At 68.3% G+C, this 112336-nt stretch carries 114 protein-coding genes and 1 riboswitch (2 of these 115 cut by a window edge); of the genes, 73 read left to right on the top strand and 41 right to left on the bottom strand.

What is annotated here, in order from left to right:
* Positions 1 to 1606, top strand: the 3' portion of a protein-coding gene (locus tag W7U_RS20810; protein ID WP_008262171.1) for an acyltransferase family protein. The gene continues 389 nt to the left of window position 1, outside the view; 1606 of the gene's 1995 nt are visible here — the last part of the coding sequence; its start codon lies off the left edge, out of view; its stop codon occupies positions 1604 to 1606.
* 3 nt (positions 1607 to 1609) lie between these two features.
* Here W7U_RS20810 and W7U_RS20805 read toward each other — a convergent pair whose 3' ends face one another.
* Complete coding sequence (locus tag W7U_RS20805) at positions 1610 to 2269, bottom strand: class I SAM-dependent methyltransferase (protein ID WP_008262169.1); 660 nt, start codon at positions 2267 to 2269, stop codon at positions 1610 to 1612.
* A gap of 112 nt (positions 2270 to 2381) precedes the next feature.
* Positions 2382 to 2554, top strand: a riboswitch (M-box (ykoK) riboswitch).
* A 249-nt stretch (positions 2555 to 2803) separates the two neighbouring features.
* Here W7U_RS20805 and W7U_RS26300 point away from each other — a divergent pair.
* Together W7U_RS26300 and W7U_RS20800 are read left to right on the top strand one after the other, a co-directional pair.
* Positions 2804 to 3019 (top strand): hypothetical protein, encoded by a 216-nt coding sequence (locus W7U_RS26300; protein ID WP_131810750.1) that lies wholly within the window; start codon positions 2804 to 2806, stop codon positions 3017 to 3019.
* 71 nt (positions 3020 to 3090) lie between these two features.
* A complete protein-coding gene (locus W7U_RS20800) occupies positions 3091 to 4884 on the top strand; it encodes an NRAMP family divalent metal transporter (protein ID WP_008262165.1) in 1794 nt (597 codons plus the stop codon).
* Here W7U_RS20800 and W7U_RS20795 read toward each other — a convergent pair.
* Complete coding sequence (locus W7U_RS20795; RefSeq protein WP_008262161.1) at positions 4876 to 5820, bottom strand: NADP-dependent oxidoreductase; 945 nt, start codon at positions 5818 to 5820, stop codon at positions 4876 to 4878. The genes W7U_RS20800 and W7U_RS20795 overlap by 9 nt on opposite strands.
* A 129-nt stretch (positions 5821 to 5949) precedes the next feature.
* Here W7U_RS20795 and W7U_RS20790 point away from each other — a divergent pair, with 129 nt between their 5' ends.
* Entirely contained in the window at positions 5950 to 6582 is a 633-nt protein-coding gene (locus W7U_RS20790) for a hypothetical protein (RefSeq protein ID WP_008262159.1), read from the top strand.
* Between the two features lie 12 nt (positions 6583 to 6594).
* On the opposite strand, the gene car is transcribed toward W7U_RS20790, so the two are convergent.
* Both car and W7U_RS20780 read right to left on the bottom strand, forming a co-directional pair.
* The gene (gene car / locus W7U_RS20785) at positions 6595 to 10161 is read right to left on the bottom strand and encodes a carboxylic acid reductase (RefSeq protein ID WP_008262158.1); all 3567 of its coding nucleotides are present in this window, start codon (positions 10159 to 10161) and stop codon (positions 6595 to 6597) included.
* A gap of 110 nt (positions 10162 to 10271) precedes the next feature.
* Positions 10272 to 11027 (bottom strand): L,D-transpeptidase, encoded by a 756-nt coding sequence (locus W7U_RS20780; RefSeq protein WP_008262156.1) that lies wholly within the window; start codon positions 11025 to 11027, stop codon positions 10272 to 10274.
* A 328-nt stretch (positions 11028 to 11355) separates the two neighbouring features.
* Between W7U_RS20780 and W7U_RS20775 the strand changes: the two genes are divergently transcribed.
* Positions 11356 to 12285: a LysR family transcriptional regulator gene (locus tag W7U_RS20775; protein ID WP_008262154.1), complete on the top strand. Its 930-nt coding sequence runs from the start codon at positions 11356 to 11358 to the stop codon at positions 12283 to 12285.
* Here the strand turns inward: W7U_RS20775 and oxc are convergent.
* Complete coding sequence (gene oxc / locus W7U_RS20770; RefSeq protein WP_008262153.1) at positions 12269 to 14005, bottom strand: oxalyl-CoA decarboxylase; 1737 nt, start codon at positions 14003 to 14005, stop codon at positions 12269 to 12271. The genes W7U_RS20775 and oxc overlap by 17 nt on opposite strands.
* 251 nt (positions 14006 to 14256) lie before the next feature.
* Here oxc and W7U_RS20765 point away from each other — a divergent pair, with 251 nt between their 5' ends.
* Positions 14257 to 15849, top strand: coding sequence for a FadD7 family fatty acid--CoA ligase (locus tag W7U_RS20765; RefSeq protein WP_008262151.1), 1593 nt, complete (start codon positions 14257 to 14259; stop codon positions 15847 to 15849).
* A 4-nt stretch (positions 15850 to 15853) separates the two neighbouring features.
* Here W7U_RS20765 and W7U_RS20760 read toward each other — a convergent pair whose 3' ends face one another.
* Complete coding sequence (locus tag W7U_RS20760) at positions 15854 to 18013, bottom strand: elongation factor G-like protein EF-G2 (protein ID WP_008262150.1); 2160 nt, start codon at positions 18011 to 18013, stop codon at positions 15854 to 15856.
* A 118-nt stretch (positions 18014 to 18131) separates the two neighbouring features.
* On the bottom strand, positions 18132 to 18554 hold the full coding sequence (locus W7U_RS20755; RefSeq protein WP_008262148.1) for a TIGR03668 family PPOX class F420-dependent oxidoreductase: 423 nt from the start codon (positions 18552 to 18554) through the stop codon (positions 18132 to 18134).
* 163 nt (positions 18555 to 18717) lie between these two features.
* Between W7U_RS20755 and W7U_RS20750 the strand changes: the two genes are divergently transcribed.
* The 4 genes from W7U_RS20750 to W7U_RS20735 all read left to right on the top strand — a co-directional run bounded on the left by W7U_RS20750 (position 18718) and on the right by W7U_RS20735 (position 23846).
* The gene (locus W7U_RS20750) at positions 18718 to 19764 is read left to right on the top strand and encodes a S1C family serine protease (RefSeq protein WP_008262147.1); all 1047 of its coding nucleotides are present in this window, start codon (positions 18718 to 18720) and stop codon (positions 19762 to 19764) included.
* Between the two features lie 121 nt (positions 19765 to 19885).
* Complete coding sequence (gene treS, locus W7U_RS20745) at positions 19886 to 21658, top strand: maltose alpha-D-glucosyltransferase (RefSeq protein ID WP_008262145.1); 1773 nt, start codon at positions 19886 to 19888, stop codon at positions 21656 to 21658.
* Between the two features lie 49 nt (positions 21659 to 21707).
* The gene (locus W7U_RS20740) at positions 21708 to 23048 is read left to right on the top strand and encodes a maltokinase (RefSeq protein WP_008262144.1); all 1341 of its coding nucleotides are present in this window, start codon (positions 21708 to 21710) and stop codon (positions 23046 to 23048) included.
* Between the two features lie 93 nt (positions 23049 to 23141).
* Positions 23142 to 23846 carry a YoaK family protein gene (locus W7U_RS20735; protein ID WP_008262142.1) on the top strand — a complete coding sequence of 235 codons (705 nt, stop codon included), beginning with the start codon at positions 23142 to 23144 and terminating at the stop codon, positions 23844 to 23846.
* A gap of 41 nt (positions 23847 to 23887) precedes the next feature.
* Here W7U_RS20735 and ag85C read toward each other — a convergent pair whose 3' ends face one another.
* The 5 genes from ag85C to W7U_RS20710 all read right to left on the bottom strand — a co-directional run bounded on the left by ag85C (position 23888) and on the right by W7U_RS20710 (position 27832).
* A complete protein-coding gene (gene ag85C / locus W7U_RS20730) occupies positions 23888 to 24937 on the bottom strand; it encodes a diacylglycerol acyltransferase/mycolyltransferase Ag85C (RefSeq protein WP_008262140.1) in 1050 nt (349 codons plus the stop codon).
* Between the two features lie 234 nt (positions 24938 to 25171).
* Positions 25172 to 25990, bottom strand: a complete 819-nt coding sequence (locus W7U_RS20725) for an ABC transporter permease (RefSeq protein WP_008262137.1) — start codon at positions 25988 to 25990, stop codon at positions 25172 to 25174.
* Positions 25980 to 26819, bottom strand: coding sequence for an ATP-binding cassette domain-containing protein (locus W7U_RS20720; RefSeq protein WP_008262136.1), 840 nt, complete (start codon positions 26817 to 26819; stop codon positions 25980 to 25982). The genes W7U_RS20725 and W7U_RS20720 overlap by 11 nt, the downstream gene beginning before the upstream one ends.
* Positions 26816 to 27277 (bottom strand): MarR family transcriptional regulator, encoded by a 462-nt coding sequence (locus W7U_RS20715; RefSeq protein ID WP_008262134.1) that lies wholly within the window; start codon positions 27275 to 27277, stop codon positions 26816 to 26818. Before W7U_RS20715 ends, W7U_RS20720 begins: the two co-directional genes overlap by 4 nt.
* A gap of 57 nt (positions 27278 to 27334) precedes the next feature.
* The gene (locus W7U_RS20710) at positions 27335 to 27832 is read right to left on the bottom strand and encodes a metallophosphoesterase (RefSeq protein WP_008262133.1); all 498 of its coding nucleotides are present in this window, start codon (positions 27830 to 27832) and stop codon (positions 27335 to 27337) included.
* Positions 27833 to 27887: 55 nt separating this feature from the next.
* On the opposite strand from W7U_RS20710, the gene W7U_RS20705 reads away from it, so the two are divergent.
* Complete coding sequence (locus W7U_RS20705) at positions 27888 to 28283, top strand: DUF302 domain-containing protein (protein WP_008262125.1); 396 nt, start codon at positions 27888 to 27890, stop codon at positions 28281 to 28283.
* 3 nt (positions 28284 to 28286) lie between these two features.
* On the opposite strand, the gene W7U_RS26550 is transcribed toward W7U_RS20705, so the two are convergent.
* Positions 28287 to 28460 carry a hypothetical protein gene (locus W7U_RS26550; RefSeq protein WP_008262122.1) on the bottom strand — a complete coding sequence of 58 codons (174 nt, stop codon included), beginning with the start codon at positions 28458 to 28460 and terminating at the stop codon, positions 28287 to 28289.
* Positions 28461 to 28706: 246 nt separating this feature from the next.
* Between W7U_RS26550 and W7U_RS20700 the strand changes: the two genes are divergently transcribed.
* Positions 28707 to 29162 carry a MaoC family dehydratase gene (locus W7U_RS20700; protein WP_008262120.1) on the top strand — a complete coding sequence of 152 codons (456 nt, stop codon included), beginning with the start codon at positions 28707 to 28709 and terminating at the stop codon, positions 29160 to 29162.
* Positions 29163 to 29270: 108 nt separating this feature from the next.
* On the opposite strand, the gene W7U_RS20695 is transcribed toward W7U_RS20700, so the two are convergent.
* Complete coding sequence (locus tag W7U_RS20695) at positions 29271 to 29969, bottom strand: GAF and ANTAR domain-containing protein (protein WP_008262118.1); 699 nt, start codon at positions 29967 to 29969, stop codon at positions 29271 to 29273.
* Positions 29970 to 30133: 164 nt separating this feature from the next.
* Here W7U_RS20695 and W7U_RS20690 point away from each other — a divergent pair, with 164 nt between their 5' ends.
* On the top strand, positions 30134 to 31033 hold the full coding sequence (locus W7U_RS20690) for a manganese catalase family protein (protein ID WP_008262116.1): 900 nt from the start codon (positions 30134 to 30136) through the stop codon (positions 31031 to 31033).
* 57 nt (positions 31034 to 31090) lie between these two features.
* Here W7U_RS20690 and W7U_RS20685 read toward each other — a convergent pair whose 3' ends face one another.
* Positions 31091 to 31669, bottom strand: a complete 579-nt coding sequence (locus W7U_RS20685) for a hemerythrin domain-containing protein (RefSeq protein WP_008262113.1) — start codon at positions 31667 to 31669, stop codon at positions 31091 to 31093.
* A 98-nt stretch (positions 31670 to 31767) separates the two neighbouring features.
* A complete protein-coding gene (locus tag W7U_RS20680) occupies positions 31768 to 32865 on the bottom strand; it encodes a F420-dependent hydroxymycolic acid dehydrogenase (protein ID WP_085976525.1) in 1098 nt (365 codons plus the stop codon).
* A gap of 53 nt (positions 32866 to 32918) precedes the next feature.
* Here W7U_RS20680 and W7U_RS20675 point away from each other — a divergent pair, with 53 nt between their 5' ends.
* Positions 32919 to 33530, top strand: a complete 612-nt coding sequence (locus W7U_RS20675; RefSeq protein ID WP_008262103.1) for a GNAT family N-acetyltransferase — start codon at positions 32919 to 32921, stop codon at positions 33528 to 33530.
* Between the two features lie 30 nt (positions 33531 to 33560).
* Positions 33561 to 33914, top strand: coding sequence for a hypothetical protein (locus W7U_RS20670; protein WP_008262101.1), 354 nt, complete (start codon positions 33561 to 33563; stop codon positions 33912 to 33914).
* A 34-nt stretch (positions 33915 to 33948) separates the two neighbouring features.
* On the opposite strand, the gene W7U_RS20665 is transcribed toward W7U_RS20670, so the two are convergent.
* Positions 33949 to 34623 carry a TetR family transcriptional regulator gene (locus W7U_RS20665; protein WP_008262100.1) on the bottom strand — a complete coding sequence of 225 codons (675 nt, stop codon included), beginning with the start codon at positions 34621 to 34623 and terminating at the stop codon, positions 33949 to 33951.
* A 70-nt stretch (positions 34624 to 34693) separates the two neighbouring features.
* On the opposite strand from W7U_RS20665, the gene W7U_RS20660 reads away from it, so the two are divergent.
* The 4 genes from W7U_RS20660 (at position 34694) to W7U_RS20645 (ending at position 38616) form a co-directional block, all read left to right on the top strand.
* Positions 34694 to 35788 (top strand): ferredoxin reductase, encoded by a 1095-nt coding sequence (locus W7U_RS20660; protein ID WP_036429571.1) that lies wholly within the window; start codon positions 34694 to 34696, stop codon positions 35786 to 35788.
* Between the two features lie 94 nt (positions 35789 to 35882).
* Positions 35883 to 36989: an acyl-CoA desaturase gene (locus W7U_RS20655; RefSeq protein WP_008262096.1), complete on the top strand. Its 1107-nt coding sequence runs from the start codon at positions 35883 to 35885 to the stop codon at positions 36987 to 36989.
* 44 nt (positions 36990 to 37033) lie between these two features.
* The gene (locus W7U_RS20650; protein WP_197095504.1) at positions 37034 to 37558 is read left to right on the top strand and encodes an SRPBCC family protein; all 525 of its coding nucleotides are present in this window, start codon (positions 37034 to 37036) and stop codon (positions 37556 to 37558) included.
* Positions 37558 to 38616: an LLM class flavin-dependent oxidoreductase gene (locus W7U_RS20645; protein ID WP_008262092.1), complete on the top strand. Its 1059-nt coding sequence runs from the start codon at positions 37558 to 37560 to the stop codon at positions 38614 to 38616. The genes W7U_RS20650 and W7U_RS20645 overlap by 1 nt, the downstream gene beginning before the upstream one ends.
* 68 nt (positions 38617 to 38684) lie before the next feature.
* On the opposite strand, the gene W7U_RS20640 is transcribed toward W7U_RS20645, so the two are convergent.
* Together W7U_RS20640 and W7U_RS20635 are read right to left on the bottom strand one after the other, a co-directional pair.
* Positions 38685 to 39797, bottom strand: coding sequence for a DUF1214 domain-containing protein (locus tag W7U_RS20640; protein WP_008262089.1), 1113 nt, complete (start codon positions 39795 to 39797; stop codon positions 38685 to 38687).
* Positions 39794 to 40369, bottom strand: a complete 576-nt coding sequence (locus tag W7U_RS20635; RefSeq protein ID WP_008262087.1) for a TetR/AcrR family transcriptional regulator — start codon at positions 40367 to 40369, stop codon at positions 39794 to 39796. Before W7U_RS20635 ends, W7U_RS20640 begins: the two co-directional genes overlap by 4 nt.
* Positions 40370 to 40397: 28 nt before the next feature.
* On the opposite strand from W7U_RS20635, the gene W7U_RS20630 reads away from it, so the two are divergent.
* The gene (locus tag W7U_RS20630) at positions 40398 to 41642 is read left to right on the top strand and encodes a sulfotransferase (RefSeq protein WP_008262086.1); all 1245 of its coding nucleotides are present in this window, start codon (positions 40398 to 40400) and stop codon (positions 41640 to 41642) included.
* A 29-nt stretch (positions 41643 to 41671) separates the two neighbouring features.
* The gene (locus W7U_RS20625; RefSeq protein WP_008262085.1) at positions 41672 to 42559 is read left to right on the top strand and encodes an alpha/beta hydrolase; all 888 of its coding nucleotides are present in this window, start codon (positions 41672 to 41674) and stop codon (positions 42557 to 42559) included.
* Between the two features lie 25 nt (positions 42560 to 42584).
* On the opposite strand, the gene W7U_RS20620 is transcribed toward W7U_RS20625, so the two are convergent.
* Together W7U_RS20620 and W7U_RS20615 are read right to left on the bottom strand one after the other, a co-directional pair.
* Entirely contained in the window at positions 42585 to 42797 is a 213-nt protein-coding gene (locus W7U_RS20620) for a TOBE domain-containing protein (RefSeq protein WP_008262084.1), read from the bottom strand.
* Between the two features lie 106 nt (positions 42798 to 42903).
* Positions 42904 to 43509 (bottom strand): TetR/AcrR family transcriptional regulator, encoded by a 606-nt coding sequence (locus W7U_RS20615; protein WP_008262083.1) that lies wholly within the window; start codon positions 43507 to 43509, stop codon positions 42904 to 42906.
* 141 nt (positions 43510 to 43650) lie between these two features.
* Here W7U_RS20615 and W7U_RS20610 point away from each other — a divergent pair, with 141 nt between their 5' ends.
* The gene (locus tag W7U_RS20610) at positions 43651 to 44976 is read left to right on the top strand and encodes a cytochrome P450 (RefSeq protein ID WP_008262081.1); all 1326 of its coding nucleotides are present in this window, start codon (positions 43651 to 43653) and stop codon (positions 44974 to 44976) included.
* Between the two features lie 15 nt (positions 44977 to 44991).
* Here the strand turns inward: W7U_RS20610 and msrA are convergent, their stop codons facing one another.
* Complete coding sequence (gene msrA, locus W7U_RS20605) at positions 44992 to 45504, bottom strand: peptide-methionine (S)-S-oxide reductase MsrA (protein WP_008262080.1); 513 nt, start codon at positions 45502 to 45504, stop codon at positions 44992 to 44994.
* Between the two features lie 75 nt (positions 45505 to 45579).
* Between msrA and W7U_RS20600 the strand changes: the two genes are divergently transcribed.
* From W7U_RS20600 to W7U_RS20585, 4 genes are all read left to right on the top strand, one after another.
* The gene (locus W7U_RS20600) at positions 45580 to 46086 is read left to right on the top strand and encodes a nuclear transport factor 2 family protein (RefSeq protein WP_008262078.1); all 507 of its coding nucleotides are present in this window, start codon (positions 45580 to 45582) and stop codon (positions 46084 to 46086) included.
* The gene (locus W7U_RS20595; RefSeq protein WP_008262076.1) at positions 46083 to 47102 is read left to right on the top strand and encodes an NAD-dependent epimerase/dehydratase family protein; all 1020 of its coding nucleotides are present in this window, start codon (positions 46083 to 46085) and stop codon (positions 47100 to 47102) included. Before W7U_RS20600 ends, W7U_RS20595 begins: the two co-directional genes overlap by 4 nt.
* 78 nt (positions 47103 to 47180) lie before the next feature.
* Positions 47181 to 48008: a class I SAM-dependent methyltransferase gene (locus tag W7U_RS20590; protein ID WP_008262073.1), complete on the top strand. Its 828-nt coding sequence runs from the start codon at positions 47181 to 47183 to the stop codon at positions 48006 to 48008.
* A gap of 50 nt (positions 48009 to 48058) precedes the next feature.
* The gene (locus W7U_RS20585; protein ID WP_008262071.1) at positions 48059 to 48439 is read left to right on the top strand and encodes a DUF427 domain-containing protein; all 381 of its coding nucleotides are present in this window, start codon (positions 48059 to 48061) and stop codon (positions 48437 to 48439) included.
* Here the strand turns inward: W7U_RS20585 and W7U_RS20580 are convergent.
* On the bottom strand, positions 48433 to 48831 hold the full coding sequence (locus tag W7U_RS20580) for a nuclear transport factor 2 family protein (protein WP_008262069.1): 399 nt from the start codon (positions 48829 to 48831) through the stop codon (positions 48433 to 48435). The genes W7U_RS20585 and W7U_RS20580 overlap by 7 nt on opposite strands.
* Before the next feature lie 62 nt (positions 48832 to 48893).
* Between W7U_RS20580 and W7U_RS20575 the strand changes: the two genes are divergently transcribed.
* From W7U_RS20575 to W7U_RS20535, 9 genes are all read left to right on the top strand, one after another.
* Positions 48894 to 49805 carry a DNA-3-methyladenine glycosylase gene (locus W7U_RS20575; protein WP_008262067.1) on the top strand — a complete coding sequence of 304 codons (912 nt, stop codon included), beginning with the start codon at positions 48894 to 48896 and terminating at the stop codon, positions 49803 to 49805.
* Between the two features lie 89 nt (positions 49806 to 49894).
* Positions 49895 to 50443, top strand: a complete 549-nt coding sequence (locus W7U_RS20570) for a DNA starvation/stationary phase protection protein (protein WP_008262065.1) — start codon at positions 49895 to 49897, stop codon at positions 50441 to 50443.
* A gap of 151 nt (positions 50444 to 50594) precedes the next feature.
* A complete protein-coding gene (locus W7U_RS20565) occupies positions 50595 to 51578 on the top strand; it encodes a pirin family protein (protein ID WP_008262063.1) in 984 nt (327 codons plus the stop codon).
* Between the two features lie 2 nt (positions 51579 to 51580).
* On the top strand, positions 51581 to 52216 hold the full coding sequence (locus tag W7U_RS20560) for a TetR/AcrR family transcriptional regulator (RefSeq protein ID WP_036429570.1): 636 nt from the start codon (positions 51581 to 51583) through the stop codon (positions 52214 to 52216).
* Positions 52217 to 52291: 75 nt separating this feature from the next.
* On the top strand, positions 52292 to 53233 hold the full coding sequence (locus W7U_RS20555) for a class I SAM-dependent methyltransferase (RefSeq protein WP_008262053.1): 942 nt from the start codon (positions 52292 to 52294) through the stop codon (positions 53231 to 53233).
* Between the two features lie 33 nt (positions 53234 to 53266).
* On the top strand, positions 53267 to 54208 hold the full coding sequence (locus W7U_RS20550; protein WP_008262051.1) for a class I SAM-dependent methyltransferase: 942 nt from the start codon (positions 53267 to 53269) through the stop codon (positions 54206 to 54208).
* Between the two features lie 52 nt (positions 54209 to 54260).
* Entirely contained in the window at positions 54261 to 55838 is a 1578-nt protein-coding gene (locus W7U_RS20545) for an LCP family protein (RefSeq protein ID WP_008262049.1), read from the top strand.
* Between the two features lie 105 nt (positions 55839 to 55943).
* A complete protein-coding gene (locus W7U_RS20540; protein WP_009956640.1) occupies positions 55944 to 57377 on the top strand; it encodes an aldehyde dehydrogenase family protein in 1434 nt (477 codons plus the stop codon).
* Between the two features lie 56 nt (positions 57378 to 57433).
* Positions 57434 to 58297, top strand: a complete 864-nt coding sequence (locus W7U_RS20535) for an SDR family oxidoreductase (protein WP_008262046.1) — start codon at positions 57434 to 57436, stop codon at positions 58295 to 58297.
* A gap of 27 nt (positions 58298 to 58324) precedes the next feature.
* Here the strand turns inward: W7U_RS20535 and W7U_RS20530 are convergent, their stop codons facing one another.
* On the bottom strand, positions 58325 to 59158 hold the full coding sequence (locus W7U_RS20530) for a tyrosine-protein phosphatase (RefSeq protein WP_008262043.1): 834 nt from the start codon (positions 59156 to 59158) through the stop codon (positions 58325 to 58327).
* Positions 59151 to 60371 carry an acyl-CoA dehydrogenase family protein gene (locus tag W7U_RS20525; protein ID WP_008262041.1) on the bottom strand — a complete coding sequence of 407 codons (1221 nt, stop codon included), beginning with the start codon at positions 60369 to 60371 and terminating at the stop codon, positions 59151 to 59153. Before W7U_RS20525 ends, W7U_RS20530 begins: the two co-directional genes overlap by 8 nt.
* A gap of 120 nt (positions 60372 to 60491) precedes the next feature.
* On the opposite strand from W7U_RS20525, the gene W7U_RS20520 reads away from it, so the two are divergent.
* The 4 genes from W7U_RS20520 (at position 60492) to W7U_RS20505 (ending at position 64052) form a co-directional block, all read left to right on the top strand.
* On the top strand, positions 60492 to 60953 hold the full coding sequence (locus W7U_RS20520; protein WP_008262039.1) for a nuclear transport factor 2 family protein: 462 nt from the start codon (positions 60492 to 60494) through the stop codon (positions 60951 to 60953).
* Positions 60954 to 61197: 244 nt separating this feature from the next.
* Complete coding sequence (locus W7U_RS20515) at positions 61198 to 62292, top strand: Re/Si-specific NAD(P)(+) transhydrogenase subunit alpha (protein WP_036429568.1); 1095 nt, start codon at positions 61198 to 61200, stop codon at positions 62290 to 62292.
* 9 nt (positions 62293 to 62301) lie between these two features.
* Positions 62302 to 62631, top strand: coding sequence for an NAD(P) transhydrogenase subunit alpha (locus W7U_RS20510; protein WP_008262035.1), 330 nt, complete (start codon positions 62302 to 62304; stop codon positions 62629 to 62631).
* Positions 62628 to 64052 (top strand): NAD(P)(+) transhydrogenase (Re/Si-specific) subunit beta, encoded by a 1425-nt coding sequence (locus W7U_RS20505; protein ID WP_008262033.1) that lies wholly within the window; start codon positions 62628 to 62630, stop codon positions 64050 to 64052. The genes W7U_RS20510 and W7U_RS20505 overlap by 4 nt, the downstream gene beginning before the upstream one ends.
* Positions 64053 to 64070: 18 nt before the next feature.
* On the opposite strand, the gene W7U_RS25990 is transcribed toward W7U_RS20505, so the two are convergent.
* Complete coding sequence (locus W7U_RS25990) at positions 64071 to 64196, bottom strand: hypothetical protein (RefSeq protein WP_003874194.1); 126 nt, start codon at positions 64194 to 64196, stop codon at positions 64071 to 64073.
* A 157-nt stretch (positions 64197 to 64353) separates the two neighbouring features.
* Here W7U_RS25990 and W7U_RS20500 point away from each other — a divergent pair, with 157 nt between their 5' ends.
* Positions 64354 to 64989 carry a TetR/AcrR family transcriptional regulator gene (locus W7U_RS20500; RefSeq protein ID WP_008262031.1) on the top strand — a complete coding sequence of 212 codons (636 nt, stop codon included), beginning with the start codon at positions 64354 to 64356 and terminating at the stop codon, positions 64987 to 64989.
* Here W7U_RS20500 and W7U_RS20495 read toward each other — a convergent pair.
* Entirely contained in the window at positions 64986 to 65876 is an 891-nt protein-coding gene (locus tag W7U_RS20495) for an alpha/beta fold hydrolase (protein ID WP_020823842.1), read from the bottom strand. The two genes, W7U_RS20500 and W7U_RS20495, sit on opposite strands and share 4 nt — an antisense overlap.
* A gap of 110 nt (positions 65877 to 65986) precedes the next feature.
* Here W7U_RS20495 and W7U_RS20490 point away from each other — a divergent pair, with 110 nt between their 5' ends.
* Genes W7U_RS20490 through W7U_RS20480 form a run of 3 tightly spaced genes read left to right on the top strand, consistent with a single transcriptional unit; the run spans position 65987 to position 69227 of the window.
* Positions 65987 to 67087, top strand: coding sequence for a hypothetical protein (locus tag W7U_RS20490; RefSeq protein WP_008262029.1), 1101 nt, complete (start codon positions 65987 to 65989; stop codon positions 67085 to 67087).
* A gap of 16 nt (positions 67088 to 67103) precedes the next feature.
* Positions 67104 to 67856 (top strand): glucose 1-dehydrogenase, encoded by a 753-nt coding sequence (locus W7U_RS20485; RefSeq protein ID WP_008262027.1) that lies wholly within the window; start codon positions 67104 to 67106, stop codon positions 67854 to 67856.
* A gap of 21 nt (positions 67857 to 67877) precedes the next feature.
* Entirely contained in the window at positions 67878 to 69227 is a 1350-nt protein-coding gene (locus W7U_RS20480) for an FAD-binding oxidoreductase (protein WP_008262024.1), read from the top strand.
* 85 nt (positions 69228 to 69312) lie between these two features.
* On the opposite strand, the gene W7U_RS25785 is transcribed toward W7U_RS20480, so the two are convergent.
* The 6 genes from W7U_RS25785 to W7U_RS20455 all read right to left on the bottom strand — a co-directional run bounded on the left by W7U_RS25785 (position 69313) and on the right by W7U_RS20455 (position 74568).
* Positions 69313 to 69696, bottom strand: a complete 384-nt coding sequence (locus W7U_RS25785) for a hypothetical protein (RefSeq protein WP_008262021.1) — start codon at positions 69694 to 69696, stop codon at positions 69313 to 69315.
* A 35-nt stretch (positions 69697 to 69731) separates the two neighbouring features.
* On the bottom strand, positions 69732 to 71267 hold the full coding sequence (locus tag W7U_RS20475) for a GNAT family N-acetyltransferase (protein ID WP_232525863.1): 1536 nt from the start codon (positions 71265 to 71267) through the stop codon (positions 69732 to 69734).
* Between the two features lie 533 nt (positions 71268 to 71800).
* Positions 71801 to 72346 (bottom strand): TetR/AcrR family transcriptional regulator, encoded by a 546-nt coding sequence (locus W7U_RS20470; RefSeq protein ID WP_008262018.1) that lies wholly within the window; start codon positions 72344 to 72346, stop codon positions 71801 to 71803.
* 15 nt (positions 72347 to 72361) lie between these two features.
* Positions 72362 to 73183, bottom strand: coding sequence for a thioesterase family protein (locus W7U_RS20465; RefSeq protein ID WP_008262015.1), 822 nt, complete (start codon positions 73181 to 73183; stop codon positions 72362 to 72364).
* Between the two features lie 18 nt (positions 73184 to 73201).
* The gene (locus W7U_RS20460) at positions 73202 to 74020 is read right to left on the bottom strand and encodes an SMP-30/gluconolactonase/LRE family protein (RefSeq protein ID WP_008262013.1); all 819 of its coding nucleotides are present in this window, start codon (positions 74018 to 74020) and stop codon (positions 73202 to 73204) included.
* 71 nt (positions 74021 to 74091) lie between these two features.
* The gene (locus tag W7U_RS20455; protein ID WP_008262011.1) at positions 74092 to 74568 is read right to left on the bottom strand and encodes a polyketide cyclase; all 477 of its coding nucleotides are present in this window, start codon (positions 74566 to 74568) and stop codon (positions 74092 to 74094) included.
* A 132-nt stretch (positions 74569 to 74700) separates the two neighbouring features.
* Between W7U_RS20455 and W7U_RS20450 the strand changes: the two genes are divergently transcribed.
* From W7U_RS20450 to W7U_RS20440, 3 genes are read left to right on the top strand one after another with little or no spacing between them, the layout of a single operon-like run.
* On the top strand, positions 74701 to 75591 hold the full coding sequence (locus W7U_RS20450) for an acyl-CoA thioesterase domain-containing protein (RefSeq protein ID WP_020188396.1): 891 nt from the start codon (positions 74701 to 74703) through the stop codon (positions 75589 to 75591).
* 16 nt (positions 75592 to 75607) lie between these two features.
* Positions 75608 to 76528: an LLM class F420-dependent oxidoreductase gene (locus tag W7U_RS20445; RefSeq protein ID WP_008262006.1), complete on the top strand. Its 921-nt coding sequence runs from the start codon at positions 75608 to 75610 to the stop codon at positions 76526 to 76528.
* A complete protein-coding gene (locus W7U_RS20440) occupies positions 76529 to 77704 on the top strand; it encodes an acyl-CoA dehydrogenase family protein (RefSeq protein WP_008262005.1) in 1176 nt (391 codons plus the stop codon).
* Positions 77705 to 77759: 55 nt separating this feature from the next.
* Here the strand turns inward: W7U_RS20440 and W7U_RS20435 are convergent, their stop codons facing one another.
* Together W7U_RS20435 and W7U_RS20430 are read right to left on the bottom strand one after the other, a co-directional pair.
* On the bottom strand, positions 77760 to 78467 hold the full coding sequence (locus W7U_RS20435; protein WP_008262003.1) for a DUF427 domain-containing protein: 708 nt from the start codon (positions 78465 to 78467) through the stop codon (positions 77760 to 77762).
* Between the two features lie 149 nt (positions 78468 to 78616).
* Positions 78617 to 79369 carry an SDR family NAD(P)-dependent oxidoreductase gene (locus W7U_RS20430; protein WP_008262000.1) on the bottom strand — a complete coding sequence of 251 codons (753 nt, stop codon included), beginning with the start codon at positions 79367 to 79369 and terminating at the stop codon, positions 78617 to 78619.
* Between the two features lie 182 nt (positions 79370 to 79551).
* Between W7U_RS20430 and W7U_RS20425 the strand changes: the two genes are divergently transcribed.
* From W7U_RS20425 to W7U_RS20380, 10 genes are all read left to right on the top strand, one after another.
* Entirely contained in the window at positions 79552 to 80721 is a 1170-nt protein-coding gene (locus W7U_RS20425; RefSeq protein ID WP_008261998.1) for a CoA transferase, read from the top strand.
* Between the two features lie 158 nt (positions 80722 to 80879).
* A complete protein-coding gene (locus W7U_RS20420; protein ID WP_008261996.1) occupies positions 80880 to 81443 on the top strand; it encodes a hypothetical protein in 564 nt (187 codons plus the stop codon).
* Positions 81444 to 81446: 3 nt separating this feature from the next.
* Positions 81447 to 82151, top strand: coding sequence for an NIPSNAP family protein (locus W7U_RS20415; RefSeq protein ID WP_008261995.1), 705 nt, complete (start codon positions 81447 to 81449; stop codon positions 82149 to 82151).
* A 17-nt stretch (positions 82152 to 82168) separates the two neighbouring features.
* Positions 82169 to 83389: a cytochrome P450 gene (locus W7U_RS20410; protein ID WP_008261994.1), complete on the top strand. Its 1221-nt coding sequence runs from the start codon at positions 82169 to 82171 to the stop codon at positions 83387 to 83389.
* A gap of 1 nt (position 83390) precedes the next feature.
* Positions 83391 to 84359: a zinc-binding dehydrogenase gene (locus W7U_RS20405; protein WP_008261993.1), complete on the top strand. Its 969-nt coding sequence runs from the start codon at positions 83391 to 83393 to the stop codon at positions 84357 to 84359.
* 10 nt (positions 84360 to 84369) lie between these two features.
* Positions 84370 to 85128 carry an aldolase/citrate lyase family protein gene (locus tag W7U_RS20400; protein WP_008261991.1) on the top strand — a complete coding sequence of 253 codons (759 nt, stop codon included), beginning with the start codon at positions 84370 to 84372 and terminating at the stop codon, positions 85126 to 85128.
* Positions 85125 to 85535: a nuclear transport factor 2 family protein gene (locus W7U_RS20395; RefSeq protein WP_008261990.1), complete on the top strand. Its 411-nt coding sequence runs from the start codon at positions 85125 to 85127 to the stop codon at positions 85533 to 85535. Before W7U_RS20400 ends, W7U_RS20395 begins: the two co-directional genes overlap by 4 nt.
* A complete protein-coding gene (locus W7U_RS20390; RefSeq protein WP_036429565.1) occupies positions 85532 to 86260 on the top strand; it encodes an SDR family oxidoreductase in 729 nt (242 codons plus the stop codon). The genes W7U_RS20395 and W7U_RS20390 overlap by 4 nt, the downstream gene beginning before the upstream one ends.
* The gene (locus W7U_RS20385) at positions 86257 to 87762 is read left to right on the top strand and encodes an NAD(P)/FAD-dependent oxidoreductase (protein WP_008261986.1); all 1506 of its coding nucleotides are present in this window, start codon (positions 86257 to 86259) and stop codon (positions 87760 to 87762) included. Before W7U_RS20390 ends, W7U_RS20385 begins: the two co-directional genes overlap by 4 nt.
* Positions 87759 to 88682, top strand: a complete 924-nt coding sequence (locus tag W7U_RS20380; RefSeq protein WP_008261984.1) for an alpha/beta hydrolase — start codon at positions 87759 to 87761, stop codon at positions 88680 to 88682. The genes W7U_RS20385 and W7U_RS20380 overlap by 4 nt, the downstream gene beginning before the upstream one ends.
* Here W7U_RS20380 and W7U_RS20375 read toward each other — a convergent pair.
* Entirely contained in the window at positions 88679 to 89791 is a 1113-nt protein-coding gene (locus W7U_RS20375) for an alcohol dehydrogenase catalytic domain-containing protein (RefSeq protein WP_008261981.1), read from the bottom strand. The two genes, W7U_RS20380 and W7U_RS20375, sit on opposite strands and share 4 nt — an antisense overlap.
* Before the next feature lie 14 nt (positions 89792 to 89805).
* Between W7U_RS20375 and W7U_RS20370 the strand changes: the two genes are divergently transcribed.
* On the top strand, positions 89806 to 90282 hold the full coding sequence (locus tag W7U_RS20370; protein ID WP_050989401.1) for a thioesterase family protein: 477 nt from the start codon (positions 89806 to 89808) through the stop codon (positions 90280 to 90282).
* A gap of 58 nt (positions 90283 to 90340) precedes the next feature.
* Positions 90341 to 90781, top strand: coding sequence for an SRPBCC family protein (locus tag W7U_RS20365; RefSeq protein WP_008261971.1), 441 nt, complete (start codon positions 90341 to 90343; stop codon positions 90779 to 90781).
* Positions 90782 to 90868: 87 nt separating this feature from the next.
* Here the strand turns inward: W7U_RS20365 and W7U_RS20360 are convergent, their stop codons facing one another.
* Complete coding sequence (locus tag W7U_RS20360) at positions 90869 to 91552, bottom strand: GntR family transcriptional regulator (protein WP_014712523.1); 684 nt, start codon at positions 91550 to 91552, stop codon at positions 90869 to 90871.
* Between the two features lie 194 nt (positions 91553 to 91746).
* On the opposite strand from W7U_RS20360, the gene fadD5 reads away from it, so the two are divergent.
* The 14 genes from fadD5 (at position 91747) to W7U_RS20290 (ending at position 107107) form a co-directional block, all read left to right on the top strand.
* Positions 91747 to 93333 carry a fatty-acid--CoA ligase FadD5 gene (gene fadD5 / locus W7U_RS20355; RefSeq protein WP_008261967.1) on the top strand — a complete coding sequence of 529 codons (1587 nt, stop codon included), beginning with the start codon at positions 91747 to 91749 and terminating at the stop codon, positions 93331 to 93333.
* A 260-nt stretch (positions 93334 to 93593) separates the two neighbouring features.
* Positions 93594 to 94409: an ABC transporter permease gene (locus tag W7U_RS20350; protein ID WP_014381458.1), complete on the top strand. Its 816-nt coding sequence runs from the start codon at positions 93594 to 93596 to the stop codon at positions 94407 to 94409.
* Between the two features lies 1 nt (position 94410).
* The gene (locus W7U_RS20345; protein ID WP_008261964.1) at positions 94411 to 95280 is read left to right on the top strand and encodes an ABC transporter permease; all 870 of its coding nucleotides are present in this window, start codon (positions 94411 to 94413) and stop codon (positions 95278 to 95280) included.
* A gap of 2 nt (positions 95281 to 95282) precedes the next feature.
* Positions 95283 to 96590, top strand: a complete 1308-nt coding sequence (locus tag W7U_RS20340) for an MCE family protein (protein WP_008261963.1) — start codon at positions 95283 to 95285, stop codon at positions 96588 to 96590.
* Complete coding sequence (locus W7U_RS20335; protein WP_008261962.1) at positions 96587 to 97627, top strand: virulence factor Mce family protein; 1041 nt, start codon at positions 96587 to 96589, stop codon at positions 97625 to 97627. Before W7U_RS20340 ends, W7U_RS20335 begins: the two co-directional genes overlap by 4 nt.
* Positions 97624 to 99186: a virulence factor Mce family protein gene (locus W7U_RS20330; RefSeq protein ID WP_008261961.1), complete on the top strand. Its 1563-nt coding sequence runs from the start codon at positions 97624 to 97626 to the stop codon at positions 99184 to 99186. The genes W7U_RS20335 and W7U_RS20330 overlap by 4 nt, the downstream gene beginning before the upstream one ends.
* Complete coding sequence (locus W7U_RS20325; protein WP_008261960.1) at positions 99183 to 100796, top strand: virulence factor Mce family protein; 1614 nt, start codon at positions 99183 to 99185, stop codon at positions 100794 to 100796. Before W7U_RS20330 ends, W7U_RS20325 begins: the two co-directional genes overlap by 4 nt.
* 8 nt (positions 100797 to 100804) lie before the next feature.
* Positions 100805 to 101956 carry a virulence factor Mce family protein gene (locus W7U_RS20320; protein WP_008261959.1) on the top strand — a complete coding sequence of 384 codons (1152 nt, stop codon included), beginning with the start codon at positions 100805 to 100807 and terminating at the stop codon, positions 101954 to 101956.
* Complete coding sequence (locus tag W7U_RS20315; RefSeq protein ID WP_008261958.1) at positions 101950 to 103500, top strand: MlaD family protein; 1551 nt, start codon at positions 101950 to 101952, stop codon at positions 103498 to 103500. Before W7U_RS20320 ends, W7U_RS20315 begins: the two co-directional genes overlap by 7 nt.
* Positions 103470 to 104150: a hypothetical protein gene (locus tag W7U_RS20310; protein ID WP_008261956.1), complete on the top strand. Its 681-nt coding sequence runs from the start codon at positions 103470 to 103472 to the stop codon at positions 104148 to 104150. Before W7U_RS20315 ends, W7U_RS20310 begins: the two co-directional genes overlap by 31 nt.
* Positions 104147 to 105118 carry an RDD family protein gene (locus W7U_RS20305; protein ID WP_008261955.1) on the top strand — a complete coding sequence of 324 codons (972 nt, stop codon included), beginning with the start codon at positions 104147 to 104149 and terminating at the stop codon, positions 105116 to 105118. The genes W7U_RS20310 and W7U_RS20305 overlap by 4 nt, the downstream gene beginning before the upstream one ends.
* The gene (locus W7U_RS20300; RefSeq protein WP_008261953.1) at positions 105115 to 105669 is read left to right on the top strand and encodes a hypothetical protein; all 555 of its coding nucleotides are present in this window, start codon (positions 105115 to 105117) and stop codon (positions 105667 to 105669) included. Before W7U_RS20305 ends, W7U_RS20300 begins: the two co-directional genes overlap by 4 nt.
* Positions 105636 to 106367, top strand: coding sequence for a hypothetical protein (locus W7U_RS20295; RefSeq protein WP_008261950.1), 732 nt, complete (start codon positions 105636 to 105638; stop codon positions 106365 to 106367). The genes W7U_RS20300 and W7U_RS20295 overlap by 34 nt, the downstream gene beginning before the upstream one ends.
* Before the next feature lie 74 nt (positions 106368 to 106441).
* The gene (locus W7U_RS20290) at positions 106442 to 107107 is read left to right on the top strand and encodes a YoaK family protein (protein WP_008261948.1); all 666 of its coding nucleotides are present in this window, start codon (positions 106442 to 106444) and stop codon (positions 107105 to 107107) included.
* Here the strand turns inward: W7U_RS20290 and W7U_RS20285 are convergent.
* The 4 genes from W7U_RS20285 to W7U_RS20270 form a co-directional block, all read right to left on the bottom strand.
* Positions 107100 to 108209, bottom strand: coding sequence for a phosphodiester glycosidase family protein (locus W7U_RS20285; protein ID WP_085976465.1), 1110 nt, complete (start codon positions 108207 to 108209; stop codon positions 107100 to 107102). The genes W7U_RS20290 and W7U_RS20285 overlap by 8 nt on opposite strands.
* Positions 108210 to 108288: 79 nt before the next feature.
* Positions 108289 to 109713: a YhgE/Pip domain-containing protein gene (locus W7U_RS20280; protein WP_008261945.1), complete on the bottom strand. Its 1425-nt coding sequence runs from the start codon at positions 109711 to 109713 to the stop codon at positions 108289 to 108291.
* A gap of 56 nt (positions 109714 to 109769) precedes the next feature.
* Positions 109770 to 110495, bottom strand: coding sequence for a pirin-like bicupin family protein (locus W7U_RS20275; protein WP_008261943.1), 726 nt, complete (start codon positions 110493 to 110495; stop codon positions 109770 to 109772).
* 25 nt (positions 110496 to 110520) lie between these two features.
* Positions 110521 to 111399, bottom strand: coding sequence for a MarR family transcriptional regulator (locus W7U_RS20270; protein WP_008261941.1), 879 nt, complete (start codon positions 111397 to 111399; stop codon positions 110521 to 110523).
* A 74-nt stretch (positions 111400 to 111473) separates the two neighbouring features.
* Here W7U_RS20270 and W7U_RS20265 point away from each other — a divergent pair, with 74 nt between their 5' ends.
* Positions 111474 to 112336, top strand: the 5' portion of a protein-coding gene (locus W7U_RS20265; protein ID WP_008261939.1) for a dihydrodipicolinate reductase N-terminus domain-containing protein. The gene runs 271 nt beyond the window's last position; only the first 863 of its 1134 coding nucleotides appear in the window; its start codon is at positions 111474 to 111476; the stop codon falls past the right edge of the window.

Genomic DNA, 112336 nt, shown 5'->3' with positions numbered 1-112336 from the left:
CGTCGCCCAGAAGGCCGATTACTTCACCCAGGGCGCACCGCCGTCGCCGCTGCAGCACACCTGGTCGCTCGGCGTGGAGGAGCAGTACTACTTCGTCTGGCCGCTGCTGCTGGTCGCGGTCACGCTGGCGCTGGCGGCGCGCGCGAGGCGCCGTTTCACCCGGGCCACCGTCGGCGGCGTGCGCTTCGCGACGTTCGTCATCGCCACCGTGGGGGCCCTGGCGTCCGCGGCGCTCGCCATCGTCATGGTGTCCGACGGCACCCGCGACCGGATCTATTTCGGCACTGACACCCGCGCGCAGGCCCTCCTGGTCGGCGCGTCGGCGGCGGCCCTGCTGGTGCGGGATTGGCCGTCGATGAACCGCGGCTGGTGCATGATCCGCACGCGGTGGGGGCGTCGCGCCGCCCGGATTCTGCCGCTGCTGGGTTTGGCGGGTCTGGCGGCCGCGACCCATTACGCGACCGGCGCCAGCGGCGAATTCCGCCACGGCTTGCTGATCGGCGTCGCGATCGCGGCCGTGTTCGTCATCGCCCCGGTCGCCCTGGAGCAGCGCGGCGTCGTCGCGCGCGCGCTCGCGTTGCCGCCGCTGGTGTGGCTCGGCACCATCTCCTACGGCGTGTACCTGTGGCACTGGCCGATCTTCTTGGCGCTCAACGGGGAACGCACCGGGTGGTCCGGGCTGCCGCTGTTCGCCGCGCGGTGCGCCGCCACGGTGGTGTTGGCCGCGGCGTCGTACTGGGTGCTCGAGCAGCCCATCCGGCGCTGGCGGCCGGCGCGGGTGCCGCTGCTGCCGCTGGCGGCGGCGACCGTCGCCAGCGCCGCGGCGGTGACGCTGTTGGTGGTTCCGGTGGGAGCCGGGCCGGGGCTGCGCGAGCCGGGCTTGCCGCCCGGAGTCTCCGCGGTCGCGGCCGTCTCGCCGTCACCGCCCGGCGAAAGCCGGCCGCGGGATCCCAACCGCCCGTTCACCGTATCGGTGTTCGGGGACTCGATCGGGTGGACGTGGATGCACTACCTCCCGCCGACGCCGGGATTCGCGTTCCTCGACCACACCGTCATCGGATGCAGCCTGGTGCGCGGCACCCCGTACCGGTATGTGGGCCAAACCCTCGAGCAGCGATCCGAGTGCGACGGCTGGCCGATCCGATGGGCCAGGCAGGTCGCCCAGGACCAACCCGACGTCGCGCTGCTGATCATCGGCCGCTGGGAAACCGTGGACCGCGTCAACGAGGGCCAGTGGACCCACATCGGCGACCCGACCTTCGACGCCTACCTCAACGGCGAGCTGGAGCGGGCGCTGACCATCGCCGGCTCCACCGGTGTGCGGGTGGTGGTCGCGACCGTGCCCTACAGCCGCGGCGGTGAAAAGCCGGACGGCCGGCTGTATCCGGAGGACCAGCCGGACCGGGTCAACCTGTGGAACACCATGCTGCGCAAGACCGTCAGCCACCACCCGAACGTCGCGATCCTCGACCTGAACAAGAAGCTGTGCCCCGACGGCGTCTATACCGCCAAGGTCGACGGCATCAAGGTGCGCAGCGACGGCGTGCACCTGACCCCGGAGGGGGTGAAGTGGCTGACGCCGTGGCTCGAGGAGTCGCTGCGCTAGCCGCTAAGTGCCTGTGCGGCAGCTGATCTCCATGCTGTCGCTGTCGCGGACTCCGAAGTTGAAGCTGACGTAGCCGTTGGCCTGGTCGCGCACGCGGTCGAGATACGGGGCCATATCGGCCGAGCTGGCGTTGTCGGCGATGACCAACGCACCCGTGGACAGCCGGGGCTCCAGCAGCTCGATCACGGGCAGGTACAAATCTTTCCAACCGTCGAGCAGCAGAAAATCGACCGCCCCGTCCACGCTTTTCAACGTGCTCAGCGCATCGCCCTCCAGGATCGTGATCACATCGTCCAAGCCCGTCTCGGCGAACGTCTTCTTCGCGGCCGCGATCTTGGCGGCGCTGAGCTCGGTGGTCACGACGCGGCCGCTCCCGTTGTCACGCACCGCGGCGGCCAGGTGAACGGCGGAAATGCCGAACGACATCCCGAATTCGACGACCGTCGCCGGGCGGGTGGCGCGAACCAACGAATACAGCAGCCGGCCGGCTTCGGGCGTCACGGGGATGTAGAACTCGCTCATCGCGTCGGCCCGCTCCTGGGCGGACATCGGCTGATCGAAGGTGCCACGCCGCTCGCGCAACAGCGACATCTGGTTCTTCGACTCGGCGTACATGCGGTCGAGCGTCGATGCGACCCGGGGATCCTGCAGCGTTGTGGTCATCTCGCCGAGCCTAGGCGTGCGGCCTGGGTGGGCGCTTAGAGCCCGCCGACGGCGCCACGCTCAGCGCAAATGAGTTTGACGAGCCCGGGCCGCGGTGCCACTATGGACTCCGCAAGCACCTCGGTAGGTGAGGCGTCTGCATGGATACAGGCCACTGACCCCGAACGTCGAGAGACGCCCCGGGTCAGGACAGCTCTTCCCGGACCCAAGGGTTGAGCCCAAGTGGCTTCTGGAACGTTCCGGATACGCCGTGCAGTGCCGAAGCTCCGACGAGAGGGGTGCGACCGGCGGCTTTGGTGCCGTCGGTCATTCCTGCCTCTCTCGTTCAGGTGAATGTGACGACACCCGCGTGTGTCCCGGCCGTGAGGAGGTGAGGGCGAGATGAGTCCCGGCGATAGTCCGCATCCGAAATTCGTTTTGTCCCGATCCGGCTCCGGCATTCCTTCCGCCGCCTGACCTTGCGTTTGGTCCTGCGCGGCTGACACGTCCCACGGACAGTGTCGATGCCGATCGGACCCCTGGCAGGAGAAGATCATGGCTTTTGTTGTTACGCACCGTTTTTCCGCCGTTCCGCGGGGACGCCGGCGGTCGATGCTGCGCGCGGGCCGGTTGCTGGCCGACAAGCTGCACCTGCGGACCAACCTGACCCCGCAGGAGCGCGCCAACCTGTACGTCTCGCGGATGCCGATCGCGGTGGTCACCGCCTCGCTGGGCGGGCACGCGTCGGGACGCCCCGACAACCACTGGTGATTCGTCCCGCGCATCGAGTGCATCCGCATGCCCTCACCCGTGGTGAGAGCGATTCGTACAGCGAGGACCAGATGACGTCGATCCACACCGGCGGCGGCCGTGGCCTGGGTTCGGGCCGCACGGCCGCCGCCGCGGAGAACCCGAGCGCCGAGGCGCCGGCGTCGACGGTGCTCGACACCGCGCACGTCGGCGACATCGTCGGCGCGTTCGGTCGCATCGGGCGCACCGACGGGACCGTGACCGGCCGCTGGCGGCGGCTGAAGACACTGGCGGTCATCACCGGTCCCGGCCTGATCGTGATGGTCGGCGACAACGACGCCGGTGGCGTCGCGACCTACGCCCAGGCCGGCCAGGACTACGGGATGGGCCTGCTGTGGACGCTGGTGCTGATGATCCCGGTGCTCTACGTGAACCAGGAAATGGTGCTGCGGCTGGGTGCGGTCGCCCGGGTGGGTCACGCGCGCTTGATCTTCGAACGGTTCGGCAAGTTCTGGGGCGCCTTCAGCGTCGGCGACCTGCTGATCTTGAACGCTTTGACGATCGTCACCGAATTCATCGGTGTGTCAATGGCTCTCGGGTTCTTGGGTTGTCCGAAGATCGTCGCCGTCCCGGCGGCCGCGGTGCTGTTGTTCGCCGTCGTGGCCGGGGGTTCGTTTCGCCGCTGGGAGCGGTTGATGTTCCTGTTGATCGCGGTGAACGTGCTGATCATCCCGATGGTGCTGCTGGCGCATCCGGCCCCGAAAGCGACTGCGGCCGGGCTGATCCCGCAGTTCCCCGGCGGGCTGAACTCGACCGTGCTGCTGCTGGTGGTCGCGATCGTGGGGACGACGGTCGCGCCGTGGCAGCTGTTCTTCCAGCAGTCCAACGTGGTGGACAAGCGCATCACCGCGCGCTGGATCCCTTATGGCCGGGCCGATTTGGTGATCGGGATCGTCGTGGTCATGGTCGGGGCGACGGCGCTGATGGCGGTGACGGCCTTCGGGATGGCGGGCACCGCCGACGCCGGGCACTTCACCGACGCCGGAGCGGTCGCCGCCGGGTTGTCGCGGCATCTGGGCGGCACGGTGGGGGCGCTGTTCGCGATCATCCTGCTGGACGCGTCGCTGATCGGCGCCAACGCCGTCGGCCTGGCGACCACCTATGCCGTCGGCGACGCCCTGGGCAAGCGGCACTCGTTGCACTGGAAGATCGGCGAGGCGCCGGTGTTCTACGGCGGCTACGCGGTGCTGCTTGCGGTGTCGGCCGCGGTGTCCTTCAGCCCCGACCACGTCCTCGGCCTGGTGACCCAGGGCGTGCAGGCGCTCGCCGGCGTGCTGCTTCCCTCGGCCACCGTGTTTCTGGTGTTGCTGTGCAACGACCGCGCGGTGTTGGGACCGTGGGTGAACACGGTGCGGCAGAACATCGTTGCGTGGAGCATCGTGTGGTGTCTGGTGCTGTTGTCCCTGGCGTTGACGGCGACGACCTTCTTCCCGGACCTGTCCACCGCCACCATCGAGACCGGGCTCGCCGCCGGCGCCGCGGTCGGCATCGCCGGCGGCGCGGTGATGGTCGTCGTCGGCCGCAGGCATCGCAGCCTGGCCGAGGCGGAAGCCATCGTGCGCACCCTCGGAGGCGGGCTGGACCCGGAGCAGGTCGACGAACTCGACGACGCCGCATCGCTCACCCGTGCCGAACGGCGGGCCGTGCGCCGCCAGGACCGGGCCGGCTGGGTCACCCCGAACCTGGCCCTGCTCGACCGGCCCGCGATGTCGCCGATGCGCCGGGCGGGGTTGTTCACCCTGCGCGGCTACCTCGTGGTCGCCGTCGCGTTCGTCATCATCAAAATCGTGCAGGCAGGGGTCGTCGGGCCGGTCTCGTCATTGTGAGTCGGTAGGCAGCAGAACGATTTTCCCGTGGGTGTGCCGTCGCTCGAGTTCGGCGAAGGCGTCGGCGACCCGGTCCAGCGGATAGGTCGCGGCGATGTCGAAGTCGACGGCGCCGGAGGCGATCAGGCCGGCCATCTCGGCGAGCACCTCGGGTGTCGAGGCGTCCATGCTGCCCTCGGTCTTGGCGCCCACCTCGCCGGCCTTCTGGAAGGCGATGATGGTGTTGATCCGCTCCGGCGCGACGCCGAGGTCCACCGCGAGCTGGACGTAGTCCGGGCCGAACAAGTCGATGAACGCGTCGATGCCGTCGGGCGCCGCGTCGCGCAATCGCCCGGCGAGCCCGTCACCGTAGGCGATCGGGACGACGCCATGCGCGCGCAGCCAGTCGGCGTTGCCGGGGCCCGCGATGCCCAGCACGCGCGCCCCGCGCAGCGCCAGAAGTTGCACCACCAGGCTGCCCACCCCGCCCGCGGCTGCCGACACGGCGACCGTCTCACCGGCCTGCGGCGCCACCGCGCGCACGGCCGCGTACGCGGTCACGCCGGCCACGTAGAGCGAACCCGCCGTCTCCCAACCGAGTTGGGCGGGCTTACGAATCAGTTGACCCACCGGCACGGCGGCGTGGGTCGCGTGGCTGGACCGGCGCAGGCTGAATCCCAAAACCTCGTCGCCGACCGCAAATTCGGTGACCCCGGGCGCCACCGCGGTCACGACACCGGCGAGGTCGCTGCCCTCCCCGGAGGGAAAGGTGGCCGGGAACCTCTCGTGCATCGCCCCGACCCGGATGCCGGCCTCGCCGGGATTGATTCCGGCCGCGCGGACCTCGACGACAACCTCGCCCGGTCCGGGCGTGGGCATGTCGATGTCCGCCACGTACAACACCTCACGCCCCCCGTACCGGTCGAACCGTACGGCGCGCGCCGCTGCAGCGGTCATGCCGATCTCCTCACCGCGACGATGCCCCCACCCACGCCAGCATAGGCACGCAAAGAGCTACCCACCGGCGGCCCGTTGGGCATATGTTCGTAGCAACTCGGGCACGGATGACGCGTGGAAGGAACATGCGTGGGGGCTCCTCGGATCGGTATCGCCGGCCGGGTCGTGTGGCACGCGGCCGCGATCGTCGCGGTCGGCGCCGCGAGCACGGGCTGCGGCGGCTCCGACAAGCCCCCGCCGCCGTCGGCGGCGGAGTCGGGCCCGTCCGCATCCCCGACCGACTCGGGCGCGGTCACCGGGCCGCCGCCGGGGCAACCCACCGATTACGGCTATCTGCTGATCAAGCCGGGCGACGTGGGCGGGGGTCTCACCGCACCCCAGTCGCCGATGCTCAACCCCAACAACGCGCCGGGGGTCGCGCAGCTGTTCGCCAACGCCGACAGCGGCCGCCGGCTGTGGGACACCATCGTGGTGACCGCCGACCCGTCGGCGGCCGCGGCCGAACTCGCCGGCAGCAGAGCCGAATACGCGGGCAAGGTGGTCGGCGACTGGCGGCCGCTCGCCGTGGGCGCCAACGGGTCGGCGATTTCGGGTGCCTCGCCCGATAACTCCCAAGCCATGACGGTCCTGCTGTTCACCGAAGGCAAGGCGCTCGTCACCCTGGAATTCGACAGCGCACCCGACGACCCGTTCGACCCGGCAGTGACCGTCGACATCGCGCGCAAGCAAGACGATGCGATCAAGCGGGGACTGCCCGGCTAGCACCGCACGGGGCTACACCAAGCCCAGCAGGCGTAGGTCGGCGACGTACTTGTCGATCAATGCCGCCGACAGGTGCGGAATGTCCTCGTCCGCACCGATTTTGGCCGTCCGCACCGCGTGGCGGAAGACGTCGGTGGGGGCCGGCGCTCCCCGCAGTGGCGTCGCGGGTTCCCGGTAGGCGTCCAGCAACGGCAACACCGAATGCTGGCGCTGCTTGTCCGGTAACGCGCGAAGCGCCGTGGTGAAGCGGCCCAGCCATTCGTCATAGTCCTCGATGCGCCGGATGTCGTGTCCGGCGGCGATCAGCCAGTCGACGAACACGTCCAGGGAGACGCCGTCGTCGTGTGGGTTCATCACGTCATAGGAGCGGTACTCGCCGGATTCCTCGGCCGCCATCTGTTCGCCGAGCGTGGTGACCGCTTCGGCCACGAAGTCGGCGGGCAGCCCGTCGTAGTGGGCCACGGCTCGGTTTCCGTGTTCGTCGGTCCGGTAGAACGTGGTCGGCGCGATGCCGGTGGTCAGCAGGCTGAACATCAAGCGGGTGAAGGCATCTGGCACGTTCAGCTGCCCGGCATACCGGCTGTGCGCGAGGATCATGTCGGAGCGGAAGACGGCGACCGGCAACCCGCACAGGTCGTGCGCCTCACGCAGCAACACCTCACCGGCCCACTTGCTGTTCGCGTACCCGTTCGCATAGCTGTCGTCGATCGGGCGTACCGCGCTGACCGCGCGGATGTCGCCGTCTTCGGCGAACTCGCCGGGATCGACCGTCATCGCCACGGCGACGGTCGACAGATAGGTGACGGGCTTGATGCGCGTCGTGATCGCCAGGCGGATCAACTCGGCGGCGCCGACGACGTTCGGGCCGAACAGTTGGTCGTACGGCAGCACGTGGTTGACCAGCGCGGCCGGGTGGACGATCAGATCCACGCTCTGGGCCAGGCGCTGCCAAGTCGATTGGTCCAGGCCGAGATTGGGCTCACCGATGTCGCCGACGATGACTTCCAGGTGCTCGGCGGCCAGCGTCCGGAACCGCTCCAGCAACTGCGGATCCCCGCTGTCGAAAACGGCCTCCAGCCGTTTGCCGGCCGTCGCGGTGTCCGTCGCGCGGACGATGGAGACGAGCTTCCCGCCGGTCTCGGCGAGGCGCTCGAGCCATTCGAGGGCCAGGAAGCGGCCGAGGTAGCCGTTGGCGCCGGTCAGCAGGACCGTGTGGGGTGTGCCGGTCGCGCGCGGCAGGTTCGGTGCGGCGGCCAAGGTCGTCGCGTCGATGAACTTGTCGAGGGTGAGCTCCGCGGCGCGGACCTCGGCGGCGTCGCGTCCGTGCACAGTCGCGAATGTGGGCCGCCGCGATCCCGATTTGCGTTCGGATTCAACGTATTCCGCGAGCTGGCCCAGGTCGGTGGCGGGCCCGGTGATCATTCCCACCGGCACGTCGACGTCGAAGATGTCGCGCAGCAGGTTGGAGAAGGTCAGCGCCGACAGGGAATCGCCGCCGAGTTCGATGAAGAGTGCGTCGGGGGCGGGCGGGCCGCCGGCCACACCCAGTAGCGCCTCGGCGGCCCGGGTGAGGGTGAAGACGACGGGGTGTTTGTCCGCCCCCTCGCGCAGCGCACGCAACTCGGTCACGCGGTTTTCGGCCAGCTCGGCGTAGAGCTGTTCGAGCCGGTCGGCGTAGCGCTCCTTGAGCTTCGGCCGCAGCAGCTTGCCCACGCCCGAGAGCAGGCCGTTGTCCTCGCGGAACGGCTCGGTTTCGACGATGAAGTCGACGGGCACCTCGTAGGACTGCAGTTCGGCGAGTTGCGCCGACTGGCGCAGGGATTCGGCGACGGCGGCCTTGAGGCCCTCGGGATCTTCGGTGAATCGCTCCGCGGCGTCGGCCGTCGGCACGACGACGGCCAGCAGATAGGGGCGTTCGCTGTTGCCGTATACGAAGATCTGGCGGATCAGCGGCGCGCTGGCGAAGACGGCCTCCAGGCGGGCGACGGCGACGAACTCGCCCTGCGCCAACTTCAACACGTTGTTGCGGCGGTCGACGTAGGCCAGCCGGTCCGGCTCGAGCTCGGCCATCACGTCGCCGGTCCGGTAGTAGCCGTCGGGATCGAACGCGTTGGCGGTGACGTCCGGTCGTTTGAAGTAGCCCGGCGTCGCGGTCAGCGACTTCACCAGCAATTCGCCACGCGGATAAGGCTTGTCGGTGTGGAAATAGCCGAGTTCGGGAACGTCGATGAGCTTGTAGTCGAGCACCGGGGGACGGGTCATGCGCCCGTCCTTGGTCACCATGCCGACCTCGGTCAGCCCGTAGCCGTCGAGAACGTGGACGTCCAAACAGGTTTCGACGAAGGCCCGCATCTCCGCGGCCAGCGGCGCCGTCCCGCAGAAGGCGGTCACGATGCGCCCGCCGAGGACCTGCTCACGCAGCTCGGCCCGCGCCCGGGCCTCGGCGGAGCCGGCGTCGGCGCCCGAAGCCACGAGTCGGTCGACGGCGCTCTGGTAGCGCTGGTAGAGCATTTCCGCCACCCGGGGTACCAGGCCCATCTCGGTGGGGCGCACCAGGTTCCAGTCGTCGAACAACGTGGACAGGTCGCTTTCCGGCACGAAGTAGCTGGTGCCGCCGGCCTGGAACGCGGTTGACAGCGGTATCCGGCCACCGAGGTGATTCAGCGGCATGAAGTTGACGTTGAACACGGGTGTGTCCGCGAAGTCGGGCATCAGCTCGTTGGTCCACACCTTGGCCAGCATCTGCTCGGTGTACATGGCGCCCTTGGGTAATCCGGTGCTGCCCGAGGTGTACATGATCATCGCCAGCCGCCGATCGGTGTCACCGGTGTACATGGGCTCGGGTGGCAGGGCGCGTCCGCGTTCGATGATGTCGTCGAGGGTCTCGATCCTCACCGCCGCGCCGGCGGCCGCCAGCGTCGCCTGGGCGCGCTGCAGCGCCTCGCGTTGCTCGTCGACCTCGGGCCGGTAATCGAAGACCACGAGCCGCCGCAACGACGAGCTGCCCGACGCCGCCTCGACCGCGAGGTCGAGATAACCGACGCCGGCCGCCAGTATCGACGGCTCGACCTCGTCGATGATCGGTCGCAGCCGTGAGGGGGTCGTATTGTGTTGCAGCGGAACGGCAACCAGCCCGAGGTAGCCGCAGACCAGGTCGAGTGTCAGATATTCGGCGCTGGCGAAACCGACCGTCGCGACGAAGTCCCCGGGCGACACGGGGTTCGCGGCGTCGTGCCGCCACGCGGCGGCGATCGCGCGCACATCGGCCCACAGCTCGCGGTAGGTCATGGTGTCGAAGCGGGGGAGCAGTCGCGTGGTGGTACGCCCGGTCGCGGGGTCGGTGCTCAGTGTCTTGGCCCGCCAGCCCACCGCGGGCCGATCGGCGTAGCCCTCGACGAACAGCTCCAGAATCTGGGGCAGGCGCAGGCCCGGTTGGCGCGCCGCCTGCTGCAGCGACAGATCGGGTTGGGCGTTGCGGAACTGTTCGTCGGTCGCGGCCAACTCGCGGATGCGGGCGGCGACCCGCTCGCGCGCCGGGCCTCTAGAGCTAACTTTCGTGCGCTTCACATCGCCGGTCATGGCCCGCCTCTCGTTCAACTGCCTCGCTCCAACGAGAACTCATCGCCGCGGGCGGGTCTTCCTGTCGGCGCGTGTGACGACGGTCACACGCCGGGGACTGCGGGTGACGCTCAGGCCACGACCTGGATGGGGTCGCCGACGTTGACCTGGTTGAAGTACCAGGCGGCGTTGTCGGGGCTGAGGTTGATGCACCCGTGGCTGACGTTGGCGTAGCCCTGGGAATCGACCGACCACGGGGCCGAGTGGACGTACACGCCGCTCCAGGTGACCCGTACGGCGTACTGCGCGGTGATCTTGTAGCCCTCGGGGGAGCTGAGCGGGATGCCGATCGTGCGCGAGTCCATCACCACGGTGCGCTGCTTCTCCAGCGCGGTGAAGCTGCCCATCGGCGTGGGCCTGCTGGGCTTGCCCATCGACGCGGGCATGGTGCGCAGCACCTCTCCGTCCCTGCTGACGGTGAAGGTGTGCTTGGAGATGCTGGCGACACCGAGCAGCGCTTCGCCGGTGTCGAAGCCGGTCGTCAGCGCCTGCACACCGACCGAAACGTGCGTGTGGGGGGCCCAGTACTGGTCGGGGACCCACTGCACCACCGTGTCGTGAACCCACTCGAAGTGCCCCGGCGTGCCGCCCGGCGACGTCACACGAATCGACCGCTCGACGGCGGCCCGATCGGCCACCGGTGCGGTGAACGTCACCACGACGGGGTGCGCCACGCCGACCACGGCGCCGTCGGCGGGCAAAATCGAGGCGACCTCGGGTGCGGCGTGCGGCGTGGGCACGGCGGCGCTGCCACGGGCCGCCGATCCCACCAGGCCCATGACCGTGATCGCGACCATAACAAATAGATAACGAACACCTCGACGCATAGCGTCCACCCTTCGAGATGGTGCGATCAACACACGGTCATTCTACGGGTTACCCACGAATCACCGGTTTCAGCAAACAATGACAGCCCACTGGACCCGCTGCGGTCACGATTCGACCGCCGATTGGGTTCGATTGGGTCGGCGGCGCGCAGCCCGGGTGGCACGCGCTTCGAAAACGGCACCGATACACCGATTTTCGCGGCCGCAGCCCCCAAATCGTGCCCGGGTGTGGTCGAAGGTGCCGCCGCGGGCTTGGCGCACCCGTCGGGCGCGCGTTAGCCTCAGCGAGATCGGCGCCCAAGCCCGAGCCCGGAACCCGAGGAGTGCGGTGCTCTTCCGCCAGCTGGAGTACTTCGTTGCGGTCGCCTCCGAGCGCCACTTCGCCCGGGCCGCCGAGAAGTGTTTCGTATCCCAGCCGGCGCTGTCTGCCGCGATCGCCAAGCTGGAGCGGGAGCTGAACGTCACGCTGATCAACCGTGGCCACAGCTTCGAGGGCCTCACCCCCGAAGGCGAGCGGTTGGTGGTGTGGGCCAGGCGGATTCTCGCCGAGCACGACGCCTTCAAGGCCGAGGTCGACGCCGTCCGTTCCGGCATCACGGGGACGCTGCGGCTGGGCACCGTGCCGACCGCATCGACGACCGCGTCGTTGGTGCTCTCGGCGTTCTGCTCGGCGCACCCACTGGTGAAGGTGCAGATCCTGTCCCGGCTGGCGGCGACCGAACTGTACCGACGCCTGCGCGAGTTCGAGCTCGACGCCGCGATCGTGCACGCGGCACCCGACGAGGCGGACGTGAACCTGGTCCCGCTATACCAGGAGCGCTACGTGCTGCTGTCGCCCGCGGAGATGTTGGGATCCGGGGCGGCGACGATGACCTGGGCCCAGGCCGCGCAATTGCCGCTGGCGTTGCTCACCCCGGACATGCGCGACCGTCAGATCATCGACAAGGCGTTCGACGATCATGGCATCACCGTCAGTCCGCAGGTCGAAACCGACTCCGTCGCTTCGCTAATCGCTGCGGCGTCCGCCGGAAAGTGGGCTTCCATCGTGCCGCACACGTGGCTGTGGACCTCCCCGCTGGGCCCGGAGGTCCGGGCGGTGGAGATGGTCGATCCGGTGCTCAAGGCCGACGTCGTGTTGGCGACCAACGCGAGCGGACCCGGTTCGCCGATCGCGCGTGCGCTGGCGGCGTCGGCCGCGGGCCTGGCGCTGAACGAGTTTTTCGACGCCCAACTCCTGGGCGTCACCCGCCGCCGCTGACCGCCGCCGCGCGAGCCGGGTTCAGGCCGGCCAGATGACCGCTTTCCACCCCGGCGGCCGGATCGAGCTCGCAGTCGATGACCGAGGGCGCCCCGGAGCCGATCGCCTCGGTCAGCGCCGCGCGCAGCTCATCGGGTGTGGCGACGTGATAACCCTTGCCGCCGAACGCCTCTGCGATCAGCTCGTGGCGCGCCCGGGCGTTCAGCACGGTGGGGGCCGGGTCCGACGGGTGTGCCGCGGTCTCGTCCCCCCGATAGACGCCGCCGTTGTTGAGGATGACGACGGTCACCGGCAGCCGGTAGCGGCAGATGGTCTCGATCTCCATCCCGCTGAAGCCGAACGCGCTGTCACCCTCGATCGCGACGACCGGCCCGCCGGTCTCGACGGCGGCCGCGATCGCGTAGCCCATGCCGATCCCCATGACGCCCCAGGTTCCGGTGTCGAGCCGGTGCCGCGGCAACTCCATGTCGATGACGTTGCGCGCCAGGTCGAGCGCGTTGGCGCCCTCGTTGACGATGTACACGTCCCGGTTGTCCTGCAGCACAGCGCGAATCGCGCCGAGGGCGTTGTAGAACCGCATGGGGTGCGGGTCGTCGGCGAGGCGCTCGCGCATCTTGGCGTCATTGCGCGCCTTGCGGTCGGCCAGCTCGGTCGCCCATTCCGTTGGCGCGGCGAACGGGCGGGCGGTCACGGCGTCACACAGCGCGGACATCGCCGAGCCGATGTCGCCGGCCAACGGCGCGGCGATCGGCTGGTTGCTGTCGAATTCGCTCGCCGCGATGTCGACCTGCACGAATTGGGTGTCGGCGGACCATTGCGGTGACTCCCCATGGCCCAGAAGCCAATTCAGCCGCGCGCCGATCAGCAGGACGGCGTCGGCCCGTGAGATCGCCAGCGACCGTGCGGTGGCCGCGGACTGCGGGTGCGAATCGGGGAGCAGCCCCTTGGCCATCGACATCGGCAGGAATGGGATGCCGGTGGCTTCGACGAATCGTCGAATCTCGTTGTCCGCCTGGGCGTACGCCGCGCCCTTGCCGAGCACGATCAGCGGCCGCCGCGCCCGGGCCAGGACTTCCAGCGCGCGGTCGACCGCGTCGGGAGCGGGCAGTTGACGGGGAGCGGGGTCGACGACCCGCCATATCGTGCCGGCGGCGGCCGAGGCCTCCAGGGCCTGGCCCAGGACGTCGCCGGGGATGTCGAGGTAGACGCCGCCGGGACGCCCGGAGACCGCGGTGCGAATCGCGCGTGCGACGCCGCGACCGATGTCCTCGATCCGGTTGACCCGAAAGGCCGCCTTCGCGAACGGCCGTGCGGCGTTGAGCTGGTCGAGGTCCTGGTAGTCACCGCGTTGCAGGTCGACCAGCGCCCGATTGCTCGAGCCGGAGATCTGGATCATCGGGAAGCAGTTCGTCGTGGCGTTCGCCAGCGCGGGCAGAGCGTTGAGGAAACCGGGCCCGGACGTCGTGAGACACACGCCGGGGCGGCGGGTGAGGAATCCGGCGGCCGCCGCGGCGTTGCCGGCCGAGGCTTCCTGCCGAAAGCCGATGTAGCGGATGCCCGCCGCCTGCGCGGTCCGGGCGAGGTCGGTTATCGGGATGCCGACGAGGCCGTAGATGGTTTCGACGTCGTTGGCCATGAGCGCGTCCACCACGAGGTGGAAGCCGTCGATCACGCGGGTCGACCCCCGCGCGTCGCTTCCCGACGCCGAAACGGTGGACATGGGCGACTCCTCGGTGCGCGGGCGGTAATGACTAGCCATCACTGTGACCCCGGCCCCCGGCGCGTGTCCAAGTCGAAGCCGCTATCCGATGATCGACGGCGTCTATCGCCACAGCTCAGAGGGGCGGCGTTGCGCTTCGATAGCCGACGGTTATCGGTCGTAAGCGGATCGGTATTGGACGCGCCGCGAGCCCGCCCGGCAGGGTGGCATCGACGGCACAAGGACGGCAACAGAGGGGAAGGAGCGCGGTGATGGGATCCGATTCGACAACCGGCGGCGAGGTCACGGCGTCCACCGGCCCGCGCATCGCCGACCTGGTCGAGGCGGCGGCGCGGCGGGCGCCGCAGGCGTGCGCGCTGGTCGTCACCGCCGAACGCGTCCCGGTCAGCTACCACGACTTGACCCGACTGGTCGACGATCTGGCCGCACAACTGGCGGCCGGCGGCCTGGTCCCGGGCGACCGGGTCGCGCTGCGCGCCGGCAGCAACGCCGAATTCGTCGTCGGGCTGCTCGCCGCGTCCCGGGCGGATCTCGTTGCGGTTCCGCTCGATCCGGCGCTGCCGGGCACCGAGCAGCGCGCCCGCAGCGAGGCGGTGGGCGCGCGGGCGGTGCTCGTCGACCGGCTCGGCGATGACGAGACCGCCGGGGCGACACCGCCGGCCTGGCCCATCGCGGTGAGCGCCGGACCCGACGGCGCCGCCCCGGCCGTCACCCTGACGGTCAGCGCCGCACCGCAGCGCGACGTGTCGACGCCGCAGGGCCTGCGCGACGACGACGCCATGATCATGTTCACCGGCGGCACCACCGGCATGCCCAAAATGGTGCCCTGGACGCGCCACAACATCGCCGGCTCGGTCGCGGCCATCGTCGCCGGATACGCCCTGGGGGAACGGGATTCGACCGTCGCGGTGATGCCGCTCTACCACGGGCACGGCCTGCTCGCCGCCCTGCTGGCGACCCTGGCGTCCGGGGGAACGGTGTTACTGCCCGCGGGTGGGCGATTCTCGGCGCACACCTTCTGGGACGACATCGAGGCGGTCCGGGCCACCTGGTACACGGCCGTCCCGACGATCCATCAAATCCTGTTGGAACGCGCCCGCACCGAGCGGCCCGCCGGCGCCGGCGGCCTGCGGTTCATCCGCAGCTGCAGCGCGCCGCTGACCGCCGAGACGGCGCAGGCCCTGCAGGACACGTTCTCGGCCCCGGTGGTGTGCGCATTCGGGATGACCGAGGCGACCCACCAGGTGGCCACCACCGCAGTCGAAGGCGCCGGGCACAGCGAAAACCCGGGCGCCACACCGGGTCTCGTCGGGCGCTCGACCGGACCGCAGATCCGGATCGTCGGACCCGACGGTCAGTCGCTGCCCGCCGAGACCGTCGGCGAGGTCTGGCTGCACGGCCCCACCGTGGTGCGGGGCTACCTCGGCGACCCGTCGATCACCGACGCCAACTTCACCCAGGGGTGGCTGCACACCGGCGATCTGGGCACCCTGTCGCCGGCCGGCGACCTCGTGATCCGCGGCCGCATCAAGGAACTCATCAACCGCGGCGGGGAGAAGATCTCGCCGGAGCGGGTCGAGGCGGTGCTGGCCAGCCACCCCGGCGTGCTGGAGGTGGCCGTGTTCGGCAAGCCGGACACGCTGTACGGCGAGACCGTGGCCGCGGTGATCGTCGCGCGCGGATCCGCCGCGCCGACGGCCGACGAGCTGGCGTCGTTCTGCCGTGACCGGTTGGCCCCCTTCGAGGTGCCGACCGACTTCCAGCAGGCGGCGGAGTTGCCGCACACCGCCAAAGGCTCGCTGGACCGGCGCGCCGTCGCCGAACGGTTCGCTCGCGGGGCCTGAACGCTCAGACGCCGGCGTTGACCCGCGCCGCGGCCGATTCCGGCATCGGCTCGTAGCGGGCGAACGACCGGGTGAACGAGGCGGCGCCGTGCGCCAGTGACCGCAGGTCGATGGCGTAGCGGGTCAGCTCCACCTGGGGCACCTCGGCCTTGACCACGGTGCGTTCGTTGCCCGCGGTGTCGGACCCGAGGACTCGGCCGCGCCGGCTGGACAGATCGCCCATCACCGCGCCGACGAAATCGTCGGGCACCAGCACCGAGATCTCGTCGATCGGCTCGAGCAGCGCCACCTTCGTCGCGGCCGCGGCCTCCCGCAGCGCCAGCGAGCCGGCCATCTGGAACGCGAAGTCCGACGAGTCGACGCTGTGCGCCTTGCCGTCGAGCAGGGTGACGCGGATGTCGACCACCGGGTAGCCCGCGTGCACGCCCTTCTCCATCTGGGCGCGCACACCCTTCTCGACGCTCGGAATGAACTGACGCGGCACCGCCCCGCCGACCACCTTGTCCACGAACTCGAAGCCCGAGCCCTCCGGCAGCGGCTCCACCTCGATGTCGCACACCGCGTACTGGCCGTGACCGCCGGACTGCTTGACGTGACGGCCATGGCCTTTCGCCTTGCCGCTGAAGGTTTCTCGCAGCGGGACGCGCAGCTCCACGGTGTCCACGGTGACGCCGTACCGGTTGGCCAGCGCGTCGAGCACCACCCCGGCGTGGGACTCACCCATGCACCACAGCACGACCTGGTGGGTTTCCTGGTTCTGCTCGATCCGCAGCGTCGGGTCCTCGGCGGCCAACCGGCCCAGCCCCACCGACAGCTTGTCCTCGTCGGTCTTGGCGTGGGCGGCGATCGCGACCGGCAGCAGGGGTTCGGGCATGGTCCAGGGCTTCAGCACCAGCGGCTCCGACTTGTCCGAGAGGGTGTCGCCGGTCTCGGCGCGGCTCAGCTTGCCGATCGCGCAGATGTCACCGGCCACCACGGCCGCGGCCGGGCGCTGCTGCTTGCCCAGCGGGAAGGACAGGACGCCGACGCGCTCGTCCTCGTCGTGATCGGGGTGCGCATGCCCGTTTCCATTAGACGTGCCGAAGAACGACGCAAAATGGCCCGACACGTGAATCGTGGTGTCGGGCCTGATGGTCCCGGAGAACACCCGGACCAGGCTGACCCTGCCGACGTAGGGGTCCGACGTCGTCTTCACCACCTCCGCGAGCAACGGCGCGTCGGTGTCGCACGTCAGGCCGGCGCGGGGCGCCCCGACTTGCGTGAAGACCTCCGGCAGCGGGTGTTCCATCGGCGACGGGAACCCGCGGGTGGCGACCTCCAGCAACTCGTAGGTGCCCACGCCCGTGGTGCTGCACACCGGGATCACCGGGAAGAACGACCCCCGGGCGACGGCCCGCTCCAGGTCGGCGATGAGGACGGCTTCGTCGATGGACTCACCGCCCAGGTACCGCTCCATCAGCGACTCGTCCTCGGACTCCTCGATGATCCCTTCGATCAGGGCCCCGCGCGCTTCCTCGATCTGCGCGGCGTCCGACGGGTCCGGCGCCTGCACGCTGCGCTTGCCGTCGGCGTACTCGTAGCGCGCCTGCGACAGCAGACCGATCAGCCCGCGGCAGGAGGGCAGCCCGGTCGGCAGGTACAACGGTAAAACCTTGTCGCCGAACGCATCCTGCGCCGCGGCCAGCGCCTCGGAATAATTCGCGCGGGTGTGGTCGAGCTTGGTGATCACCACGGCGCGGGGCATGCCGACCTGGTTGCACTCCTGCCACAGCGATTTGGTGGGCTCGTCGACGCCTTCGTTGGCCGCGATCACGAACAGCGCGCAATCGGCGGCCCGCAGCCCGGCCCGCAGCTCCCCGACGAAGTCGGCGTAGCCGGGCGTGTCGATCAGGTTGACCTTGACGCCGTCATGCGACAGGGAGGCCACCGCGAGGCCCACCGATCGTTGTTGACGGATCTCGGCCTCGTCGTAGTCGCAGACCGTGCTGCCGTCCGCCACCGAGCCGCTTCGCGTCAGCACGCCGGCGGCGACCAACAGCGCTTCGACGAGCGTGGTCTTGCCGCCGCCGGACGGTCCCACCAGAACCACGTTGCGAATCTCGCCCGGACCGTTGGCGGTAGGAGCGTTTGCCGCGCCTTGGGAAGTAGTTGTCCTGTCTGCCATGACTTCCTCCAGGTTGCCGGGGCGCGTGGTCGCTGACCTAGCTAGCACCTATCTAGCTACCATTCACCCAACTCCCGTCGACCACAAGACCGTCGGGCCAGATCGAACGGCCGGCCGATCAGGGATGCCAGCTCGACCAGCGGTGCACGGCGACGGCGATGACCGGGCCGTCCAGCGAAACCGATTGATACTGAGGGTATTTCGCGCGCAGCAGCCGGCGGCCCGATTCCAGTGCCCGGCCGTCGTCGTGGATGGTGGCGACACCGTCGGCCCGCACCCACCACAGCCGCGCCCAGTCATCGGAGTAGTGGTCCACCAGCAGGCTCACCCGCGGGTCGGCCTCGATGTTGGCCAGCCGGCGCAGCCGCCGCGTCGTCTTCGGTTTCGCGTCGACGGCCGTGTACACCACGTCCCGGCCGCCCGGGTCGGCGGCGACCGCGAACACCACCGGCACCAGGTGCGGCGCCCCGCCCGGGGTGACGGTGGCCAACCGCGCGACCGGCGACTCGATGAATCGGGCCCGGGGGTCGAATTCGCCCACCGCGTCAGCTTAGGGGCGCGCCGGGCGTGACAGCAGGGCCGGCGCGAGCCTGGGACATGCCGTGCACAGCTACCTGCATTACGGTTATGTACACGAATTGTGCCGCCCAGAGCCTGAGGCCGGGACAGTTTGTTGGTTACGGCGAAGCAGGAGGGTGACACCGATGAGCAAATCGCACCACCGCTCGGTCTGGTCCAGGATGGTCAGCGTGGTGGCCGTGGTCGCACTCGGCCTCGGTCTGGACGCCGGTATCGGCCTCGGAATGGCCACCGCGTCACCGCCCGCCCTGCCGCTGGACCCGTCGGCGATGGTCGGTCAGGTGGGGCCGCAGGTGGTCAACATCGACACCAAGTTCGGCTACAACAACGCCGTCGGTGCCGGCACCGGCATCGTGATCGACCCGAACGGTGTCGTGCTGACCAACAACCACGTGATCTCGGGGGCCACCGACATCAGCGCCTTCGCCGTCGGCAACGGGCAGACCTACGCCGTGGACGTGGTCGGCTACGACCGCACGCAAGACATCGCGGTGCTGCAGCTGCGCGGTGCCGCCGGGCTTCCCACCGCCGCGATCGGTGGTGAGGCCAGGGTGGGCGAGCCGATCGTCGCGCTGGGGAACGCCGGCGGTCAGGGCGGAACCCCCAGCGCGGTCACGGGCAAGGTCCTCGCGCTCAACCAGAGCGTCTCGGCGACCGACACCCTGACCGGCGCGCAGGAGAATCTGGGCGGCCTCATCCAGGCCGACGCGCCGATCAGGCCGGGCGACTCCGGTGGGCCCATGGTGAACAGCGCCGGGCAGGTGATCGGTGTGGACACCGCCGCCACCGACAGCTACAAGATGTCCGGCGGTCAGGGCTTCGCGATTCCGATCGGCCGCGCGATGGGTGTCGCCAACCAGATCAGGTCCGGCGCCGGCTCCAACACCGTGCACATCGGCCCCACCGCGTTCCTCGGCCTGGGCGTGATGGACAACAACGGCAACGGCGCGCGGGTGCAGCGGGTGGTCAACGGCGGGCCCGCCGGGGCGGCCGGGATCGCCGCGGGCGACGTCATCACCGGGGTCGACAACGTCGCGATCACCGGGGCGACGTCCATGACCGAGGTGCTCGTCCCGCACCACCCCGGGGACACGATCGCCGTGCATTACCGCTCCACCGACGGCGGCGACCGCACCGCGAACATCACGCTGGCGGAGGGGCCGCCGGCCTGACACACCCGGCGACGACATCCGGCCGGAGGCCAATTCGTTTGCCCCCGGCCGTGATTCGTCGCCCAGGAGTGGGCGTGATTCCGAATGTCGCGCCTCGGGTACCCGTGGCATCGTGGATTTGATGAACGACGCAAAAGAAGCTGTCGAGCACCATCCCGAAGGGGGCAGTCACGTCCAGGACGGCGTCGTCGAGCACCCCGACGCCGAGGACTTCAACAACGCCGCCGCGCTACCCACCGACCCGACCTGGTTCAAGCACGCCGTGTTCTACGAGGTGCTGGTGCGGGCGTTCTTCGACGCCAACGCCGACGGCGCCGGTGACCTGCGCGGACTGCTGGGGCAGCTGGACTACCTGCAATGGCTGGGCATCGACTGCATCTGGCTGCCCCCGTTCTACGACTCGCCCCTGCGCGACGGCGGTTATGACATCAGGGACTTCTACAAGGTGCTGCCCGAGTTCGGGACGGTCGAGGATTTCGTCGCGCTGCTCAACGCCGCGCACGAGCGGGGCATCCGCGTGATCACCGACCTGGTGATGAACCACACATCGGATTCGCATCCCTGGTTCCAGGAGTCGCGCCACGACCCCGACGGCCCGTACGGCGACTACTACGTGTGGAGCGACACAAGCGAGCGCTACACCGACGCCCGGATCATCTTCATCGACACCGAGGAGTCCAACTGGACCTTCGACCCGGTGCGCAAGCAGTTCTACTGGCACCGCTTCTTTTCGCACCAGCCGGACCTGAACTACGAAAACCCGGCCGTGCAGGAAGCCATGATCGACGTGCTGCGGTTCTGGCTCGGCCTGGGCATCGACGGGTTCCGGCTGGACGCGGTGCCCTACCTGTTCGAACGGGAGGGCACCAACTGCGAGAACCTGCCGGAGACGCACGCCTTCCTCAAACGCGTCCGCAAGGTCGTCGACGACGAATTCCCGGGGCGGGTGCTGCTGGCCGAGGCCAACCAGTGGCCGGCCGACGTCGTCGAGTACTTCGGCGACCCCAGCACCGGCGGCGACGAATGCCACATGGCCTTCCACTTCCCGCTGATGCCGCGCATCTTCATGGCGGTGCGCCGGGAGTCCCGGTTCCCGATCTCGGAGATCCTGGCCCAGACGCCCGAGATCCCCGACATGGCGCAGTGGGGGATCTTCCTGCGCAACCACGACGAGTTGACGTTGGAGATGGTCACCGACGAAGAGCGCGACTACATGTACTCGGAGTACGCCAAGGATCCGCGGATGAAGGCGAACGTCGGCATCCGCCGCCGCCTGGCCCCACTGCTGGACAACGACCGCAACCAGATCGAGCTGTTCACCGCGCTGCTGCTGTCGCTGCCCGGCTCGCCGGTCCTGTACTACGGTGACGAGATCGGCATGGGCGACGTGATCTGGTTGGGAGACCGCGACGGGGTGCGCACCCCGATGCAGTGGACGCCGGACCGTAACGCCGGCTTCTCCAAGGCCAATCCCGGCCGGCTGTACCTGCCGCCCAGCCAGGACTCCGTGTACGGCTATCAGGCGGTCAACGTGGAGGCCCAGCGCGACACGTCCACGTCGCTGCTCAACTTCACCCGCACGATGTTGGCCGTGCGGCGCCGCCACGAGGCCTTCGCCATCGGGAGTTTCGAGGAACTGGGCGGCTCGAACCCGTCGGTGCTGGCGTTCCTGCGGCAGGTGTCCGGCGACGGCGACACCGTGCTGTGCGTCAACAACCTGTCGCGGTTCCCGCAGCCGATCGAACTGAACCTGCAGCATTGGAGCGGACGCACGCCGGTCGAGCTGACCGGGCAGGTGGAGTTTCCGCGCATCGGTCACCTGCCCTACCTGCTGACACTGCCGGGACACGGGTTCTATTGGTTCCGGCTGAGCGGATGCGAGGAGGATGCATGACGATCACTCGCGCCGGCGTCAATCCAGGCAAGAAAGAGGAGCGGCGCTGATGACTTCCCCGGAGAAATTGCCCTGGTCCGAGTGGCTTCCACAGCAGCGTTGGTACGCCGGGCGCAACCGCGAACTGTCCAGCGCCGAGCCGAGCGTCGTCGTGGCGCTGCGCGACGATCTCGACTTGGTGCTCGTCGACGCCTCCTACGCCGACGGTTCCCGGGACCGCTACCAGGTGATCGTGAGGTGGGATTCCGCCCCGGTCGTCGAGTACAGCAACGTCGCCACCATCGGCGCCGCCGACGACCGGACCGGCTTCGACGCGATGTACGACGCCGACGCGCCGCAGTTTTTGCTGTCGCTCATCGACTCGTCGGCCGCGCGCGGCGCGTCGGGCGTCGAGGTGAGATTCGCCAAGGAGCCCGACGCCGAGCTGCCGCTGGAGGCGATGGCGCACGTGTCCGACGCCGAGCAGTCCAACACGAGCGTCATCTTCGACCGCGACGCGATCTTCAAGGTGTTCCGCCGCGTCAGCGGCGGCATCAACCCCGACATCGAGCTCAACCGCGTGCTGGGCCGCGCGGGCAACCCGCACGTCGCCCGGCTGCTGGGCACCTACGAGATGACGGGTCCGGGCGACGAGACGTGGCCGCTGGGCATGGTGACCGAGTTCGCCGCCAACGCCGCGGAAGGCTGGGCGATGGCCAGCGCCAGCGTTCGCGACCTGTTCGCCGAGGCCGATCTCTACGCGTACGAGGTCGGCGGCGACTTCGCCGGCGAGTCCTTCCGCCTCGGCGAGGCCGTGGCGTCGGTGCATGCCACCCTGGCCGAGACCCTCGGCACCGCGCAGGCGGTCTTCCCGGTGGAGAACGTGCTGGCGCGGCTGTCGTCGACCGTGGCCCTGGTGCCCGAGCTCGAGGAGTTCGCCGCGACCATCGACGAGCGGTTCCGCAAGCTGGTCGCCGAGACGATCACCGTGCAGCGCGTCCATGGCGATCTGCACCTGGGGCAGGTGCTGCGCACGCCGGAGAGCTGGTTGCTCATCGACTTCGAGGGTGAGCCGGGGCAGCCGCTCGAGGAACGCCGCGCGCCCGATTCGCCGCTGCGCGACGTGGCCGGCGTCCTGCGGTCATTCGAATACGCCGCCTACGGGCCGCTGGTGGACCAGGCCGATGACAAGCAGTTGGCGGCCCGGGCCCGCGAGTGGGTCGAACGCAACCGCACCGCGTTCTGCGACGGCTACGCGGCCGCCTCCGGGATTGACCCCCGCGATTCGGCGCAGCTGCTGGCCGCCTACGAACTGGACAAGGCCGTCTACGAAGCCGGCTACGAGGCCCGGCACCGGCCCGGCTGGCTGCCGATCCCGTTGCGTTCCATCGCCCGCCTGACCGCCGTCTGAGTGGCGATCGCAAGCGCGGCGTAGCCGGGCGCGGTCGCCCGTCGGCAAGCGGCGTGCGCTGCACGCGCCGCCGCCGTCTGGAACCATGTGCGTGTGCCGAACGAGATCAATAACAGTGAGTCGCGGTTGTCCTGGGTGCTGGCGGTGCTGGCGGGGATCCTGGGAGCGACCGCCTTCACCCATTCCGCCGGCTACTTCGTGACCTTCATGACCGGGAACGCCCAGCGGGCCATGCTCGGGTATTTCCGCGGCGACGTGTTGCTGTCGGTGACGGCGGGCGTGTTGATCGTTTGCTTCGTCTCAGGCGTGGTGATCGCCTCGGTGTGCCGGCGGCATTTCTGGGTGGCGCACCCGCATGGGCCGACGGTGCTGACGACGTTCAGCCTGCTGGCGGCCACCATGGTGGACGTCATCGATGAGGGCTGGGAAGAGAATCTGCTCGATTTCGCGCCGATCATGTTGGTGGCCTTCGGCATTGGGGCCCTCAACACATCGTTCGTCAAGGACGGCGAGGTGTCGGTCTCGCTCAGCTACGTGACCGGGACGCTGGTCAAGATGGGCCAGGGCATCGAACGCCACCTCGCCGGTGGGACGGCGGCCGAATGGCTGGGTTATTTCCTGCTGTTCGCCAGCTTCGTGGTGGGCGCAACCGTGGGCGGGTTCATCAGCCTGTTCGTCAACGGGACGTGGATGCTGGTGGTGGCCACGGTCGTGTGCGCGCTGACCACCGGCTACACCTACTTCCACTCCGATCGGCGCGCCCTGCTCGACGCGGGTGAAAAAGAGCATCGGCAGTAGCGCTGACCGGTGCGCTACTGCCGATGCTGGCTTGCCGGGATTTAGGTCGCCGGCTGCGCGGGTTGCGCCGGCTGTGCCGGTTGCGCGGGTTGCGCGGTGGTGTTGCTGGCCAGCAGCACCTGCTGCATGTCGGGCTTCATGGCCATCAACTGCTGGTTCCAGTAGGGCCACGAGTGCGTCCCGTTGGCGGGGAAGTTGAACACCCCGTTGCGCCCGCCCGCGGCCGCGTAGTTGTTCTGGAACTGCTCGTTGGTGCGCAGCGTCAGGCCCTCCAGGAACTTGGCCGGCATGTTGTCGCCGCCCAGGTCGCTGGGAGTGCCGTTACCGCAGTAGACCCAGATGCGGGTGTTGTTGGCGACCAGCCGCGGAATCTGGACCATCGGGTCGTTGCGCTTCCACGCCGGGTCGGTGGACGGGCCCCACATGCTGTTGGCGTTGTAGCCGCCGGCGTCGTTCATCGCCAGGCCGATCAGGGTGGGCCACCACCCCTCGGACGGGTTCAGGAACCCGGACAGGGCGGCGGCGTAGGGGAACTGCTGCGGGTAGTAGGCGGCCAGGATCAGCGCCGAGCCGCCCGACATCGAGAGCCCCACCGCGGCGTTGCCCGCCGGGGAGATCTGCTTGTTCGCCTGCATCCACAGCGGCATTTCCTGGGTCAGGAAGGTCTCCCACTTGTAGGTGTAGTTCTGCCCGTTGCCCGACGACGGCTGGTACCAGTTGCTGTAGAAGCTGGACTGGCCGCCGACCGGCATGATCACCGACAGGCCGGACTGGTAGAACTCCTCGAAGGCGGGGGTGTTGATGTCCCAGCCGTTGTAGTCGTCCTGCGCGCGCAGGCCGTCCAGCAGGTACACGGCGTGCGCGCCGCCGGGCTGGAACTGGACCTTGATGTTGCGGCCCATCGACGGCGACGGAACCTCGAGGTATTCCACCGGGAGCCCCGGCTTGGAGAAAGCGCTCGCGGTGGGGAAGCCTCCGGTGGCGGCGACGAGACCGGACAGCAGGGAGGCCCCCACGGCAGCGATCGCCAGTCGGCGCGGCATGTTCGCCCCCGCGCCACGCAACTTTCGCACCTTTTCGATGAACGACATAGCTCTCTACCCATCCCAACTTTCATCTGCCGCACCATGCGGTGGAATCTGTTCTCGGGGAGTGAAACACAGCGCGAGCGCCGAATTCGGTTGTCGCGGCCGCAGCGACAGATCGCGGTTAGCTAACGATTGCGAGTCGGCCAGACATCATCACGTTCGGGTCACGATCGGCTCTCGGAACCGCGCCGCCCCTTGCGACGTGATGGCGGGCGCGCTAGCACCGCCGGTGGCGCTCTAGGCGACCAAGCGACGCAAAAGCGTTGACGCCGTGGTGATTCCGAGCACCGCCGCCACCACCAGCACGACGATGCCGACCGGGTTGAACGGGGTTCCGATCAGCAGCGCCCGCAGCGCGTCGACCTCGTAGCTGAGGGGATTGACCTTGCTCAGCGCGCGCAACCACGCCGGCATCACGTCGACCGGGTACAGCGCGTTGGAGGCGAAGAACAGCGGCATGGTGATCGCCTGTCCGATGCCCATCAGGCGATCGCGGTTGCGCACCAAGCCGGCCAGCGTCATCGACAGGCACGCGAAGAACGCGGCGCCGAGCATGACGACCCCCATCGCCGCCGCGATCCGCAGGGGATTGATCGTCAGGCCTACACCCATCAGGTACGCCAGCGCCATCACACCGACGACCTGGGCCACCGAACGCACCCCGGCCGCGAACGCCTTGCCGGTGATCAGCGCCGACGCCGGCGCCGGCGTGACCATGAGCTTGGCGAGTACGCCGGCGTCGCGATCCCAAATGATCTGTATCCCATAGAAAATGGAGATGAACAACGCCGACTGGGCGATGATCCCGGGTGCCAGGAAGGCCAGATACGACACCGATCCGGTCGCGATGACGTGTAGGTGGCTGAAGGTGGTACCGAAAATCAGCAACCACAGCGCGGGCTGCACCATCCGGGTGACGAGTTCGGTCCGGTCGTGTTGCAGCTTCTGCAGTTCGACGATCGCGAATGCTCCGATGCGGCCGGTCAGCGCGCCGACCCGCTGCCATCCCCGCGGCGCGCGAAGCAGTGTCCCCGCCGCGGCGCCATCAACCGACACGGCGCGCCACCTTTCTGCTGGAACGGATTTCCCGGATGGACCCGGGTTCCTCCGTCGACGCCGCCTTGTCGTCCAAACCCGTTGCCGCGTAATGGCGGAACACATCCTCGAGCGTGGCGCCCGGCGACCCGTTGGACAGCCGGGCCTTCAACGCGTCGGGTGCGCCGACGGCCCGCAACGCGCCGCGGTGCATCAGCGCCACCCGGTCGCACAGCGCGTCGGCCTCCTCCATGTAGTGCGTCGTCAGCAGCACCGTCATGCCGAACTGCGCCTGCATCTTTCGCACCTGCGACCACACGCCGTCGCGCGCAATGGGATCCAGCCCCACGGTCGGCTCGTCCAACACCAGCAGCGACGGACGATTGACCAGCGCCTGCGCCACCTCGAGACGGCGGACCATGCCGCCGGAGTAGGCCGACGCCATCCGGTCGGCCACGCCCAGCAGGTCCATGGCGACGAGCGCCTGATCGACGCGATCGGAGCGCTCGGCGCGAGGCACACCGTACAACCGCGCGAACCACTCCACGTTCTGCCGGCCCGTCAGCGCGGGCTCGATCGAAAGCTGTTGCGGCACATAGCCGATGTTGCTTCTGATGTCGGTGGTTTGGCGGCGCGCGTCCATCCCGAAAATGTGGAGCTCGCCCTGCTGCACCGGGGCCAGCGTGGTCAGCATCCGGACCATGGTCGTCTTCCCGGCGCCGTTGGGGCCCAACAGGCCCATGGTTTCGCCGGGCCGGACCTGCAATGTCACGTCGTCGACGGCGGTGAACTGGCCGTAGCGGTAGGTCAGGTGCCGGGCGTCGATCGCCATCGGCAGCGTCACGCTCATGATCTTCGCTCCTGAAGCATGCGGGTCATCGTGTCGAGGACCTCCAATCCCTTTGCCAAGGACTCGATTTCGTCGGCGTCGAGTTCGTCGAGCAGCTCGGACAGCAGGTCGCGCCGGGCGGCCCGGGACGCGTCGAGGATCTGCTGGGCGGGCTCGGCGAGCCGAAGCTGGCACACCCGGCGATCGGTGTCCCCGGCGGTGCGGAGCAGCAGCCCGTCGGAGACCAACCTGGTGACCAGGGTCGAGGCGGTATTGGGCACCAGCCCGAGTTCGGCCGCGGCGGCGCTGACCGAGATTCCCGGACGCCGGCCGACCAGCCACAGCAGTTCGGACTGCGATTCGGAGAGCCGCGACGAATCGAACGCCCGGCCGGCCGACCGGCGTAGTTGCCGCCGGAAGCGGCCGACCACGCCGAACAGGTCGGTTGCGACGTCGGTGCGTGTCTTCACTTCCGCCATGATACCTCTGTAGCCGAGCTATTTAGGTGGGGAAGCTCCGCGTACGGTAAGTACCCGCTACCTGGGCAGGCGATGCAGCGCGACGCCGGTCACGGCGCCGTCGTCGACGTCGGCGGTCATGTACGTGCAAAACGGCTGGCGGCGCCGATCCGTCGGCGACCCCGGATTGAGCAGGCGCAACCCGGTCTCGGTGGTGCTGTCCCAGGGGATGTGGCTGTGCCCGAACACCAGCACCTGGCTGTCCGGGTACAGCCGTGACATACGCGCGTCGCGGCCCGCTGCGGCGCCGGTCTCGTGGGTGACCGTGAACCGGACGCCCGCCAGGGTCACGTCCGCCCGCTCGGGGAGCCGGGCCCGCAACGCCGGGCCGTCGTTGTTTCCCCAGCACCCGACCAGGCGTGTCGCGGCGCTTTCGAGGCGATCGAGGAACTCCGGCGAGATCCAGTCGCCGGCGTGGATGACGACGTCGGCCTGGGCGACCTCATCCCACACCTGCGCGGGCAGGTCGCGGGCGCGTTTGGGGATGTGGGTATCGGCGATCAGCAGCAGCCTCACCGACCCATTGTGGGCGAAATTCTGGGTAGTCCACGGCTGAAAGAGGAGGAATCACATGACACCGGGATTGAGCACCACGCTGCACACCTCGTTCGAGGACGCGGTGGAGCGCACCACGAGAGCGCTGGCCGACCAGGGTTTCGGCGTGCTGTCCACGATCGACGTCAAGGCCACGCTCAAGCAAAAGCTCGGCGAGGAGATGGAGGACTATCTCATCCTGGGCGCCTGCAACCCGGCGCTGGCGCACCGGGCGCTGAACGCTTACCGCCAAATCGGCCAATTGTTGCCGTGCAACGTGGTGGTGCGCTCCGACCCCGCCGGCGACGCGGTCTTGGTCGAGGCCATGGATCCCCAGCTCATGGTCAAGGTGACCGGCGAAGCCGGGGCGCTGCAGGAGGTCGCGGACCAGGCCACCACCAGGCTGCAAGCGGCGATCGGCGCACTCGGGTAACCGTCAGCCGCGCTCGCTGCGGGCCTCGGCGCCCGATTCGCCGGCGTCGAACGAGTCATCGGAGCCCGCGGCGCCCACGTACGAGCCGTCGTCCTCACCCGCGGCGGCGCGGGACCGAGCTTGGTGGGTGTCGGGTTCCACGTCTTCCTCGGCTTTGTGGCCTTTGCGGTCTGGCATGGCGGTTCCTTTCCTGGCGCGGCAACGTCCACCTCCCGAATTCCCCCGACGGCTCAGGCGAAACGGGGGCGGCGCGGCGTTCGGCGCCCGGGCGCTACCGCGCAGGAAGTCGAGCAGGGCCGCATTGAATTGGTCGGGATGGCTCGAGATGGGTTCGTCCGTCCACCGGCTGCCACCCGCGAGGGCTCGGTGTTAACCGTGCGGCCCACCGTTATTGTTAGCAGCCGAAACCAAGGAGAACACCCAATGCGCACCTTCGAATCAGTCGCCGACCTGGCCGCCGCCGCGGGCGAGGAGCTGGGCCACAGTGACTGGGCCACCATCACACAGGAAGACGTCAACCTGTTCGCCGACGCGACCGGCGATCACCAGTGGATCCATGTCGACCCGGAGCGGGCCGCGTCCGGGCCGTTCGGCACGACCATCGCCCACGGTTTCATGACCCTGGCGCTGTTGCCGCGACTGCAGCACCAGATCTACACCGTCAACGGCATCAAGCTCGCAATCAACTACGGCCTCAACAAGGTTCGCTTCCCCGCGCCGGTCCCGGTCGGCTCGCGGGTGCGCGCGCAGAGTTCGTTGGTCAGCGTCGACGACGTGGGCAACGGCGCCGTGCAGGCGACCATCTCGACCACCGTCGAGATCGAAGGGTCGGCCAAGCCGGCGTGCGTGGCCGAGAGCGTCGTCCGCTTCGTCGCCTGAAAACGCCGCGTCGACGCCTGAAAACGCCGCGTCGAACGTCGACCTGTTGCGGCGAAACGCGGCCTCTTCGCGCAACAAGTCCACGTTCGGGTGTCGCGCGGCCGCGGATCAATCCTCGCCGCGGGTGTCGATCACGCGCTGGGCGATGTCGATGAGCTTGGTCTGACTCTCCTGCGACAGCCGGCGCAGCAACTCGAAGGCACGCACGTCGTCCACGCCGTAGCGCTCCATGATGATGCCTTTGGCCTGCCCGATGCGGTCGCGCGACGACAGGGCCGATTGCATCTGCCGTCCGTGGCGCCCGGCCATGATCGCCGACGCGGCGTGCGCGGCGAACACGGTTCCGATGGTCTCGGCCTCGGTATCCCACACGTTGGGCCGGAAGCTGAACAGGTTCAGGGCGCCGGCGGTGCGCTCGGCGGTGTAGAGCTTGAACGACAGGCTGCTCAGCACCCCGTGTTCGACCGCCGCCGGCGCGTACTTGGGCCAGCGTGGTTCATCGCGCAGGTCGTCGCTGCGCACGATCGTTTCTTTCAGGGCGGCGTCGTGACAGGGGCCCTCACCGAAGTCGTGCTGCAGCTTGTCGAGCTTCGCGACCAGGCTGTCGGTGTCGGCGACCGATTCGAACTCCCCACCCGCCTTGAGCAGCAGCACCCCCGCGATATCCGCGGCAGGTATCAGCTCGACCGCGGCGGTGGTCACGTCGGCGAAAACGTCGTCCAGCGAGCGCGGGGTGGCGATCTCGCGGGCGAGCTCGGCAATGCGCACGGCCAACTCGTGCTTCGAGGCTGGGTCCAAAGACTCCATAGGGGCGCATTCTCCACGATGGATCCCCGACGCGTAACCCCGGCGATCAGCGGCCCCGGCCGGACGGCCGACCGATGGGAAATCGCGATGCCCCGAGTTTGGCGTCATAGGCCCCGGGTATCCGGCGTCGACCAGCCCCATCTCGATCCCCCAGGGAGGCCCCAGTGTTTGTGCACAACAAAGATCTTCAATTCGAGGTACGGGTCGACCGGCCCGACCCTCGATTCGCGTCGCTGCTGATGGACCAGTTCGGCGGCGCCAACGGTGAACTCACCGCGGCACTGCAGTACTTCACCCAGGCTTTCGTGCTGCGGCAGAAGAACCCGAAAATGTATGACCTGTTCATGGATATCGCGACCGAGGAGCTCAGCCACCTCGAAATGGTCGGGTCGATGATCACCATGTTGCTCGACGGGCTCAACGACAACCTCAAGATCGCCAACGAGAAATGCGACTGGATGCCGGCGGTGGCGGCGAACGGCGGCGGCCGGGACGGCCTCATCCACTCGGTCGCGGTCAACCCGCTGTTCCTGGTGCTCAGCGGCGGCGGGCCGGACGTCAAGGACTCCGGCGGAAACAACTGGACCGGCGCCTACATCGACGCCAACGGCGACCCGACCGTCGATCTGCGCAACAACGTCGCGGCGGAATCGCGCGCCAAGATCGTCTACGAATACCTCAAGCAGTTCACCGACGACCCCGGCGTCCAGGACACGCTGACGTTCCTCATGACGCGCGAGGTCGCGCACTATCAGCAGTTCACGGCAGCGCTCAACGAGCTTCCGGTGAACTTCCCGCCGGGGCAGCTGCCCGGCGACCCGCGGTTCCAGAACGTGGCGTTCAACATGTCCAACGGGGGCGGCGAGTCCGTTCGCGGTCCGTGGAACCAAGGACAGGGCCCCTGGCCCGAGGGCACGGAATGGGAGTACGTGGAAAAGCCCGAGCAGCAGTGGCTGGGCGGCGCCACGCGCAAGAACACCGGCGCCAAGGAGAACCCGCAGGGCTCGCCGGCCGTCAACGCCGAGAAACCGTTCACGCACGAACAGCACGTTCCCACAGGCTAATTGGAGACGAGATGGCCGGGCGTCCGATCAAGACGCCCGGCCATCGTCGTTGCCGTGTCAGTGCATCTGCGGATCCGGCGGATTGTCCTTCCCGCGGCCGGTCACCGCGTCCCGGACGTGGTCGACGATCGCCGCGCCCATCCCCATCGTCTTGAGCACGGCCGGGTTGGGTGGGGTATCGGGGTGCGGCCGGGTCGGAGCGATCTTCTTTGCCGCTTCCAGCTTTTCGCCGATCTTCTCCAACTCCTCACGGCTGAGCACCGTTTCGACTTGGGGCCACACCTCATTCTGTTCGTAGGCGATGTGTTCGCGGCCCGCCTTGACGAACTCCTGCAGCGCCTCGTGGTAGTCCGGCTCACCGGGTTTACCGTCCTCGAGACGTTGCAGCAGCTTCTTTCCGGCCTGCTCCTGCTCGATCGCCTTGTCGACGAGTCCATCGCCGATCGCGTCGCGCACGGCCGGCCAAAAGAATTGTTCCTCAATCGCTTCGTGCTGGGATTCGGCGATGATGAGGTTGTTCACCATGGTTTCCAGGCCGCTCGCCTGCTCGCCGGGGCCCGACGGCGCGCCGTCGAGCGTCTCCAACAGACCGAGCACGCTCTTGTGGTCCTGACGGAGAAAAGTGATTGCGTCCATGCTTTGCCTTCCCATTGGGCTGTCCCTCGAAGTTGGGTGCGGATACCCGGGCCCGGGGCTTCGAAACAGCTTCGAAACGACTGCGCGCCGAAGGTCGCTCAGCGCAACTTCGGCAGGACATCGGTGCGGTAGAAGTCGATGGCGGTGATGGGGTCGTCTTGGGGAAAGTGCAGGAAGGGCACGGCCCCGGCGTCGAGCACCCGCTGCACGGCGCTGATGTGCGGGGCCGCGTCGGTGCCGACGGTCCAGCCGGCCAACACCTTGTCGACGGGGTTGGACTCGGCCGCGCGCTGGATCTCGACGGGATTGGGCTGGTCGACGGCGCCGGCCGTGAAACGCCACAGCGTAGCGGCGCGGGCCGCCTCGGCATTGCCGCCGACGACCGCGAACAGTTCGGCGCGTTTACCCAACGTGGCGACATCCCGCCCGGCGGCCTGCGCTCCGGAACCGAAGGCCGCCAACAGTTTTGGGTCCGTCACATCGTGGGCCTGGGTGATCCAGCCGTCCCCGTGCTGCCCGGCCAGTTTCGCGCTCTTCGGGCCGCCGGCCGCCACGAAGATCGGCGGCGGGGTGGCCGGCACGTCGTAAAGCTTCAACGAGTTCGTCTGAAAGTATCTCCCCGAGAAGGAGATTCGCGATCCGCTCCACAACCGGCGGATCAGGTCGATCGCTTCGACCAGCCGGTCATGGCGCTCCGCGTAGTCGCCGTAGGCGTTGGTGGTGGCCTGTTCGTTGAGCCGTTCACCGGTGCCGACGCCCAGGAACACCCTGCCCGGGTTGAGGATTGCCAGCGAGGCGAAGGCGTGGGCGACCGTGGCGGGGTGGTAGCGGTAGGTCGGGCAGGTCACCCCGGTGCCGAACGAGATCCGGCTGGTGGCGCTGCCGACCAGCGCCAGCGTGAGCCACGGGAACATCGAATGGCCCTGGTTGTCCTGCCAGGGCTGAATGTGGTCGCTGGCCCACACGTGGTGGAAGCCGGCCTCTTCGGCCGCCTGGGCCTGCGCCACCAGCCGGTCGGTGCGGAACTGCTCGTGGGACAGCACGAACCCCACGCCCCTGCCCGACGGCGGTGGCGGACCGGCGGACGTGGCGTGGTCGGTGCCCGGTGTCGTGCAGCCGTCCGACAGCCCGACGGACCCGAGCATGCCCGCGCCGACGGCCACCCGCCCGAACGCTCGCCGCGACATGCCGGTCACCCGGGTCGGCATACCCGCGCCGCATCACCTCAACACCCACTAGCGTGACGTGGATGACCCCGCACGTCCGCCCGGCGCTCAAGGCCGACGTCCGCGAGCTGTCGCGCACGCTGGCCCGCGCGTTCTACGACGACCCGGTGATGGTCTGGCTGATGCCCGAGGCGGACAAGCGCACCGCGGGCCTGAGCCGGCTGTTCGCGACGATGACCCGCCACCATCACCTGGGCCGCGGCGGCGTGGAGGTGGCCACCGAGGATTCGGGCATCGGCGCTGCGGCGCTGTGGGATCCGCCCGGCCAGTGGCAGGAGACGCCCGGTGCGCAGCTGGCGATGACGCCCACGTTCCTGCGGGTGTTCGGTCTGCGCTCGATGCGCGGCCGCGCGGTCCAGGAATTGATGAAGAGCGTGCACCCCGAGGAACCGCACTGGTATCTGGCGGTCATCGGCAGCGACCCGGCGGTCCGTGGCCAGGGATTCGGTCAAGCCCTGATGAGGTCGCGTCTGGACCGCTGCGACGCCGAATACTGTCCGGCCTACCTCGAATCGACCAAATTCGAAAACGTCCCGTACTACGAACGTTTCGGCTTCACCGTCACCCGCGAGATCGTGCTGCCCGACGGCGGCCCGACGATGTGGGCGATGTGGCGGGCGCCGCGGGCCGTTTAGTCACCCAATCCGGCGGGCAACCGTTTTGGCATGAGCGAGAACCCCCAAGCCGACGATCTGGTCGATCCCGCCGACTTTCCCGAGGAGGGCGGACCGGGCGACACCCTGAACGCGAGCGAAGGAACCGACTCCGACGAACTGCGCAACGACGACGGCGACATCGTCGTCGATCCCCCCGAGGGCTGGAGCGAGGCCAATCGCTTCGGTGTGACGGCGAGAGAAGAACGGGAGGGCGAATCCCTCGACGAGCGGCTGGCCGCCGAGGAGCCCGATGTGCCCGATGACATCGAGCCCGTGGACGACGGGCCGCGGCGCGCGCATCGCGGCCAGATCGACGGCACCCCGGAAGACGGCGATTCGCTCTACGACGTGGTCGACGAGTAAGTCAGTGCTCGCCTGTTTACTGCAGCCGATGCGATCAGGGAGTGCTCTGCCACCCGGCGATGCCGGTCGCGATCATCCGCAACTGCTTGACCGCGAGCCGGCGGATGTCCTCGGTCGCCTCCGCGCTCTGCGAATCCTCGATGGCCTCCGCGATGACGATCATGGCGTTGACGAACAGGGTCGCCAGCACGTTGAGATCCTCGGTGGTCCACTTGTTCAAACCGGGGAAACGCGCCAGGTCGGTGGCCAGCTCGGACGTGATCAGCCGGATCTCGGTGCGAATGGCGTAGCGCAGCACGGACAGGCCGCTGTTGCGCTCGCGACCGATCAGCCTCCAGTGCTCGCGCCGGTCGGCCACGCTGGCGACCAGGATCTCGACGGACGACTCGATGACCCGGTTCGGGTCGAGCTTGCCGGCGCGCGCGTCGCGCAAGGTGTCACGCAGGCTGCGAAACGACTCGTCGATCAGGACCAGGCCGAGCGCCTCCATCGATTCGAAGTGGCGGTAAAACGCCGCCGGCACGATCCCGACCTCGCGGGTCACCTCGCGCAGGCTCAGGCTGGAAAAGCTGCGGTCCTGCAAGAGCTTGAGCGCCGCGGCGATGATGGCACGCCGCGTCGCCTCCTTGCGCTCCTCGCGCGACTGGCTTTCCCGCGAGCGTTCGCGTCCGGAGCCGCGCGCCCGTGAGCTAGGAGTACGGCTGTTCACTGTGTGAACCCTACCACATCGGGCCAGTAAACCCTTGACTACCTGGCCGTTGCGACCGCACGGTGTACATATGTTCACTCAAAACGCTCAAGCTTCTGGTCGGGTCCTCGCTCGGATGTTCCGGCAGCGCGTGCTGGGTTCGGAGCTCCTAGACCTGCTGACCGGTCCGCACGGCGTCGACCGCTACACCGAGCTCGTCGCACCGACATGGACGCTGGGCGACGCCCGCGCCAAGGTGACCGACGTGCGCCGGACCACACCCCGCAGCGTCACGCTCACCCTGACACCCAACGACACCTTCCTGGCCACCCACACGGTCCGGGCCGGCCAGTACGTCAACCTGACCGTCGAGATCGACGGGCGCCGCCACACCCGCTGCTATTCCCCGGCCAACGCCGAAGGGGCGGCCACCCTAGAGCTGACCATCGGCCGCCACGAGGGAGGGCTGGTCTCGAACCATCTGTACGAACACGCCCGTCCCGGCATGGTGGTCGGTTTGGCCGGCGCCGGCGGCGACTTCACGCTGCCCGGGCCGCGGCCCCGGCGGATCCTGTTCGTCTCCGGGGGGAGCGGGATCACCCCGGTGATGGCGATGCTGCGCACCCTGGTAGCCCAGGGGCATCGCGGCGAGATCGCCTTCGTCCACTACGCCCGCACGCCCGCCGAGGCGTGCTACCGCGACGAGCTGGCCGCGCTGCCGTCGGTGCGGGTGCTGCACGGTTACACCCGCGCCGACGGCGGCGACCTGGCCGGACGCTTCGGCCCGGAACACCTGGCCGCCGCGATGCCCTCACCCGACGCGGTATTCGTCTGCGGCCCAACGGCTTTGGTCGAGTCCGTGCGGGAGCACTGCGACACCGTGTACACCGAAAGCTTCGTCCCTCCGGCCTTCGAAACACCGGCTAACCCGTCAGGAGGGCGAGTCACGTTCTCCGACAGCGGCGTTGACGTCGTCGACGACGGACGCCCGCTGCTGGAACAGGCCGAATCCGCCGGCCTGTCCCCGGAAAACGGGTGCCGGATGGGCATCTGTCACACCTGCACGCGGCGCAAAACCGCCGGCACCGTGCGCAACCTGGTCACCGGCGCGGTCTCGACCGCACCCGATGAGGACGTGCAGATCTGCGTGTCCGTTCCGGTCGGTGACGTGGACGTGTCCCTTTAACAGCAACCAAGCTCGCGAATGTGAAATACGCGACGGCCGCACGGCGTGTCGCGTCGCGAGATTCACAGTCGCGGCAGAATCCGGAGGAAAAGCCATGACACCCAACAAGATCACCCTGACACCCGAGCAGGCCGAGGATTTCGGCCGCGAGCTCGACGCCATAAAAGAGCGCGTGATGGCGGACCTCGGCGAAAAGGACGCCGACTACATTCGCCGCGTCATCAAGACCCAGCGTGCGCTGGAGGTCGGCGGGCGCGTGCTGCTGTTCCTGCCGCCCGCGTGGCTGCTGGGCACCGGCATGCTCGGCATCGCCAAAATACTGGACAACATGGAGATCGGCCACAACATCATGCACGGCCAGTACGACTGGATGCGTGACCCGGCGATCTCCGGCCGCACCTTCGAGTGGGACACCGCGTGCCCGGCCGATCAATGGCGGCACTCGCACAACTACATGCACCACACCCACACCAACATCGTGGGAATGGACCGCGACATCGGCTACGGGATCCTGCGGATGAGCGAGGACCAGCGCTGGCAGCCCTACTTCCTGGGCAACCCGCTGTATGCCTTCCTGCTGATGGTGCTGTTCCAGTACGGTGTCGCGCTGCACGAACTGGAAACCGAGCGCATCCGCTCCGGCGAGATCCGCCTCGAGGACAAGCGCGAGGTGCTGCGCGCCATCTGGCGCAAGACCCGGCGCCAGACGCTCAAGGACTACGTCGCCTTCCCGCTGCTCGCCGGCCCGTTCGCGCCGTTCGTCTTCACCGGCAACCTCACGGCCAACCTGATGCGCAACGTGTGGTCGTACATGATCATCTTCTGCGGCCACTTCCCGGACGGCACACAGGAATTCACCGTCGAGGAAACCCGGGACGAGTCGCGCGGCATGTGGTACTTCCGCCAGGTCCTCGGCTCGGCGAACCTCACCGGCGGCCGGCTCTTTCACCTGCTCTCCGGCAACCTCTCCCACCAGATCGAGCACCACCTGTTCCCGGACATGCCGGCCCGCCGCTACGCGGAGATCGCGCCCGAGGTGCAACGGATCTGCGAGCGCTACGGCATCCCGTACAACCGCGGTCCGCTGCTGCGGCAGTTCGGCACCGTCGTCCGCAAGATCGTCAGGCTGACCTTCCCGGACAGCTGGCGGCCCAAGGTCGGCGCCGACGCGCCCGCCGCCCGCGAGCCGGTCGCCGCGTAACTCGGTGCCGTCCACGCATTGCCTTGCGCCGGACGAGGGGGACAATGAGGTCCGTGGAATGGACCGGCGCGCGCTACGCGGACACCCCGACGGTGGAGGCCTCGACGTGGATCGACGCCGACCCGCAGCGGGTCTGGAGCCTGGTCTGCGATATCGAGCTGATGCCTGCGGTCAGCAACGAGCTCCAGGCCGTGGAGTGGGCCGAGGGATCGGACGGCCCGCGGGTCGGCGCCCGCTTCGTCGGACACAACGAGCACGAGGCGTTCGGGCAGTGGAGCACCACGTCTGAGATCGTCGCGTGCGACGAGCCACGCGAATTCGCCTGGGCCGTCGGCGGTCCCGATAACCCGGCCTCGATTTGGCGATTCCGGCTGGCGCCCCGCGACGGCGGCACGGCCCTGAACTACTGGATGCAGATGGGGCCGGGACGTTCGGGGTTGTCGACCGCGATCGACTCGATGCCCGACAAGGAACAGAAGATCGTGTTCGTGCGGATGCGGGAGTTCGAGGCCGCGATCGGAAAGACCCTGGCCTCGATCAAACGGCTGGCCGAGCACGGAGTGCGGTGATGCGGACCGCCACCACGGTGGAGTTCTCCGGTACCGGGGACGACGCCGGGCAGGCGGTGGCGCTCGCGGTCGAGGCGGAAAAGCTGGGCCTCGATGTGTGTTGGGTGGCCGAGGCGTGGGGCGCGGACGCGCCGTCGGCGCTGGGCTACCTCGCCGCCCGCACCGAGCGGATGCTCCTGGGATCCGGCGTGTTTCAGGTCGGTACCCGCTCGCCCGTCCTGATCGCCCAGACCGCGATCACACTCGCCAATCTGTCGAACGGGCGGTTCCTGCTCGGGTTGGGCGCCTCGGGCCCGCAGGTGATCGAGGGCCTGCACGGCGTCTCGTTCGACCGGCCGCTGGCGCGCACCTCCGAAACCATCGACATCATCCGGCAGGCGTTCGCGGGCGGAAAGATCTCTTACACCGGTAAGGAATTCGAGCTTCCCCGCCCCGGCGGCGAGGCGGTGCCGATGCGGTTGTCGACGCGGCCGCAGCACCCGATCCCGATCTACTTGGCCACGCTGTCACCGGCGATGCTGCGGTTGACCGGGCGGGTCGCCGACGGGTGGTTGGGCACCAGCTTTGTCCCGGAAGGCGCCGAGGACGCCTATTTCCGCCACCTTGACGACGGCCTGGCGGCCGCCGGCCGCGCCCGGGCCGACATCGACATCTGCCAGGGAGCCGAGGTCGCCTTCGCCGCCGACGATGACGAGTTGCGGGGCATGGTCGCGGGCCGCAAGAAGGAGCTCGCGTTCAGCCTCGGCGGCATGGGATCGTCGAGCACGAACTTCTACAACCGGGCCTACGGCCGGCAGGGCTGGGCCGAGGTCGCCGCCGAGGTGCGCGAGCGCTGGCAGCGCGGCGACCGCGACGACGCGGCCACGCTGGTGACCGACGAGATGGTGCTGGCGACCACGCTGATCGGGACCGAGGAGATGGTGTCCGCGCGCCTCGCGGTGTGGCGCGACGCCGGCGTGAACACCGTGCGGCTCTATCCCGCGGGCGACACGCTGGACGCCAAGCTCGAGACGCTGGGCCGGGCCATCGAACTGGTCCGCGCGGCTTCGAATTCTTGAGGGCCGCCGAACGTGCACTGGTGGCGGGTTTTTCGCGCGTTTTCCGCCCTCGTTACACGCTCGGCGGTTCAGCTGGTCGTCGTCGGCGCGTCGGCCGCCTTGACGAGCTTCACCTCCGGCCGCTGCGGCACGCCGTCGGCGAGGAACCACCGGAAGGCCAGGTTGCCGCGCGGATAGCCCAGCGTGGTCAGGGAATTCGGGTGTGCCGTCTTCGCCCCGGACAGCACGATCGTCACCGAGCCGTCACTGTTGGCGACGGCGCTGTGGCCGTTGATCGAGCAGCGCGCGTCGGGGCCCTCCGCCGCGCCGTAGGTGGCCATGAACTGGTTCCACACCACCATGTTCCAGAACCTGCACGCCGGCGGGCGATGGGTGATCACCAGCGCCTCGTCCTCGTCGAGCACGAAACTGCCGTACGAGTAGCAGGCGTCGCGCGCCGACCAGCCGAAGTTGGCGTCCGGCACCTGGTAGGGCTCGGCGAACGCGTTTGCGGCGTGGGCGGTTTCGTGCCCGAGGGCGTGCGCGTCTTCGACCCGGTTGCCGACGGCCAGCGGCACGATGGCGAACATGGTTTGCAGCCACGTCGTGACCGCGCGCAGGCGCGCCGCCGTCTCGGCGTCACCGTGGCGGATCGGCGCCGGCTCGTCGAGCGCCTCGATCCGCCAGACAACCGGGCGCCCGGTCAGGGGGTCGGCCTGATAGTCGCGGGTCATCAACACGGCCGCGTCGGCCGTCGGCGGGAATTCGAAGGAGAAGTTGCCGTCGACGTCGACGTCGAGGTCGGTGTCGCGGAAGATCGCGACCACCCGGTCCGACCACGCCCCGAGCGTCGGCTCGTTGTAGGCGGTGACCGAAAAGTACACGCTGTCACCCTTGTTCCCGCTGATGCGATAGCGGCGCGCCGGGTCGACCGGGCAGATGTGGTAGTAGGCGTCGGTGTTGTCCCCGCCCCAGCGGCGGTCGCGGCGGAACGGCGTGTTGACCGCGACGAATTGCGGCCGATCGGGTTCGGGGAACAGGTAGGTGTCCAACGCCACGCCCAGCGTGGTGGCGAGCATGCGGTAGCCGTCGGCGATGTGCCGGTCATCGGTGACCGCGCGGTCACCCTCCAAAAACGAGCGATCAAGGCCGCCAAGGGTTTTCAACAGATCCTGCCACGCGACCGTCGATTCGTGCGTCATGCGCTGATTCCTTTCAGGAGCAACCGTGTCGTGCGATCGACCCACGCGTCATCGAGCTCGGTGGGGCGGGTGAGCAGGGCGACCAGCGTGATGCCGGCGATGGTTTCGGCCAGTTCCGCGGCGGTGACCTCCGGGCGCACGTCGCCGCGCGCCGCCGCCGCCGCGAGCCAGTCGCCCAGCCCGCCACCGATGACGCCGGCGAAGCGCTCCAGCAGAGCCGAGTGCAGGCTCGGATCCGCGGCCATCTCGCCGATCAGGCCCGGCAGGGCCGCCCGGGCGGACGGCGTGGTGAGGAAAACCATTGTGCGGCGCACCATCTCGCGCAGGCCGTCGGCCGTCGAGCCGGTATCCGGGATGGCGGTGCCGGCGCCGATGGGGAACACCGCCTCATGCACCAGATGCGCCTTGCTGGGCCAGCGGCGGTAGATCGCGGGCTTGCTGGTGCCGGCCCGCTCGGCGATGGCCGACACCAACAGCCCCGGATAACCGGACTCGGCGAGCAGTTCAACCGTCGCGCGCAACACCGCGGCGTCGATACGCGGATCACGGGGCCGGCCAAAATCACCATCCATTACGAAACTGAGAGTAACATAAGTCGCCGTGACCGATGCCGTTCGCTCCGTTTCCCTCGATGACCTGGCCACGCCCCGATTCAGCGTCGAGGGTCAGCAGATCCTCGACATGATGAGCGCTATGGCCCCGCAGTGCCCGTTGGACGCCGACGCGCTGCACGCCCAGGCCAGTGCGGACACCGGCCTGCACGATTTCGGGCCCGACGACTACCGCGAACGGCTCGACGTCTTCCTCGCCGCGCTGCGCGAGATCGACGGGCTGCACGGCGCCGGGGCGGTCAACTTCTACGGGCAGCTGCTGCAGATCCTGAAGAACCGGCTACTGCTGGCCGACCTGTTGCGGCGCCATCCCGAGATCAACGACATCGAACTGACCTCGCCCGTGGTGATCGCCGGGCTGCCCCGCACCGGCACCACGCACCTGCACAACCTGCTGGCGGCGCCACCCACCTTCCGCACCATGCCGTACTGGGAAAGCAACGAGCCCTTCCCGATGCCGAACGAGGTTGGCGTGCAGCCGGATCCGCGGCGGGCCCGGATGGACGTCGCGGTCGGGGTGATCAACACGGTGATGCCGCATTTCGCGCTCATGCACGAAATGACCACCGACCACGTCCACGAGGAGATCCAGCTGCTGGCCAACGACGTGTCCACGATGCTGCTGGAGACGCTCGCCCACGTGCCCCGCTGGCGTGACTACTACCAGTCCCATGACCAGACGCCGCACTACGAATACCTGGCCACCCAGCTGCGGGCGATGCAGTTCCTGCGCGGGGGCCGGCGCTGGCTGCTCAAGTCGCCGCAGCACCTCGAACAGGTGCCGGTGCTGGATCGGGTGTTCCCCGACAGCATCGTCGTGTTCACCCACCGCGACCCGGTGCCGGTGGCGCTGTCGATGATCACGATGATCACCTACTCCGCGCGCATGCACCGCTCGCCGGTGCCGGTCGAGCAGATCGCCAACTCCTGGATCGACCGCCTCGATCAGATGCTCAGCGCGCTGGTGCGCGACCGCGACACCATCGGCCCGGACCGCTCGGTCGACATCCGGTTCGACGACTTCATGGCCGACGAAGCCGGCGTGGCCGAGCGCGTCTACGCCCTCGCCGGCGAGCCCTACACCGATGAGGCGCGCCAGGCCGTCGCCGGCTACCTGGCGGGTCACCGCCGCGGACGCCTGGGCAACGTCAAAACGTCGTATGAGATGTTCGGCCTGAACGAGCACAGCCTGCGCCGGCGCTTCGCGCCCTATGTGGAGCGGTTTCTGGCCTAACCCTTTCCGAGCCGCTACGTTCTCAACACATGGTCACCATGCCCACGCTGGACGGCGTCGAACACCGCTACGTCGAGCTCGGAAACGGCGTGACGATCCACGTCGCCGACGCGGGCCCGGCGAGCGGGCCGGCGGTGATGCTGGTGCACGGCTTCCCGCAGAACTGGTGGGAATGGCGCGAGCTGATCGGCCCGCTGGCCGCCGACGGGTACCGGGTGTTGTGCCCGGACCTGCGCGGCTCGGGCTGGAGCTCGGCGCCGCGCACCAGCTACCGCAAGGACGAGATGGCCGACGACCTGGCCGGGGTGCTGGATCGGTTGGGCGTCGCGTCGGTCAAGCTGGTGGCCCACGATTGGGGCGGACCGGCCGCGTTCATCATGATGCTGCGCCATCCGGACAAGGTGACCGGCTTTTTCGGGGTGAACACCTCGGCGCCGTTCGTCAAGCGCTCCCCGTCGATGCTGCGCAACGTCTGGCGGTTCTGGTATCAGATCCCAATCTCGTTGCCCGTCATCGGCCCCCGGGTGATCAGCGCGTCGAACCCGCGGTTCCTCCGCCTGCTGGGGTCATGGGTCGGCGGCGGCTACACGCTGCCCGAGGAGGACGTGCGGCTGTACCTCGAATGCATGCGGCAGCCCGGCCACGCCGAGGCGGGGTCGCGGTGGTACCGGTCGTTTCAGACCGGGGAGATGCTGAGCTGGATGCGCGGCGAGTACGACGGGGCCCGCGTCGACGTCCCCGTTCGCTGGCTGACGGGCACCGAAGACCCGGTGATCACGGCCGACCTGACCGAGGGATATGCCGACCACATCAAGGATTTCGAGGTCGAACTGGTCGATGGGGTCGGCCATTGGATCGTCGACCAGCGACCCGATCTCGTGCTGGATCGGGTCCGGGCCTTCCTCGCCGAAAAGTAAACCGGGTGCGGGCTTTTCGGCGCACCTAGTCGACGCCGATGGTGACTTCGGTCGATTTGATGAACACGGTCGCCGGCTGGCCCACCTTGAGCCCGAGGTCGGTCGCGGCGTCCCTGGTGACCGACGACGTGACGACCTGATCGCCGCCGTCGAGCGTCACCTTCACCACGGCCATCACGGTGCCGAGTTCGACCTCGGTGATCTTTCCCCGGAGCTGGTTTCGAGTCGAGAGCCGCATCGCAGAATCCTCCATGTCAGAACGGGCGGGGTCTGCGGTGAGCCTAGCCCCGCCGGGCCGGGCCCGGGATGGCTTGCGACACCTCGATTTACGGCGCCGGACGCGCTCAATGCCGCGGGCCGAGCAGGGCTACGGACGCATCCACCGCCGGTTCCACGATTTCTCGGACCGGTGTTCCGTCTTCGACCGCAAGTGCGGTCAGCTCCCGCAGACCGCCCAGCAGGATCACGGCCAGGGGCGCGGTCAACGGCGGCAGCTTCGCGCGCCGGAACCCGGGACTGGCGCTGAGGTCGATCAACAGGCTGGTCAACAGCTGCAACCCGCGGCGCTGGACCGGGCGAGCGGCCGCACCCAGCGACGGCAACTCACGGATCCAGCTCAACGTGATGGCCGGGCGCGCCTCGATGTAACCGACATAGGCCTCGACCGCCTGCCGGATCTGTGCGTGCCAATCGGCGTCGGGATCGACCGACGCCGCGATCTTCGCGCCCAGTTTCTCGATGTCGACGGCCAGCAACTCGAGAAAGCACTCCTCCTTGCCCGCGAAGTGGTCGTAGAAGGTGCGTTTGGACGTGCGCGCGCAACGGACGACGTCGGCGACGGTGCTGGCGCGATAGCCGCGTTCGGTGATCGACGTGGCCAGGCCATCGAGGAGCCGGAGGCGGAAAGGATCGACCTCGTCGAGAGCGGGGTCGCCATCCGTTGCTGTCATTGCTGAGGTCACGGCCCGCACCCCCTTTCGGTTCGAAACGCACCTTGTCAGCTTTGGTACTGCAGAGTACCGTACTCGGAAAGGTCCGTGGTACATCGCGGTACCAACTCCGGCCCGGCAGACGTGGGGAGCAATGACGCCATGAGTGAACTAGCCACCGTCCCGCCGGCCACGGTTCGCCTGCCCCCCGCGGTCCGAAGCCCGAAGCTGGTGCAGGGCGTCGGTTTTGCCGTGTCGCGGCGGATGATGATGCGACGCCTGTCACGCCGCTACGGCAACGTCTTCACGCTGCGGCTGCCGATGTGGGGGCGCGTCATCATGGTCAGTGATCCACAGCTGGCCAAGCAGATCTTCACCACCAGCCCAGACGAACTCGGCAACATCCAACCCAATTTGAGCAGACTGTTCGGTCCCGGCTCCGTATTCGGACTCGAGGGCGACGACCATCGCCGGAGGCGGCGGCTGTTGGCGCCGCCATTTCACGGCAAGAGCATGAAAAATTACGAAAGCATCATCGAGGAAGAAACGCTGCGCGAGATGGCCGGCTGGCCGGAGGGCAGCCCGTTCGCGACGTTGCCGCCGATGATGCGGATCACGCTGAACGCCATCCTGCGCGCGGTGTTCGGCGCCGAGGGGGCCGAACTCGACGAGCTGCGCAGGCTCATCCCGCCGTGGGTCACCCTGGGCTCACGCCTTGCGGCGCTGCCGAAGCCGAAGCGCTATCCTCGGTTCGGCCCGTGGGGCAGGTTGGACAAGTGGCGGCGCCAATACGACATCGTCATCGAGAAGCTGATCGCCGCGGAGCGGGCCGACCCGGATTTCGCCGAGCGGACCGACGTGCTGGCGCTGCTGCTGCGCAGCACCTACGACGACGGTTCCGCGATGTCGCACAAGGACATTGGCGACGAGCTGCTGGCCCTGCTGGCCGCCGGGCACGAGACCACCGCGTCCACGCTGGCATGGGCATTCGAGCGGATCAGCCGACACCCCGAGCTGTTGGCGAGGCTGGTCGAGGAGGCCGACGGGGCCGATGAGGGCGGCAACGAGCTGCGCCAAGCGACGATCCTCGAGGTGCAACGGGCCAGGACCGTCATCGATTTCGCCGGTCGCCACGTCTACCCCGAGGCCTACCGGCTCGGCGAATGGGCGATCCCGCGCGGCTACTCGATCATCGTCGGCATCGCGCAGATACACGACAACCCCGACGTGTTCCCCGATCCGCGGCGGTTCGACCCGCAACGCTTCATCGACACCAAACCGTCGGCGCTGTCCTGGATCCCGTTCGGCGGCGGGACCCGCCGCTGCGTCGGCGCGGCGTTCGCCAACATGGAAATGGACGTCGTGCTCCGGACCGTGCTGCGCCACTTGACAATCGAGACCACGGATGCGCCCGGTGAGCGGTGGCATTGCCGCGGTGTGGCGTTCACCCCGAAGGACGGCGGCCGGATCACGGTGCGCCGGCGCTGAATTCGCCGGGGACCGCTACTGGCTGGAGGCGGCCCGATGCGGCAGCTTCCAGCCCGGGCGGATGAAGTGGCAGGTGTATCCGTTCGGATAGTGCTGCAGGTAGTCCTGGTGCTCGGGCTCGGCCTCCCAGAAGTCGCCGGCCGGGCTGACCTCGGTCACCACCTTGCCGGGCCACAGGCCGGACGCCTCGACGTCGGCGATGGTGTCCAGCGCGATCCGCTTCTGCTCCTCGTCCAGGTAGAAGATCGCCGACCGGTAACTGGGGCCGCGGTCGTTGCCCTGGCGGTCTTTCGTTGTCGGGTCGTGGATCTGGAAGAAAAACTCCAGGATCGCCCGGTAATCGGTTACGGCCGGGTCGTAGATGATCTCGATGGCCTCGGCGTGGGTGCCGTGGTTGCGGTAGGTCGCGTTGGGGACGTCACCGCCGGTGTAGCCGACCCGGGTCGAGACCACCCCCGGCTGCTTGCGGATCAGTTCCTGCATTCCCCAGAAGCAGCCGCCGGCGAGAATCGCTTTCTGGTTGGTCATCGCTCGTCCTCCTCACCCGCCACAGTGAGGCCCAGGCTACACTCCGCCGATGAGCTGCAATGGTGCCGCGAAATCATGAGCACGTCCAAGTTCTCCCGTAGCGAACTGGCCGCCGCGTTCGAGCAATTCGAAGCGACCGTCGATGCGGCCGCGCGGTCGCACGACTGGGACGCGTGGGTCCAGCACTACACACCCGACGTCTTGTACATCGAACACGCGGCGGGCACCATGCACGGCCGCGACGAGGTCCGGCAGTGGATCAGTGCGACGATGGGCAGCTTCCCCGGCAGTCACATGGTCGCGTTTCCGTCGCTGTGGTCGGTGATCGACGAGGCCACCGGGCGCATCATCATGGAACTCGACAACCCGATGCGCGATCCGGGTGACGGCACGGTCATCGGCGCGACCAACATCTCGATCATCACCTATGCCGGTGATGGCCTGTGGCGTCAGCAGGAAGACATCTACAACCCGCTGCGCTTCGTGCAGGCCACGTTGAAGTGGTGCCGCAAAGCGCAGGAGCTCGGCACCCTCGACGAGGCCGGCGCGCAATTCATGGAGCAATACGGAGGCGCCCAGTGACCGCCAGGCCCAAACTCGTCATCGGCGCCAACGGCTTTCTGGGTTCACACGTCACGCGCCAGCTGGTCGCCAAGGGCCATGAAGTGCGGGCCATGGTGCGCGAGAACGCCAACACCCGGTCCATCGACGACCTCGAGCTCACCCGGTTTCACGGTGACGTGTTCGACACCGCCGTGCTGCGGGAGGCCATGGACGGGGTCGACGACGTCTACTACTGCGTCGTCGACACCCGCGCCTGGCTGCGCGACACCTCGCCGCTGTTTCGCACCAACGTCGAGGGGCTGCGCAACGTCCTCGACGTGGCGGTCGCACAACCCGACCTGCGCCGGTTCGTCTTCACCAGCACCTACGCGACGGTCGGCCGGCGGCGCGGGCGCGTGGCGACCGAGGACGACATCGTCGCCACCCGCGGGTTGTCGGACTACGTCCAATCCCGGGTCCAGGCCGAGAACCTGGTGATGCGCTACGTGGCCGAATCCGGGCTGCCCGCGGTCGCGATGTGCGTGTCGACGACCTACGGCAGCGGCGACTGGGGCCGCACCCCGCACGGCGCGTTCATCGCCGGCGCCGTCTTCGGCAAGCTGCCCTTCACCATGGACGGCATCCAGCTGGAGGTCGTCGGTGTCACCGACGCCGCGGAGGCCATGCTGTTGGCCGCCGAGCGCGGCCGCATCGGCGAGCGATACCTGATCTCCGAGCGAATGATCGCGCTGACCGAGGTGGTGCGGATCGCGGCCGACGAGGCCGGCGTGCCGCCGCCGCGACGTTCCATCCCCGTTCCGGTGCTGTACGCCCTGGGCGCCCTGGGCAGCCTGCGAGCCCGGCTCACCGGCAAGGACGCCGAGCTCAGCCTCGCGTCGGTGCGCATGATGCGCGCCGAGGCACCCGTCGACCACAGCAAGGCCGTCCGCGAATTGGGTTGGCGGCCACGCCCGGTCGAGGAGTCCATCCGCGAGGCGGCCCGATTCTGGGCCGCCATGCGAAATGCCAAGGGTAAGAGCGCGACTCCCCGCTGAACGCCACGCCGACCGCTGTTCAGGACGCGGCGCGGCGCTGGGCGTGGGACTAGCCTCGAGCGGGTGAATACCGAGCGAGTGTCCGTCGATCTCACCGGGGCTCCCCAGACCATGCTGGCGACGTTCTACGCCAAGGCGCTGGACGCCGACTTCGACAAGCCGATCCTGGGTGATCGGTACGCGAAGGAGATCGTCGATCGCATCGACTACGACTGGAAGAAGACGACCATCACAGCCCGGCGGGCGCCGTCGGTCACTACCCGTTCGGCACACTTCGACGAGTGGACGCGCAAATTCCTTGCGGCGCACCCGCGCTCGGTTGTGCTGCACGTGGGCTGCGGACTGGACAGCCGGTTCTTCCGCGTGCAGCCGGGTCCGGACGTGCAGTGGTACGACGTCGACTACCCCGAGGTCGCGGCGCTGCGCGCCCAGCTCTACCCGAGCCGCGATCACTATCGCGTGATCGCCGCCTCGGTCACCGACCCGTCATGGCTGAGCGAAATCCCCACCGACCGCCCCACGCTGATGATCGGGGAGGGGCTGACCATGTACCTGACCGAGCAGGACGGCACCGCGTTGCTGCGCCGGGTGGTCGACCGGTTCGGCTCGGGTGAGCTGCAGTTCGACGTGTTCAACTGGCTCGGGATCAAGTCGCAATGGCTCAACTCCGTGGTGCGACGGTCGGGATCCACGCTGCGGTGGGCAATCAACGGGCCCGACGACATCATCGCGGCCGTACCGGCGGTGCGGCTGCTGGCCTGCGAGCGCTGGTTCGAGTCGGACACCTTCGCACGATTGCCACGCTCATCCCGACTCCTGGGAAGGGTGATGTCGCTGATCCCCGCCGCCGCGAACATGTCTCAGTACCATCGCTACGCATTCGGCCCGCCGGACGGGAAGGGTTGACGGCGGCCGGGTGTTACAGCCCCAATAGGCGTCTGTAGGAGGTATCGATCATGGCCCACCGGCAAGTCCTGGAGCCGAACGCGGGGCACCCGATCACCATCGAACCCACCCAGGGCAGGGTGCAGGTCCGCGTGAATGGCGAACTGGTGGCCGACACCACCGCCGCGCTGGAACTGCGCGAAGCCACAATCCCTGCGGTGCAATACATTCCGATCGCCGACGTGCAACAGGATCGGCTCACCCGCACCGACACCAGCACGTATTGCCCGTTCAAGGGCGACGCCAGCTATTACAGCGTGACGACCTCGTCCGGTGACACCGTCGACGACGTGATCTGGACCTACGAGCAGCCGTATCCGGCGGTCGCCGCGATCGCCGGGCACGTCGCGTTCTACCCGAACAAGGCCGACATCACCGTCTCGGCTCAGTAGGGGACCCATCCGGGGAGGGCGGACGCCGTCGCCCGAGTGTCGCCGTAGAGGCGCATCGAGACGATCAGCCCCGCGCGGGTGTCGAAGATGCACACGAACGGGCTGTCGTAGGAGGTGCCGTCGGACGTCGTGCCGGTGGCCTGCGCCTCCACCACAACCGTCTCTCCCTCGTTGACGCAGCGCACCAGGTCGATGACCAGCTCAAGGTCTCGTTTGCGGCGCTCGACCGCGCGCCGGAAGGTGTCCTTGTCGCACGCGGTGCGCGTGTAGAGCGTCCAGAAGGTGAAGTCGTCGCGCAGCAACGCGAAGCCCTCGTCCAGATCGCCGCCGTCGCTGATGCTCTGCAAAAACATCCAGGCCAGTTCGCCCTGAGGGTCATCGAAGGGCGTCATCACACCGCAATACTGACTGGGGACGGAGTTCAGGGTCAATCGAGCGGTCGGAGAGTCATCAGGTGAAAAGCACGCGCACGGTCGTGTTCCCCGGGGCCGCCAGCTTCGGGCACACGTTGTCGCCGCTGCGCCGCGGCCCCGCGGATCCCTGCTTCCGCGCGACCGGCGACGGCTCGATCTGGCGGACCAGCCTGCTGCCCACCGGCCCCGTCACGGCCAGGATCAGCCGCGCGGCCCCCAACGCCGCGCACTGTGTGGCGTGGGGGAGCGGCGCGGGTGAGTTCGTCGAAATGCTGCCCGCCCTGCTGGGTCTCGAGGACGACGCCTCCGACTTCGTGCCGCGGCATCCGACGGTCGCCGCCGCGCACCGGCGGGTTCCGCACCTGCGGCTGGGCCGCACCGGGCTGGTGCTCGAGGCGCTGATCCCGGCGATCATCGAGCAGCGGGTGCCCGGCGCCGACGCGTTCCGCTCCTGGCGCGTGCTGGTGACCAAGTACGGGACACCGGCGCCGGGGCCCGCCCCCGAGGGCATGCGGGTGGCGCCGTCGGCGCAGCGGTGGCGAACCATCCCGTCGTGGGAGTTTCATCGCGCCAACGTCGACCCCAGGCGCGCACAAACGGTGGTGACCTGCGCGCAGCGCGCCGCGTCGCTGGAGCGGCTGACATCACGGCCGGCGGCACAGGCGCGGGCGGCCTTGACGTCCCTGCCGGGCGTGGGGGAATGGACCGCCGCGGAGACGGCCCAACGCGCCTTCGGCGACGCCGACGCCGTATCGGTGGGCGACTACCACATCCCCAAGATGATCGGCTGGACACTGCTGGGTGAGCCCGTCGACGACGCGGGAATGCTCGACTTGCTGGAGCCGATGCGGCCACATCGCCAGCGCGTGGTCCGGCTGCTCGAGGCCAGCGGATTGGCCTACGAACCGCGCCGGGGCCCGCGCCTGCCGGTGCAGCAAATCCACTCACTGTGATCCGTCGCGTTTTTCGGCGTCGCCATCGGGTACCCAGCAGAGCAAGAAAGTGTGTGGGAACCCCACGGAAGGAAGCTAGGAAACACGCGATGACTCAGTTCACAATTCCGGGATTGACCGACAAGCAGGCGGCGCGGCTCACCGAACTGCTGCAAAAACAGTTGAGCACCTACAACGACCTTCACCTGACGCTCAAGCACATTCACTGGAACGTGGTCGGCCCGAACTTCATCGGCGTGCACGAGATGATCGACCCGCAGGTGGAGGCCGTGCGTGGCTTCGCCGACGATGTCGCCGAACGCATTGCCGCCCTGGGCTCTTCGCCGCAGGGCACGCCGGGTGCCATCATCAAGGACCGCTCGTGGGACGACTATTCGGTGGGCCGCGACACCGTCCAGGCCCACTTGGCCGCGCTGGACCTCGTCTACAACGGCGTGATCGAGGACATCCGCCAATACATCGACGAGACCGACGAACTCGACCCGGTGACCCAGGACCTGCTGATCGGCCAGGCGGGCCAGCTGGAGAAGTTCCAGTGGTTCGTCCGGGCGCACCTGGAAAGCGCCGGCGGTCAGCTCGCCCACGCGGGCAAGAGCACCGAGAAGTCCGCCGCCAAGAGTGCGCGCAGCAAATCCTGACACCCTCAGTCGCACACTTCGCGCCATCGCCCCGGCAAATCGATGCCGGGGCGATGGCGCGTCGGCTTGGCCGCCACGCAGGTGCCGACCGCCCGGAATAAGTGGACCCTAGTCCGGTTATACCGGGTAGTCCGCTCTACGAGGAGGTCAAATGCCTGCAGTTACGGCCAACCCACTGACATTGCCGCGCGTCCGCGGCCCCGGCCCCGCCGACACCGAGCGGCCAGTGCGATCGATCACCACGGGCCCGCGCGGGTACGAGGGTGAGGGGTTCCCGGTCGTGCGCGCCTTCGCCGGGGTCGGTAGCGCCGCCCTGGATCCCTTCGTCCACATGGACCAGATGGGCGAGGTGAACTACCAGCCCGGCGAACCCAGGGGCACCGACTGGCACCCGCACCGCGGCTTCGAAACGGTGACCTACATGCTCGACGGGAAATTCGCGCACCAGGACTCCCACGGCGGTGGGGGGCTGATCACCGACGGAGCGACCCAGTGGATGACCGCCGGCTCGGGCATCCTGCACATCGAGACGCCGCCGGCCGAACTCGTCGAGAGCGGCGGACTGTTCCACGGCGTCCAGCTCTGGGTGAACCTGCCGAAGAAGGACAAGTTCGCGCCGCCGCGCTACCAGGCCATCGAGGGTGGTGACGCCGCGTTGCTGGCGTCCGACGACGGCGGGGCTCTGATCCGCATCATCGCGGGCGAGATCGACGGCCACCGGGGGCCCGGGGTCACGCACACGCCGGTCACGCTCGCGCACGCGACGGTCGAGAACGGCGCCCGGCTCAACATCCCCTGGCGGCGCGACTTCAACGCGCTCGTGTACGTGCTGTCGGGCAGCGGGTACGTCGGGCCGGTCGCCCACCCGATCCACCAGGGGCAGCTGGCGGTCCTGGGCCCAGGCGACCGGATCACCGTCGGGGCGGAGCGAGCTCGGGATTGGGGCGACGCGACCGCCATTGATGTCCTGCTTCTAGGTGGGCGGCCCATTCGCGAGCCGGTATTCCACTACGGGCCTTTCGTGATGAACACTCGCGCGGAATTGATCGAGGCGCTCGAGGACTATCAAGCCGGAAAATTTGGCGCTATTCCGCCAAATGCACTAATGCCCCACCATGGCGGTGGCACACTCTAGCAATGCTTCCACGGGGGACTCGCAGGCCGGGCCGTCCGCCTGCGGCGAAGGCGGACGAGACCCGGAAACGAATCATCCAAGCTGCTCGTTTGGTGTTCAGCGAACGCGGCTACGACGGCGCGACGTTCCAGGCCATCGCCTCTCGCGCGGACCTGACCCGGCCGGCGATCAACCATTACTTTTCGAGCAAGCGCGCCCTGTATCGGGAAGTTCTTAACGAGACGAACAAACGCGTCCTCGGAGTCGGCATCAAACAAGCCGAGCAAGAGTCCACGCTGGCGGCGCAGTTGACGGCATTCATCTACGAAGCGACACGAGCTAATGCCGAGAACCCGGCCGGATCCGCCTTTTTAATCAGCGGCGTACTGGAATCTCAGCGGCATCCGGATTTGGCCGGAGCCGAAAACGAGTCCGTGCGGATTGCCCGGGAATTCCTGATGCGCTGGGTCACCGACGCGATCGAGCGCGGGGAGATCGTCAGCGACTTCGACGCGTCGGCATTGGTCGAGGCGCAGCTCGTGCTCATCTGTGGGGTGGGCCTGTACGCGGGCTACGTCGAGAGCTACCAGCAGATGCTGGCCGTCACCGGAATGCTGCGCCAGCTGCTGGAGGGCGCGCTCTGGCGTCCGGGGGCCTAGCCCGCCGGGCGGCGCAGTGAAGTTGCGCACAAAGCGTATAGGCTAACTAACTTATCCCGGTACCATGGTCGGGATATGACTGACCTGGATGCCTCGATGCCGCCTTCCGTGCGGTCTGCCGGCGACAGCTGGTCCATCACCGAACTCGTCGGCGCCACCGCGCTGGGCGTCGCCGCGTCGCGCGCGGCGGAGACCGCCGGCGCCGACCCGCTGATTCGTGACGAGTTCGCCCGCCTGCTGGTGTCGTCGGCCGGCCCCGCGTGGGCGCGGCTGGCGGACCCGGAGCTGTCCTGGCTCGCCGACGATCAGCACGGGCGGCGCGCGCACCGGACCGGCATCGACTACCAGGCCGTGCGCACCCACTTCTTCGACGAATACTTCGACGGCGCAGTGCGTTCCGGGATCCGGCAGGCGGTGATTCTGGCCGCGGGCCTGGATTCGAGGGCCTACCGGCTGGACTGGCCCACCGGCACCACGGTCTACGAGATCGACCAGCCCAAGGTGCTGCAGTACAAGTCGGGCATCCTGCAGCAGCACGGCGCCGTGCCCACCGCGATCCGCCATCCCGTCCCGGCGGACCTGCGCGAGGATTGGCCGGCCGCGTTGGCCGCCGCGGGATTCGACCGCACGCAGCCGACCGCCTGGCTGGCCGAGGGGCTGCTGCCGTACCTGCCCAGCGACGCCCAGGACCGGCTGTTCGAGATGTTGACCGCGCTCAGCGCGCCCGGCAGCCAGGTCGCGATCGAGGTGTTCGGCATCAACTCGCGGAGCAACTCGCAGCGCTGGTTGCGGATGCGCGAGCGGCTCGGCCTGGACGTCAACGTCCAGGCGCTGACCTACCACGAGCCGGACCGCTCGGACGCCGCCGCGTGGCTTTCCGACCACGGCTGGCACGTGCACGCCGTGGACAACCGCGAGGAGATGGCCCGACTCGGCCGCGCGGTGCCCGACGACCTTTCCGACGAGGCGGTGCGCAGCACGTTGCTGCGGGCGCGCCTCGGCGAAACCGCCTTTTGACCTTCGCCTGCCCAAGACCCAAGGAGTTAATGCATGAGCTCGCTGCGCACCCACGACGACACCTGGGACATCAAGAGCAGCGTCGGCACCACCGCGGTCATGGTGGCCGCCGCGCGGGCCATCGAGACCGAGCAGCCCGACGCGCTGATCCGCGATCCCTACGCCCGGCTGCTCGTCAACAACGCCGGTGCCGACGTCCTGTGGGAAGCCATGCTCGACCCGGACGTCGTGGCCAAGATCGAAGCCATCGATGAGGAATCCGCCGCCCGGATCCAGCACATGCGCGGCTACCAGGCGGTGCGGACCCACTTCTTCGACGAGTACTTCGCCGACGCCGTCGCCACCGGGATCCGGCAGGTGGTGATCCTCGCGTCGGGGCTGGACTCGCGGGCCTACCGCCTCGACTGGCCGGCCGGCACCACGGTGTACGAGATCGACCAGCCCCAGGTGCTGGACTACAAGACCACCACGCTGGCCGAAAGCGGCGCCACGCCGTCCGCCGATCGCCGCGAGGTGGCGATCGACCTGCGCGAAGACTGGCCGGCCGCGCTGCGCGCCGCGGGTTTCGACCCGACCCGGCCGACCGCCTGGCTGGCCGAGGGACTGCTGATGTACCTGCCCGCCGAGGCGCAGGACAAGCTGTTCACGCAGATCGGCGAGCTGAGTCCGGCCGGCAGCCGGGTCTCCGCCGAAACCGCACCGATGCACGCCGAGGAGCGGCGCCAGCAGATGCGGGAACGGTTCAAGAAGGTCGCCGACCAGCTCGGCCTGGAGGAGACCATCGACGTCGGCGAGCTGATGTACCGCGACGAGCACCGCGCGAACCTCGCCGACTGGCTCAACGACCACGGCTGGCGCGCCACGGCGCAGAACTCGATCGACGAGATGCACCGCCTGAACCGCGGGGTGCAGAGTTTCGAGCTGGACCAGGACAAGGACGCCTTCTCCGACTTCGTGATCGCCGAGCGCCTGTAACGGCGCGGTTACCGCCGTATCGGCAGGTCATCGCCCATAATGATGACTCATTATGGGCGGCGGCGCGGCGCAGCGATCACACCGCTGGGTGCTGTTGAAGGGCCGGCTCGTCGCCGGCATCGCTTCGGCCTTCGTCATGGCCATCACCGGAATCGGCTGGACGGGTTACCACACCGCCCTGGGCCGGATCATCATCTCCCACGCGCTGCCGAATGGGGCGGCCTCGCTCGGCGACAACCAGAACATCCTGCTGATGGGCCTGGACAGCCGGTTGGACCAGAACGGTCGGCCGCTACCGCAGGAGGTTTACGACGCGCTGCACGCCGGCGACGAAACCTCGGGCGGCTACAACGCCAATGTGCTTATCGTCGTGCACATTTCGGACCGTGACGGGCCCGTCACCGCGGTGTCGATTCCCCGCGACGACTACGCCGAGCTGCCGGGCTGCCCCGGCTCGGTGTGCACGGGCAAGATCAAGCAGGCGTACGGCCTGGCGTATCAGCAATCGTTGAACACGCAGGCCGCCGGGGACTCGGGCGGCGCGGGGTCGACCGATCTGGCGGCCCGCGAGCAAACCGCCCGCGAGGCCGGCCGCAAGGCCGAAATCAGCGCCGTCAGCGACTTTTTGGGTATCTCGGTCGACCACTTCGTCGAGGTCACGTTGGGCGCCTTCTACCAGATCGCCAAGGCGGTGGAGCCAATCACGGTGTGCCTCAACGGCGATACGCGTGATAGCTACTCGGGCGCGGACTTCCATCAGGGTGTGCAGCGCATCGATGCGGCCGACGCGATGGCCTTCGTGCGGCAGCGGCGCGACGAAAACGACGGCTCGTTCACCGATTTCGATCGGACGCGGCGCCAGCAGGCGTTCCTGGTGTCGTTGGTCGAGGCGGCCCGCAGCGGCGGCGCGCTGTCCAGCATGAGCGGGCTGCGCAAAATGCTCGAGGTCGCCCGGGACAACGTCGCCGTCGACGCCGGGCTCGACCTCGGGCAGTTCGCGGCGCGGGCCTCGCGGCTGACCGGGCGGCCGCTGTCGCTGTACACCCTGCCGATCTCCGGCTTCGGCAAGGACGCGAACGGCTCCGACATCAACCTCGTCGACCTTGCGGCCATCCGGCGCATCGTCAACGAGCGCTTCATGTCCGACGCGCCGGCCGCGCTCGACGCCGCGTCGCCGGCGGCCCAGTCACCGCCCGCGCTGACCGAACCCGTCATCCTCGACGTCGTCAACGCCAGCTCGCGCGACGGACTCGCGGCCGCCCTCGAGGAGGCCCTCACCGGCCGGGGCTTCACCCGGGGCAGCGCCACGACTGCCGCCGCCCCCGCCGACGACAGCACGATCGAATACGGTCCCGGGGCCGACGCGGGAGCGCAGGTCCTGTCCGAGCAACTGCGCGTGCCCGCGACCGCGGATCCCTCGGTGGCCTCCGGAACCGTCCGGCTGACCGTGGGAACGCGGTTTCCCGCGGCGGACTACCTCTCCCATTCCGAAGCCCAACCCGGCGCGGCCGGCGACGCGCCGTCGTCCGGGCAGGTGAGTGCGGTCGCCGCCACCGGCAGCGGCGACCGCGCCCCGGCGCCGACCGACCTCAGCCAGATGACGGACTCGAGCGTCCCCTGCGTCAAGTAACCGCGCGGCCCGATCCTTTCTACTGCTCTCCCAACCGGCTGGTTAGTATCGCGGTTATCACCGATGAGCGGCCGCCCCGCGGCGGGACTCTGCTCGGGAAGGACAATGATGACCACCGAATCGGTTGCATCGCAGGCATCGCTCTCCAAGGACTCCACGAACGGGACCGGCTCGGCCGACGTCGCCGCCACGGTTGCCCGGCTTCGTCAGACCTTCGCCACCGGACGCACCCGCGACGTCGACTGGCGCAAGCGGCAGTTGCTGCAGCTGGTGAAGCTGATGGAGGAGAACGAGGCCGCGCTGGCCGCCGCGCTCGCCGAAGACCTGGACCGCAGCCCCTTCGAGGCCTACATCGCCGACATCGCCACCACCGCCGGTGAGGCCAAGTACGCGGCCAAGCGCGTGCGCAAGTGGACGCGGCGCAAGTATCAACTGCTGGAGCTGCCGCAGCTGCCCGGCCGCGGCTGGGTGGAATACGAGCCCTACGGCACCGTGCTGATCATCGGCGCCTGGAACTACCCCTTCTACCTCACGCTGGGCCCGGCCGTCGGGGCGATCGCCGCCGGCAACACCGTGATCCTCAAGCCGTCGGAAATCGCGGCCGCGTCCTCGCGCGTGATGGCCGAGCTGGTGCCCAAGTACCTCGACAACGACGCCATCGCGGTCATCGAGGGCGACGGCGCGACCAGCCAGGAGCTCATCGCCCAGGGCCTGGACCGGGTGATGTTCACCGGCGGCACCGAGATCGGCCGCAAGGTCTATGAGGGCGCGGCGCCGCACCTGACGCCCTGCACGCTCGAGCTCGGCGGCAAGAGCCCGGTCATCGTCGCGGCGGATGCCGACGTGGAGGTGGCGGCCAAGCGGATCGCCTGGATGAAACTGCTCAACGCCGGACAGACTTGCGTCGCACCGGATTACGTGTTGGCCGACGCCACGATTCGCGACGAACTGGTCGACAAGATCGGCGCCGCCATCACCAAGTTCACCTCCGACAAACCGGACGGCATGCGGGTGGTCAACCAGCGGCAGTTCGACCGGATCAGCGGCTACCTTTCCGGCAAGGACGGCACGGTCACCGTCGGCGGGGCATGCGACGCGTCGACGCTGCGCATCCAGCCCGCGGTGGTGGTGGACCCCGACCCGGACGGCCCGCTGATGCGGAACGAGATCTTCGGTCCGGTCCTGCCGGTGATCACCGTCCAAAACCTGGACGAGGCAATACGTTTCGTGAACTCGCGGCCCAAGCCGCTGTCGGCGTACCTGTTCACCAAGCGGCGCGAGACCCGCGAGCGGGTGATCAAGGAGGTGCCGGCGGGCGGCATGCTGGTCAACCACGTCGCCTTCCAGGTGTCGACGGCCAAGCTGCCCTTCGGTGGCGTCGGCGCGTCGGGCATGGGCGCCTACCACGGCAAGTGGGGCTTCGACGAGTTCAGCCACCGCAAGGCGGTCCTCACCAAGCCCACCCGCCCCGACCTGTCGAGCTTCATCTACCCTCCATACACCGAGCGGGCCTTCAAGATGGCCCGCCGGATGTTCTGACCCGGCTTCGCCGAACCAGTTGCTAGACAAAGTTTTTCACAGCAGAGAGGAACCTAATGCCCGGAGTGCAGGATCGCGTCGTCATCGTCACCGGAGCCGGTGGGGGACTGGGCCGTGAGTACGCCCTGACCCTCGCCAAGGAGGGCGCCAGCGTCGTGGTCAACGATCTCGGTGGCGCCCGCGACGGCACCGGCGCCGGCCACAACATGGCCGACGAGGTGGTCAAGGAGATCAAGGACGCCGGTGGCCGGGCGGTCGCCAACTACGACAGCGTCGCCGAGCCCGAGGGCGCCGAGAACATGGTCAAGACCGCGCTCGACGAATTCGGCAAGGTCGACGGTGTGGTGAGCAACGCGGGCATTCTGCGCGACGGCACGTTCCACAAGATGTCCTTCGAGAACTGGGACGCCGTGCTCAAGGTGCACCTCTACGGTGGGTACAACGTCATCCGCGCCGCGTGGCCGCACTTCCGTGAGCAGAGCTTCGGCCGGGTCGTCGTCGCCACCTCCACCAGCGGGCTGTTCGGCAACTTCGGGCAGGCCAACTACGGCGCGGCGAAGCTCGGCCTCGTCGGCCTGATCAACACGCTGGCCCAGGAAGGCGCCAAGTACAACATCAAGACCAACGCGGTCGCGCCGATCGCCGCCACCCGGATGACGCAGGACATCCTGCCGCCGGAGGTCTTCGAGAAGCTCACCCCGGAGTACGTCGCCCCGGTGGTGGCCTACCTGATGACCGAGGAGCTGACCGACACCGACTCGGTGTTCATCGTCGGCGGCGGCAAGGTGCAGCGCACCGCGCTGTTCCAGAACGACGGCATCACCTTCGACAGCGTGCCGTCGGTCGAGGACATCGCCGCCAAGTGGGGCCAGATCACCGACCTGTCCGCCGCCCAGCAGGCCAGCTTCAAGCTGGGCTGAGCCCGGCCTTCCCGAGTGGTCGGCGGGTCAGGCGAGCAGCGCCTCGCGCAGGCGCTCCACGTCTGACTCGCTGACGCTCGCGGCGCGCAAATAGGCGTCCAGCGAACCGAATTCCTCGTCGATGGTTTGGCGCGCGGCGGCCAGGTAGACCTCGCGGACCCCGAGCACGCCGTCGGACAGCCGCGCCTCGGTCCAGGTCACCACCTCCGGGGTCAGCTCGGCGTCCTGGCGCTGCGCGATCATCGCGGAGATCTGCGCCCGCAGGGCGGGCGCGGCGTCGTTGCTGCGCAGGAAGTCGGCCAGGATGGTGTCGCGGTCGATGCCGATCGCCTCGAGCACCGTCGCCACCACGAAGCCGGTGCGGTCCTTGCCGGCGAAGCAGTGCGTCAGCACCGAATGCCCGTCGGCCAGCAGCGAGATGACGCGGTGCAACGCCCGCTGCGCCCCGTTCCGCGTTGGGAATTGCCGGTATTCGTCGATCATGTAGCGGGTGGCGGCCTCATCGACGGATTGGCCCGACTGCTCCTCGGCCCCCTCGCCGGTGAGCAGGCGCTGGAAGGCGTGTTCGTGCGGCGCCGCGTCGTCGGTCCCGGCGTCCTGCTCGCCGAGATCGGGGAAGGGCAACAGGTGCACCTCGACGCCGTCGGGAACCAGCCCCGGCCCGCGCCGCGCGACCTCACGGGCCGCCCGCAAATCGGCGACGTCGGTGATGCCCAGCCGGCTCAGCGTCGCGCGGCCGTCGTCGTCGAGCCCGCTCAGTTCGCCGGAGCGGAACAGCCGCCCGGGTTTGAGCGCCGGCGCGCCGTCGGAGACGTCACGAAAGTTCCACGCGCCCGACAGTTCTCGCAACGCCTCAGTCATGCGCGGTGACCGCCGCGGCGAGCGCCGACTTTTCCCGGCCCAGCTCGGCGCGCGCGATGGTTCGCATGTGCACCTCGTCCGGGCCGTCGAAGATCCGCATGGCGCGGTGCCAGCCGTACAGGCGGGCCAGCACCGTGTCGTCGCTGACGCCGGCGGCCCCGTGCACCTGGATGGCGCGGTCGATGACGTCGCAGGCCACCTGCGGGGCCACCGCCTTGATCTGGGAGACCAGCAGGTGAGCGGCCTTGTTGCCATGCTGGTCGATGGTCCACGCCGCCTTCTCGCACAGCAGCCGTGCCTGGTCGATCTCGTTGCGGGACTTGGCAATTGACTCGCGCACCACGCCCTGCTCGGCCAGCGGGCGCCCGAACGCCACCCGCTTCTGGGCGCGGTCGGACATCAGGGCCAGGGCGCGCTCGGCCCCGCCGAGCGCGCGCATGCAGTGGTGGATGCGGCCCGGCCCGAGCCGGGCCTGGGCGATCGCGAAGCCGCCGCCCTCTTCGCCGAGCAGGTTGGTGGCCGGCACACGCACGTTGTCGTAGACGATCTCGCAGTGGCCGTGCTGGTCCTGCCAGCCGAAGACCGGGGTGGAGCGCACCACCGTCACGCCGGGCGTGTCCATCGGCACCAGCACCATCGACTGCTGCTGGTGGCTCGCGGCGTCGGGGTTGGTGCGGCCCATGACGATCAGGATCTTGCAGCGCGGGTCGGCCGCGCCCGACGTCCACCACTTGCGGCCGTTGATCACGTAGTCGGCGCCGTCGCGCACGATCGAGGTCTCGATGTTGCGGGCGTCGCTGCTGGCCACGGCCGGCTCGGTCATGGAGAAGGCGCTGCGGATCTCGCCGGCCAGCAACGGCTCCAGCCACTGCGTGCGCTGTTCCTCGGTGGCGAACAGGTGCAGCGTCTCCATGTTGCCGGTGTCGGGTGCCGCGCAGTTGAGCGCCTCGGGGGCGATCTCCAGGCTCCAGCCGGTGATCTCGGCCAGCGGCGCGTATTCGAGGTTGGTCAGGCCCGATTCGGCCGGCAGGAACAGGTTCCACAGGCCCCGCTGCTTGGCCTTGATCTTCAGTTCCTCGACGACGGGCGGAACCGTGTGGTCGTGCGGGCCGGCTTCGTGACGGAACTTGTCGTAGTCGGCCTCGGCCGGGAACACGTACTCGGTCATGAAATCGGTCAGCCGCTTGTGGTAGTCGCTGGCCTTGGCCGACATCGCGAAGTCCATGCCCGTCACGATAGGTCACGCGTTATTGGACGGCGCGAGCAGACGCAAAATCGCATGCTGCAGTGCGGATTAGTGCGATTCTGTGTCTGCTCGCGGCAGGATTGGGGCGTGACCGAATCCCGCCCTCCGTTCCCGCCGTTCACGCGGCAGACCGCGATGCAGAAGGTGCGGGCGGCCGAGGATGCCTGGAACACCCGCGACCCGCACCGCGTCAGCCTGGCCTACACGGTCGATTCGCGGTGGCGAAACCGCGGAGAGCACATCGTGGGCCGCGACGAGATCGTGGCGTTCCTGACCCGCAAGTGGCAGCGCGAACTGGATTACGCGCTGCGCAAGGTTCTTTGGGACTTCCACGACAACCGCATCGCGGTCCGCTTCCAATACGAGTGCCGCGACCAGTCGGGGCAGTGGTATCGCAGCTACGGCAACGAGCTGTGGGAGTTCGCCGAGTCGGGGCTGATGGCCCGCCGCGAAGCCAGCATCAACGACGTGCCGATCGACGAATCGCAGCGACGCATCTTCGGGCCCCGCCCGTCGTCCGGACGCGGCCACGACATCCCGCTCTGGTAGCGGCGGGCAACAACGACGCCTTGTGACCTCACAACGGTGTGGCCGCTACTGCATCGGCATGCGGCGGCGAACCATCGACCGGGAGTCGATCGCCCGCCGGCGGGGTATCCCGCCCCGGGTGGCCCAGAGCCGATCACCCATCCATGGCGGAACCTGGTTAAGGTAGCGAAGCGCGCGGCCGAGCCAGCGCCACGCCCATCGGCACGGACAGTACGTAAGAGTACGGAAAGTAGATGTACGCGCCATGACAGATGCGCAGACGACGGTAGGAGTGGTCTCCGAGTCCGGGGCCGACGAGCGGCGGGTCGCGCTGGTGCCGAAGGCGGTGGCGTCGCTGGTGGGCAGCGGCGTGGCGGTCGTGGTCGAGTCCGGCGCGGGCGAACGGGCGCTGCTGCCCGACGCGCTCTACACCGAGGCCGGCGCCACCATCGGGGACGCGTGGGCCGCCGACATCGTGGTCAAGGTCGCGCCACCGACCGCGGACGAGGTCGGCAAGCTGCACAGCGGGCAGACGCTGATCGGCTTCCTGGCGCCGCGCAACGCCGAGAACTCGATCGGCGCTTTGAAGCAGGCGGGCGTGCAGGCGTTCGCCCTGGAGGCCATCCCGCGGATCTCGCGCGCACAGGCGATGGACGCCTTGTCGTCGCAGGGCAACGTGGCCGGCTACAAGGCCGTGCTGCTGGCGGCCTCGGAGGCGACCCGGTTCTTCCCGATGCTGACGACGGCCGCCGGAACGGTGAAGCCGGCCACCGTGCTGGTGCTCGGGGTCGGGGTGGCCGGGCTGCAGGCGCTGGCGACGGCCAAGCGGCTCGGTGCCCGCACCACCGGTTACGACGTGCGGCCCGAGGTGGCCGATCAGGTGCGCTCGGTGGGCGCGCAGTGGCTCGAGCTCGGGATCTCAGAAACAATCACAGCGGCCGGCGAGGGCGGATACGCCCGCGAGCTGACCGACGAGGAGCGCGCGCAGCAGCAGCAGGCGCTGGAGAAGGCCATCAGCGGCTTCGACGTCGTGATCACCACAGCGCTGGTCCCGGGCCGTCCCGCGCCGCGGCTGGTGACGGCCGCGGCCGTGGAGGCGATGAAGCCCGGCAGCGTGGTGGTGGACCTGGCCGGCGAGACCGGCGGCAACTGCGAGCTCACCGAACCCGGCAAGACGGTCGTCAAGCACGACGTCACCATCGCGTCGCCGCTGAACCTGCCGGCGACGATGCCCGAGCACGCCTCCGAGCTCTACAGCAAGAACATCACCGCTTTGCTGGACTTGCTGCTCACCGACGGCAAGCTGGCGCCGGACTTCGACGACGAGGTCATCGCGGACTCCTGTGTGACGCGGGACTGAGAGGACTACATGTACGACGAACTGTTGGCCAACGTGGCGATCCTGGTGCTGTCCGGGTTCGTCGGGTTCGCGGTCATCTCCAAGGTGCCCAACACGCTGCACACGCCGCTGATGTCGGGCACCAACGCCATCCACGGCATCGTGGTGCTGGGCGCGCTGGTGGTGTTCGGCTCGGTCGAGCACCCCTCGCTGGCGGTGCAGATCATCCTGTTCGTGGCCGTCGTGTTCGGCACCCTGAACGTCATCGGCGGGTTCATCGTCACCGACCGGATGCTGGGCATGTTCAAGGGCAAGAAGAAACCGGTGCCCGCCGCGAGTGAGGAGCCGGCCGCCAAATGAACTACTTGGTCATCGGCCTGTACATCATTTCGTTCGCCCTGTTCATCTACGGCCTGATGGGCCTGACCGGGCCCAAAACGGCGGTGCGGGGCAACCTGATCGCCGCGGTGGGCATGGCGATCGCGGTGGCCGCGACGCTGGTCAAGATCCGCCACACCGACCAATGGGTGCTGATCATCGCCGGCCTGGTGGTGGGCGTGGTGCTCGGTGTCCCGCCGGCGCGCTACACCAAGATGACGGCGATGCCGCAGCTGGTGGCGTTCTTCAACGGCGTCGGCGGCGGCACCGTCGCGCTGATCGCGCTGTCGGAATTCATTGAGACGCAAGGCTTTTCGGCTTTCCAGCACGGTGAGTCGCCGACCGTGCACATCGTGGTGGCGTCGTTGTTCGCCGCGATCATCGGGTCGATCTCGTTCTGGGGATCGATCATCGCGTTCGGCAAGCTGCAGGAGATCATCTCGGGCGCACCGATCGGTTTCGGCAGGGCCCAGCAGCCGGTCAACCTGCTGCTGCTGGTCGCCGCGGTGGCCGCGGCGGTGGTGGTCGGGGTGCACGCCCATCCCGGCACCGGCGGGGCGTCCCTGTGGTGGATGATCGGGCTGCTGGCCGCGGCCGGCGTGCTGGGCCTGATGGTGGTGCTGCCCATCGGCGGCGCGGACATGCCCGTGGTCATCTCGCTGCTCAACGCGATGACGGGGTTGTCTGCCGCGGCCGCCGGTCTGGCGCTGAACAACACCGCGATGATCGTGGCCGGCATGATCGTCGGCGCGTCCGGCTCGATCCTGACCAACCTGATGGCCAAGGCCATGAACCGCTCGATCCCGGCGATCGTCGCCGGCGGCTTCGGCGGCGGCGGGGTGGCCCCCAGTGGCGATGGCGGGGGAGACAAGACCGTCAAGGCCACCTCGGCCGCGGACGCCGCGATCCAGATGGCCTACGCCAACCAGGTGATCGTGGTGCCGGGCTACGGCCTGGCCGTCGCGCAGGCGCAGCACGCGGTGAAGGACATGGCGGCCCTCCTGGAGGACAAGGGCGTGGAGGTCAAGTACGCCATCCACCCGGTCGCCGGCCGGATGCCCGGGCACATGAACGTGTTGCTGGCCGAGGCCGAGGTCGACTACGACGCCATGAAGGACATGGACGACATCAACGACGAGTTCGCGCGCACCGACGTCGCGATCGTCATCGGCGCCAATGACGTCACCAACCCGGCGGCCCGCAACGACGCGTCCAGCCCGATCTACGGCATGCCGATCCTCAACGTGGACAAGGCCAAGTCGGTGATCGTGCTGAAGCGATCGATGAACTCCGGGTTCGCGGGCATCGACAACCCGCTGTTCTACGGCGAGGGCACCAGCATGCTGTTCGGGGATGCGAAGAAGTCGGTGACCGAGGTCGCCGAGGAACTCAAGGCGCTATAAAGCGCTGGCGCTGGGCGTTTAAACGGGCGGGTATGCCGGCGGCGGGTACCCGTTGCCGTCGGTGACACCGCGCAAGCCCCAGGTGAGGTACCGCATGAAGAACTCGATCTCGTCGCTTCCGTCGTAATCCGGGCTCGGATCCATCGGTCCCACCTCTCGAATCTCGTTCGAGGAGGAGTCTAGTCGCATGCCCGTCGACGTGACACCCGGCGTTTTTGCTTAAACTGTCCAACCAGTTGATTGATAGTTATTCTTGGCCGAACCGGGCCTGGCCTGCCCGTACCGACGATAGTGAGAACAGATGCCCACCGACAGCGTCACACCCAATGGGCAAACGCGGCGCGAAGAGCTGCTGGCCGTCGCCACCAAGCTGTTCGCGGCGCGCGGCTATCACGGCACCCGGATGGACGACGTGGCCGACGTGATCGGCCTGAACAAGGCGACCGTCTACCACTATTACGCCAGCAAGTCGCTGATTCTGTTCGACATCTACCGCCAGGCCGCCGAGGGCACGCTGGCCGCCGTGCACGACGACCCGTCCTGGACCGCGCGCGAGGCGCTCTACCAGTACACCGTCCGGCTGCTGACCGGCATCGCCAGCGACCCCGAGCGCGCCGCGGTGTACTTCCAGGAGCAGCCCTACATCACCGAGTGGTTCACCAGCGAGCAGGTCGCCGAGGTCCGCGAGAAGGAAGCGCAGGTCTACCACCACGTGCACGGCCTGATCGACCGCGGGATCGCCAGCGGCGAGTTCTACCAGTGCGATTCGCACGTGCTTGCGCTGGGCTACATCGGCATGACGCTGGGCAGCTATCGCTGGCTGCGGCCCAGCGGGCGGCGCTCCGCCAAGGAGATCGCGGCGGAGTTCAGCACGGCGCTGCTGCGCGGACTGATCCGCGACGAGGCGATCCGCACGACCTCGCCGCTGGGGCCCTAAGCCCGTAGGTGCTTGTCGAGGAACGCGAGCTGGTCGGCGACCACCCGCTCGAACGCGTCGTCGACGTAGATCGCGAAATGGCCCTCGGGATACAGCTTGACCTCGCCGCGGGGCGCTCTGGCCGCGTGGCGCAGCGTCGTCGCCGCGGGGGCCACCGAGTCGGCCTCGCACACGCAGAACAGGATCGGGCAACCGATCTTCGGTGTCAGGCGTCCCGGGCGATAGGTGAAGACCTGCAACGCGATTCGGGCGGCGACCTCGTTGCGTACGTCGGCGCCGTCGGGCACCAGCCGCAGGTAGCCCTCGTACGCGTCGGTCGTGTTCATCAACGCGACCTCGCCGGGCCGCCCCGCCGTCGCGACCATCACCGGTGGCCGGCCCCGCTTGCTCGCGAGCACGTCGCGCACCGCCCGCGCGGTGATGCGCGCGGTGATCAGCGGGTTGGTGATGGTGCGCGCGGACGCGATGCCGTCGGTGAAGGGGCACTGGGCGACGGCCGCGGCGATGCCCGGCAGCCGCGCCGCCGTGGCGATCACGTGACCGCCGGCAAAAGACGTGCCCCACAACGCGATTCGAGCGGGATCGACACCCGGTAGGGTGCGCGCGTAGTCGACGGCCGCGGCCCAGTCGGCGAGCTGCATGCCGACGTCGAGGACCTGACGGGGCCGGCCTCCGCTGTCGCCGAAGTTGCGGTAGTCGAACACCAGGCACGCGTAGCCGGCCGCGCTGAAGCGTTCGGCGTAGGCGTCCAGGCGCATGCTCCGCACGGCGCCCAGGCCGTGGGCCATCACCAGCAGCGGCGCGGGGCCGTCGCCCGGCGGGCGGTAGAGCCAGGCGCTGATCAGGTCGTCGCCGGACGGGAACCGAAGGTCTTCGCGTGTAGTCATCAACGGTTGATTCTGCCCCCGCGGTCCACGGGCGGTCCGCAGGTATGCGCGCCCAAATTAATGGACTAGTGTCTAGAAACGTTTTGAGCGCTCAACGGACGGAGACTGTCATGGCGATCCGCGTCGCGCACGTCGGTACCGGCAACGTCGGTGGGCTGGCCCTCGCCGAACTGATCACCAACCCGCAGTTCGAGCTGACCGGGGTGTGCGTCTCCACCCCGGAAAAGGTGGGTAAGGACGCGGGCGAGCTGTGCGGCGTCGGCCTGGACGCCGGCGTGGTGACGGGCGTCGCGGCCGTCGACGACCTGGACGCCATCATCGCCGCCAAGCCCGAGTGCGTCGTCTACTGCGCGATGGGCGACACCCGGCTGCCCGAGGCCATGGCCGACGTGATGCGCATCCTGGCCGCCGGGATCAACGTCGTCGGGTCCTCGCCGGGGCTGCTGCAGTACCCGTGGGGCGTGATGCCCGACAAGTACATCGCCCGCGTGGAAGACGCTGCCAAGCAAGGCAATTCGAGCATCTTCATCAGCGGCGTCGACCCCGGGTTCGCCAACGACCTGATCCCGTTCGCGCTCGCCGGGACGTGTCAGCGCATCGAGCAGGTGCGCTGCATGGAGATTCACGACTACGCGTCCTACAACGGGACCGAGGTCATGGACTACATGGGATTCGCCAAGCCCATGGACGAGATCCCGATGCTGCTGCAGCCGGGCATCCTCAGCATCGCCTGGGGCACCGCGATCCGTCAGCTGGCGGCCGGCCTGGGCATCGAGGTCGACGAGATCACCGAGTCCTACCAGCGCGAGCCCGCGCCCGAGGACTTCGACATCGCGGTCGGCCGCGTCGCCAAGGGGACCGTGGCCGTGCTGCAGTTCGAGATCCGCGGCATGGTCAAGGGCCACCCCGCCATCGTCATCGAGCACGTCACCCGGCTGCGGCCCGACCTGCGCCCCGACCTGCCCCAGCCCGCCGCGGGCGACGGCTCCTACCGCGTCGAGATCACCGGCGAGCCGTCCTATGCGGTCGACATCATTCCCAGCAGCCGCAAGGGCGACCACAATCACGCCGCGATCGCGGGCGCCGCGGGCCGCGTCGTCAACGCCATCCCCGCGGTGATCGCGGCGCCCCCCGGCATCCGGACCACGCTCGACCTGCCGCTGGTCACCGGAAAAGGCCTTTACGCACCAAGCACTTTGGTGACCTCTTAATCGAAAGGAGCCCCCTGTGGGACGGGTAGACGGCAAAGTTGCGCTCATCAGTGGCGGTGCGCGCGGGATGGGCGCCGAGCACGCGCGGCTGCTGGCGGCCGAAGGCGCCAAGGTGGTGATCGGCGACATCCTCGACGACGAGGGAGAAGCCGTGGCCGCTGAAATCAATGCGATCGGTGACGCGGTGCGCTACGTGCACCTCGACGTCACCCAACCCGACCAGTGGGACGCCGCCGTGCAGACCGCGATCGGCGAATTCGGCAAGCTCAACGTGTTGGTCAACAACGCCGGGACCGTCGCGCTCGGCCCATTGAAGAGCTTCGATCTCGCCAAGTGGCAGAAGGTGATTGACGTCAACCTGACCGGGACGTTCCTGGGCATGCGGGTGGCCGTCGAGCCGATGATCGCGGCCGGGGGCGGCTCGATCATCAACGTCTCGTCCATCGAGGGCCTGCGCGGCGCGCCGATGGTGCATCCCTACGTCGCCTCCAAGTGGGCGGTGCGTGGCCTGGCCAAGTCCGCCGCCCTGGAACTGGCGCCGCACAACATCCGGGTCAACTCCGTGCACCCGGGCTTCATCCGCACCCCGATGACCAAGCACCTGCCCGAGGACATGGTGACCATCCCGCTCGGCCGCCCGGCCGAGTCCCGCGAGGTGTCGACCTTCATCCTGTTTTTGGCCAGCGACGAGTCGTCGTACGCCACCGGCAGCGAATTCGTCATGGACGGCGGCCTGGTCACCGACGTGCCGCACAAAAACCTGTTCTAGGGCGGTGCTATAACCGCGAGCATGCTGAGCACTTTGGCAAGCCTGGTCGGGCCGAACCACGTCGTCACCGACCCCGACGTGCTGGCGGCGCGCAGCGTCGACCACACCGGCCGTTACCGCGGGCGGGCCAGCGCGCTGGTGCGGCCGGGCTCGGGCGAGCAGGTCGCCGAGGTGCTGCGGGTGTGCCGCGACGCGGGCGCGCACGTGACGGTGCAGGGCGGCCGGACCTCGCTCGTGGCCGGCACCGTCCCCGAACACGACGACGTGTTGCTGTCCACCGAGCGGCTGCACGCCATCGGGGACGTCGACACCGTCGAGAGCCGCATCGAGGTCGGCGCCGGAGCCACCCTGGCCGCGGTGCAACGGGCTGCGGCCGCGGCCAATCTCGTGTTCGGCGTGGACCTGTCCGCCCGCGACACGGCGACCGTCGGCGGCATGGCGTCGACCAATGCCGGCGGCCTGCGCACCGTCCGGTACGGCAACATGGGCGAGCAGGTGATCGGCGTGCAGGTCGCGCTGCCCGACGGCTCGCTGCTGCGCCGCCACAGCCGGGTGCGCCGGGACAACACCGGCTATGACCTTCCGGCGCTGTTCGTGGGCGCCGAGGGCACGCTCGGCGTCATCACCGGGCTGGATCTGCGGCTGCATGCCATCCCCCCGCACCGGGTGACCGCCATCTGCGGATTCGCCGACCTCGACGCGCTGGTGGCCGCCGGCCGGATCTTCCGCGACGTGGATGGCATCGCGGCCCTGGAATTGATCGACGGCCGGGCCGCCGCGCTGACCCGCGAGCATCGCGGCGTCGGGGCCCCGGTCACCGGGGACTGGCTGCTGCTGGTGGAGCTGGCCGCCGACCATGACCAGACCGAGCGCCTCGCCGACTTGCTCGACAACGTGCCGATGCGCGGCGAGCCGGCGGTGGGCGTGGATCTCGTTGCGCAGCAACGGTTGTGGCAGGTGCGCGAATCGCTGGCCGAGGTGCTGGGCGTGTACGGTCCGCCGCTGAAGTTCGACGTGTCGCTGCCGTTGTCGGCGATCAGCGAATTCGAAAGGCACGCCGTTGAATTGGTCGCTATTCACGCCCCAGGGGCGCTGCCGGTGCTGTTCGGGCATATCGGCGAGGGCAACCTGCACCTGAACGTATTGCGTTGCCCGGGCGAGCAAGAGCGGGCGCTCTATGAGCCGATGATGGACCTCATCGCGCGGTGCGGCGGCAACGTCAGCTCCGAGCACGGCGTCGGCAGCCGCAAGCGGCCCTACCTCGCGATGTCACGCGAGCCCGCGGACATCGCCGCGATGCGCACGCTCAAGGCGGCGCTGGACCCGACGGGGTATCTCAACGCCGCGGTGTTGTTCGACCGATCGCCGTGATGCGTCCGCTACCAGAGGCAACGCCCACCAAGTTGAAGATCGACGCTACGAGATTGCCATCCTCCGTGTCGTGATTCTCTCGGTTTCAGGATGCTCCTGCAGGGACACGCGATGCATGCCTGTGTTCGCGCACGAAGTCGATCGTGCCAACATATGCGAAGCTTTGAGGTGGCACGCCAGAAGGTAAAAGTTCACCGATTGACATCGGAACTGCTAGACGAGTCGCGTTTTCGATTCGAATCCCGCTTCCCATCAAGGAATTCGCGTAATAGCGGTCGAAGTCGACGCGGTCGATGCAACCTACACGGTTAAATCGTCGCCAAAGACTAAGGGGCGCGGCGTTGACGGTGGCACCGACCTTGAAGTATCCGACAATCAGCTGGACCGGCGCTGTCGCGTACACCCACACAAGATCGACGTCCTTGGCTAGCGGCCGCTTACGGAACTCGATCTTCTTGCGGCCCTGCATAATCGCCTCTGCGTAGCGTGGGTGGACTGACATTACTACCTGTCGGCCAGTCGCTGATGAATCCATTTGGTGCCAGCCTCCCTCACTTGTTGAACGGTTTGCGGTGGTGCCTTTAATACTTCGTTCGCCTGCAACTCTGCCAAGGTCCACGGGGGATCGAGGACCCAATCCCTGCGGAACATAATGACAAGTACCTGTGACGAGTGTTGTGCGAGCAATTCCACATCCTCGGCGGTGTACACAGTGCGGCCACCAACCATGTTCATGACGTTTTCGGCTGATGCTGTTCGGTGCGTCTCCTCGGCGACGCCAACGACTTCCACCGTCTTGAAGCCCCCTGACCGATAGAAGAGGATAATGTCACCTGGCTCTATGTTGTTCGTTGAAGCATTGCACAAGTACGCCTTTCGAAGCGCATTCCCCCACGGTCTACTCTTCTCCCCTGCGAGGTCGGGAAAGACCAACTGGCCCATTGGCCCGGACATCGCACACTCTGGGAACAGCTGATTGTGCCAATGATTGCGGATGGGTATGACAAACGCGGAGGCAGCGGCTGATACCGCTGGGGGCCCGTACCGGATGTGATAGTCCAGTGGGTTCAATGTTTCGTCGCGCGGCTTGAACACCTTGACGAGCGTGGTCTCCCCTTTTTGCGACCGACCGGCACTGACGTATCCGAATTGGCCAAGGAAATCGATCAGAGGCTGGTGATGATCCCAAACCTCCACGTACGCGCTGCTGACATGGTGATCATGATGCGATTGAAGGACCGCCTTCAACAACAGCTCACCATATCTACTGCCGGAAAACTGTTGTGCCACTTTAAAAGTCGATATCTTGCTCACGGGATGCACGAAATCGTACTCGCAGTCATCCTCGCGGATCTTCACAATGGCGATCGCGGCGTATGTGCCATCGTCCTCCTTGACGACGAAACACTCGCGGTTGCTCGAATCTCCTTGCACTTTGGCAATCCATGCGTCGAAATTCTCGTAGTCGTCACGGATACTGCCGAAGATTTTCTGCTCCACGTCGAGCGCGTACGACGGCAAGTTCTCGACCTGCGGCGGCGGTGGAATGGCGGCGGGCTCGAAACCCTCAAGCATGGCCACTGCGTCTGCGAGGGTGAGGACACGTGTGCCCACGCCGATGCGCGTTGCCCTCTTTCGCAGGCGGCCGTCGTCGCTGACAAGGAAGTTAACCGAATTCGAATACAGCGAGGCCAGAATTCGTCGGTCGCGGTGGTCGTTCGTGTCGCGCTCAACAGGACCTAGTTCGTTGTCAATCGACGAATGGATCGGCGACTCAGCCAGCGTGTCAAACTTATCGATCTCTGCGAGACGCTGTTTGGCGCGGGCCGCGTCTTTGCCGCCCGCGAGTTCATCGCGACTGGCCGGGTGCACAAAGATGTAGTGCCGTTGCTTCATAGCCAAACGCATGAAGGCTGCTGCAGGACCCATGCCCGCTTCCATTTGGCCTGCAAACGGCTCTAGCGCGATAAGAGCGTTCGTGTCGAGGAGGAATCGCAGTGGTGAGGTCGGACCACCCGCATCTTCAACCTCATCCGCCACGGTCGCGATTATCGCCTTTGAACGAAACATTCGACCGCTGACACGCCCCGCAAAGCTTCGTGGTTGCTCGAATAAAGGCCTGCTGTTCCGGCTTTCCTTGGAGGTATGTGTGATTTCTCCTCCGACCCGGCGATGCTGACCGCGCCCGAGTGCCGGCGCGCACGCCCATAGCATTTGGTGAAAGGATCACATCGAGTCGTTTTCTCAAAGCGTCAGGCAACGCTCCGTTCGTTAATTGCATCATCGTTTTCGCGATGAACCGGTGGAGAAACCATGCCTTGATTGCCCAAAGGCCCTCGCTTGCAGTCCAATGAAACGGGCTAGCTCGACATCGAGCTATCTGACGTGCGGACAAAGGTTATGGTTAATCGCGGTTATCAACACAATTCAGTTGCATGCAGGACATTGTTAAGTGCTGGCGAGATGGACCGAGCTCAGTAATCCTCTGGCGCGACGGGTCTGGAGGGGCCTGCTGGACTTCTTACTATCGGTGCGGCTTGTTCGAATGTGTCACACCGCGCGACACCAAACGATCAGTTGCCCTTGATGCCGACGGCGTGCCGCAGCTGCGCCAGAAACTGGTCGGCGTCGTCGCTGCGCACGATGTAGTGCGAGATCGCGATCCGGATCACCGTCGCCGCCTTCACCGCGGAGTTGGGCCCGGGCAGGTGCCGCTGCAAGCCCTCGCGCATCTGCGGGATCACCCACGAGAACTGGGCGATGGTGTGCTCGGGCTCGACGTCGACCATGCGCACGCCGGAGTACGAATGCTGGTAATCGACGATGAACCGCAGCACGGCGTCGAGCTTGTCCACGCCCTTGAGGCCCGCGGTGGCCTTAACGAGGCCGCTTTCGAAGATCTGTCGCTCGTAGGCCGAAAACGCCGACAGCAACTCCTCTTTGGACGCGAACCAGCGGTACAGCGTCGGGCGGGAGACGCCCGCCTGGGTGGCCACGTCGGACAGGCTCAGCTTGGTCTTGCCGTTGCGGCCGAGCACCTCGGCGGTGGCCGCCAGAATGCGCTGACGGGTCGAGGTGTCGGTGTCGGCGATCGTCGTCGACCGGATCGGGTGGCTCATGTTTTCGCCTCCACGTTAGGCCCGAGGCGGGCGCCGGCGCACCAGCACCGACTGCTGGATGGCGCCGACCGCGCCCTGTTCGTCGAACAATGTGCCGATCGTCGTCCCGATCCCGTCCGGCCCGTAACTGGTTTCCGCCCTGATCCCGATCCAATCACCGTCGGGGACACGAAACACGTGCACGGCCAGATCGGTGTTGAGGAAGGTCCATTTGGTGATGTCCAGCTTGCTGCCGATGCCGTTGGCGCAGTCGGCGACCGCGAACAGCCGCTCCAGTTGGGTCATGGACTCGCCGTTGACCAGGTCGACGGTCGGGTTGATCCACGATTCGCCCGGGCCTTCGCTCAACGGCTCGGTCAGCCACAGCCACTCGAGGCTGTGCACGTAGTTGCGGTCCCAGTCCTTGGCCTTGAGGTTGCGGTCGTAGGCCTCGGCCCTCGGCCGGGGCAGGGGAGCCGCGGCGTGCGCGAGCTCCTCGGTGTCCTGGTGCTGCAACCGCCAACCGGTGGCGCGCGCCACCGGCCGGGGAGCGCCGTCGGGACCCGGCGCCAGCATCTCGGCGCTGACGAGTTCGATCTGCTTGCCGGGCCGTTGCACCTGCGAGCGGACCCACAGGTCGCCCTCGGCCGGCACCCCGCCCAGCAGGTCGATCACGACCCGGGACAGGCGGGTGTCGTCGCGCAGTTCGCACCGCTCCAGCGCCCGGACCAGCAGCCCCGACACCGGACCGCCGTGCTGGATCGCCGCCGACCAGGTGCCGCGCGCCAGGTCGGTCGCCCGGAACTTCTCGCCCGGCGCGTCGGCCGGGTCGATCAGCTCGTAGTAGGCGTCGGTCATCGTCAACCTCTTCGGGGGTCAGGGCAGGCCGGCGCCGGGAGTGGTCACCGTGACGGCGTCCAGCCGGGAAAGCCGGGTGCCGGCCAGGCGCTGAGGATAGGCGTCCGTGCTCGACAACAGAAACAGGGTGCGGCGCTGCGGGCCGCCGAGCGCGCAGGCGATGGCGACCCGATCGCCCATGTCGATCCGGTCGGTCACGTCCCCGCCCGCCACGATCCGCTCGAACTGGTGGGCCAGGGTCATCGACGTCCACACCCCGCCCTCGGCGTCGAGCGCGATGCCGTCGGGCGGCCCGTCCAGGCCGTCGGCGAAGATCCGGCGATCGGTCAGCCCACCGTCATCGCCGATCGAAAACGCGGTCAGCCGCCGGCCCGTCGACTCGGCGACGATCAGCGTCGTGCGGTCCGGCGTGATCACCATCCCGTTGGGGAAGTCGAGATCCTCGGCGACGACGGTCGCGCTGTCGTCGGGGTCGAGGCGGACGATCACGCCGCCGCGCAGCGCCTGGCATCCGATGTAGGCGCGGCCCACGTCGTCGATGACCATGTCACCGAGGTTGGCCGGCGCCACGTCGGCGAGATCGGCGATGGTGGCGACGCTTTCGCCGTCGTAGCGCAGCACCCGCCGGTCCTCGGTCGACGCGATCAGCAGCGAGCCGTCGGGACGGAAACCCAAGCCCGACGGCGAGTGCCCGGGCAACGGCAGCGTGGTCAGCGAGCCCCCCATGGTCGAGGTGTGGACCGCCTCGCCTAGCATGTCGGAGAACCACAGCAGGCCCTCGAACCAGCGCGGCCCCTCGCCGAAGCAGAACCCGTTGGCCAGCGGCTCGGGGATCATCCGCTCATGCCTTTGGCCAACCTTCCGCTTTACAAACACCGAAAAAGTGTCACGCACCGCGGGTACCGGTGTCAATCTGCCGACCGGGCGAGTTCTCGTGCGACGGCCTCGTGGTAGGCGTCGATCTTCGCCGGGTTGGCCTGGATGAAGAGCTGATCCGGCAGGGGCGCGTGCTTGTACGCCTCGATCGTCATGGTCCGGGAGAACAGCGTGACGTCCTGGCCCGGCCGGGTGAAGTGGTACGACACGGTGATCCTGCCCTCCATGCCGCCGTTCCCGTCGCGGTCATGGCCCAGGCGGCCGATCGAGGTGAACACGAACAGCGTCGGCCGCACGGCGGCGGCCAGCTGCCAGCGGAAGATCCGGTCGCCGTCGGGCCCCGCTTCCTCCCAGGTGTCACCCACCTTGAGGGGTAGGTCGGGCAACCCGCCGATGTGCGCGCTGCCGGGGTAGGTCTTGGTCCAGTTCAACGGGTTGGTGACGAAGTCGTAGACGGTCTCGGCGGACTGCGTGAACGCGGTCTCCGAAGTGGTGGTCACGATACCCAATGGCGTTGCCTCCCTGCGCTTTTCGTCGGCGGGCTAGTCCGCCGGGCCGCGGTCTTGTTAGCCAAGCTTTACAAATCCTACTCAAAGTGTCACGCTGAGCCCTGAGCTGCTAGCGCGAGAGGTGGAGCGGATTTGACGAAAGCTTCCGAGGAGTCTCAGCAGACCGAGTGGACGGTGCAAGGCCTGCTGGATCTGTTTGACGTGCAGGCCGACGGGCAGGACCGGTTCACCGGCGAGACCGGCATCGCCGGCGGCGACGAACGTCAGGTGGTGGAGGGCACCCAGGTGCTCGCCCAGGCGATTGTCGCGGTGGCCAAACGATTCCCGGACAAGTCGGTGCGCTCGGCGCACGCGGTGTTCTCCCGAGCCGTGACCGTCGGCCCGCCGATCGAGCTGATCCTCGACGTCGTGGCCGAGGGCCGGTCCACCGCCACCGCCGTCGTGGCCGTGCACCAGAACGGCCGCCGGTGCCTGAGCATCACGGTGCTGGCCGACGTCCCGACCGCCGACGTCATCCGTCACCACCTGCCGCGCCCCGAGGTGGCCGCGCCGGCCGACGCCAACCCCTCACCGATGCCGATGGTCGGCCGCGAGCTGCGCCTGGTGGACGTCGTCGACGTCAACAGCCCCGACGAGGTCGGCCCGCCGGAGCTCTACGCGTGGCTGCACTACGACCCCATCCCGACCCGCGACGACCTGGCCAAGGCGCTGCTGGCGTACTTCACCGGTCACCTGGGGATCTCCACCACCATGCGCGCGCACGAGGGCATCGGCACCGCCCAGGCGCACCTGACCGTGTCCACCGCGCCGATGAGCATCTCGGTCGCCTTCCACGAGCCGGCGCGCTGGAGCGGCTGGCTCCTCTACACCCACGAGAGCACCCAGGTGGGCGCGGGCATGTCGTACGTGCGCGGCACCGTGCACGCCGAGGAGGGGGAGCTGCTGGCGTCGTTCTCCCAGGAGGCGCTGATCCGCCCGCTGCGGACCAGCGACACCGCGATCGATTCCCGCGCGCGCTTCTGACGGCCGGAAAAGTCAGATGCGCTTCACCATCACCCACCCGATGCACAGCCATCCCTACAACCCGGAATTGGTCAGTGGGGACGGCATCGGCAAGGTGGCCGCGGCCACCGAAGCGGCCGGGATCCACGGCTTCGGCTTCACCGATCACCCCGCGCCGTCGCAGCGGTGGCTGGACGCGGGCGGGCATGACGCGTTAGACCCTTTCGTCGCACTGGGTTTCGCCGCCGCCACCACCTCCACCCTGCGGCTGATTCCCAACATCGTCGTGCTGCCGTACCGAAACCCGTTCGTGGTGGCCAAGTCCGGCGCCACCCTGGATCTGCTATCCGGCGGCCGCTTCACCCTCGCGGTGGGCGTGGGCTACCTCAAGCGCGAGTTCGCGGCGCTGGGCGTCAGCTACGACGAGCGCGCCGAGCTGTTCGAGGAAGCGCTGCAGGTGATCCGGACCGTCTGGACCGAAGACGACATCTCCTTTGAGGGCAAGCACTTCAGCGCGCGCGGCATCACCGCGCATCCCCGGCCGCTGAGCAGCCCGCACCCGCCGATCTGGATCGGCGGCAACACCACCGCGTCGCGCCAGCGGGTGGCGCAGTACGGCGACGGCTGGTGCCCGTTTCCCGCCCCGCCCCAGTTGGCGCAGACCGCGGGCACGGCCACCATCGACTCGGTGCAAAAGCTCGCCGAGGGCATCGAGGACCTGCGACGCAGATGCGATGCGGCGGGCCGGGATTGGACGGCGATCGACATCACCTTCACCAACTTCGAGGGCGGCAGCCCCGCCGATGACGCGTTCAACGCCGACGCGTACCTCGACGGCCTGGATAGGTTGGCGAAGCTGGGGGTGACGTGGGTCAGTGTCCACCTGCCCGGCGACAGCATGACGCATGCGCTCGAAACCCTCGACCGTTTCCGCACCCTCGTGATCGACGCGGCCTGAATGGACTTCTCCCGCGTCGCGCTCTCACCCGAGGACCAGGATTTCTACGATCAGTTCCGGGAGTTCATCGCCGAGCATGTCACCGATGAGGTGCGGCGGCGTGACCGGGAGACCGGTGAAAACTTCAGTGAACCGGTGCATTTGGCGTTGGGCGAAGCCGGTTATCTGGAATCGGACTGGAAGCTGGAGTCCGAGGGCGGCTTCAATCCGGTGCGCCGCCGGATCTTTCACCTCGAGATCGGTCGCGCCCACGCCCCGTGGTTCCACTGGGGCACCACGGCGGTCGTCGCGCGGTTGGTGCAGCAGTTCGGGGCGGCCGAACTCGTCGACGCGGTGCTGCCGGGCGTGCTGTCCGGCGAGATCCGGCTCTGCCTGGGCTACACCGAACCCGAGGGCGGCTCCGACGTCGCCACCTGCAAGACGCGAGCCGTGCGCGACGGCGACGCGTGGGTCATCAACGGGTCCAAGATGTTCACCTCGAACGCGCAGAACGCCAAGTACGTCTTCCTGCTCACCAACACCGATCCACAGGGACCCAAACACAAGAACCTGACCATGTTTCTGGTGCCGCTGGATTCGGAGGGCATCGAGATCCAGGGTATCCGCACGCTGGATGGTGACCGCACCAACATCGTGTACTACAGCGACGTGCGGGTCGATGACCTCTACCGGATCGGCGAGATCAACGGCGGCTGGACGGTGATGCGGTTCGCCCTCGACGCCGAACACGGCATCACCGAGGTCCAAGACCATGGCCTGCAGAACATTTCGATGCTCTCCGAGCACGGCCAGCTGATGGCCGAGGCGGCCGACGGGGTCGCCGCGATCCTGGCCACGCCCGATGCCGACGGGCGCCGCCCGATCGACGACGAGGCGACGAAATACCGCCTCGGGCGCGCCATGGCCCGGATCGAGGCGGCGATGTCGACTCCCGGGATGTACGGGCGCGTGGGCCTCATCCAGACCATGCGGGAGGTCTCCCAGGAATTGATGGACCTGCTGGGGACGGCCTCGGCATTGCCCACCGACACAACGGGTTCCGCGGACGACGGGGCCATCGAGTTCATCTTCCGCCACGGCGTGCCCGCCGGAATCTACGGCGGCACCATGGAGGTGTTCCGCAACATGATCGCCCAGCACGAGCTGGGGCTCGGGCGTCCCAGCTACGGCCGCTGACCTTTGCCGCGAGAGTGTCACCACCGGCGGTGGCACCCGGGAAATGCGTTGCCAGTTACACTCTCGCGGGATCGCGCGGGCCACCGGGCAGCTCGGCGAGCACGTCGGCGCGGGTGTCGTCGAAGCTGAGAAATCCCTTGATCGGCAGGCTTTCCGGCGGCGGATCGGGATAACACCAGGCGACGTCCTCGACGACGCGCTCACCCGAGACCAGCGACCAATACGTCGCAAAGCCCTTGTAGTTGCAGTAACTCGACGTCTCGGAGCGCACCAGCAGATCGGTGCGCACGTGCGCCGGGTCGACATACAACCTCGGCTCGAGCGCCGTCTCGAAGAGGATCGTCGTGTCGTCGGTGTCGACCAGCGTGGTGCCGCCGACGCGGACGCGCAGGCGGCGCTGCGTCGGACGGCAGTCGACGCGGTGATAGGGATTGGGCGGGTAGTGCACGAGTTTGCGCCCCTCCTCGAACCACGTGTCGACCGCGTCCCAGGGAACATGAACGAATCCGGGTGCCTCCGGCTCGGGCTCAGTCGGCAGGTCGCCGACGTCGTCGGGCGCGAAGACGTAGCTCAGCGGACGGCCCCGCCGGTGCACCATCAGCGCCCGCTCGGTGTCGATCACCAGCCGCCCGTCCTTGACCGCCTGCACGCGCCGGGGATGCGGCTCGACGTACACAATCCCTTCTGGCCCGTCGGGTATCGCGGGCGAGAAGCGCCCCGCCGGATCGCTGCTGAGCGGTCCCCGCCCGGCCACCAGAGTCATGCGTTCCTCCCGGTTGCAACCACTCATCTAGCTCCCGCGTAGGCCATTGTGGTGCACACCGGCCTCGATCCGACAGACCCGGTTAGGGCGGGAGCCCGACCGGAGGGTGGACGGGTAAGCGTGGCGGCATTCGGATTCGTGATTGAGAGTCAGGATGTGACGGGATCTCCGGGTGCGAGCAGGGCCGCGTACTGCTGCTCGAGCAGCTTGGCGACGCCCACCTGCCAGCGCTCCGCCAACGAACGCGACATCGGGTCGGGAAAGATCTCGTCGTCGCCGTTCTCCAGCCCGTCGAAGATGCCTTGCGCCACGGATTGCGTTGAGGCCTTGGGGATGTCGAGGCCTCGGGTCATGTCGGTGTCGACGGGACCGGTCAGCACCGCATGAACCCGCACGCCCCGCCCGGCCAGGATGACACGCAGCGATTGCGTGAGGGAGAACGCCGCGGCCTTGGAGATCGAATACGCGGGAATCAGCGGCAACGGCGCCAGGGCGTTCACCGACAGGTTGTTGACGATCGATCCCCCGGATCGCGTCAGCATCGGCAGGAAGGCCTGAATCACGTCGTACGTGCCGAGCAGATTCACCGCAAGGTGCGTCCGCAGTGCGGCGGCGTCGCCGAGATCGTCGTACACCGCCAGGCCCGCGTTGTTGACCAGGACATCGAGCGAGTCGACCCTGGCCACGGCCCGCCGAATCTGCGCGGGGTCGGTGATGTCCATGGCCAGCGGTGCCACGCGGGAATCACCGTTGCCGGCCAAGGCCTTCCGGGTGCCGACGTACACCCGCCGGGCGCCCCGGTGCAAGGCCTCCGCGACCAGCGCGGCGCCGACGCCACGATTTCCCCCGGTGATCAGCACCGCCCTGCCTGAGATTGTGGCCACGATGACGGCCTCCTTCATTGATTGGTGTCGGATTGGGCAGGCCGCATAGGTGGGGTGGCTTGCCGCGGCCAGTCGTTGCGCGACGCCCGCATGTATTCCGATACACGGGGCCGCCCAGATTCATCGGCGGGCAGATCAGAACGGCGAACCGGATGACCCGGTGGCAACGGGCGGCGGGCGCAGGGAGTAGGAACTTACGCATGGCGGGACCGGTGGAAGGCGTCAAGGTCGTCGAACTCGGGGTGTGGGTGGCCGGACCGGCCGCCGGCGGCATCCTGGCGGACTGGGGCGCCGACGTGATCAAGATCGAACCGCCGACGGGTGACCCGGCGCGCATGTTCGGCCGCATGCTGGGCTGCGACATGGGCCTCAACCCGCCCTTCGAAATGGACAACCGCTCCAAGCGCAGCGTGGTGCTCGATCTCGGCACCGACGCGGGCCGCGCCACCGCGTTCGAATTGCTCGCCGGCGCAGACGTTTTCCTGACCAACGTGCGACCCGGCGCGCTGCAGCGTCTGGGGCTGGACTTCGAGTCGGTGTCGGCGGCCAACCCCCGCCTGGTCTACGGGCTCATCACCGGGTACGGCGAAAACGGGCCGGACGCCGATCGCGCCGCCTTCGACGTGGCCGCGTTCTGGTCCCGGGCCGGGGTCGCCCACCTACTCACCCGGCCCGGCGAGACGCCCCCGTTTCAGCGCGGTGGCATGGGCGACCACTCCGCGGGGATGACGATGGCCGCGGCCGTGTGCGCGGCGCTGCTCGCGCGCGAACGCACCGGGGCGGGCCAACTGGTGACCACCTCGCTGTACCGGCAGGGCGCCTACACCGTGAGCTTCGACCTGAACACCTACCTGATGAGCGGGCAGCCGATCGCGATCGGGCAACGCGAGTCGATGGGCAACCCGTGCATGAACAACTACGCCGCCCAAGACGGGCGGCGGTTCTGGATCGTCGGCCTGGAACCCGAGCGGCACTGGCCGGCCCTGTGCCGCGCCGTGGGGCGACCCGAATGGCGCGACGACCCCCGGTTCGCCGACGCCCGCTCCCGCGCGGCCAACTCGGCGGCGCTGATCGTCGCGCTGGACGAGATCTTTGCGACGCGCCCGCTCGACGAATGGGCGCAGATCTTTGCCGGCGAACCGGATTTCTTCTGGTCGCCGGTCAACACGCTCGAGGACGTCGTGGCCGACGAGCAGTTCCACGCCGCCGGCGGCATCGTCGACGTGCCCGACGGGGACGCGGCCGTCCCGATGGTGGCCACGCCGGCGGATTTTCACGGCACCCCCTGGGCACCGCGTTCTGCGGCACCGGAACTCGGGCAGCACACCGAGGAGGTCCTGGCCGACCTCGAGGCGCGCCGCGGGTCGTGAGGACCCGACCGGACCTTTACAAATTTCGCCGGAAGTGTCACGCTGTGCGGTGAGTCGCTTCACCCGACGTGTGCAGCGGCTAAAGCCCTTGAGAAAGCCGTGACAAGCGCGTGAGGCCCGCCAACGGAGTCGTTGGGGCCGTGGTGAGGAATGGATCGATGGTCGCTCCAACGTTCGACATCAGCAAGACCGACGCCGCCCGAGCAACCCAGGCCAACGCCGACGGCCTGCGCTATCGACTGGACGTCGTCGCCGCCAGCGCCGTCGACGTCGTCCAATCGGCCGGGGGGTGGCTCTACGACCGGGCGATGGCCGGCTGGGAGGTGACGGTGCTGCTCCCGCAGGGCCGCGACACCCGAGCGCTGCGGATCCTGGGGGTGCGGGCGTCCGACCTCGAGCCGTCCCTGGGCGCGCTGGGGGCGGGCTCGACCAGCCTGGCCGTCAGCGCCGACGCGTTCACCGCCGACGCGCGGGTGCGCGACGCGGTGCTCGAGTCGCTGGGCAACCGGCTGACGGAGGTCGCGTTGTGGGGCGACGGGTGGCCGCTGGGAGTGCAGCGTGCCACGACCCGCGCCCAGCACCTGCTCAGCGGGGCGGCGCGCATGTTCAAGGGCTATGCGCTTGCGGCAGAGGGTATTTCGGACGCCACGGTCGCCCCGATGGAGATGCTGCTGTGCGACGTGGGTTCGGGGGCCGACTCCGAGCTGATCCGGCTCGACTAGGCCATGAAGAAGTACTACAAACACGCGCTGCTCTACCTGCACGAGACGATCTCGCTGGGATCCGGGCGCAGCGACCGGTTCGTCGAGGTCTTCGCCGACACCTACCAGCCGATGATGGAACAACTCGGCGCCCGGCTGTTCGCGATCTGGGAATCCACCCCGTACAACGGCCACTGGCCACAGGTGACGGTCATCTGGGAGATCGACGGGTTCTCCGACTACGCCAGGATCGGCGCCGCCCAGGCCCGCGGCGGCAGTCACGAGGCCGCCGCCGGCAAATGGTCGGCGTTCCTGGCCGACCTCGGCGCCTCGGGCGAGGGCCGCATCATGTACGCCGGCCCCAGTAACAGGACGCTCGCCCAGCTGCGCGAGGCCAATTTCACTGCGCCGCTGGTGATCCAGGAGATCATGCAGACCAAGCCCGGCCGCCAGGACGACTACATCCGGGAACTCGAGCGGCTCTACGTGCCGTGGTCGGAACGCACCGGAAAACGCTGGCTCGGTTCGTTCACGACGACCTTCCGCTTCAACGAGGTCATCCACTACTGGGCGCTGGACGGGGGATGGGACTGCTTCGCCGAGCACTACCCCTCGTGGAAGGAGAGCCCACCCGCCGAGATCGTCACCTGGATGAGCGTGGCCCCCGCGTTGCGGGACGGGTGGGAAGATTCCATCCTGGCTGCCCTACCGCCCTCACCCCTGCAGTGACCGAGCGCCAAGGACCCATGGACCAGACCGACTTCAGCTACGACCCCTTCGACGCTGCGGTGATGGCAAACCCCTTGCCGTACTACCGAATCCTGCGCGACCACCACCCGGTGTATTACATGCCGCAGTGGGACACCTTCGCGCTGTCGCGTTTCGAGGACATCTGGAAGGTGCTGGAAGTCAACAACGGCACGTTCGTCGCCTCGGAGGGCACGCTGCCGGCGGCATCGGTTCTGGCCCAACACAACTCCGGACCGGTCGACGACCCGCCGCTGCACCCGCTTCCGTTCCACGCCATGTTCGACGCCGACCTGTACGGCGAGATCCGGCGCACGCACTCCCGGCCGTTTCGGCCGCGTTCGGTCACCGACCTCGAGGGCAGGATCCGCGAGCTGGCCAACGAACGCCTCGACCTGCTGTTGCCGCGCGGCTCGTTCGACCTGACCCAGGACTACGGTGGCGTCGTGGTGGCCGCGATCGTCTGCGAACTCCTGGGCATTCCCACCGATCTCGCGCCGCAGGTCCTCGCCGCGGTCAACGCCGGCAGCCTCGCCCAGCCGGGTGTCGGCGTGGACACCGGGCAGGCGCGCCCGAACTATTTCGAGTTCCTGCTGCCCGCGGTCGCGCGCCGCCGTGCCGACCGGTCCGGGCCGCCGCTGGGCGTGGTCGACGGCCTGCTCGGCTACCACCTGCCCGACGGCAGCGCGCTGGACGACATGGAAGTCGCCACCCAGATGCTGTGCATCTTCATCGGCGGGACCGAGACGGTCCCCAAGATCGTCGCCCACGGGCTGTGGGAGCTCAGCCGGCGGCCCGACCAGTTGGCCGCAGTGCGCGCCGATCCCGAAGGCAACGTGCCCGTCGCCCGCGAGGAGATGATCCGATACTGCGCGCCCGCGCAGTGGTTCGCGCGAACGGCGCGCAAGCCCTTCGACATTCACGGTCAGACCATCAATCCCGGCCAGCGCGTCATCACCCTGCTCGCCTCGGCCAGCCGCGACGAGCGGGAATACCCCGAGCCCGACGAGTTCATCTGGGACCGGCCCATCCGCCGCTCGCTGGCGTTCGGCCGCGGCCAGCACTTCTGCATCGGCTACCACCTGGCCAGGCTGGAAATCGATGTGCTGCTTGCCGAATGGCTGCGTCGGGTGCCCGACTACGCGATCCAGGACCAAGCCGCCACCCGGTTGCCGTCCAGCTTCCAATGGGGCTGGAACAACATCCCGGTGGAGGTCTGAGGTGTGGTCCTACCGGCTCATCGCCCCGTATCTGTTCGAGCGGACGACGATCGCCGACACCGCCCCTGAGTCCCTGACCGACGGGCAGGTGCTGCTGCGGTTCCTGGCCGCCGGCGTCTGCGGCAGCGATCTGCCCGCGTTTCGCGGCGCCAAGGGCCGAATCCCCGGCGACGACGGCCGCAGCGGACCCGAGAAGGACGGCTTCCCCATCCACGAGGTCGCCGGCGAGGTGATCGCCAGCCGCCACCCCGCGCACCGCCCCGGGGACCTCGTCGTCGGCTGGGCCTCCGGGTTCGACGGCATGATGGAACGCATCGTCACCGACGGTGACGGTTTGGCGCCCTACGACCCGGCGCTGACACCGGCGCAGGCCATCGGCCTGCAACCGCTGGCCTGTGTGCTCTACGCCTGCGAGCAGCTCGGCGATCTGGCCGGGCGGCGCGTCGCGATCATCGGCCAGGGATCGGTCGGCCTGCTGTTCTCCTACGTCGCCAAGGCGGCCGGTGCGCGCCGCGTCACCGGGGTCGACCCGATCGACCGCCGCGATGTCGCAAGGGCATTCGGCGTCGACGAACCGGTGCGCGCCACCAGCGACCGCTGGGCGAGTCAGCTGGCACCCGGGGACCGCGCCGACGTCGTCATCGAGGCGGTCGGTCACCAGGTGGCCACCCTCACCCACGCCATCGACGCCACCGCCCCCGGCGGCACCGTCTTCTACTTCGGTGTCGCCGACGACGAGATGTATCCCATCAGCATGCGGGCCATGCTGCGCAACAACCTGACGCTGAAATCCGGTGTGACGCTTGACCGTCGGCGGATGCTGGAGCTCGCGAGCAAGTTCGCCGCCGAGCACCCCTGGCTGCTCGGCGCCTACCTCACCCACACGTTCGGCGTCGAGCAGGTGCAGGACGCGTTCGAGCTGGCCAGCCGACCGGTGGCCGAGCGCATCAAGATCGCGATCGCCGGGTGAGGGGCCGACCGTGACCGACGCTTCGCCGGGCAATCTGCAGCTGGCGCTCAGCAGCAAGCCCGCCATCTTCGGCGGCTGGGTCACCGGCCCCAGCTGGCTGGGACCCGAGGAATTCGCCCGCGCCGGTTACGACTACGTCGGATTCGACGCCCAGCACGGCTATCTCGACGACGCCGGCGTCGCCCGCATGCTGCGCCGCACCGAACACCTGCCGCTGGGCACCCTCGTGCGCCTGCCCAACGCCGACGCCGCACCGATCGGGCGGGTGGCCGACGCCGGGGCCGACGCCGTCGTCATCGCGATGATCGAATCGGCCGACGAGGCCGCCGCCGCCGTGGCCGCCACCCGCTACCCGCCGGCGGGCGTGCGCAGCTTCGGACCGCTGCGCGCCAGCCTGGGGCACGACCCCGCCGCCCACGAATCCCGGATCGGCGTGTTCGCGATGATCGAGACCGCGGCGGCGCTGGCGGACATCCGCGAGATCTGCGCGGTCGACGGCCTGACCGGAATCTACGTCGGCCCGGCCGACCTCGCCATCTCGATGGGCGCCGGCGTCCTCGGAGCGACCCGGCATCCCGAGGTCCTCGACGCGATCACGCGCATCCACCGGGCGGCCTCGGATGCGGGGCTGGTCACCGGCATTCACGCCGGGGACGGCATGACGGGCCAGGCCATGGCGCGGCTGGGTTTTCGCATGATCACCCTGGCCGCCGAGTCGCAGGCACTGCGCCGCGGGGCCGCCGAACACCTGCGTGAGGCGACGCAATGACCGGCCACCCGTCGGACGACGAGGCAGCGATCCGCGATTTGATCGCCGGCTACGCGCTCGCCCTCGACGCCGGTGATGTCGACGGCTGCCTCCGGCTGTTCGCCCCCGACGGCGAATTCCTGGTGTACGGCCGGACTTTCGCGGGCCATGACGGGATCGCCGAGATGTTCCGCGCCGCGGCGCGCGGCCTGCATCTGACCGGCGTCTCGCGGATCGCGGTGGACGGAGAGCGCGCCACCGCCCGATCGCAGGTGCTGTTCGTCCGGGCCGGCGACCTGCAGCTGCGGCCCGCCCTCTACGACGACGAGCTGACCCGCGTGGACGGCCGGTGGCGCTTCTCACGGCGCCGGTGCAGCTTCGTCACCAGCGGCGGGCTGGCCGACCACCCGGAGGGCGCGCCGGCATGAACCCACGTGTCGCACTCGTGACCGGCGCGGCCGGCGGGCAGGGCCGGGCCATCGCCGAACGCCTACGCGCCAAGGGTTTTTCGGTGGCCGCCTGCGATCGGCGGGCCGACGAACTCGCCACCGCGGTGCGCCAATCGGGCGACGAGGAACTGATCGCGGTGGAGCTCGACGTCACCTCGGAGCAGCAGTGGGACTCGGCCGTGGCACACGTCGTCGAGCGCTTCGGGTCGCTGAGCACGCTGGTCAACTGCGCCGGCGTGCTGCACCGCGCGTCGTTGACCGAGGAGACCGCCGAAGGATTCGAAAACTCGTGGCGGGTCAACTGTCTGGGCGCGTTCCTCGGCATGCGCGCCACGCTCGAACACCTGCGCGCGGCGCCCGACGCGTCCATTGTCAACATCTGCAGCACCGGCGCGATCCGCCCGTTCCCCCAGCACGGCGCCTACGGCTCGTCGAAGTGGGCGCTGCGCGGCCTGACCCAGACCGCCGCCGCCGAACTCGCGCCCTCCGGCATCCGGGTCAACGCCGTGTTCCCCGGGCCGATCGCCACCACGATGCTCGACGAGACCACCCAGACCCGGCTGGCCGCGGCATCGATGTTCGGGCGGATAGGCCGCGCCGACGAAGTCGCCGACGCCGTGGCCTTCCTGGTCTCCGGCGAGGCGTCGTTCATCACCGGCTCCGAACTCATCATCGACGGTGGGCAATGCCTGCAGATCCGATGACCGACCTGTCGGTCGGCATCATCGGCGCCGGCCCGGGCGGCCTGGCGCTGGGAATCATGCTGTCACGCGCCGGGTTTCGTGACTTCACCATCTTCGACCGCGAAGACGGCGTCGGGGGCACGTGGCGGATCAACACCTATCCGGGACTGGCGTGCGACGTCAAGTCGCACCTCTACTCGTTCTCGTTCGACCTGAACGCCCACTGGTCACGGCTGTGGTCGGGCCAACCCGAAATCCTGGACTACTTCCAGCGCAGCGCCGACAAGCACGGCCTGGGGCCACACCTGAAACTGCGCACCGAAATCCGCTCCGCACGATGGGATTCGGACACCCAGCGATGGTGCCTGACCACCGCGACCGGCGAACAGCACCACTTCAACGTCGTCGTCTCGGCCGTGGGCCTGTTCACCCGGCCGCTGATGCCCGACCTCGTCGAGGAAGAGCCCTTCACCGGAACGGTGATGCACTCGTCGCGCTGGGACCACTCGATCCCGCTGGAAGGCAAGAAGATTGCGGTGCTCGGCACCGGATCGACGGCTTCCCAGCTGATCCCCGAATTGGCCAAAGTGGCCGGCACGGTGTATTCGGTGCAACGATCACCCACCTGGATACTGCCCAAGCCCGACCGGCACTACACCCGGGGGGAGCGCTGGGCCTTCGCGCACCTCCCGTTCGCCAAAAAGGTCTACCGCACCCGGCTGTGGCTGCGCAGCGAATCCAACATCGCGGTGATCGAGCACGGCAGCGAAAAGACCGAGCAATTCACCGCCCTCGCCCTGCGGCTGCTCGAAAACACGGTCGACGACGAGGAATTGCGCCGCAAGCTCACACCGGACCACCCGATGGGCTGCAAGCGGCTGGTGTTCTCGTCGGACTACCTGCCCGCGCTGACCCGCCCCAACGTCGAGGTGCTGACCAGCCCGGCGCGCTCCCTGCGTGCCCGGTCCCTGGTCACCGAAGACGGCACCGAACGCGAGGTCGACCTGGTGGTGTGCGCCACCGGCTACGCCGCCGCCGACTATCTCGGGGAGCTGGACGTTTCCGGCGAACACGGAATCACGCTGCGGCAGGTCTGGCGCGACGGCGCGCACGCCTACCTCGGCATGGCCGTGCCGGATTTCCCCAATTTCTTCATGCTGTACGGGCCGAACACCAACGTCGGCTCGAACAGCGTCATCTTCATCCTCGAAGCCCAGGCGCGCTACATCGTGCGGGCGCTGCGGCACCTTCGCCGCCACCGCAAACGCTACGTCGCGGTGCGTGCCTCGGCGCTGGCCGAGTTCGTCGCCAAGATCGACCGCTGGATGGTGGGCACCGTCTGGAACACCCAGTGCAGCAACTACTTTCGCGCCCCCAACGGGCGCGTGGTCACCCAGTGGCCGCGCAGCGCCCGAACCTTCTGGGGGATGACGCGCAGGTTCAGGCCCGCCGACTTCCGTTTCGAACCGCCCGCCACCTCCGCCTCGCCCCCGGTCGCCGTGCCCGAGCGGGGAACTCGATGACGGAGCTCGACGGCGCCGACCGCCTCGATCCGGCGCTGCGCGCACTCGCGACCACCCGAACGGACTTCTCGGCCGCCGCGATCCAGCTGACGCGTGGACCGTTCAACGAACGCCGCCGCATCACCGCCGAGCAGACCGACGTCTGTGACGTCCGGATCGACGAGGACAACGCGGCCGGCGTCGGGGTGCGCATCTACCGCGGTGGCTCGGCCCCGGCGCCCGCCGTCGTGTATTGCCACGCCGGCGGTTTCGCGCTGGGCAACCTGGACACCGATCACCGCCAGTGCGTGGAGCTCGCCCGCCGCGGGCGTTGCACGGTGGTGTCGGTGGACTACCGGCTGGCTCCGGAGCACCCCTATCCGGCCGCGCTCGACGACGCGAGCGCCGTGCTGCGCTGGGCCATCGACGACGCGGCGTCGCTCGGCGTGGACCCGGCGCGGGTGGCCGTCGCGGGCAGCAGCGCCGGCGCCGCCCTGGCCGCATGCCTGGCGCAGCGCGCCGCCGACGGATCCTTGCCGCCGGTGGTGTTCCAGCTGCTGCACCAGCCGGTGCTCGACGACCGGCCCACCGGATCGAAGTCGGAGTTCCGCACCAGTCCCGCCTTCGACGGCGAGGGCGCCGAGCTGATGTGGCGCCACTACCTCGACCCAACGGCCGCGCCGGAGGCCGCGGTGCCCGCACGGCGACCCGAATTCGCCGGGCTGGCACCGGCTTTGATCACCTGCGCGGAGATCGATCCCTTCCGCGACGAGGCCATCGACTATGCGCTGCGGCTGCTGCGCGCCGGGATCTCGGCGGAGCTGCACGTGTTTGCGCGCGCCTGCCATGGATTCGACTCACTGCTGCCGGAATGGCCGGGCTCGCAACGCCTGTTCGCGCTGCAAGGCGAGGCGCTGGCCGGCGCGCTGCACGGCGACTAGGCGTCGAATCGGATCAGCTGGCGCACGGCGGTGCCCTCGGCGAGGTGGTCCATCGCCTCGTTGATGTCGTCGAGCGCGATCGTCGACGACACCAGCGATTGCACCGGCAGCCGGCCGGAACGCCACAGCTCGACGAAGCGCGGAATGTCCCGGCTGGGCACCGCCGAACCGAGGTAGCTGCCGATCAGCGACCGGCCCTCGGCCACAAAACCCAACGGCGACACCGTGATCCGGGCGTCCGGCGGGGGCAAGCCGACGGTGATGGTGCGCCCGCCCGGCGCGGTCAAGGCGATCGCGGTCTCGAGCGCGGCGGGGTGGCCGACGGCCTCGACGACAACGGCCGCCTTCACCCGCGCGTCCTCGGCCTGCTGCGGCGTGTACGCCTCGTGGGCGCCCAGGGCGCGGGCGGCGGCCAACTTGTCGGGCAACTGGTCGACGGCGACGACGCGCACGTCGTCATAGGTGAGGGCGGTGAGCAGCGCCGCCATCCCGACGCCGCCCAGCCCGACCACGGCGACCGTCTGGCCCGGCCGCGGCTGCCCCACGTTGAGCACCGCGCCGCCGCCGGTGAGCACCGCGCACCCCAACAGCGCGGCGACATCGGCGGGCACGTCGGGCGGCACCGCGACCGCGCTGGCCCGATTGACGACCGCGTGCGTCGCGAAACCCGAGACCCCGAGGTGGTGATACACCGGTTGGCCGGCCCGGCTGAGCCGAATGTCACCGCCCAGCAGGGTGCCGGCGCCGTTGGCGGCGCTGCCCGGCTCGCACGGCGTCAGGCCTTCGGTCGCGCACGCCGCGCAATGGCCGCAGCGCGGCAGGAACACCAGCACCACCCGCTGGCCGACGGCCACATCGCCGACACCGTCACCGGCCCGCTCGACGATCCCGGCGGCCTCGTGGCCGAGCAGCATCGGCACCGGGCGCACCCGGTTGCCGTCGACCACCGACAGGTCGGAGTGGCAGAGGCCGGCCGCCTCGATGCGGACCAGCACCTCGTCGCGACCCGGCGGCGCGAGGTCGACGTCGGCGACACTGATGGGCCGCGACCGCGCGTAGGGCCGGGGCGCCCCGATGTGCTCCAGTACCGCGCCCCGAATTCCGGACATGCTGGAATACAACCATGGCGTCGGCTCCAGTAGTTCCCCCCGCCCCGGACGGGTTGACCAGCAACGACTTCCCGGTGCTGTGGCCCGTCGGGACGCGATGGGCCGACAACGACATGTTCGGCCACCTCAACAACGCCGTCTACTACCAGTTGTTCGACACCGCGATCAACGCCTGGATCAACACCGCCACCGGGCTGGACCCGATCACCACGCCGGCGCTGGGCATCGTCGCCGAGTCGGGTTGCCGCTACTTCTCCGAACTGCATTTCCCCCAGGACCTCACGGTGGGCTTGGCCGTGACCCGGCTGGGCCGCAGCAGCGTCACCTACCGGCTGGGCGTGTTCGAGTCCGGTGACGGCGACCCGCGGCCGATCACCGCGCTGGGGCACTGGGTGCACGTCTACGTCGACCGGGCCACGCGCAAGTCCGTCCCGATTCCCGACCCCGTCCGGACCCTGCTGTCGACGGCCAGCGTCCGCGAATCGGCCTAGCTCCGGCCCAGATACCGCCCTGCGCTGGGGTTTTCGCTCACCCCGATATGCTGCGCGCATGCCAGTGTTGAGCAAGACCGTCGAGATCGGCGCCGACGCCGGGTTGATCATGAAGATCGTCGGCGACTTCGAGGCTTACCCGCAGTGGAACGAGGAGATCAAGGGTCTCTGGGTGCTCGCCCGCTATGACGACGGGCGGCCCAGCCAGCTGCGGCTCGACACCGATTACCAGGGCATGCAAAGCATGTTCATCCAGGCCGTGTACTACCCGGGGGAAAACCAGATCCAGACCGTCCTGCAGCAGGGCGACCTGTTCACCAAGCAGGAGCAGCTCTTCTCCGTGGTGGCGATGGGCGCTTCCAGCCTGCTGACCGTGGACCTGGACGTCGAGACCTCGATGCCGGTCCCGGCGCCCATGGTCAAGCAGCTCCTCAACAACGTCCTCGACCACCTCGCCGAGAGCCTCAAGCAGCGCGCCGAGCAGCTGGCCGCGACCTAGCCACCGCGACAGCCAGTTCTCGCCGCGAGCGTAAACCCACTGCGCAATGGCGGCCCCGAATTCGCGGTGTGCTTACGCTCGCGACCGTCAGGAAGCGCTGAGCCCGGTTCGGTCGCGCATCTCGGTCAGCCGGGCCGCCGCGTCGGTGAACTGCCACACGGTGTGCTCGATCACCGCCGCGGTGTCGCGGTGGCGCAGCGCGGCGATCAGCTTCCGGTGGTTGTCGACGGCGGCCTTGCCCCAATGCGGATCGGCGGCGTACACCAGCACCGGCATATAGCGGGCGGCGTTGAGCAGGAACCACGCCAGCTTGATCCGGCCGCTGGCCTGGTTGAAGACCCGGTGAAAGGCGAACTCGATGCCCGCGATGGTCTCGGCGTCGCCGGATCCGACGGCCGCGGCGAGCGAATCGTTGATGCGGTCCAGCTCGTCGATCTCGGCGTCGGTGATGTGGTCGGTGGCCGCGGCGGCCAGCTCCTTGGCGATCGAGGCCTGCAGCCAGAAGATGTCCTCGATGTCCTGGCGGGTAAGCGGCAACACGACGTGGCCGCGGTGCGGCTCCAGCTGCACCATGCCCTCGCCGCGCAACTTCAGCAGGGCTTCGCGCACCGGGGTGACACTGACCCCGAGTTGGGCCGCAGTCTCGTCGAGACGGATGAACGTCCCCGGACGCAGCGTTCCGGACATGATCGACGCCCGGAGATGGCCCGCGACCTCATCGGACAGCTGAGCCCGCCGCAGCGGCCGCCGGCTCCTCGGCTGCATGGACATCGGTGCGTTCACAGGGTCTGCCAGGACTTTCAGTGACTTGGCGGGACGGGATTCAAGTTTTGACGGACCTTGACGGGCGCTTGTCGAGGACTTGTCAGTGGACCGTCAAAGCCATAGTGTGACCCACACAACACTATGTTTTATCAAATATCAACCTGGCGCAAGCGGTGCGCGAGTGAAGGGAAGTGTCGAGTTTGACCGCGCAATTGGCAGACCATCTGACAGAGCAGCCGTACCTCGCCCGGCGGCAGAACTGGGTGAACCAACTCGAGCGGCACGCGCTGATGCAGCCGAACGCGACCGCGCTGAGGTTCCTGGGCAAGACCCTGACGTGGGGCGAACTGCGCGGCCGGGTGGCGGCGCTGGCCGACGCGCTGAGCCGCCGGGGTGTCGGCTTCGGCGACCGCGTCATGATCCTGATGCTCAACCGCACCGAGTTCGTCGAATCGGTGCTGGCCATCAACATGCTCGGCGCCATCGCCGTGCCGCTGAACTTCCGGCTGACCGCGGCCGAAATCGCCTTCCTGGTCCAGGATTGCGAAGCGCGGGTGATCATCACCGAATCGGTGCTCGCCCCGGTGGCAACCGACGTGCGCGACATCGAGTCGCTGCTCGGCACCATCGTGGTCGCCGGCGGTTCGACCGACGACACCGTGCTCGGTTACGAAGACCTCGTCAACGAGACCGGGGAGTCGCACCAACCCGTCGACATCCCGAACGACTCCCCGGCGCTGATCATGTACACCTCGGGCACCACCGGCCGCCCCAAGGGCGCCGTGCTCACCCACACCAACCTGACCGGCCAGACGATGACCGGGCTGTACACCAACGGCGCCGACATCAACAGCGACGTCGGGTTCATCGGGGTGCCGTTCTTCCACATCGCCGGCATCGGCAACTTGCTGACCGGGGTGCTGCTCGGCATCCCCACGGTCATCTACCCGCTCGGCGCGTTCGAGCCCGGGCAGCTCCTCGACGTGCTGGCCGCAGAAAAGGTCACCGGGATTTTTCTGGTTCCCGCGCAGTGGCAGGCGGTCTGCGCCGAGCAACAGGCGCGCCCGCGCGACCTGAAACTGCGGGTGATCTCGTGGGGTGCCGCCCCGGCTCCCGACGCGTTGCTGCGCGAGATGTCGGCGAGGTTCCCCGGCACCCAGATCCTGGCCGCGTTCGGCCAGACGGAGATGTCACCGGTCACCTGCATGCTGCTCGGCGAGGACGCCATCCGTAAGCGCGGCTCGGTCGGCAAGGTGATCCCGACGGTCGCCGCCCGGGTCGTCGACGAGAACATGAACGACGTGCCCATCGGCGAGGTCGGTGAAATCGTTTATCGCGCACCAACTTTGATGAGCGGCTACTGGAACAACCCGGCGGCGACGGCGGAAGCGTTCGCCGGCGGCTGGTTCCACTCGGGCGACCTGGTCCGCATGGACTCCGACGGCTACGTGTGGGTGGTCGACCGCAAGAAGGACATGATCATCTCGGGTGGCGAGAACATCTATTGCGCCGAGGTGGAGAACGTCCTGGCCAGCCACCCGAGCATCGTCGAAGTCGCCGTCATCGGCCGGGCCCACGACAAGTGGGGAGAAGTGCCGATCGCGGTCGCCGCGGTGGCGGGCGAGGGGTTGGCGCTCGACGAGCTGGACGAGTTCCTCACCGAGCGACTGGCGCGCTACAAGCACCCGAAGGCGCTCGAGATCGTCGACGCGCTGCCGCGCAACCCGGCCGGCAAGGTGCTCAAAACTGAGCTGCGGATCCGCTACGGGGCCGCAAAAATCGACTAAATCCATTCTAGGGCAAGAGGTTTTAGGACCAGAAAGGAAATTGGGCAGGGGCTGTAACGTTTGCCAGTCGTTGGCGAAGGGTTAATTGTGCGGATGCGGTTCACACGTGCTTGGCCATCGGGTACATTCCTGTGGTCTCCGTTACTACTTGCCAGTAGGGAGCCGATGGTCACAGACGTTGAGTCGGGGCGAGGAGGGGGCGTGCTATATGTTCCGCCGCGGCGCCGGACGGCGCGCGGTGACGGCCAGAGGGGGCAGCGGTGACTTCGACGTCGACTAGTCGACGGGGCCCCTACCTGGTCGGCTATGTGCGCGATCAACTGCAAACCCCGCTGGAGCTTGTCGGCGGGTTCTTCCGGATGTGCGTGCTCACCGGGAAAGCGCTGTTCCGCTGGCCGTTCCAGTGGCGCGAATTCGTCCTGCAGTGCTGGTTCATCATGCGGGTGGCGTTCCTGCCGACGATCATGGTGTCGATCCCGCTGACGGTGCTGCTGATCTTCACCCTCAACGTTTTGCTGGCGCAGTTCGGCGCCGCCGACCTGTCCGGCGCCGGCGCGGCGATCGGCGCGGTCACCCAGCTCGGCCCGCTCACCACGGTGCTGGTGGTCGCCGGGGCCGGGTCGACGGCGATCTGCGCCGACCTGGGCGCGCGCACCATCCGCGAAGAGATCGACGCGATGGAGGTGCTCGGCATCGACCCGATCCACCGGCTGGTGGTGCCCCGGGTGATCGCCGCGACCCTGGTCGCCACCCTGCTCAACGGCCTGGTGATCACCGTCGGCCTCGTCGGCGGCTACCTGTTCGGCGTCTACCTGCAGAACGTGTCGGGCGGGGCGTACCTGGCCACGCTGACCACCATCACCGGCCTGCCCGAGGTCGTCATCGCGACGGTCAAGGCCGCGGTCTTCGGCCTGATCGCCGGACTGGTCGGCTGCTTCCGTGGGCTGACGGTGCGCGGCGGATCCAAAGGCCTGGGCACCGCCGTCAACGAGACCGTCGTGCTCTGCGTCGTCGCGCTGTATGCGGTCAACGTCGTGCTGACCACGATCGGCGTGCGATTTGGGACGGGGCACTGACATGTCAACGACCACCGTCTTTCGCTCCCGCTTCCCGCGGGCCGCAGAGAATCTCAACCGCTACGGCCTGGCCGCGGCGCGCGGGCTCGACGACATCGGCCAGATGGCGTGGTTCGGCGGGGTGGCCCTGGCGCACATCCCGCACGCGCTGCGCAACTACCGCAAGGAAACCCTGCGTCTGGTCGCCCAGATCGGGATGGGCACCGGCGCCATGGCCGTCATCGGCGGCACCGTCGCCATCGTCGGCTTCGTGACGTTGTCCGGTAGCTCCCTGGTCGCGATCCAGGGGTTCGCCTCCCTGGGCAACATCGGCGTCGAGGCGTTCACCGGATTCTTCGCCGCGCTGATCAACGTGCGCATCGCCGCGCCCGTCGTCACCGGCATCGCGATGGCCGCCACGGTCGGCGCCGGCGCGACGGCCGAGCTGGGCGCGATGCGCATCAGCGAGGAGATCGACGCGCTGGAAGTGATGGGTATCAAGTCGATTTCGTTCCTGGCGACCACCCGGATCATGGCCGGGCTGGTGGTGATCATCCCGCTGTACGCGCTGGCGATGATCATGTCGTTCCTGTCGCCGCAGATCACCACGACCGTGCTCTACGGACAATCCAACGGCACCTACGAGCACTACTTCCGAACGTTCCTGCGCCCCGACGACGTCTTCTGGTCGTTCCTGGAAGCCATCCTTATCACCGCGGTCGTCATGATCACCCACTGCTTCTACGGCTACAACGCCGGCGGCGGGCCGGTCGGCGTGGGCGAGGCCGTCGGCCGATCGATGCGCTTCTCGCTGGTGTCGGTGCAGGTTGTCGTGTTGGCCGCCGCGTTGGCGCTCTATGGCGTCAACCCCAACTTCGCGCTCACGGTGTAGCCATGTCAGCGCCGATCCAGACCAACGCCCCCCGGACCCCGCCGTACAAGTGGGCCGGGTTGGCGGCGCTGGTGATCGCCGCGCTGGTCCTCGGTTTCGTCTACGGCCAGTTCCGCGGCGACTTCACCCCCAAGACCAACCTGACGATGCTGGCGTCGCGGGCCGGTCTGGTGATGGATCCGGGGTCGAAGGTCACCTACAACGGGGTGGAGATCGGGCGGGTCGGCAGCATCGCGGAGACGGTGCGCGACGGCAAGCCGGCGGCGAAGTTCACGCTCGAGGTCTATCCGCGGTATTTGAAGCTGATCCCGTCGAATGTGAATGCCGATATCAAGGCGACGACGGTGTTCGGTGGCAAGTACGTGTCGCTGACGACGCCGGCGCACCCGTCGCCGCAGAAGATCTCGGCGCACACCGTGCTCGACGCGCGTTCGGTGACCACCGAGATCAACACGCTGTTTCAGACGATCACCTCGATCGCGCAGAAGGTCGATCCGGTCAAGCTGAATTTGACGTTGAGCGCGGCGGCGCAGTCGTTGGCCGGGCTGGGGGAGAAGTTCGGGCAGTCGGTGGTGAATGCGAACGCGGTCTTGGATGAGGTGAATCCGCGGATGCCGCAGGCGCGCAAGGACATTCAGCAGTTGGCGGCGCTGGGCGACACCTATGCGGACGCCTCGCCGGATCTATTCGACTTCTTGAACAACGCGGTGGTCACCTCGCGCACGATCAACGCGCAGCAAAAGGATTTGGATCAGGCGTTGTTGTCGGCGGCCGGGTTCGGCAACACCGGGGCCGAGCTGTTCACCAAGGGCGGCCCGTATCTGGCGCGCGGGGCCGCCGATCTGGTGCCCACGGCCCAGCTGCTCGACACCTACAGCCCCGAACTGTTCTGCGCGGTCCGCAATTACCACGACATCGAGCCCAAGGCCGCCTCGTTCCTGGGCGGCAACGGCTACTCGCTCAACAGCCACACCCAGGCCCTGTCCGGGCTGGGCCTGATCGCCAACCCGCTGTCGTTGGTCGCCGTCGCCGCGCTCACGCTTGGGCTCGGTGCCACGGCAGGTTTGGTCGGCGGCGCGCCCAACCCCTACGTCTGGCCCGAAAACCTGCCGCGGGTGAACGCCCGCGGCGGCCCCGGCGGCGCCCCCGGTTGCTGGCAGCCGCTCACCCACGATCTGTGGCCGGCACCGGAGTTGGTGATGGACTCCGGCAACAGCATCGCGCCGTACAACCACCTGGACACCGGATCGCCGTACGCGATCGAGTATGTCTGGGGCCGCCAGGTAGGGGATAACACGATCAACCCATGAAAATCTCCGGAACCATTACCAGGCTCAGCATCTTCTCGGTGGTGCTGTTGATCTTCACCGTGATGATCTTCGTGGTGTTCGGTCAGATGCGCTTCGACCGCACCAACGGGTATTCGGCGGAATTCAGCAACATCAGCGGCCTGCGGGCGGGCCAGTTCGTCCGCGCTTCCGGCGTCGAGGTCGGCAAGGTCGACAAGGTTGAGCTGGTCGACGGCGGCAAGCGCGCCCGGGTGAAATTCAACGTCGACCGCTCCATCCCGCTGTACCAGTCGACGACCGCCCAGATCCGCTACCTCGACCTGATCGGTAACCGCTACCTGGAGATCAAACGCGGTCAGGGCGAAGGCGCGGACAAGGTCCTGCCGCCCGGCGGGTTCATCCCCTTGTCGCGGACGACGCCGGCGCTCGACCTCGACGCCCTGATCGGCGGTTTCAAGCCACTGTTCCGGGCGCTCGACCCACAGAAGGTCAACACCATCGCGACCGCGCTGATCACCGTGTTCCAGGGCCAGGGCGGCACCATCAACGACATCCTCGACAACACCGCGCAGCTGACCAACCAGCTCGGTGAGCGCGACCAAGCGATCGGGGAGGTCATCAAGAACCTGAACATCGTCTTGGACACCACCGTCCGGCATCGGCAGCAATTCGACCAGACGGTCGACAAGCTCGAGGTGTTGATCACCGGCCTCAAGAACCACAGCGACTCGCAGGCCGCGGGGTTCGCCCACATCAGCAACGCCGCCGGGACGGTCGCCGACCTGCTCGCCGAGGACCGAGCGCTACTGCACAAGACGATCAACTACCTGGACGCCGTTCAGCAGCCACTGATCGACCAGCAAGACCAACTGCAGGACTACCTGAAGAAGGTGCCCACAGCGCTGAACATGATCGGGCGCGCGATCGGCTCCTACGGGGACTTCGTGAACTTCTACGCCTGCGACATCACCCTCAAGATCAACGGTCTGCAGGCCGGCGGCCCGGTCCGCACGGTCCGGTTGTTCCAGCAGCCGACGGGTAGGTGCACGCCGCAATGAGAACACTGGAACCGCCGAACCGGGTCCGCATCGGGCTGATGGGCATCGTCGTGACGGTGCTCGTGATCGGCGTCGGCCAAAGCTTCACCAGCGTCCCGATGTTGTTCGCCAAGCCGAGCTACTACGGCCAGTTCACCGACTCCGGCGGCATCAACACCGGCGACAAAGTGCGTATCGCCGGCCTGGACGTCGGCAAGGTGGAGGGCATCAAGATCGACGGGGACCACATCCGGTTGAAGTTCTCCATCGGCACCAACACGATCGGCACCGAGAGCCGGCTGGCGATCAAGACCGACACCATCCTGGGAAAGAAGATCCTCGACGTCGAGGCCCGCGGCAACCAGCCCCTGCGGCCCGGGGCGAGTTTGCCGCTGGGCCAGAGCACCACGCCGTACCAGATTTACGACGCGTTCTTCGACGTCACCAAGGCCGCCCAGGGCTGGGACATCGATACCGTCAAGCAGTCCCTGCACGTGCTCTCCCAGACCATCGACCAGACCTACCCGCACCTGAGCCCGGCGCTCGAAGGGGTGGCCAAGTTCTCCGACACGATCGGCAAGCGCGACGAGGAGGTCAAGCACCTGCTCGCCCAGGCCAACCAGGTGGCCGGCGTCCTGGGGGATCGCAGCGACCAGATCGACCGGGCCTTGGTCAATGCGAAAACGCTCCTGGCCGCCTTCAACGAGCGCGGCCAGGCCATCAACGCCTTGCTGGCCAACATCGCCGCCTTCTCCGAACAGGTCAAGGGGCTGCTCGACGACAACCCGAACATCAATCACGTGCTCGAGCAATTGCGCACCCTCAGCGACATCCTGGTGCAGCGCAAAGACGACCTCGCCAACGGGCTCACCGAGGTCGGCAAGTTCCTGCCGTCGTTGAACGAGGCCATCGCCTCGGGACCGTTCTTCAAGGTGGTCCTGCACAACCTGGCCCTGTATCAGATTTCGCAGCCGTGGGTCGACGCGGCGTTCAAGAAGCGTGGGATCGACCCGGAGAACTTCTGGCGCAGCGCCGGATTGCCGGCCTACCGGTTCCCCGACCCCAACGGCACCCGGTTCCCCAACGGCGCGCCGCCCCCGGCGCCCCCGGTGCTCGAGGGCACGCCCGATCACCCGGGGCCGGCCGTGCCTCCGGGATCGCCGTGCTCGTACACGCCGGCGGCGGACGGGCTGCCCCGCCCCGACAACCCGCTGCCCTGTGCGGGTGCGGTGTCCGGGCCGTTCGGTGGACCGGGCTTCCCGGCGCCGGTGGACGTGATGACGTCACCCCCGAACCCCGCGGGCCTGCCACCCACGCCCGGCATCAATATCGCGGGCCGGCCGGGCGACCCGCCGCCGGACGTGCCCGGGACACCCGTCCCGTTGCCGACGCAAGCGCCCCCGGGTGCGCGTACCGAGAACCTGGCGCCGGCCGGACCGGTGCCGCCGCCGTCGACGTTCGCGCCGGGGCTACCGCCGGGTCCGCCGGCACCGCCCGGGCCGGGCAACCAGTTGCCGGCGCCGTTCATCAACCCCGGTGGAGCCGGAGGCAGCGGTGTCACGGGAGGTAGCCAGAATTGAGCACCATCTTTGACATCCGCAACATTCGACTCCCGAAGCTGTCCCGGGCGTCGGTGATCATCGGATCACTGGTGATCGTGCTGGCCCTCGTCGTCGGCTACGTCGGCTGGCGGCTCTACGAGAAGCTGACCAACAACACCGTGGTGGCCTACTTCCCGGCGGCCAACGCTTTGTACCCGGGGGACAAGGTCCAGATCATGGGCCTGCGGGTGGGTGCGATCGACAAGATCGAGCCCACCGGCGACAAGATGAAGGTCACCTTCCACTACGAGAACAAATACCGGGTGCCGGCCAACGCGTCGGCGGTGATCCTCAACCCCACCCTGGTGGCGTCGCGCGCCATCCAGCTGGAGCCGCCGTACAAGGGCGGTCCGGTGCTGGCCGATAACGCCGTGATCCCCGAAGAGCGCACCCAGGTTCCGGTCGAATGGGACCAGCTGCGCAACAGCATCACCAACATCATCTCGAAACTGGGTCCCACCGCCGAGCAGCCGAAGGGCCCGTTCGGTGAGGTCATCGAGTCGTTCGCCAACGGGCTGGCCGGCAAGGGCAAGCAGTTCAACACCACGCTGAGCAACCTGTCGCAGGCGTTGACCGCATTGAACGAGGGCCGCGGCGACTTCTTCGCCGTGGTGCGCAGCCTGGCGCTGTTCGTCAACGCGCTGCACCAAGACGACGCGCAGTTCGTCGCGCTCAACCAAAACCTGGCCGATTTCACCACCCGGCTCGCGCACAACGACACCGACCTGTCCAACGCGATCCAGCAGTTCGACAGCCTGCTCACCACCGTGCGCCCCTGGCTCGACAAGAACGCCGGGGTGCTGACCTACGACGTCAACAACCTCGAGACCGCGACGAACGCGTTGCTGCAACCGGATCCGCTGAACGGTTTGGAGACCGCGCTGCACGTCGTGCCGACGGCCGCGGCGAACATCAACCAGATCTATCACCCGTCGCACGGATCGCTGGTCGCCATCACGTCGATCACCAACTTCGCCAACCCGATGCAGTTCATCTGTAGCGCGATCCAGGCCGGCAGCCGGCTTGGCTACCAAGAGTCGGCCGAACTGTGCGCGCAGTACCTGGCGCCGATCCTCGACGCGATCAAGTTCAACTACCCGCCGTTCGGCCTGAACCTGTTCAGCACCGCCGAGACGTTGCCCAAGCAAGTGGCCTACTCCGAGCCGCGCTTGCAGCCGCCCAACGGGTACAAGGACACGACCGTCCCCGGCATCTGGGTGCCCGACACCCCGACCTCGCACCGCAACACCCAGCCGGGCTGGATCGTCGCCCCGGGCATGCAGGGTCAGCAGGTCGGTCCCATCACCGCGGGCCTGATGACGCCGGAGTCGTTGGAAGAGCTGATGGGTGGCCCGAACATCGAACCCGTCCAGTCGAACCTGCAGACCCCGCCGGGTCCGCCGAACGCCTACGACGAGAACCCGATCCTGCCGCCGATGGGACTGAACGCCCCGGTGCCGATCCAGCCGCCGCCGCCCGGGCCGGGCGTGGCCCCGGGTCCCGTGGCGCCGACCCCGGCGCCGGTGTCCGCGCCCGCGCCGAACGCTGGTGGGCCGGCGTCGGCCGCTGACTTCGGGGGTGGCCAGTGAGGGCTGCGATGAGGCTGATCCGCCACCGGGCGTGGCAGGCCCTGGTGCTGCTGGTGGCGGCGATGGTGCTGAGCTCGTGTGGCTGGAAGGGCATCTCCAACGTCTCGATTCCGGGCGGCCCCGGCAGCGGCGCGGGATCGATGACCATCTATGTGCAGGTGCCCGACACCCTGGCGATCAACGGCAACAGCAAGGTGATGGTGGCCGACGTGTTCGTCGGCTCGATCAAGGCCATCAACCTGAAGAACTGGGTGGCCACCCTGACGCTGGGCTTGGACAAGCACACCAAGCTGCCCAAGAACGCCACCGCCAAGATCGGCCAGACCTCGCTGCTGGGTTCGCAGCACGTCGAGCTCGCGTCGCCGCCGAACCCGTCGCCCGAGCTGCTCAAGGACGGCGACACCATTCCGCTGAAGAACTCGTCGGCGTATCCCACCACCGAGCAGACGCTGGCCAGCCTTTCATTGATCCTGCGCGGCGGCGGCATCCCCAACCTGGAGGTGCTGCAGAACGAGATCTACAACATCTTCAACGGCCGCGGCGAGGCGATCCGGTCCCTGCTCGGCAAGCTGGACACCTTCACCACCCAGCTCAACGCGCAGCGCGACGACATCACCCACGCCATCGACTCCACCAACCGGCTGCTGACCTACGTCGGCGGGCGGGCGGATGTCCTGGACCGGGTGCTCACCGACATCCCGCCGCTGATCAAACACTTTGCCGACACGCAAAACCTGCTGATCAACGCCGTCGATTCGGTGGGGCGTCTGAGCCAGGTCGCCGACCAGTACCTGTCGGAGGCGCGCGCGCCGCTGTACACCGACCTGCAGGCGCTGCAATGCCCGTTGAAGGAGCTCGGCCGGGCCTCGCCGTACCTGATCGGCGCGCTGAAGTTGATCCTCACGCAGCCGTTCGACATCGACACGGTGCCGAAGATCTTCCGCGGCGACTACATCAACATCTCGTTGACGCTGGACCTGACCTACAGCGCGGTCGACAACGCGTTCCTGACCGGGACCGGGCTGTCGGGAGCCCTGCGGGCGCTCGAGCAGTCGTTCGGGCGTGACCCCGAGACGATGATCCCCGACGTGCGCTACACGCCGAACCCGAATGACGCGCCGGGTGGACCGCTGGTGGAAAGGGGGGACAGGAATTGCTGACTCCCTTCATCCGACGCCAGCTGATCGCCTTCGGGATCCTGACCGTCATCTCGCTGCTCGTGCTCGGGGTGTACTACCTGCAGATCCCGAGCCTGATGGGCATCGGGCGGTACACGCTGAAGGCCGAGCTGCCCGCCTCGGGCGGGCTGTATCCGACGGCCAATGTCACCTATCGCGGCATCACCATCGGCAAGGTCACCGATGTCGAGCCGACCGAGCGCGGCGCCGAGGCGACGATGAGCATCGACAGCCACTACAAGATCCCGACCGACGCGACGGCCAACGTGCACTCGGTCTCGGCCGTCGGTGAGCAATACCTGGACCTGGTGTCGAGCGGAAACCCCGGCAAGTACCTCGCGGACGGACAGACCATCACCAAGGGCACGGTGCCCGCCGAAATCGGGCCGGCCCTGGACACGGCGAACCGCGGCTTGGCGGTGCTGCCCAAGGAGAAGATCGGCCAGCTGCTCGACGAGACGGCGCAATCCGTCGGCGGGCTGGGTCCCGCCCTGCAGCGCTTGGTCGACTCCACCCAGGCCATCGTCGGCGATTTCAAGACCCAGATCACCGACGTCAACGACATCATCGAGAACTCCGGCCCGGTGCTGGACAGCCAGGTCAAATCGCGCGACAACATCGAGCGCTGGGCACGCAACCTGAACAGGCTCGCCGCCCAGTCCGCGCAGCAGGACCAGCGTCTGAAAAGCCTGCTGCACCAGGCGGCGCCGACGGCCGATCAGGTCAACGACCTCTTCAGCGGCGTCCGGGAGTCGCTGCCGCAGACGCTGGCCAATCTTGAGGTCGTCTTCGACCTGCTCAAGCGCTACCACACCGGCGTCGAGCAGGTCCTGGTGTTCCTTCCGCAGGGCGCGTCGATCGCCCAGACGGTGGCCGCCCCATTCCCGAACATGGCCGCGCTCGACCTGGCGCTGTCGATCAACCAGCCGCCGCCGTGCCTGACCGGCTTCATCCCGGCCTCGGAGTGGCGGTCCCCGGCGGACACCAGCATTCAGCCGTTGCCGACGGGCACGTACTGCAAGATCCCGATGGAGACCCCGGCCAACAGCGTGCGCGGGTCGCGCAACATCCCCTGTACGGACATCCCGGGCAAACGGGCGGCCACCCCGCGGGAATGCCGCGACCCCAAGCCGTACGTCCCGGCGGGCACCAACCCCTGGTACGGCGACCCCAACCAGATCCTGACCTGCCCCGCGCCGGGAGCGCGATGCGATCAGTCGGTGCGCCCGGGCATGGTGATCCCCGCGCCGTCGATCAACAACGGGCTCAACCCCGCGCCCTCGGACCGGGTGGCGGGGACGCCCCCGCCCACCAGCGATCCGTTGTCGCGGCCGGGGTCGGGTAGCGTGCAGTGCAACGGCCAGCAACCCAACCCGTGTGTCTACACCCCCAGCGGGCCTCCCACGGCGGTCTACAGTCCCCAAAGCGGTGAACTGGTGGGGCCAGACGGGGTTAAATACTCCGTCGAGAATTCGACCAGAACAGGAGACGACGGATGGAAGGAGATGCTGGCACCAGCCGGCTGAACCCCATCGACACGGACGACGATTCGTTGAGCCCCGAAGACAAGGACGAGGATTCGACGGCACCCGACAGCGTAGCCGAGCAGGCCGATCCGCAGGGTGACCCCCAGGATCCGGTGGAATCCGGTGAGCCCGGTGCGACCGCGCCGCGCGGCGCGTCAAGAGTGGGACGCGGGTGGCTGGCCGCCATCGCGGTGCTGCTGGTGCTATGCGCGGGCGCGATCGGGGCGGGGGGCTACCTCGCGCAGCGCTATCACCGCGACAGCCTGGTGATCGCCCGCAACGATGCCACCGCGCTCAAGGCGGCGGTCGAATGCGTCACGGCGACGCAGGCGCCGGACACCAACGCGATGACCGCGGCTGAGCAGAAGATCATCGAATGTGGCACAGACACTTTCCGCACGCAGGCCTTGCTGTACACCAGCATGCTCGTTCAGGCGTACCAGGCCGCGAACATCCACGTTCAGGTGTCCGATGTGCGGGCGGCGGTCGAGCGCAACAACCCCGACGGGTCGATAAATATCCTTGTCGCGCTCCGCGTCAAGGTGGCCAGCGATCAGACTGAGAACGAGACCGGCTACCGCCTGCGGGTGAAGATGGCATTCGCCGAGGGGCAATACAGGATCTCCAAACTCGACCAGGTGACGAAGTGACGGTGGTGGTCGAACAGACTGCACCCACGGACGTCCCAGAGCCACCGCGGGAAGCCTTGGCGCCCTGGCATTCTCGCGTCGGCGCCTTCGCCATCGACGTGCTGCCGGGCGTGGCGGTGCTGGCGACGCTGGCGTTGGTGTCGCTCACGGTGCCGGCGCGCGGCCTGTGGTGGTGGGTGTCCATCTGCGTCATGGGGCTCGCCGTCCTGGCGATGCTGGTCAACCGGTTGCTGCTGCCGACGATCCTTGGCTGGAGCCTGGGCCGCGCCGTGGCGGGCATCGCCGTGACGCGTCGCGGCGGTGAGGCCGCGGGGCCGTGGACGCTGCTGCTGCGCGACGTCGCCCACCTGCTCGACACCGCGACGACCGTGGGATGGCTGTGGCCGCTGTGGGATTCGCGTCGCCGCACGTTCGCCGACATGGTGGCGCGCACCGAGGCGCGACGCCTGCAGCCGGACCAGGCGCCCCCGAACGTCCGGCGCTGGGCCGCGGGCGCGGTGCTGGCCGCGACGGCGGTGTGCCTGGGCGGTGCCGCGCTCAGCTACGGCGCGGCGTACGCCCCACAGCGGGCGAGCGATCAGACCCGCGCCGAAATCGCCACGCAGGGGCCCAAGATCGTGGCCCAGATGCTGACGTATGACCCCAAGTCGCTGCAGGACGACTTCACCCGGGCGCAGTCGCTGGCCACCGACAAGTACCGCGAACAGTTGGCGGCCCAGCAGGACCTGGTGCGCAAGGGCACTCCGGTCATCAACGAGTACTGGGTCACCAACAGCTCGATCGAATCGGCCGCCCCGAACCGGGCCACCATGCTGCTGTTCATGCAGGGACGGCGCGGCGCCGCACCCGAGGTGCGCTACATCAGCGCAACCGTGCGGGTGAACTTCGCCAAGGGCGGCGGAAACGCTTGGCGCGTCGACGATCTCACCGTGTTGTCCAAGCCGAAGCCGCCGGGGAACGGCAAATGAGCCCGCGCCGCAAGTTCACGCCCGGTGAGCGGCCACTGCTCGTCGAGCGCCCGGTGCCGCCGCGGCAAGGATGGCTGGTGCCGCTGGCCGCCACGGTGGCGGCGGTGCTGATGGTCGCGGCGATCAGCGTCTGCGCGCTGATGTGGGGCTCCCACGAGTCCCGGGCGCGCGCCGCCTCCCGGGACCGCGAGGTGCTCACCTACGTGACCGGATTCATGACGCAGTTCACCTCCATCGACCCCTTTCACGCCAACGACTACGTGAACCGGATACTCGCCCAGGCGACCGGCGATTTCGCCAAGCAGTACGAGAAGAACGCCAACGAGATCCTGCTTCAGGTCGCCCGTGCCGAACCGGCCACGGGCAGCGTGCTCGACGCCGGCCTGGAGCGTTGGAACGACGACGGCAGCGCCAATGTCATGGTGGCCACGGCCATCACCACGAAATCACCGGACGAGAAACAGGTTTTGGAGAACGCCAATCGTTGGGCGGCAACCGCGACGCAGGAAGGTAACCAGTGGAAGATCAGCAACCTGCAGCAGGTGATCTGACCGCCGAGGACGAGGCGACCGTTGACGAGGCGACCGTTGCGGCGCCGGACGACGGCGACGCCGGGGCCACCGACGACGCCACCGACGCCGAGGTTACCGACGACGCCACCGACGCCGAGGCTACCGAGGACGCCGGCGAGCAGGCGGCGGACGCCCCGGCGCCGGCGCCACGCAAGCGGCGCCTCGCCGGTAAGGCATGGGCGATCGTCGCCCTGGTCGCCGCCGTGCTGTTCGTCGGCTCCGCCGGGTTCGCCGGCGCGATGGTGCAGCCCTACCTAACCGACCGGGCCGTCGCCGAAACGAAAATCAACGTCGCGCGCACGGCGGCCAACGCGATCACCACGCTGTGGACCTACACCCCGGAAAACATGGACACCCTCGCCGACCGCGCATCCGCCTATCTCACCGGCGATTTCGCGGCGCAGTACCGCAAATTCGTCGACGCCATCGTGGCGCCGAACAAACAGGCCAAGATCACCAACCACACCGACGTCACCGGCGCGGCGGTCGAATCGCTCGACGACAACAACGCCGTGGTCATCATCTACACCAACACCACGTCGACCAGCCCGCTGACCAAGAACGTGCCGTCGCTGAAGTACCTGTCCTATCGGCTGTTCATGAAGCGTCAAAAGAGCCGCTGGCTGGTGACCAGGATGACGACGATCACCTCGCTGGATCTGACACCGAAAACCTGACGCCGCAGCCACGGGCACGCCGAAATAGACTGCACCCCATGGCGGTTACCTCACCGGTCTCACAACGATCGACGGTGGCGGCGCTGCTGTTGCTGACGTTCGCGACGGGACTGGCCGACGCGATCAGTATCCTGGTGCTCGGCCACGTGTTCGTCGCCAACATGACCGGCAACGTGATCTTCCTGGGTTTCTGGCTGGCGCCGAGAACCAGCATCGACCTGACCGCCGTCGTGGTCGCCCTGCCGACCTTCGTGTGCACCACCGTGTTCAGCGGCCGGCTGTCCCGGCATTTCGGCGAGCGGACGCGGGCGTGGATCACTACGGTGCTGGCCACCGAGATCGTCCTGCTGGTTACCGTGTCGATCCTGGCGGGTGCGGGAGTGCTGACCTACCAACGGAATTCCACACTCGTCATGATCGGCATCCTCGCCGTGACGTTCGGGCTGCAGCACTCGAGCGCACGCCAGTTCGGCATTCCGGAACTCTCCACCACCGTGCTGACGTCGACGATCGTCAGCCTCGGCCTGGACAGCCGGCTGGCCGGCGGCACCGGTGAGCGCCAAAGGCTGCGGGTCGGCGTTGTCGTCACGATGGGCGCCGGCGCCTTCGTCGGCGCGACGATGTCGAGGTACACGGTCGCCCCGGTGTTCGTCGTGGCCGCGGCGGTGATAGCGACGAGCCTGCTGATCTTCAGGTTCGGGCCCGGTGCAACGAAAGGCGCTGCGGCCGTGATTAGTTGAACGCGAGCCAGCTCGGCAGCGCCCGCTCGTGTGAGTCGCAGAGCACCTGTCGGGTGTCGCACGACCCCCTGGGGGAGCCGGCGCCGGCCCACATGCCGCCGGTGTCACGGCGCAGCACGATCGCCGAGGAGCCACCGCCGTCGAGCAGCACGGCATTGTCGCTGCCCAGCCCCCGGAACAGGTCCTGCATGTTGTCCGGGGTGTAGTTGCCGCCCTCGAAGATGTACATCTCGTCCTTTTGCCGCGCGTAGGCCAACGCCGTTCGCGCCGCGCTGGGCCCGCCGTCGTGCAGCTGTTCGGTGTTGCCGGGTGCCAGCAGCCCGATGCCCGACACCGCCACGAACCTCTCGTTCTTGCTGAGCAGATCCTGGACGACCGGGGTCGCGGCGTCGTAGTCCTTTTTTGTCTTGGGCCACACCACATACGGCGCGCCGCCGGACGGCAGGATCATGGTCGTCAGCGCGCTCCAGCTCTCGCCGCCGCCGGAGAGACCCTGCTTGCCGGGATAGGCGAGGGTGCCCGTGACCGCCTGGTTGGCGCGGCCCCGGCCATTGGTGTTGTCCACGAAGGCGCCCAACGGTGAGCTGCACCCGGTCTGGCGCCACGAACCGCCCTTTTGCCCGCGCACGTCGAAGAAGTTGGCGTTGATCGCGATCGTCGGCTGGCCCATGCGTTGCCACGCTTGCAGCGGTGTGTAGAGCTCCGAGGCCTGCCACAGCCCCTCCCCGGTGCGGGCACCGGGATTGTTCTCGCAGCGGGCCTGGTCGCCCTGGTGCGTGTCGACCAGCAGGTGCGGTGAGAGACGTCCGGCCGCGTTCTTGATGATCATCAGGTGGCCGCCGTTGTTCATCTCATACCAGCTGCCGGCGGCGTTGAGCATCGGCGCGGGATGGCCGGGGCCGAAGTTGTACACCAGGTAGGAACCGCGGGTGCTGCCGATGGCGTTGGCGAGCAGATCGCGCCCGTCGGCGGCTCGCGCCAGGGGCAGCCCGTTGGTGGCGGCCAGCGTGAAGCAGGCGAGGAGGGCGGTGCAGCACGCCGCCAGCCGGCGGAAGCTGGCGCGTCGGGTCAGCACGATAGCCCTTTCGGCCATGATCTGGATGCAACAGAGACATCATCAGCCTCATTAGTCACACTGTCAATAAAGATAACGAGCCGATGACGCTGGGGCCACGTGCGAATTACGTTTGTTCGCTGGAACTTTCGGGCTCGGCGACGTCCGGGGTTGATTCGGTGGCGGCCGGCGTCGACTCGGTGGCGGCGGGCTCGGCCCGCTTGCCGCGGCGGGCCTTGTGTTGAGCCTGGTGTTCCTGCGCGAGCGCCAGGGCGGCCGCGCCCTGGATCCGGTGAAAGCCCTTGCGGTCGTAGAGGTGCGTGACGATGCCGCCGAGCAGCAGGCCGATGACGAGGCCCACCGACGTCATGGTCAGCGCCTGGCTCAGGCCCGCATCCCCGCGGCCGCCGAAGTACAGCAGCGATCGCGCGCCCAGGAAAACCTGATGCATCGGCTCGAATTCGGCCAGCCATCGGAAGAAGGACGGCGTCGCCTCCAGCGGCACCGTGGCTCCGGCCGACGGCAGGCCGAGGATCACGAAGATGAGCATGCTCACCAACATCCCCGCCGTGCCGAGCACCGAGAGCAGCGAACTGGACGTGATGCCCACCGCGGCGATCGCGAACACGCCGAACGCCCAGAGCTGCCAACTGAGATCGATGGGCATACCGAGCGCGTCGGCGATCCAGACGTACACCGCCGAGGTGAGCAGCCCGAGCAGCACCATCATGGCCCACTTGAGCAGCAGCGTCTGGAATCTCGAGATCCTGACCTGCTCGGCGAATCGGTACACCGGGCCGAATTCGGCCGGCACGTAGCCGAGCAGCGCGTCGACCAGCGTGCTGACCACGATGCTGCCGGTGAACCCGGCAAGCAGGAGCAGCAGCGCGTAATAGAACGCGGACAGCCCGTTGCCGGTGCCATTGGGCAGCGGGTTGTAGACGACCGACTGGATCTCGATGGGGGCGGCCAGCCCCACCTGGGCCGCGCCGGGTAGCGGCGCGCCGCCGGTCTGCGCGGCCACCTCCGCTGTAACCCGTTGCCCCGCTATGCCGTTGGCCATGCCCATGGCCGTGCTGAGCGTTTGGCCGGCGATGCTCGCGCCCAGCGTGCCGGCCCGCGGGTTGGTGGAGACGGTGATCGACGGCCGTTCGGCGCGGGTCGGCGCCACGGCGCTGGTCCCGAAGTCCCGCAGCTTGGACGAGAAGCTGGGCGGTATCACGACCGACCCGTACACCCGGCCGGTGTCCAGTTGACGTTTGGCCTCGCCGCGGGAGAGCACGCGGACGTCGAACTTGTTCTTGTCCAACCCATTGACCAACCGGTCGGTGATCTGCGCACCCCCGGGGCCGGCGTCCTCGTTCACCACCGCGATGGGGAAATGGTGCAGGTTGCTGCTCGGGTTCAAGATGCCGCCGAGGTAGAGCGCGCACAGCGCCGACATCAGCGCCAACGTGATGATCAGGGGCGCCGCCCAGAACCGCACGGTGCGGATCGCCTTGATGTTGTGCTTGGGATTGGGCGCCGCGTGCTGCGCGTGCGACTGAGGCATGCCGACTCCTGTCTGTCGTGCCCACTCTATGGGCTGCGTCGCCGGCCCTCCATGTCTCAGTCGCCCAGCTTGGCGTGCATCTCCCACAGCAGCAGTTCCGAGGGCTCGCTCGCCGCCGCGCGGCGGCCGTCGGCGTCGGTCAATCGCACGGCGTCGCCCGCGTGCAACTCCCCGATCCCTTCGACGCTGACCCGGCCGCGGGCCAGGAAAAGATGCAGGTAGGGCGCGGCCGGGAGGTGCGCGGCCGCCCCGGCCCCCAGGCGCGTGCCGTGCAGCGCGGCGTGGCGGTTGTGCAGGGTGATGGCCGCGTCGTGGGTGGGGATGCCAGAGGCGATCGTCACCAGGTTGTCGTCCAGCATTTTCGGGTCGATCTCGTGCTGTTGGTAGCTCGGGTCGATGCCGGACTCGTCGGGTACCACCCACATCTGCACGAAATGCACCGGCTCGCTGGGGGAGTCGTTGCGCTCGGAGTGCAGGATGCCGCTGCCGGCCGACATGCGTTGCGCCAGTCCGGGATAGACGACCCCGTGGTTGCCGGTGGAGTCGCGATGGGACAGTTCGCCGCGCAGCACCCAGGTCACGATTTCCATGTCCCGGTGCGGGTGCGTGTCGAATCCCGTTCCGGGGGAGACGATGTCGTCGTTGTTGACCAACAGCAACCCGTAGTGGGTGTTGTCCGGGTCGTAGTGGTCGCCGAAGGAGAACGAGTGCCGGGAGGTCAACCACGGTGTGGTGGTGACGGCCCGATCGGCCGCGCGGCGGATCTCCGCGGTGGCAGACATGATCCCAGCGTAATGCCCGGGCGGGTCAGCCGACCGCCGCGGTGAGCAGCCGCTGGGCGTGGCGGAGCGCGGCGTCGAGCTCGGGCAGGGTCAACCCGGTGGCGTGGCCCAGGTGGATCTCGATCTGATACTCCGGCTGGCCATCGGGGGAGAAGATCGGCAGCACGACGAATTCGGCGGTGGCCAAGTCCGTTTCGAGGACATCGGTGACCGACCGCAGCGTCACCATCGTCATCAGCGTGGTGAGCTGACGCGTGACGTGGGCCGTCGGCTCCAGCGAGGCCAGCACCTCGGCCAGCCGATGGTGCAGCGACTGGTGGGTGTCGTCGAAGCGCCACGCGCCATAGCCGCGGGCACGGATATCGGTCAGCACCCGCTGATGCTCGGAGATTTCGGCGCGGGTGAGCCGGGGCATCACGCGATGCAGCCAGGCCTGGACGAAATCCTCGTCGCGCCAGGCCATGGCGACCAGGCCGAAGGGCGGGTCGATGGGAAAGCGCTGGCCCACAGCGTGTTCGCCGTCGGTGCCGTGGCCGACCGTGTCGACGGTGATCAGGTGTCGGGCGCCGATCTTCGACATGGAGCAGCCCGCGTCGAGCCTGTCGTGCAGGAAGCGCAGCGCGTCGCGGCCGCGGTCCAGCAGCGGAAACTGCTCGCGCAGCCCGTGCACCAGCCCGAACAGCCCGCTGCCCAGCACGTAGCGACGATCCCCGCGCCGCGCCACCCAGGCGCGCCGTTCCAACTCGGCCAGCACGAGGGCGCACGTCGAGGTGCTGATGGCGCAACGTTTTGCCAGTTCCGCCGATGTGAGCCCACCCGGCGAATTTGCCAGGGCGGCAAGCACATCCATCACCCGCGCGGTCGGCGGCGATTTGGGGCGTGGTTCGCCCCGCGCCTGCGCCATTGACGTAGCCACCGCCGCCTCCCTACGATCCGTCCAAAATGCCAGAATATATGTCCTAATATTAGGAGACAATCGTGTTGAAGGTGGGGGTGTGGGGGCCCGGGTCCATGGGAGTGGTCGCCCTGCGTGGCGTGATCGACCATCCGGAGCTGCAACTGGTCGACGTCGTGGTGCACAGCGATGCCAAGGCCGGCCGAGATGCCGGGGAGCTGTGCGGCATTGCGCCGGTGGGCGTGGTGGCCACCCAGGATCCGGCGGCCATGCTCGCCGGCGACGCCGACGCCGTGGTGTACGCCGCCGCCGCCAACCTGCGGCCGCTGGACGCCGTCGAGGACATGGTGTCGATCCTGCGGGCCGGAAAGAACGTGGTGTCGTGTTCGGTGGTGCCGCTGGTCTTTCCCGACGCCGTCGACGCCGCGTTCACCGAGCCGCTGCGCCAGGCCGCGATCGACGGCGGGGTGTCGTTCTTCACCACCGGCATCGACTCCGGATTCGCCAACGACGTTCTGCCGCTGATGCTTACCGGCGTGTCGCGGGTGATCGAATCGGTGCGCGTGACCGAGATGTTCAACTACGCGACCTACCCGGACCGCTCCGCCGTCTACGAGATCCTCGGGTTCGGGCAGCAACCGGACTACCCGGCCTTCGCGGCCCAGCCGGGGATTTTCACCTTCGGCTGGGGGCCCGTGTTGCACCAGCTCGCCGCCGGGTTGGGGGTCAAGATCGACAACATCGAGGAGGCCAACGAGCGGATCCCCGCCGGCGAATCTTTCGACACGCCAACGGGGCACATCGCGGCCGGAACGATCGCGGCCATGCGCTCGACGCTGACCGGTTACGTCGGGGGGAAACCGACCTTCGTCCTCGACCACGTGACGCGCATGCGCGACGACATCGCCCCGGACTGGCCCCAGCCCCGCATCTGCATCGAGCCGAA

This window comes from Mycobacterium sp. H4Y, assembly GCF_000364405.1.
Taxonomy (GTDB): Bacteria; Actinomycetota; Actinomycetes; order Mycobacteriales; family Mycobacteriaceae; genus Mycobacterium; species Mycobacterium intracellulare.
This window is presented reverse-complemented; position numbering and strand designations above follow the sequence as displayed.

Excerpts from the sequence above, each read along its gene's own strand:
- W7U_RS20540 (WP_009956640.1), top strand. The coding sequence starts at position 55,944 with ATGATGACCACCGAATCGGTTGCATCGCAGGCATCGCTCTCCAAGGAC.
- W7U_RS20740 (WP_008262144.1), top strand. The coding sequence starts at position 21,708 with ATGACTTCCCCGGAGAAATTGCCCTGGTCCGAGTGGCTTCCACAGCAG.
- W7U_RS20545 (WP_008262049.1), top strand. The coding sequence starts at position 54,261 with ATGGGCGGCGGCGCGGCGCAGCGATCACACCGCTGGGTGCTGTTGAAG.
- oxc (WP_008262153.1), bottom strand. The coding sequence starts at position 14,005 with ATGTCCACCGTTTCGGCGTCGGGAAGCGACGCGCGGGGGTCGACCCGC.
- treS (WP_008262145.1), top strand. The coding sequence starts at position 19,886 with ATGAACGACGCAAAAGAAGCTGTCGAGCACCATCCCGAAGGGGGCAGT.
- W7U_RS20670 (WP_008262101.1), top strand. The coding sequence starts at position 33,561 with ATGAGCGAGAACCCCCAAGCCGACGATCTGGTCGATCCCGCCGACTTT.
- W7U_RS20675 (WP_008262103.1), top strand. The coding sequence starts at position 32,919 with ATGACCCCGCACGTCCGCCCGGCGCTCAAGGCCGACGTCCGCGAGCTG.
- W7U_RS20800 (WP_008262165.1), top strand. The coding sequence starts at position 3,091 with ATGACGTCGATCCACACCGGCGGCGGCCGTGGCCTGGGTTCGGGCCGC.
- W7U_RS20795 (WP_008262161.1), bottom strand. The coding sequence starts at position 5,820 with ATGACCGCTGCAGCGGCGCGCGCCGTACGGTTCGACCGGTACGGGGGG.
- W7U_RS20650 (WP_197095504.1), top strand. The coding sequence starts at position 37,034 with ATGAGGTCCGTGGAATGGACCGGCGCGCGCTACGCGGACACCCCGACG.
- W7U_RS20465 (WP_008262015.1), bottom strand. The coding sequence starts at position 73,183 with ATGACCGACGCCTACTACGAGCTGATCGACCCGGCCGACGCGCCGGGC.
- W7U_RS20600 (WP_008262078.1), top strand. The coding sequence starts at position 45,580 with ATGAGCACGTCCAAGTTCTCCCGTAGCGAACTGGCCGCCGCGTTCGAG.
- W7U_RS20470 (WP_008262018.1), bottom strand. The coding sequence starts at position 72,346 with ATGAGCCACCCGATCCGGTCGACGACGATCGCCGACACCGACACCTCG.
- W7U_RS20385 (WP_008261986.1), top strand. The coding sequence starts at position 86,257 with ATGACCGACCTGTCGGTCGGCATCATCGGCGCCGGCCCGGGCGGCCTG.
- car (WP_008262158.1), bottom strand. The coding sequence starts at position 10,161 with ATGACCGGCGATGTGAAGCGCACGAAAGTTAGCTCTAGAGGCCCGGCG.
- msrA (WP_008262080.1), bottom strand. The coding sequence starts at position 45,504 with ATGACCAACCAGAAAGCGATTCTCGCCGGCGGCTGCTTCTGGGGAATG.
- W7U_RS20330 (WP_008261961.1), top strand. The coding sequence starts at position 97,624 with ATGAGAACACTGGAACCGCCGAACCGGGTCCGCATCGGGCTGATGGGC.
- W7U_RS20445 (WP_008262006.1), top strand. The coding sequence starts at position 75,608 with ATGCGCTTCACCATCACCCACCCGATGCACAGCCATCCCTACAACCCG.
- W7U_RS20495 (WP_020823842.1), bottom strand. The coding sequence starts at position 65,876 with ATGACTACACGCGAAGACCTTCGGTTCCCGTCCGGCGACGACCTGATC.
- W7U_RS26300 (WP_131810750.1), top strand. The coding sequence starts at position 2,804 with ATGGCTTTTGTTGTTACGCACCGTTTTTCCGCCGTTCCGCGGGGACGC.
- W7U_RS20700 (WP_008262120.1), top strand. The coding sequence starts at position 28,707 with ATGCGCACCTTCGAATCAGTCGCCGACCTGGCCGCCGCCGCGGGCGAG.
- W7U_RS20280 (WP_008261945.1), bottom strand. The coding sequence starts at position 109,713 with ATGCCTCAGTCGCACGCGCAGCACGCGGCGCCCAATCCCAAGCACAAC.
- W7U_RS20300 (WP_008261953.1), top strand. The coding sequence starts at position 105,115 with ATGAGCCCGCGCCGCAAGTTCACGCCCGGTGAGCGGCCACTGCTCGTC.
- W7U_RS20510 (WP_008262035.1), top strand. The coding sequence starts at position 62,302 with ATGTACGACGAACTGTTGGCCAACGTGGCGATCCTGGTGCTGTCCGGG.
- W7U_RS20440 (WP_008262005.1), top strand. The coding sequence starts at position 76,529 with ATGGACTTCTCCCGCGTCGCGCTCTCACCCGAGGACCAGGATTTCTAC.
- W7U_RS20435 (WP_008262003.1), bottom strand. The coding sequence starts at position 78,467 with ATGACTCTGGTGGCCGGGCGGGGACCGCTCAGCAGCGATCCGGCGGGG.
- W7U_RS20340 (WP_008261963.1), top strand. The coding sequence starts at position 95,283 with ATGTCAGCGCCGATCCAGACCAACGCCCCCCGGACCCCGCCGTACAAG.
- W7U_RS20380 (WP_008261984.1), top strand. The coding sequence starts at position 87,759 with ATGACGGAGCTCGACGGCGCCGACCGCCTCGATCCGGCGCTGCGCGCA.
- W7U_RS20410 (WP_008261994.1), top strand. The coding sequence starts at position 82,169 with ATGGACCAGACCGACTTCAGCTACGACCCCTTCGACGCTGCGGTGATG.
- W7U_RS20275 (WP_008261943.1), bottom strand. The coding sequence starts at position 110,495 with ATGTCTGCCACCGCGGAGATCCGCCGCGCGGCCGATCGGGCCGTCACC.
- W7U_RS20780 (WP_008262156.1), bottom strand. The coding sequence starts at position 11,027 with ATGCGTCGAGGTGTTCGTTATCTATTTGTTATGGTCGCGATCACGGTC.
- W7U_RS20610 (WP_008262081.1), top strand. The coding sequence starts at position 43,651 with ATGAGTGAACTAGCCACCGTCCCGCCGGCCACGGTTCGCCTGCCCCCC.
- W7U_RS20480 (WP_008262024.1), top strand. The coding sequence starts at position 67,878 with ATGCTGAGCACTTTGGCAAGCCTGGTCGGGCCGAACCACGTCGTCACC.
- W7U_RS20635 (WP_008262087.1), bottom strand. The coding sequence starts at position 40,369 with ATGGATGGTGATTTTGGCCGGCCCCGTGATCCGCGTATCGACGCCGCG.
- W7U_RS20660 (WP_036429571.1), top strand. The coding sequence starts at position 34,694 with ATGTTCACTCAAAACGCTCAAGCTTCTGGTCGGGTCCTCGCTCGGATG.
- W7U_RS20515 (WP_036429568.1), top strand. The coding sequence starts at position 61,198 with ATGACAGATGCGCAGACGACGGTAGGAGTGGTCTCCGAGTCCGGGGCC.
- W7U_RS20585 (WP_008262071.1), top strand. The coding sequence starts at position 48,059 with ATGGCCCACCGGCAAGTCCTGGAGCCGAACGCGGGGCACCCGATCACC.
- W7U_RS20500 (WP_008262031.1), top strand. The coding sequence starts at position 64,354 with ATGCCCACCGACAGCGTCACACCCAATGGGCAAACGCGGCGCGAAGAG.
- W7U_RS20370 (WP_050989401.1), top strand. The coding sequence starts at position 89,806 with ATGGCGTCGGCTCCAGTAGTTCCCCCCGCCCCGGACGGGTTGACCAGC.
- W7U_RS20320 (WP_008261959.1), top strand. The coding sequence starts at position 100,805 with ATGAGGCTGATCCGCCACCGGGCGTGGCAGGCCCTGGTGCTGCTGGTG.
- W7U_RS20360 (WP_014712523.1), bottom strand. The coding sequence starts at position 91,552 with ATGTCCATGCAGCCGAGGAGCCGGCGGCCGCTGCGGCGGGCTCAGCTG.
- W7U_RS20580 (WP_008262069.1), bottom strand. The coding sequence starts at position 48,831 with ATGACGCCCTTCGATGACCCTCAGGGCGAACTGGCCTGGATGTTTTTG.
- W7U_RS20415 (WP_008261995.1), top strand. The coding sequence starts at position 81,447 with ATGAAGAAGTACTACAAACACGCGCTGCTCTACCTGCACGAGACGATC.
- W7U_RS20750 (WP_008262147.1), top strand. The coding sequence starts at position 18,718 with ATGAGCAAATCGCACCACCGCTCGGTCTGGTCCAGGATGGTCAGCGTG.
- W7U_RS20460 (WP_008262013.1), bottom strand. The coding sequence starts at position 74,020 with ATGATCCCCGAGCCGCTGGCCAACGGGTTCTGCTTCGGCGAGGGGCCG.
- W7U_RS20425 (WP_008261998.1), top strand. The coding sequence starts at position 79,552 with ATGGCGGGACCGGTGGAAGGCGTCAAGGTCGTCGAACTCGGGGTGTGG.
- W7U_RS20335 (WP_008261962.1), top strand. The coding sequence starts at position 96,587 with ATGAAAATCTCCGGAACCATTACCAGGCTCAGCATCTTCTCGGTGGTG.
- W7U_RS20490 (WP_008262029.1), top strand. The coding sequence starts at position 65,987 with ATGGCGATCCGCGTCGCGCACGTCGGTACCGGCAACGTCGGTGGGCTG.
- W7U_RS20715 (WP_008262134.1), bottom strand. The coding sequence starts at position 27,277 with ATGGCGGAAGTGAAGACACGCACCGACGTCGCAACCGACCTGTTCGGC.
- W7U_RS20375 (WP_008261981.1), bottom strand. The coding sequence starts at position 89,791 with ATGTCCGGAATTCGGGGCGCGGTACTGGAGCACATCGGGGCGCCCCGG.
- W7U_RS20705 (WP_008262125.1), top strand. The coding sequence starts at position 27,888 with ATGACACCGGGATTGAGCACCACGCTGCACACCTCGTTCGAGGACGCG.
- W7U_RS20720 (WP_008262136.1), bottom strand. The coding sequence starts at position 26,819 with ATGAGCGTGACGCTGCCGATGGCGATCGACGCCCGGCACCTGACCTAC.
- W7U_RS25785 (WP_008262021.1), bottom strand. The coding sequence starts at position 69,696 with ATGCAGGGCCGCAAGAAGATCGAGTTCCGTAAGCGGCCGCTAGCCAAG.
- W7U_RS20560 (WP_036429570.1), top strand. The coding sequence starts at position 51,581 with ATGCTTCCACGGGGGACTCGCAGGCCGGGCCGTCCGCCTGCGGCGAAG.
- W7U_RS20615 (WP_008262083.1), bottom strand. The coding sequence starts at position 43,509 with ATGACAGCAACGGATGGCGACCCCGCTCTCGACGAGGTCGATCCTTTC.
- W7U_RS20525 (WP_008262041.1), bottom strand. The coding sequence starts at position 60,371 with ATGTCGGCCAAGGCCAGCGACTACCACAAGCGGCTGACCGATTTCATG.
- W7U_RS20395 (WP_008261990.1), top strand. The coding sequence starts at position 85,125 with ATGACCGGCCACCCGTCGGACGACGAGGCAGCGATCCGCGATTTGATC.
- W7U_RS20420 (WP_008261996.1), top strand. The coding sequence starts at position 80,880 with ATGGTCGCTCCAACGTTCGACATCAGCAAGACCGACGCCGCCCGAGCA.
- W7U_RS20645 (WP_008262092.1), top strand. The coding sequence starts at position 37,558 with ATGCGGACCGCCACCACGGTGGAGTTCTCCGGTACCGGGGACGACGCC.
- W7U_RS20390 (WP_036429565.1), top strand. The coding sequence starts at position 85,532 with ATGAACCCACGTGTCGCACTCGTGACCGGCGCGGCCGGCGGGCAGGGC.
- W7U_RS20565 (WP_008262063.1), top strand. The coding sequence starts at position 50,595 with ATGCCTGCAGTTACGGCCAACCCACTGACATTGCCGCGCGTCCGCGGC.
- W7U_RS20365 (WP_008261971.1), top strand. The coding sequence starts at position 90,341 with ATGCCAGTGTTGAGCAAGACCGTCGAGATCGGCGCCGACGCCGGGTTG.
- W7U_RS20555 (WP_008262053.1), top strand. The coding sequence starts at position 52,292 with ATGACTGACCTGGATGCCTCGATGCCGCCTTCCGTGCGGTCTGCCGGC.
- ag85C (WP_008262140.1), bottom strand. The coding sequence starts at position 24,937 with ATGTCGTTCATCGAAAAGGTGCGAAAGTTGCGTGGCGCGGGGGCGAAC.
- W7U_RS20530 (WP_008262043.1), bottom strand. The coding sequence starts at position 59,158 with ATGACTGAGGCGTTGCGAGAACTGTCGGGCGCGTGGAACTTTCGTGAC.
- W7U_RS20430 (WP_008262000.1), bottom strand. The coding sequence starts at position 79,369 with ATGAAGGAGGCCGTCATCGTGGCCACAATCTCAGGCAGGGCGGTGCTG.
- W7U_RS20505 (WP_008262033.1), top strand. The coding sequence starts at position 62,628 with ATGAACTACTTGGTCATCGGCCTGTACATCATTTCGTTCGCCCTGTTC.
- W7U_RS20535 (WP_008262046.1), top strand. The coding sequence starts at position 57,434 with ATGCCCGGAGTGCAGGATCGCGTCGTCATCGTCACCGGAGCCGGTGGG.
- W7U_RS20655 (WP_008262096.1), top strand. The coding sequence starts at position 35,883 with ATGACACCCAACAAGATCACCCTGACACCCGAGCAGGCCGAGGATTTC.
- W7U_RS20805 (WP_008262169.1), bottom strand. The coding sequence starts at position 2,269 with ATGACCACAACGCTGCAGGATCCCCGGGTCGCATCGACGCTCGACCGC.
- W7U_RS20760 (WP_008262150.1), bottom strand. The coding sequence starts at position 18,013 with ATGGCAGACAGGACAACTACTTCCCAAGGCGCGGCAAACGCTCCTACC.
- W7U_RS20685 (WP_008262113.1), bottom strand. The coding sequence starts at position 31,669 with ATGGACGCAATCACTTTTCTCCGTCAGGACCACAAGAGCGTGCTCGGT.
- W7U_RS20695 (WP_008262118.1), bottom strand. The coding sequence starts at position 29,969 with ATGGAGTCTTTGGACCCAGCCTCGAAGCACGAGTTGGCCGTGCGCATT.
- W7U_RS20270 (WP_008261941.1), bottom strand. The coding sequence starts at position 111,399 with ATGGCGCAGGCGCGGGGCGAACCACGCCCCAAATCGCCGCCGACCGCG.
- W7U_RS20345 (WP_008261964.1), top strand. The coding sequence starts at position 94,411 with ATGTCAACGACCACCGTCTTTCGCTCCCGCTTCCCGCGGGCCGCAGAG.
- W7U_RS20625 (WP_008262085.1), top strand. The coding sequence starts at position 41,672 with ATGGTCACCATGCCCACGCTGGACGGCGTCGAACACCGCTACGTCGAG.
- W7U_RS20550 (WP_008262051.1), top strand. The coding sequence starts at position 53,267 with ATGAGCTCGCTGCGCACCCACGACGACACCTGGGACATCAAGAGCAGC.
- W7U_RS26550 (WP_008262122.1), bottom strand. The coding sequence starts at position 28,460 with ATGCCAGACCGCAAAGGCCACAAAGCCGAGGAAGACGTGGAACCCGAC.
- W7U_RS20765 (WP_008262151.1), top strand. The coding sequence starts at position 14,257 with ATGGGATCCGATTCGACAACCGGCGGCGAGGTCACGGCGTCCACCGGC.
- W7U_RS20620 (WP_008262084.1), bottom strand. The coding sequence starts at position 42,797 with ATGCGGCTCTCGACTCGAAACCAGCTCCGGGGAAAGATCACCGAGGTC.
- W7U_RS25990 (WP_003874194.1), bottom strand. The coding sequence starts at position 64,196 with ATGGATCCGAGCCCGGATTACGACGGAAGCGACGAGATCGAGTTCTTC.
- W7U_RS20310 (WP_008261956.1), top strand. The coding sequence starts at position 103,470 with ATGGAAGGAGATGCTGGCACCAGCCGGCTGAACCCCATCGACACGGAC.
- W7U_RS20640 (WP_008262089.1), bottom strand. The coding sequence starts at position 39,797 with ATGACGCACGAATCGACGGTCGCGTGGCAGGATCTGTTGAAAACCCTT.
- W7U_RS20570 (WP_008262065.1), top strand. The coding sequence starts at position 49,895 with ATGACTCAGTTCACAATTCCGGGATTGACCGACAAGCAGGCGGCGCGG.